Raw genomic sequence first — 115,343 nt, forward strand, 5'->3', positions numbered from 1 at the left:
AATCGCCGACTTTTTTCTCAACGGCACCTTTTAGTTTTTGAGCTTTACCTTCTGCTTCTTTTTCAGCGTTGTTGGTTACTTTACCAAAAGCTTCTTTTGCTTCACCCGCAACTTGATCCTTTAAACCTTTTGCTTTATCTTTAAAATCAGTCATCGTACATTCCTCCTAAATTTTATTTAGCTATCAAGTACTGTTCTATTATGAGATTAGCGAATTTGTTCCAAAGTGACGAGAAATAAATATGTCTAAAATGTGAACGGTTTAGAATAACTAAAGTTTACTAGTTTTAGAAAACAAAATCAACTAATATGCATTTATCTAGTCATTAAAAAATCTAACTCCTGTTTTATTAGTAATTAAATTTTTTATGAAAGGGTAACTGGTTAGTCTTTTTTTATTAATTTTATGATATAAAAAATACGATTACAGATTTGATACAACTAAAATTCGATAATATCACCCAATACATTGGCAATTAAATCCATACTATCAAAAATTCTACTACCCACATAAAAATAATTCATCATTAATTGTAAAAAATTTATAGAAAGAGAAAATAAAAATGAAGCAACCATTATTTGTTTGCTTGTCTAGATTTTTTTGAATAGTAAGGGGAAAAGAAGTCAGAAGGGACTCATAAGAGGATAGTACTGATGACTGTTATAGGTAAAATAATAAGAAAAGATAGTTAATATTTTGAAAGGCTCTATTTCAACTAGATAATTAGTTCCATAACTTGAGATTTAAGCAAGACTATTTTTATCAACTAAAAAAGAACTACATCACATTTTTGAACCAAGTAATTTTTTGCTTTTTAATCAGTCACCCTAGCAAGAATAGAAAAAATAGAGTGAAAATTGGAATGAATAATAAATAAGCATGTAATATTGTCGTTTATTTCATGGTTTTATTATAATTTTTTTTACTTATCTTTTTATTTGGTTAAAAAGAACTGTAGGTGTGTTTGTTAGAAGGGATAATCAAAAAAATAATATTTTTAAGTTATTTTAATTTCTTTTTTTTCTTATTAAAGCATAATTAATCGCTGTTTTTTTGGGTTTTTTAGCTGTGGAAAAATATTTTTTTGTTATTTTAATGCATTTTTTTCAAAGGAGTTCTGTGTTATACTTTTTAAATGATAAGCTAATCATATAGTTGAATTAAAGGAGTGGTTTAGTGAGTAAGCTGAAGGTTAAACCGCAATATTTTGCTTGGCTAATTGTATTTAGTCTAGTGGTATTGTATCATTTTCGATTTCAAATGTCCCCAGGTAGTGACGATGAATGGTTTGCTAATTTTCATAAGCAAGCTTCATTTTTAACTTATTTAAATTCTCGTTTTAACGTTTGGTCTGCAAGGATAGTGCCAGACGCTATTTTATTTTATATATTTTTAGTGCCGCTTACAGTATGGCGAATTCTTAACAGCTTTTTCTTAGTGTTATTGTGTCGTTCAATAGTGCGTCTATTTTCACCTAAAGCATCTATTCTTTCAACACTTTCTGTAATGTGCATCATTGGTTTTGTTTCCTCATCTGTTATCAATGAAGGTTTTTTTTGGATTACCGGATCAATTAATTATTTATGGCCTCTTGCGATGGGAATTTATGTTTTAGTTCCACTTGCAGATTATTTTTACAGAGAGACAGATATGACATTCTCTTTTCAAAACTGGATTCGATTGTTTGTGACTTTCATTGTTTCATTTACAAATGAGCAAGTGTTAATTTGTGTGATTGGTGTATTTTTAGCAACAATTATAGCGCTTTTGGTAAAAAAAAGAACGATTCCACTCTATCTCTATTTAAGCGTTACTATTTTGATAATCGGTTTTTTGATTATGTATTTCTCTCCTGGAAATGCTCTCAGGATGCAGAGTGAAGTGGCTCGTTGGTTTCCAAATTTTTATGAATTAAGTGTTTTGAGCCGTTTGAGTATTGGATTTAGCTGGCTTTATGGACAAGTTATAGCGTATATGTTATGGATTCTAATGTTGATTAGTGGAATGACTTGTTATTTATTGCCATCGTCATGGTTAAAGAAGACTTTGATTTCATCTAGTATTTTTTTACTTGCAGCCAATATATTCAAAAATGTTCGTTTCTTCGATTTTGAGCGAATTAAACTGATTTCTAAAGAATCTTATTTTAATTTTAGCTTCTTAACTAATAAAGCTTTCTATGCAAGTGCATTTCCATATGTTATTTGGACTTTATTTATAGGTTTATTGATTTATGCATCTGTAAAAGCTAGTGGTAAACAAATTTTAGTTTCACTTTGTTATTTAGCAGGGATTTTATCGTCTATGTTGATGTTTTTAAGTCCTACCATATATGCTTCTGGTACAAGGGTTTTTAATGTACTTGGCGTGACTCTTGCCATTATAGCCTATATACTCTTAATCAAAATACAAGAACGAATTTCAAATAAAAATAGAGTGTTTGAAGTTATTTTATTAGCCATTATACCAATTATTCAATTTATACTTTAAAAAATAAACAGGAAATTTCAAATTATAATTGAAATTTTCTGTTTTTATTTTCTAAGGGTTAAATTGAGACTTAGCTTAGTTCTACAAATCAAGTAAGTCAAATGAAATTATTCTAAAAAATGTCTTTGGCTTCTTTACTTAATCTTTACACGGTTTTATGCTAAAATATAAGGAAGTGAATCAATTAAAGGAGCTCAATTATGAAAATTTTAGCAATCGATACGTCTAACCAAGTGATGAGTGTAGCGGTTATCGAAAATCAAGTTATTATCGGTGAAATTACAACAAATATAAAAGGCAATCATAGTGAGCGCTTGATGCCGGCAATTGATCAATTAATGAAAGAAGTTCATTGGCAACCTAACCAATTAGATCGAATCGCAGTAGCCAAAGGACCGGGTTCTTATACAGGATTACGAATTGGTGTGACAATAGCGAAAACATTAGCATGGACATTAAATAAAGAGTTAACTGGAATTTCTAGCTTAAAAGTTTTAGCAGGAAATTGCCAAGAATCAACAGATTTAATCGTTCCATTAATGGATGCAAGACGTGGTAATATTTATACAGGTTTGTATCAATGGCAAGGAACAGAACTACAGCAAATTGAACCAGATACACATATTTCAGCAAGTGAGTGGGCGAAGTTTTTGGCTAGTCGTTTTAAAACAGAAACTATTCAATTAGTTGGTAGTGATTGGAGTTTGCACGAAGCTACTTTTAGAGCCGAATTTGGTGAACGAGTAAGAATCGCTTCAGCTCAAAATCAATTGCCTAGAGGGAGTGTTTTGGGATTATTAGCAACAACCGCAGAGCCTGTTGATCCCCATACTTTTATTCCTGATTATTTAAAATTAGCCGAAGCTGAAGAAAACTGGCGGTTAGCTCATCCGGATCAATTGGAGGAAAGCTATGTTGAAAAAATTTAGAAATTGGTTAACGATTAGTTCAAATGAAAAAGAAGCAACAGAGCAAAGGTGGCGCTGGGAGCGTTTGACAGAACGAGTAAGTCTGACTAAAACAGAGTTTCCCATGAATGCCAATGAAAATGCGATTTTGTCAATTGGAACAGTTGCAGATATTCCAGAATTATTGGAGATTGAGCGCTTAAGTTATCATGGAGAAATGCCATGGAGTCAAAAAGCATTTGAACATGAGATGAAAAATAACCGCAATGCTTTGTATTTAATTCTAAAAGTCTATGATAAAGCTGTAGCATTTATTGGTTCATGGTTTGTCGAAGGGGAAGCGCATATTACCAATATTGCTGTGATTCCTAATTATCGTCGGTTAGGTTTGGCAACAGTTCTAATCCAGCAAATGGAGCAATTAGCGATTATGGATCAGAATAAATTGTTTAGCTTGGAAGTTCGAGTATCCAACCAAAGTGGACAGAATTTATATCGTAAGTTAGGATTCCAAGATGGTAAAATCAAAAAAGGCTACTATACTGAAAACCGTGAAGATGCATTAGAAATGTACAAAGCGCTAAAAGGAAAGAATGACAAATGATAGAAAAATTAGACAAAAATCAGATTAGGTTTATTGAAATAAAAGAGACCCGTTATACTGGAGTGGATCTGTTTGAAGTAGCTGAAAAAAGCTACGATCATGAATCTCCTTGGAGTGCAGAAACTTTTAATAAAGATCTAAAACAGCCTTATGTTCAGTATTTTATGGCCTTAGAGGAACATAAAATAATCGGGTTTGTTGGCTATCGCCAGATTTTTGAAGAAGTTGAAATTACGAATATTGTTGTAGCAGCCGAATTGAAAGATCAAGGAATTGGAACGGAATTACTAAACCAATGGTTAGATTATTTGCGTACCTCAGAGGCAGGCGTTGTTCATCTAGAAGTGCGAAAAAGTAATAAATTGGCAATTCATGTCTATAAAAAATTAGGCTTCCAATTAGTGAATATTCGGCAAGATTATTATGATTATCCCGTTGAAGATGCAATAATTATGAAACTAGCATTATAAATGACTGGTAGAAAGAGTGAATAAAATGTCAAATGAACGAAACTTAATTTTAGCAATTGAAACAAGCTGTGACGAAACAAGTGCGGCAATAATTGAAAATGGCATTCATATTCGCTCCAACATTGTCGCCTCACAAATTAAAAGTCATATGCGATTTGGTGGAGTTGTCCCTGAAATTGCTAGTCGACATCATGTGGAGCAGATTACTCAATGTATTGAAGAAGCGTTAAATGAAGCTGAAGTTGGTTATGAAGAGTTGAACGCAATTGCTGTTACAGAAGGACCAGGCTTAGTTGGAGCCTTATTAATTGGTGTAAATGCAGCGAAAGCGTTGGCTTATGCTCATAATTTGCCACTCATTCCAGTCAATCATATGGCAGGACACATTTATGCAAATCGTTTAATCCAACCGTTGTTATTCCCACTGTTGGCTTTAGTTGTTAGTGGTGGTCATACAGAATTAGTTTTCATGGAAGAAGATGGACAGTATCAAATTATTGGTGAAACACGAGATGATGCTGCTGGAGAAGCTTACGATAAAGTCGGTCGTGTCCTAGGATTAACCTATCCTGGTGGGAAACGTATTGATGAAATGGCTCACGTTGGAACGGATACATTCAATTTTCCCCGAGGAATGATTCGTGAAGAAAATTATGATTTTAGTTTTAGTGGTTTGAAGAGTTCCTTTATTAATACAGTTCATAATGCTGAACAAAAAGGTGAAGAGCTAGATAAAAATGATTTAGCTGCAAGTTTTCAAGCAAGTGTTGTCGACGTCTTGGTGACGAAGACATTAAAAGCAGTTGAAGAATTACAAGTAAAGCAGTTAGTATTAGCTGGTGGCGTTGCTGCAAATCGTGGTTTACGTGAGACTTTAACTAAAAAAATGGCAGAAGTATTTCCTAATGTAGAGCTAGTAATTCCACCTTTAAACCTATGTGGAGATAATGCAGCTATGATTGGAGCTGCTGCGTATATCTCTTATCAACGATCTGAATTTGCTACCTATGATTTAAATGCACAGCCTGGCTTGTCATTTGATACTATTTAAAAAAGAGTGAGAGAGACAAAAAACTACTATTTTGAATAACAATCAGTCAATTTAAAAAATAAAAACTGCAAGAAATCAACATTTGTAAAAATGGATTTCTTGCAGTTTTTTATTTTTTAGAACGTAGGTTACAGTTTTTTTATTTCTTTAAATGTTACCTAATTCTTCTAAGGCCATACTCTGCTCTTCCCATTCATTCAAGCAACGTTCATTCTTAGCATGTAATTCTTGTAATGTCTGATTGATTTCTTGAACTTTCACATGGTCCCCAAAAACTTCTGGTAAGGTTAGTTGCGTTTCTAAATGTGTAATCGTTTCCTCTAGTGTAGCCATTTCAGCTTCTAAAGCTTCAATTCGTCTTGTTAGCTGACGGACAATCTTTTGGGTTTCTTTGCTAACTTGATAGTTGGCTTTTGTTCCAGATTTTTGTTCCAAAGCAGTCGTCACAGTTTGTGGTTGATTTTTCATCCGTTCTTCTTCAGCCAATAAACGCAATTCCTCTTCTTCAGCTTTTTTTTCAAGATAATAATCATAGTCACCTAAATAAAGTGTACTACCTGTTTCTGATAATTCTACAACAGTTGTCGCAATTCGATTAATAAAGTAACGGTCATGAGAAACAAAAAGTAAGGTTCCTGGAAATTCAATTAAAGCTTCTTCTAAAACCTCTTTACTATCAATGTCTAAATGGTTGGTAGGTTCATCTAAAATCAAAAAATTATCTTGTTCCATTGAAAGTTTGGCTAACGCTAGTCGAGCTTTTTCACCACCACTTAAGCTAGAAACCGATTTTTCAACATCTTCGCCTGAAAATAAAAAGCTTCCTAAAATACTACGAATATCTTTTTCAGGAGTAGAAGGATGTTCATCCCATAATTCTAAAAGAACTGTTTTAGTTGAATTAAGATTTGCCTGTTCTTGGTCATAATATCCAATCGAGACATTAGCACCAAAGCGTTTTTCTCCTTGAATTAAAGGGAGGTCATCAACTAAGGATTTTAAAAGTGTTGATTTACCAATTCCGTTTGGTCCAACTAGAGCAATAGCATCTAGTTTACGAACATCTAGGTGAATTGGAGTCGATATAATTTCGCCATCGTATCCAACAGCTCCATCATTTAATGTTAATACAACATTGCCACTTTCTTTGGCAGGACGGAATTTAAAGCGGGCGGATTTTTCATCACCTAAGGGTTTGTCCAGCCGGTCCATTTTTTCTAATTGCTTTCGACGACTTTGTGCGCGTTTTGTCGTAGTTGCTCGAACTAAATTACGAGCAACAAAATCTTCAAGTTTTGCAATTTCAGTTTGCTGTTTTTCAAATTCTTTCCATTCACGTTCTAAATTCGCTGCTTTTTGATCTAAATATTTTGTATAATTGCCTTTATAATGATGCATCTTTTGACGACTTAGTTCATAGACTTCATTGACAACTTTATCTAAGAAATAGCGATCATGGGATACAATTAATAAGGCACCCTTGTAGGTTTGTAAATAGTCCTCTAACCAATTTAAAGTAGCAATATCTAAATGATTCGTTGGTTCATCCAGTACTAATAAATCGCGTTTTTCCAATAATAAACGAGCTAGAGCTAGACGGGTTTTTTGTCCACCAGATAGTTGATCTATATGCTTACTGTAGTCTTCTTCAAAAAAACGAAAACCATGTAACACGGAACGAATTTCTGCTTCAAAACCAAAGCCATTCGCCAAATTAAAATCATGTTGCAATTGATCGTAATCATCTAAGATTTTTTGATACAATTCAGGATTTTCTAATAAATCAGGATCACCAATTTGAACTTCTAACTGACGCATACGCTGTTCCATCTGAATAACGGGTTCAAAGACAGTTAACATCTCATCCCAGATAGTTCGAGTGGAATCTAATCCTGAATGCTGGGCTAAATACCCAACTGTTACAGATTTGCCTTTAGCAATTTTACCGGCATCAGGTTCTTCTTGTCCTACAATCATTTTTAATAAGGTTGTTTTCCCCGCACCATTGCGACCAACTAAAGCAATGCGAGAAGTATCTTGAATTTCTAAGTGAATATTTTCAAAAAGCACATCGGCACCAAAGTACCGTGCTACTTGTTGCGTTTGTAGTAAAATCATTTCAGTATCCTTTCTTAATGCTTGCTTTTCTTAGTGTAGCACAGAATTTAAAAAGATAGAATTGAAAACAAATCTTTTTCTATAGAAGTTTTGCACAAGAAGGACTTCACAAGTGAGCTCTTGTGAATTATTCTCTAATTTGAGAAAATAAAAAATCAAAATGTTTAAGCAGATAACTGGTAATATGCTTAAATCATGCTATAATTAGTTTGTTCAATGTGTAATATGTAATTGTGAAAAGACATACGAATCCATTGATATTGTGAATTTCACACAAAAAGGTTCAACAAATAAATTAGTAAAAAAGTAAGTGGAGGGAAGAAAATGCCAAATCAAAAAATACCAAAGGCAACAGCAAAACGCTTGCCTATCTATTATCGCTATTTACGTTTTTTAAATGACGCAGGAAAAGATCGTGTCTCTTCAACGGAACTTAGTGATGCTGTAAAAGTTGACAGCGCAACTATCCGAAGAGATTTTTCTTACTTTGGGGCGCTTGGAAAACGTGGTTATGGATACGATGTTGAAGATTTATTGAACTTTTTCAGTAAAACATTAAATCAAGATCGTTTAACAAATGTTGCATTAATCGGAGTCGGAAATCTTGGTCATGCCTTATTAAATTATAATTTCCACCAAAGCAATAATACACGAATTAGTGCGGCTTTTGATATTGATGAGAATCTAGTAGGAACTATCGCTAGTGGTGTTCCAGTTTATCCAATGAGTGAAATGGTTGAGCAATTAAAATTACAACAGATTGAAGTTGTGATCTTAACTGTACCAGCACCAGTAGCCCAAGAAACAGTAAACCAATTGGTTGATGCAAATGTTAAAGGAATCATGAATTTTACACCATTAAGAATTTCAGTTCCAGATGATATTCGAGTACAAAATGTTGATTTAACGAATGAATTGCAAACGCTGATTTATTTCTTAGATCACTATACTGCGAATGAACCAATGGAAGAAGTTTAAATCAAAAAAGAGAGAAAACAGTAAAAATCTGTTTTCTCTCTTTTTTGATTTAGAAATGGGTTTTATCACTAGTTCATTTTTTTAATTAGATTTGTTGTTTTTACTAATTTGAATAAAAATTTGCAACATTTTTGTTCCACGAACAAAATCATTTGTTGCGATCAAGACACATAAAATTGTGAAAAATCCCCAACCAGAAGTTGATACAAAATCAATCGCAAACCAAATAAATATGGCTGCTAAAAGATAGTTGAAAATAATTTGGCTTAAAAATCCATTTTTGCTCATTTAACTAAAAAATCCTTTCTGTGGCTATAACTAACATAACTTTTTTTAAGTAACAGCCTTATCCGTATTTTTTACACTAATTGAAGAATAAACTAGCTAAAACGGCAGTGCTATTCATTAATATATGGGCAATCATCGGTGTTGCAATATTTTTTGTCTTTGTGTAAAGATAACAAAAAACAAATCCCATTGCTGAGTAGAGTAAAATATGACCATCCATATGAATAAAAGCAAAGAGTAATGAGCTAATGACGGCTGCTCCAATTGCCCCTGTTAAGTCATAAAAGAATCCGAAGATTACTTTACGAAAAACAAATTCTTCCATTATTGGTCCAAAAATAGATGTAGCAACTAAATACAAAGGATATTTACGAATAATAGTTAAAATTCCAATTGTATTTTGAGAGTTAGTTGAGAAATTAAATAAATTGACCTCAATCATCATTGCCACTTGTTGAGCAAAAATTGCTAAGAAAAACCCTGCAATTCCCCAAATAATTACTTTAGAAACTGGAATTGATTCTTGTAAAGTCAAACTATTGCGGATAGTTGATTTACGATTTAATAGTAGCATAATAATTGCTCCTAAAGCAAAGCAAATTAAACTACCATATATTGAAAACTCAGCTCGTAAGTTTTTGGGTGCCATTAAAGCAATAAATATTGGAACAAATTGAGCCGCTAAATAAGTGATTAAAATCATAAGCGAAGTATGAACTGTTATTTTTTTCACGGGCATAACCTTCTTTATCCATAAAATTTTACTTAAATAAAAGTAGTTTGTTTTACAGTATAACACACTATCTCGTTAGATGGTTTAAAAAATCAGTCCTTTTAATTAATTTCAAAGTTAGAATAATTAAAATCAAAATTAAAGGGATTTTTTCAAAAAAAGAAGTAAAATTTTTAATAAAAAAGACAACAAATTACTTGCAATCTGGTTTGAATTTGATTATAGTAAAAGAGTAGATTAGCACTCAACTATAAGGAGTGCTAAATCAAGAAAAAGCAAAATTGCAGAAAGATGGAGGGATTTTACGTGTTAAAACCATTAGGAGATCGTGTCATAATTGAAGTTGCCAAGGAACAAGAGAAAACAGTAGGTGGAATTGTGTTAACAAGCTCTGCACAAGAAAAGCCCCAAACTGGAACGGTTATTGCTGTCGGTGAAGGTCGTGTGCTGGAGAATGGAAACAAAGTTGAACTAGCTGTTAAAGTTGGCGAAACAGTTTTATTTGAAAAGTATTCAGGCACAGAAGTTAAATATGAAGGTAAAGAATATTTAGTTGTTAAAGAACATGACTTAGTTGCAATTGTCGACTAATTTAAACAAACTTAAAATAAAACTAATTAATTATGAGGTGAAGGAAAAATGGCAAAAGATATTAAATTTGCAGAAGATGCACGTAGCGCTATGTTACGTGGTGTAGATGTTTTAGCGAATACTGTAAAAGTAACTTTAGGACCTAAAGGACGTAATGTTGTTTTAGAAAAATCATTTGGTTCACCATTAATTACAAATGACGGTGTGACAATTGCTAAAGAAATCGAATTAGAAGATCATTTTGAAAATATGGGAGCTAAATTAGTAGCTGAAGTTGCTTCAAAAACCAATGATATTGCAGGAGATGGAACTACAACTGCAACTGTTTTAACACAAGCAATTGTGCGTGAAGGTTTAAAAAATGTGACTGCTGGAGCAAATCCAGTAGGCATTCGTCGCGGGATTGAATTGGCAACAAAAACAGCTGTTGAAGAATTGCATGCAATTTCTAAAGTTGTGAATTCAAAAGAAGCTATCGCACAAGTTGCAGCAATTTCTTCTGATGATGAACGCATTGGTCAACTAATTGCAGATGCAATGGAAAAAGTAGGCAATGATGGTGTTATCACAATAGAAGAATCTAAAGGGATTGAAACTGAATTAGATGTAGTTGAAGGAATGCAATTTGACCGCGGTTATCTTTCTCAATATATGGTAACAGATAATGATAAGATGGAAGCAGTTCTTGAAAATCCTTATATCTTAATTACAGATAAAAAAATCTCAAACATTCAAGATATTTTACCAATGCTAGAACAAATTATTCAACAAGGTCGTCCACTTTTAATTATTGCTGATGATGTTGACGGTGAAGCATTGCCAACTTTAGTCTTAAATAAAATTCGTGGCACATTTAATGTAGTTGCTGTTAAAGCCCCTGGTTTTGGTGATCGTCGTAAAGCAATGCTTGAAGATATCGCAATCCTAACCGGCGGAACGGTTATTACAGACGACCTAGGTTTAGAATTAAAAGATACAACAATTGAACAATTAGGACATGCTGGTAAAGCAGTTGTGACTAAAGATGCAACAACAATTGTTGAAGGTGCCGGTGCAAAAGAAAATATTGAACACCGTGTTGCATTAATTAAAGCACAAGCAGCAGATACAACATCAGAATTCGATAAAGAAAAATTACAAGAACGTCTTGCTAAACTTTCTGGTGGAGTTGCTGTTGTTAAAGTTGGAGCAGCTACGGAAACAGAATTAAAAGAACGCAAATTAAGAATTGAAGATGCTTTAAATGCTACTCGTGCAGCGGTTGAAGAAGGAATTGTTGCTGGTGGTGGAACAGCTTTAATCAATGTTCAAGCTAAAGTTGCTGAACTTGAAGCAGAAGGTGATATTGCTACAGGAATCAAGATTGTATTGCGTTCATTAGAAGAGCCTTTACGCCAAATTTCTGAAAATGCTGGACTTGAAGGTTCCGTAATTGTAGACAAATTAAAACATGTTGAAGCAGGAATTGGTTTTAATGCTGCCAATGGTGAATGGGTAAACATGATTGATGCTGGAATAGTTGATCCAACTAAAGTAACACGTAGTGCATTACAAAATGCAGCTAGTGTAGCAGCATTATTATTAACAACTGAAGCAGTTGTTGCAGATAAACCAGCTCCAGAAGCACCAATGGGACCAGGAATGGATCCAAGTATGATGGGCGGCATGATGTAAGGTAAGTAAATAAAAATAAGGACTATCTCATTGAGTTGAGATAGTCTTTTTTAGTGGGGGAAAATGATTAATGGTACAACATATCATGAATGATTTCTTTTTTATTCAGAGTACTTGGAAAAAAGGTTGGCCAATTTTTCATTTCCGATAAAAGAACATCCTGGTTTTCATTTCCTAAATAAATATGGAAATGTGAGCTTTTTTGAGGTTCAATAATATGATCACTAAATTGAACATATTTTGGAGCTAGCATGTTTGTTGTCGTGGCTGTAAACAAATAGCGGACACCTTTTTTACCAGATTCATACGTTAGAATTTTATAGCCAGAATAGTCATACTGAGCTTCCTGCCACTTTCCATCAATTCGATAAGAAATAGTATTTTTCACAATATCAATTGCTTCAATTTCAGTTTGATAACCTTTTTCATAATATTCTTTGTATTCTTCAAAGCTTTTTTCTCCATCTTTGGCTTTTTCTTTAAAGACTTCATCAAGAGAGCCGTCGACTAAGTATGGATAAACAGATTGCCATGATCCTTCCCAATCAGATAATAGACGATCTTGAACAGCACTATCCTCAAATATCCCTTGGCTTGCAGATGTTTTTTCATGACTATGGAAATGCTCCTTTTCTACATGTTCACTAACCAGACTTGCTGAATTTTCTTTGGTTTGAGATTCGCTAGCTATAGATTTTCCAGTCTGTTGACAACCTGTTCCGAGAGATAACCCCACCAGTAGTACACTTATTAAAAATAATTTCATTATTATTTCCTCCTTTTTTGTAAAACGTAATTATTACGTTTTAATATTCTCATACTCATTTAAACTTGTCAATAACTATTTCGTTTTATTGATAATAGATAAATACTTATAGTTAGATAGAGACAAGCAAAGAAAATATATATTTGGCGCCGAATTTATGATAATATTATATGTGGTATTTAAACAGTGTAACATTGATTAATCAACCAAATTTAAATAAGTAAAAAGCTGAGGAAAGTAATTTGGAGACTATTCATTTGATTATTATAGAACTTTTAGAACTCTGACTAAAAAGCGATTATTTTAATTATGAGAGGGGAACGACTAAATGTCAGAAATAATCTTTAAATCATTGTTAACAAAGCAAGATTTTTCAGAATTCAATCGAATTTATGGACGGATTATAGCTAAAAAACGTTTAAGAATACGACTCATTCTAGGCATAATTACGACAATTTTTAGTTTAAGCGAATTCATTTCAATAATTCGCTATATAGTAAAGTATCAAACATTTTTTGAACAACGAGGTTACCTTACTATCTTAAGCTACCAAAAAGAGAATCTATTCATTTCTTTTATTTATGCAGTAATAGCAATACTAATGTTTGTTAGTTACGCTAAAGGAAATAATAGGCAAATCAAAAAAACAATGAATGATCCAGAGAACCAATTATTTTTTAGTGAAAAAGAAGTGACAGTTAATGATGAATTCATACTAATTAAAAATATGGATAGCCTATCTAAGTTTAGCTGGAGTGGAATAAAAAAAGTAATTGAAAGTAAAAAATTTATAGCTATTTTTACTTCCAGTTCCAATTGTTTAATCCTTAATAAAGGAGAGCTACAAGAATCAGAATTAATTGCTTTGAGAGAAAAACTGAAAACTAATTTTAATGGTGAAATTCGGTTGGTTGATAAATAAACGGTCAAAAATAATAGTTTTATGAATAGTAAAGAGTGTACTTAAATCAACAGTAAATTGGCTTTAATCAAATTAATGAATAAAAAGAAGGCTATGAATCATATTTTAGACTTTTAATCTTTAACTAAGCAGGAATTTTCTGAAGTGAAGTGTATCCAAATAAGAGTAGGCTAAATTTTATGATGACATAAAATTGATAGGTAGATAAGTTAGAAAAAATCAGTTTTTTTCTAACTTATTTATTAAATTGCAATAGAAGTTTTAGATTAATTGGCTAGAGTATTGTATCTAAAACAGTTATTTGCTAAAATTAAGTAAGTAAAGCTGTGACAAAAAAAACAATAGGAGGTGTCATGGAATTGGAAGATGTATTAGTAATTATTGATTTACAGAATGGACTTCAGACAGAAGAAAAGCACTTACACAAAATAGAAAACGTTTTAATGGGCGTAAATCAACGGATTGCTGCTTATCGTCAAGTAGAGAAACCAATAATTTTTGTGCAACATAGTGATGAAGAATTGGTACCACATACAAAACCTTGGGAATTGATGCCAGAGTTGGATAAAAAAGAAACCGATTACTATATTGGAAAAACCTATCCAAATGCTTTTTTTAAAACAGATTTACAAGAACTATTAACCAAATTAGCAGTGAAAAATATTGAAATTTGTGGTGCTCAAACAGAATTTTGTGTAGATACTACGATTCGTTTTGCTCATGGACTTGGCTATTCATTATCAATGGTCAAAGGCTTGAATACAACGTTAGACACTAATTTAATTAAAGCAGAAACAATCATTGCCCATCATGAAAGTATCTGGGATCGACGATTTTTAACATTTATTTAAAATAAGAACAAAATTTACTTAAAGAAAAAAGAAAAGGTGGTTTTATATGAAACTAATTGAAAACCCAATCCAAGCAAATACTGATTTAGCAAGAATGTATCCTAATGTTGCTGACTTTTTATTTAACAAAACAGCCATTAAATATTTTAAAAAATATACATTAGGCACAACTACAGTCGTTTATATTGATGCATTTGATAAAATTGATATCGTCTTTTTAAATTTAAAAAAACGTATTACAGACAGAGAAATTGACTATGTTGTTCAACAACTTTTAGAGATTCCTCTTTCAGAAGTAAATGTAATCAAAGAATGTAAGCAAAAAATTGAAGCCAAAAGACAAGTGACGATTGAACCTAAGGATATTGTCGTGATAGAACATAAGGTTGTTGCTTAAATTAAGCTCAAAAAACTATCTCATATTTTATGAGGTAGTTTTTTGTGTGGTCTGACATGCCAGTACGATTCGTCGTTTGAAACTTATTAGCAATCCAATTTTTATATTTTTTTAAGGTTTTACACTTGTTTTCATTTCAGATGAAACCTGATATGGAACGTCAACGAGTAAGGTTTGAAAATCTGGGGAAATCTTCTGTTTAAAGGTATAAACGAACTCTTGGTAGTACAGATAGGTTGCGTTTAATTCGGCATCTAGCGTGAGTAAATAATCGATGATTTTAGTTAGTGAAATCAAGCATTTAAAGAGAGTGCGATAGGAATAGTATATGAAATTTAATGTATTAGAATCCTTTAAAAATAAGCATCAATAACGTTTTAGTTTTGTGTAATCTTTTTGATTGTACGTACTAGAATGGTTAAATTTTTTCATGTTTTGAATTCGAGTTTGACTCAAAGAACGAGGTAATAATTGAACAATATAATAAGTAGAAAATATCATTAGATATAGGAGCATTTGCTATGGTTAATGCTATTTTTTAATAGATGGAATTAATGAAAGAAGTTGATTTAGATAATGAAAACAGGAGAATAAAAAGTTAGAAGTGACTATATTTTTTGTTTTTTTATATGAATACAGTAAGACTTAAGTTTAAATGTGTACAAATAATGAATTTGTAAAATAACTAATAATTTATAATGAAATTAGAATTAGTATAGGTTATAATGTAATGGATTACCTATGGGTACTCAAATTTAACGAAGGAGGTAATTTTTTTGATGAGCAAGAAAAAAAAGAATAGAAAAGGACGTGTAATCATTTTAAATTCTTTTTTTAAGAAGATAGCTTTGTTAACAGTTGTTATTTTAACTGTGAATTCATCTTTTGTACCATTACTAAATACAATCGTTTTTGCAGAAGAAAATAATAAAAATAGTTTAAATGATAGTTCTTTTGAAAATGCAGCATCTACCGAAATGACCAATGAATCGATTAATTCAGAACTAAGTTCTAATTCTAATGTGCAAGAATCGGCAATAACTTCGTCCACTGATTCTGTGGACAGTTCGATTTCTGATTCTACTGAGCCTATTCCTAATCAGGAAAAATCTGAACCGCATACTGAATCGGATTCTATTATTTCTGAAGAAAAGATTGATAATAGTGATATTTCTACAAAGAATTACGATGCTGTTATGTCAGATGTACTTAAAAGGTCTCCAGAAGTTTCAACATTTATTAATGATATTTCTGGTAATGCTACAAAGTTGGCACAAGGCAATGATTTGTACGCATCTGTAATGATTGCTCAAGCTGTCTTAGAATCTAGTTATGGAACAAGCCAGTTAGGTCAAGTTCCAGTTCACAACTTATTTGGAATTAAAGGAAAGTATAATGGACAAAGTATTGTCAAAGAAAGCTTAGAAGAACTGCCAAATGGAACAATTGTTTCAAGAAAATCTGAGTTTAGAAAATATGGTTCAAGAGAGCAATCTCAAGCAGACTATGTTGAAAAGATAAAAAAAGGTCCAAATACGAATGCCGGTGATTCAAGTTGGAGTCCAACGTACTATTCTGGCGCTTGGAAGAGCCATACTAATTCTTATAAAGATGCAACAGCTGCATTAACAGGGAAATATGCAACGGATAGCTCATATGGACAAAAACTGAATTCAGTTATCGAAGTATATAATTTACAAAAATTTGATTTGCCAATTCAAATGATGCTAGATGCACCATTAGATTCTGAAAAAGTTAATGGCAATCAAGTTGTGGTTCAAGGTTGGGCTTTAGCTGGAACTAGCGTAAAAGAAGTAAATATTTCTGTAAATGGTCAAGCAGTTGGAAAGGCCACTTACGGATTAGAGCGTAGTGACGTTAATCAAGCCTATTCTCAGTATCAAAATATGAATTCTGGCTACACATATACATTTAATAAAAGTATACTAAACGCTGGAAGTAACACATTAAATGTTCAAGTAGTATCTGCAAATAATGAAACAAAAACGATTGAAAGAAAGATTAACAATCCAGTTTTAACAAATCGAATTTATGTTGAGCGACCTGTAGCTAATGAAATTGTCGACAAAACATTAACAATTCGAGGTTGGGCATTATCACCTAATAAGGTATCAAAAATAGAAGTTCTTATTGATGGAGTCAGCAAATTAAGTTTTGCTCCTAATGTAGCACGTCCAGATGTTACAGCAGCCTTTTCAGAGTATCCAACTCAAACACCTGGCTTTTTATCAACAGTTGATACTTCTGGTTTAACTGCTGGAAGTCACAAAGTTGTCGTAAAAATGTACGATACTGCTGGTAGTGTTTCTGAACAAGCTATTGGAATTACGAAACAAGCTACTGCAACAGCGCCTATTATTAATATGATAGACACTTTGAGCAATGGAAAACAAGTATCTGGAAACTATCAGATACGAGGTTGGGCTCTAGCTGGTGGCGGTATAAAAAATGTAGAAATTCAAGTAGATGGAAAAGTTCAAGGAAATGCAACTTACGGAACTGAACGTTTAGATGTTTATACTAAATTTCCACAATATGCAAATAAAAATTCTGGTTATAGTTATGTTTTAGATGCAAGTAAATTAACTACTGGAAACCATACAATTAAAGTTACTGCAGTTGCAAACTCTGGGAAAATAGAAAGTCAAAGCTTTTCTGTTGTAAAACCAGATATGCCAATTAAAGTGTATGTCGATGCTCCTGTTGAGAAAGCTACAGTTATTAATGCTGTAACTGTTCGAGGTTGGGCATTAGCAGAATCAGGCGTATCAGCTGTAAACATTTTAGTCGATGGTAAAGTACAAGGAAAAGCGACTTTAGGTACAAGCAGACCAGACGTTGCTACTGCTTTTCCACAGTATAAAGAAAGTAAAGCAGGGTATTCATATCAGCTCAATACAAGCACTCTAAGTGTAGGTAGTCATAAATTAACCGTTCAAGTTATAGATAAAAATGGAACGATTAAAAATAGTGAGTCCACAATTGTAAAACCCAAAGCTGATGTTATCAATATGATAGATACATTAAGTGAAGGTCAAATAGTTTCTGGTAAAAAGACTATCCGAGGTTGGGCATTAGCTGGTGAAAAACTGAAGAATATAGAAATTTACGTAGATGGTAAACTTCAAGGAAATGCAGTCTATGGAATTGAACGTTTAGATGTCTATAATAAATTCCCACAATATAACAATAAAAATTCTGGCTATAATTTTACTTTAGATGTTGATGCACTAACTTACGGCAAACATAAAGTAGATGTCAAAGTTGTTTTGGCTAATGGGGATTCTGATACTACATCTGTTAATGTTGAAAAATCAAGATTAGAAACCCGTTATACGTTAGAAAATCCTAAAGATTTAGCTTTAGTTACGGATAGTGTGATGATCAGTGGCTGGGTACTATCAAGTACGAAAGTTAAAACTATTGACGTATATGTAGACAATAATAAGGTAGGTAATGCAAATATTGGGGGGGCGCGTCCAGATGTTGCGAATGTGTTTCCAGAATATTTAGAAAAGAATGCTGGTTTTAATTACGTACTAACTACTAAAAATTTAGCAAATGGAAAACATTCGGTAAAATTAGTTGTCACGTTTGAAGATAAGACAACAACAACTTTTGGTAAAGAAATCTATAAAGCAAGTTTAGCAACTGTCGGTTCTATTGATTCACCAAGTCCAAATCAATTAGTTGGTGCAAGTCAAACAGTTCGTGGTTGGATATTGTCAGAAGAAGGAATCAACAGTATTCGACTTTTAGTAGATGGTGTTCAAAAAGGAATGGCTACTACTAATCTTGCGCGTCCAGATGTTGCAGCAGCTTTTCCAGATTATAAGGAAAAAAATGCTGGATATTTGGGAACAATCAGTACAGCAGGATTAACAAACGGCACGCATACAGTAACTGTTATTGGTACGACAAACGGTGGTAGAGTTCACACAATGACCCAAAAAATTGTTGTTGGCGAACTTTCTGGCAAAACAGTATTTGTTGATGCGGGACATGGTGGAAAAGACCCAGGAGCAATTGCTGGTGGAGTGAATGAAAAAGACTTGAATTTGAGTGTGGCTTTAAAAGTAAAAGCTAACCTTGAGCAAAAAGGTGCAACAGTTGTAATGTCTAGATCAACTGATGTATTTTTAGAATTGCGAGAAATTGCAGCTAAAGCTAACAATTCTAAGGCTGATATTTTTATTAGCTTGCATCATAATTCATCATCAATCACGTCTGTTTCAGGAATTGAAACGTATTCTTATGACGGCAGTGGAACAAGAAGTTACAGTGCACCTATTTACAGACAAGATAGTTTTTATTCGGATATAACACCAAATGTAGCTAATAATGATATCGGTCGTATATATGAAAGTCAGCAGCTAGCAATTAAGGTTCAAGCAGGCTTAATTAGAAATACTGGAGCTGTCGATAGAGAAGCTAAGAAAACAGATTTTCATGTTATTAGAGAAACAAATATGCCCGCAATTTTAACTGAACTTGGATTCATTACTAGTCCGGCAGAACGAGCTAAATTAGTAAATGGAAATTACCAAAATCAGTTGGCTAAAGGGATATCTGACGGAGCTGCAGACTATTTAAGAAAATAAAAAGTTTGTTGATAAAGTCAGGCTATCCAAAAAATAATTAAATAGAGTGACTAGACAGGTGAGATTTCTCATCTGTCTTTACTTTGAAAAAATCAGCTGAATCTAGTGCAATTGATCAGTTAGTTTTAGGGTGTCTTTCTTGTAGCATAATTTAAAATGATGAAAGAAATTTATTTTTATACATATTGGAAGTTAGATGAATTAATTTAGTGAAATGAATAATTGGGAGATAACAATAATACAATAAGTTAACAAATTATTAAATTTGGTCATTTAATGAAGATTTTAAAGTTGAATTATGATATTCTTTTAGAGGTAGACTTTTTTGGATAGGAGTTTTATACAGAAAAGTGAATGATTCATCTAGTTATATAATAAAGAGAATAAAAGGAGTCGCTATGCTAAACAAAAAAAATAAATACAATTTAATCTTAGGTGGAATCATTTTAATTTTTCCTATTATTTTTTTGTGGATCATTGAATTTTATCATCATTTACTTAATTGGCAAGAAACTACTTCTTTTTTTAGCCAACATTTTAGTTATTCTTTATTTAGTTATTTAGTTATTTTAGTACTTACATTATTTGTTATTTCTTTAATTGGAGATGTTATTATTGGGGAATCAATATCAGCTATTCTGATTATTGGAATCTCCTTTGCCAGTTCGCAAAAGATGATTGCTAGAAATACACCTTTATACCCGGAAGAAATCACAATGATTTCTGAACTTAAATTATTAATAACAATGATTGATTTTAATTCATTTATTTTGTTAGTTGGTGTAATTATTTTGATATTAGGGGTATCTATTGCAGTCTCAATTTTTATTAAAAAAAAGCTGAAATTAGAGAAGAACAGAAAAGTATCATGGTCCATTCGATTGGTTACTTTATTAGTGTCTAGTCTACTATTGTATGGATTTTCTTTTTCTGGTAATAGCACTAGTACAGCAGCAAAATTTGGTGGATTATTTGATATTAATATGGCTGGCAGTGAGTGGAATCAACTAGCTTTTTATAACGAATATGGGTTTGTTATTGGTTTTTTATATAATTTCACATCAGATGCAATGAAACAGCCAGATGGCTATTCACAAGCTGAGGTTACACGTATTATTGATAAATATACAAAACTTGCTGAAATAGAAAATGCCACAAGAACACCTATAGAAGATGTAAACATCATTTATATAATGAATGAATCTTTTACGAATCCAATAAAATTACAAGATGTTTATCCTTTAAGCGAAGATCCAATCCCCTATACAAATCAATTGTTAGGCGAGTATACATCGGGGCAAACTCTTGTGCCAGACTATGGTGGTGGTACAGCTAATATGGAATTTGAAGCTTTAACGGGTTTTAGTAATTATTATTTATCTGTGATTCCATATCAATTTATTATTCCCAAAATGAATGAATACCCATCAATTGTTTCGTATTTAAATAATCAAGGCTATGAGACTACGGCAATTCACCCTTATGATGGTCGCATGTATAAGAGAGAAACGGTTTATGATCGACTTGGTTTTAAAACATTTATTGATGAAACTACGTTACATTATCGTCACGCCTACGGAAGTAGTGGGTATTCAGATGTGACTGCATACAATGAAGCTTACGATCAATTAGTTAGTTCAAATCAAAATTAATTTATCCATCTAGTTACTATGCAAAATCATCAACCATACGGACCACAATATCCAGATAATGAAATTGAAGTTGTGCGAGATGATATGGATGCAGAGAAGAAACAAGAAATGGAAACTTATCTGCAAGGTTTGAGATATTCAGATGGAGCAATGAAGGAATTAATTGAGAAACTAGATAGTTTAGATAAAAAAGTGATGGTTGTTTTTTGGGGTGATCATTACCCAGGTAGTGGTATTTATACAGATATGTATAAAGGCAATGAGGTTGAACTTCACAAAACTCCGTTATTAATGTATAACAATTTTGGTTTGGAACGTGAAGAATTAGGTACAAAATCTTTAAATTTTGTACAGACAGATGTATTAAATTCTATTGGGGAAAAGATTAGTCCATTCCAGAAACTATTAACTCAAGTGAATGGAAAATTATCAACTTTGAGTAAGATAGAGTTATTTGATAATAATCAAAATAAACAAACTAAAAAAGAAATAGCAACAATTGAAGAACTAAAAGATTACCGTATGATAGAATATGATGTAAATGCTGGAAAAAGATATAGTTTAAAAACTGATTTTTACAAATAATATAAAAACAGAAAGAAAAAGGTGTTTAAATGAAAACTGTTGCTATACTGTTATCTGCATACAATGGTACAGACTATATCACAAAACAAATTGAGTCTATTCAAGGACAAAATTATCAAAATTGGCAATTATTTGTTAGAGATGATGGATCTTCAGATACAACTAAAGAAATTGTTAGAAATATGGGACAATCGGATAATCGAATTCAATTATATGAAGATGAGTTAGGAAATCTTAGAGTAATTAAAAGTTTTTTAGAGTTATTAAAAAACGTAGAAGCTGATTATTATATGTTTTGTGATCAAGATGATTTTTGGAAAGCAGATAAAGTCGAAAGAACTTTAGTAAGAATGGAACAACTTGAAGCTAAGAAACAGAATCCCTATCTAGTCCATACAGATCTAGTGGTAGTTGATAATGATTTAGAAGTTATTAGCGAATCAATGTTTGGACTACAAAAAATGTCTTTTGAAAAGACAAGTTTAAATCATCTTTTAGTACAGAATAATATCACAGGCTGTACGACGATGATTAACAATGATTTAAAGGACTTAGTTGTCTATCATCAAGACATAGTTATGCATGACTGGTGGCTAGGATTGATTGCATCAAGTTTTGGTGAAATTTCCTTTTTGCAAGAGACGACTATCTTGTACCGTCAGCATGGAAATAATACAGTTGGTGCTAAAAAATATGGACTTTCTTATTTCTATAGTCGTTATTTAGAAAAAGCGAAAACAAAACAAATTCAAAGAAATTCATTTAAACAGGCACAAGCTTTCTATGAGATTTATGGTGCTAGATTATCAGATAAAGATAATGAAGTTGTTAAAAATTATGGTGAATTTCTTGAAGGCTCCATTCTTAAACGTGGAAATGTATTTTTTAAATACAAATATTTTAAAAATACAACTCTTAGAAATACTATTTTTTTACCAATGTTGCTTTTTTTAAAAGCAAAATAATAGTATAATACTAAATAAGAGTCTTGGACAAGAGATTACTAAATTAAAGTGCGAGGAATGAAAATATAAAATGGATTTCAAAGTAGCCGTAAGTATTGTTACGTACAATAGTGAAAAAATTTTTCAAGTCTTAGATAATATTAGAACAGAATTTTCTGGCGATAATCGGTTTAAATTTTTAATATTTGATAATAACTCTGAGGAAGACTATAAAAATAAGTTACGTAAATATGAAGATATCGTTGAAATTAATTTTTATCATGAAAATAATGGATTTGGTTTTGGTCACAATGCTAATCTATTAAATAGAATGGAAAAATATTTTTTGGTTTTTAACCCAGATATTATATTGAAAAAAGATTCCTTACTAAAATTAGTTGAGATCATGGAACAATCATCAACTATTGGCTTAACGGTACCTAAAGTTTTAAATGCTGATGGAAGTATTCAGTATCTAGTCCGTGATCAAGTATCAGTTTTTGATTACGCATTAAGATTTATTCCATTTAAGTTCGTAAAAAAAATGTTTAATAAACGTTTAGCTAAGTTTGAATGTCGTGATTTATCGGATACTGAAAATACTGAAATTCGTATTGGCTCAGGCTGTTTTATGCTGTTACGAGATGAAGCATTCAAAGCAATAAAAGGTTTTGATGATCGCTATTTTATGTATTTTGAAGACTATGATCTATGTTTAGAGTTACATGAAAAAAATTATAAAATTATCTACAACCCGTTTTCTGAAGTCATTCATTTTTATGAAAAAGGCGCTCATAAAAATAGACAATTATTTAAAATTTTTATGCAATCAATGCGCTTATTTTTTAATAAATGGGGTTGGAAATTTTTTTAATAGAGTAAAAATTAAATAGGAGAGTGGATTGTAGATGGAATTTAATATTATTAGAGAAACACAAATTATTTTGAAACGTTACTGGTGGATTATTTTGTTAGTTACTGTGTTAGGCGGTGTGGGAAGCATTTTATTTTCTCAAAAGGCTCCAAAGCCAACATATCAAGCAACTATTCGATTTGTTGTAACCAAACCAACAGAAGTTGATCAAAATGGAAATGAGCTAACAGATGCTGATCCATCAAGATTCTGGAATAGCTTGCCAATCTTAATTGAATCACCAGATTTTGTTAGTGATGTAATTAAAAAGTCGGGATATAATGGTACGGCTAAAGAATTAAAATCTAATTTAACGGTATCTAACGATAATATGTCAACTATTGTTGCGGCAACCTTAGAAGGAACAAATCGTGATTTAACTATTAAAGCAGCAAATTCAATTTTTGATGTTTTTAACATTCGAGCAAAAGAGTTATTTAAAGTTGAAGAAACTAGAGCTATACAACTTGCAACGATTGACAATGTAAATGAAGTTATTCATTCACGATCAAAAGCAACTATGTTTGTTGGGATCTTTTTAGGATTTATTATCGGAGTGTTACTTGCGATATTTATGAATTATATGACTAGAAATAGAAAGAGCGCTAATTAGGCTTTTTAGGAGGAATAGATTTGGTAAATCCTTATTATATATACTCTGTTTCTTTTATAGGAGTTATAATTGCATATTTGCTTGGTTGGTCTAATCTGTTTCCTGAATTGCGTTTTTCCTTGATTCTTTTTATGGGATTTTCAATTGGAATAGCCTTATTATTTGGGAATAGTATTAGAAAAAGAAAAATAATTGTTTTTGAAAATTTAACATATACTAAAATATTTCAAAATACGACTCTTTTTATTATGGGAGGATATTTATTAGAAGGACTATATAATGGTTCTTTTCCACTAATAGATATTATGTTAGGGAAGAATTCAAATTATACTGAATTCGGAATTCCTACATTTCATGTGTTTTTAGTTACCTTTAATTCATTTTTTGCAGTGTACCTTTTTCAGGCTTTAATATCGGAAGGTAATTTTGCTGAGAAGAAAAAACTATTCATGTTTTTTTCTTTAAATTTACTTCCAGGGCTGTTAATTGTAAATCGTGGAATGCTAGTGATTATTTTGATGAGCTGTTTCTTTGTTTATACAATTAAATTTCAAAATAAAATGACGATTAAGAAAGCTAGTTTATTAATGGTAATTCTCTTTATAGGTGCATTTCTATTTGGTGTAGCAGGAAATGTTAGGGTAAATAGTTCTTATCAAACAGGTAAATCGTCATTTAACAATGATACTTTCTTAAATATTGGGAAAGCATCAGACTCATTTAAAAATTCAATTATTCCAAAAGAATTTTTTTGGACGTATATCTATGTCGCATCACCATTAGCAAACTTTCAAGAAACAATTGAAAAACAAACATTTGATTCAGATATTACGGTTAGTGATACTGCTGTCTTTTTCGTAACTCAGATTATGCCAGATTTTATTAGCAAACGTATTGTTAGCGAATTTGAAATTGAAACTCAAGATTTTAAAAAAATTACACCTGAATTGAATGTAGGGACAGCATTTATTGCATCTTATGTTATTCTTGGATGGCCTGGGGTCATTTTGTTTATTACAATCTTATTTTTATTTGCTTATTTTTATTTACTCTTCCTAAGGAGTCTAGGTCAGAAGTATTTTATAACAGGAGTGGCAATTCTCAATACACTTTTCTTAATGAATACATTCTCCAACATGCTCTCTTTTACAGGAATTAGCTTTCAATTAATTTATCCAATTATTTTTGGTTTAGTAGATAAATATAAAGAATTACAGTATCATAATAGAGAAAAGTTAAAAATATAGTTAGGAAGTGTCAATTATGAAGGGAATTATTTTAGCTGGAGGAAGCGGAACACGCTTGTATCCATTGACTAAAGCAGTATCAAAACAACTAATGCCGATTTATGATAAACCGATGATTTATTATCCAATGTCGACTTTAATGTTAGCAGGAATCAAAGATATTTTAATTATTTCAACACCAACAGATACACCAAGATTTGAACAATTATTTGGTAATGGCAATGAACTTGGTTTAAATATTGAGTATAAAGTTCAAGAAAGTCCAGATGGATTAGCTCAAGCGTTTATATTAGGTGAAGATTTTATTGGTGAAGATTCAGTGTGCTTAATTTTAGGCGACAATATCTATCATGGTGGCGGCATGGCTAAAATGTTGCAACGCGCAGCGGCTAAACCGGAAGGCGCAACAGTCTTTGGCTATCATGTAAATGACCCAGAACGATTTGGTGTTGTGGAATTTGATGACGACATGCGTGCTATCTCAATAGAAGAAAAACCTGAAGCACCTAAAAGTAACTATGCTGTAACAGGCTTATACTTCTATGACAATCAAGTAGTTGAAATAGCCAAAGGAATTCAACCATCTGAACGTGGTGAATTAGAGATTACGGATGTTAATAAAGCTTATCTAGAAGCTGGTAAACTAGATGTTGAACTAATGGGACGTGGTTTTGCGTGGTTAGATACAGGTACTCATGAATCATTATTAGAGGCAGCAACATTTATTGAAACTATTCAAAAGCGTCAAAATTTAATGGTCGCGTGTCTGGAAGAAATTTCTTACCGCATGGGCTACATTAGCCGTGAGCAATTATTAGAATTGGCACAACCACTTAAGAAAAATGGCTATGGTCAATATTTATTACGTTTAGCAGAAACTAAAATCTAGAAGGTAGGCAATTAAAATGAAAGTAATCAATACAAAATTACAAGATGTGAAAATTATTGAAACACCAGTTCATGGAGATCATCGCGGTTTTTTCACTGAAAGTTATACAGAAGATAAATTTATTGCAGCAGGAATTCCTAATAAATTTATCCAAGATAATCATTCTTTATCAGTGGAGCCAGGTGTAATTCGTGGAATGCACTATCAAACAAATCCTAAAGCTCAAACAAAATTAGTTCGTGTAACTTCCGGTGCTATTTATGATGTGCTAGTTGATATGCGTAAAGGTTCACCAACCTATGGACAATGGGAAGGGTACATTTTAAGTGAACATAATCATCGTCAATTACTGGTACCAAAAGGTTTTGCACATGGATTTTGTACGATTACAGGAAATGTGAATGTACAATATAAAGTGGATGAGTTGTATTCTCCAGAAAATGACCGTGGAATTGCTTTTGATGATCCCGATATCGGGATTATATGGCCAATGAATAATCCAATTATGTCTGAAAAAGATACAAAACATCCACAATTAAAAGATGCAGATAACAATTTTGTTTGGGAGGAAAAATAACAATGAAAAATATTTTAGTAACAGGTGGAGCAGGTTTTATCGGAGGCAATTTTGTCCACTATATGCTTGAAAACCACCCAGATTATAAAATTGTTAACCTAGACTTACTAACTTATGCTGGAAATATTCACAGTTTAGATGACATTAAAGATAATCCAAACCATGTTTTTGTCCAAGGAAATATCAATAATCGAGAGCTAGTTAGACATTTAGTAACAGAACATAGCATTGATGCCATTGTGAACTTTGCTGCTGAATCACACGTAGATAGAAGTATTCTGCATCCAGAAGTCTTTATTGAAACCAATGTTCAAGGAACGTTAGCTTTATTAGATGTTGCACGTGAAATGAAAATTGGTAAATATTTACAAGTATCAACTGATGAAGTTTATGGTTCATTAGGCGCAGAAGGGTACTTCACGGAAGAAACACCTCTTGCACCAAATAGCCCATACTCAGCAAGTAAAGCTGCAGCAGATATGTTGGTTCGTGCTTACAACGAAACATACGGTATGAATACGAATATTACTCGTTGTTCAAATAACTATGGTCCATATCATTTCCCAGAAAAATTGATTCCGTTAATGATTTCAAACGGAATGGATGGAAAAGAACTACCAATTTACGGAAATGGCGTTAACATCCGTGACTGGTTACATGTACAAGATCATTGCCAAGCTATTGATTTGGTCTTACACAAAGGCGTTAAAGGTGAGGTTTACAATGTTGGTGGTCATAATGAGCGTACTAACAATCAAATTGTTGACATCATTGTTGAAAAATTAAGTCTTTCAAGAGAATTAATTACGTATGTTGAAGACCGTTTGGGGCATGACCTACGTTACGCGATTGATCCAACTAAATTAGAAACAGAACTAGGTTGGAAACCCAAATATACATTTGATACAGGTATTGTTGAAACCATTGAATGGTATCAGGCGAATGAAGCTTGGTGGCGTCCTTTGAAAGAACGTGCGGATTTAAACTAATGAAAGAATATGAGAGAAAACTTTTTAGTTAGTTTTCTCTCTTTATTATAAAAAAAAATAGCAATAAAATCTTTTTATAGGGGATAATTTATGAAAATAATGGCAGTAGTAATTACCTATAATCCAGACGAACAGGTATATGCTAATATAAAAAAACTACGAAAACAGATAAACTCAGTTCTTGTTGTAGATAATTCCTCTCTAGAAAATCACTTTATACTGGAAGAAGAGGGTATAAATATTATTCATAATGAAAGAAATTTAGGTATTGCCGAACCTTTAAATATGGGCTTAAAAACGGCTATAGAAAATAATGTAGATTGGTTATTTACTTTTGATCAAGATAGTGAAATTACTGATAATTTCGTAGAAGAGATGCTTCTAACAGCAAAACTTGTTGAAGAAAATGAACAAGTTATACCTGTTTTGATTAGTCCAACTTATATTCATCCAGATGCAGGTATAGAGTATGATAATTCTAAAAGTATCCAAAAAAATTATGCGATTGTTGATACAGCAATGACTTCTGGGAACTTGTTAAATGTGAATAAATTAGCTGAAATTAATGTTTTTTTTAGAACAGACTATTTTATCGATTTTGTAGATCATGAATTTTGCTTTCATTTAGAAAAATTGGGTTATCCAATAATTCAATCTTTCAGAGCGACTTTAATTCATAGTCTTGGAGAAGTTACCGAGCATAAATTTTTAGGAAAAACTTTGATAACAACAAATCACAATCCAGTTAGAAGATACTACATTACAAGAAATCGTTTAGATGTCTATAGAACTTATTTTTCAACACAACGAGAATGGATAAAAATTGATTTTTTTAACTCTTTTATGGAATTTGTTAAGATTTGCTTATGTGAAAAACAAAAATTTTTGAAGATTTTAAATATTTTTCGTGGTACAAAGGATTCATTGTTAAATAAAATGGGACCATATAGATATCACAAATAATTTAAGGGAGTTTGATAAATGGAGAAATTAAAAAATAGTAAAATTATTCATAATTTCTTATCTTTAGCCAGTGTTCAAGTTCTTAATTACTTATTACCATTGATTACTTTACCTTATTTAATGAGAGTGGTAGGTGTAAGTAACTTTGGGCTAATTAGCTTTGCACAGGCGATTATGCAGTACTTTATTTTATTTACAGATTATGGCTTTAATTTAATTGCAACTAGAGATATTTCAAAAGCCAGAAAAGATGAAAAGAGAGTTTCAGCTATATTTTGTTCAGTAATGGCTGCTAAATTAATCTTATTAGTAATTTCTTTTGCGATATTAGTTGTGCTTATCATTGTAGTACCTAAATTTAAGCAGGATGCGTTGTTATATTTATTTACTTTTGGAATGGTTGTTGGGAATGTACTTTTTCCAACCTGGTTTTTTCAAGGAATTGAAGAGATGAAAGTAATTTCACTATTAAATGTTTTTTCTAAAATAATTTTTACTGTCGGAATCTTTATTATTGTAAAAAAGCCGAGCGATTTTTTAAATGTTGCTATTTTGAATTCTTTAGGATTTATGTTAATAGGTGTACTATCCATAATTATTGTATTTTCTAAATATAATGTGAAATTAACAATCCCTAAAAGACATGAAGTGATTAATCAAATGAAGGAAGGCTGGGATATCTTTTTATCTAATATGTTCTCAAGTCTATATACAACCAGTAATACAGTTATTTTAGGGTTCCTTGCAAGCAATGAAATTGTTGGATATTTTTCAGCGGCAGACAAAATAATAAAAGCCTGTTCAAGTGTAATATCACCGATTATCCAAGCAGTCTACCCACATATCAGTATTATCATAGAACGTTCTAAGGAAGAAGCTTTACTCTTTATTAGGAAAATTGGTTTTTGGATTACTATTGTAATTGGTGCAGGATGTTTAATATTACTGTTTGGTTCTCCCGTTATCTTGCCAATATTTGCAGGCAATAACTACGATCATTCAATAGTATTAATTCAAATTATGTCTTTCTTACCTTTAATTATTGGATGGGCGAATATTTTGGGAATTCTTACTTTAATCAATTTTGGTTATCAAAAAGAACTTTCAAGAATATATATATATTCAAGTTTGTTCAGTATAATTACAACAATTATTTTAGTACCTTTATATAAAGAAGTTGGAACGGCTATAAATGTTACTTTAATTGAAGCAATAGTAACAGCAGCGATGTATTATGTATTGAAGAAAAAAGGTATCAATATCATTAGTGGAAAAATAATAAATATGAAAGAAGTGGTAAATAAATGACAGTTTTAATCACTGGATCAAATGGTCAATTAGGAACAGAACTAAAAAAACTTTTAGATGAGCAAAATATTCATTATATAGCAGCAGATGTTAAAGATATGGATATTACAAATGAAGAGATGGTAACAGGATTTGTAAATAAAGTGCAACCATCAACAATTTATCATTGCGCGGCTTATACGGCAGTAGATAAAGCAGAAGACGAAGGAAAAGCATTAAACCAATTAATTAATGTAGATGGCACCAGAAATGTAGCTAAAGCTGCAGAAGCTGTTGGAGCAACTATGGTATACATTAGTACGGATTATGTATTTGATGGCACAAGCTTAGAGGAATATCCTGTTGACGCAATTCCAAATCCACAAAATGAATATGGAAGAGCAAAATACGAAGGTGAATTAGAAGTTCAAAAATATGCATCTAAGTATTATATTGTTCGTACTTCATGGGTATATGGTGAATTTGGTGCTAACTTTGTCTTTACTATGCAAAAATTGGCAGAGTCACATCCTAAATTAACTGTAGTAAATGATCAATTTGGTCGTCCTACTTGGACACGCAGTTTAGCAGAATTTATTACATTTATTGTAAAAGATAAAGTAGAATATGGTGTTTACCATTTTTCTAATGATAATAGCTGTACGTGGTATGAATTTGCTGTAGAAATTTTGAAAGACAAAGATATTATTGTTGAACCAGTTGATTCTTCTGCATTTCCACAAAAAGCAAAACGCCCAGAACACTCTATTATGGACTTAAGCAAAACTAAAAAGTTAGGTTACTCAATTCCGACATGGGAAGATGCATTAGAAAAATTTCTTAGTGGATTAAATTAATACCTTGAGAGGAGTCAATTTATGGCCGAGCCTTTAGTTTCAATTATTATTCCTGTTTATAATGGTGAAAAAACAATTAAACGGGCTATTGATTCATGTTTAAAGCAAGATTATCTGAATATTGAAGTTTTAGTCTTGGACAATCAATCAAATGATAACACTAAAAATGTTGTTTTAACGATTCAATCTGATTTAGTAAAGTATATTTATCTAAATCAAAAAGGTCGTTCATTAGCAAGAAATGAAGGCATTAAGCGAGCTAAAGGGAACTATGTACAATTTTTAGATGCAGATGATACGTTAGAGGCAACTAAAATTAGTAAGTCAATTGAACTATTTGAAAATAATCCAGCTATTGATGCCGTTTCAACTGGAATTCAATATGATAATGGTGGAAGTAATGTGAAAACTTTATTTCCAGAATTCAATTATCCTTATGAGATTATTGCTCATAACATTTTTCCAATTCATTCGTTATTGTTAAAAAAAGAATGTGCAACCACTTTTCCAGAAAAGCTTGACTATTGTGAGGATTGGGTTTTTTGGGCAACTTCTTTAGTTGATAAGACTATTTATTTTGATAAAAGTTTAATTGGTGGAACGGTATTTATCCATGATGAAAATACAATGTTACAAAATAAATTAATGAGAGAGTATGAGCTTTACGTTCAACAATATTTAAAGGGAAAATATAAAAAGTATAGTTTGCCTTTGAAAAAAAATGAAATTTCTTTGTTGATTATTCATTATTTTAACGATAGTAAAGAGCAAATTACAATTAATGAAATTAGGAAACAATCGGCTATTACCTATTTTTTTATCGGAGTATTCTGTCGTTTACCAATCATTAAAACTAAGTTGCAAAATAAAATTAAAGAGATTAATCAAAAAGATGTTTACACTGAAGGAGAGTAAAGTATGAATTCAAATTTATCATCAGTATACTTTATTATTCTAAATTATAATAATGCTCCAGATACTTTAGAATGTGTAGATAGTATTGAAAAATTAGAATATGGGAACTACAAGGTTGTTCTTGTAGATAATCAATCCAAAGACAATTCAGCAGAAATTTTACAAAAAGAATTGCCACAGCATAAGTTCATCCAAACTGGAGCTAATCTTGGCTATGCAGCAGGAAATAATATCGGAATGAAATATGCAATTGAAGATGGAGCAGATTACATTTGTATTTTGAATAATGATGTAATTGTGAATTCTGATTTTTTAACTATTTTAGTTGATTATTTAAGCACCCATCCTAAGGTTGGTCTTGTAGGACCTAGAATTTGTGAATACGAAGATCAAAGCATATTAGAATCTGCTGGCTCTAACGTTGATTTTAAAAAAGGTCGTGTGACTAGACTTTATCATGGTGAACCAGAACAAAATGTTTATGGAAAAGTGATCCCATGTGATTATGTTGGCGGAGCTTGTATGTTGTTAAAAGCAGATCTAATCCAAGAAGTGGGTTATATACCGGAGAACTATTTCTTGTTTTATGAAGAAAATGAATGGTGCGTAACAATAAAAAAAGCTGGCTATCAAATTGTTTGTGTAGCAGATGCCAGAGTTGTTCATAAAGGTTCAGCTTCAATTAATAAAGTGTCAGGTTTATCCGAGTATTTTATGTATCGAAATTTAGTTATTTTTATGCGTAGAAATGCGAGTTTTAAAAATAAAGTGATCTTTGTACCTTATTTATTTCTATTTGCATTAAAAAGTGGATTAACTAAAAAAGATGGTTGGAGATTCTTTCCTTATTTTTATGATGGTTTGACAGGGAAAAATAAGTATAAAAATAAACTTTAGTTTTAAAGTTATACAAATCAACAAGTCTTATAAATCAGGTAGAACATGTAGCTTAGTAGTTTCTAGACTAAACTATGTGTTTTTTCTAGTTTTTAGCTTCAAACTAAGGTATGATATTACTAAAATGTATTTAGAGTTGGGAGAACTAGTGAAATGAATAAAATATATCCAGACGATAGTTGGTCATTACATACGGACCTTTATCAGATTAATATGATGAAAACTTATTGGGAATTAGGCAATGCTAATAAACATGCGGTCTTTGAATGCTATTTCCGAAACAATCCATTTGAAAATGGTTATGCTCTTTTTGCTGGGTTAGAACGAGTGGTTGATTACATTGAACGTCTAAAATTTACTGAATCTGATATTGCTTATTTGCGAGAAATGAAAGAATATCCAGAGGAGTTTTTAGCTTATTTAGCTAATTTTAAATTTAAAGCGACAATTCGTTCGGTTGAAGAAGGAGAGTTAGTATTTAGCAATGAACCTCTTGTCCAAGTAGAAGGACCTTTAGCAGACTGCCAACTAATTGAAACAGCTTTACTGAATATTGTTAATTATCAAACCTTGATTGCAACAAAAGCTGCTAGAATTAAATCTGTAGTAGGAACTGATCCATTGCTTGAGTTTGGGACAAGAAGAGCACAAGAAATGGATGCAGCTATCTGGGGCACAAGAGCCGCTTATATTGGTGGGTGTAATGGAACGAGTAATGTTCGTGCTGGAAAGATTTTTGGAATTCCATCAAGTGGTACACATGCCCATTCTCTAGTTCAAACCTATCGTAGTGATTATGAAGCTTTTAAAGCCTACGCATCAACTCATAAAGAGTGTGTCTTCTTAGTAGATACCTACGATACTTTGCGCTCAGGAGTGCCAAATGCTATTCGAGTAGCCAATGAATTTGGCGAGAAGATTAATTTCTTAGGTGTTCGCTTAGATAGTGGCGATATGGCCTATATCTCTAAGCGTGTTCGTCAACAATTGGATGCAGCAGGGTATGAAGATGTGAAGATCTATGCATCCAATGATTTAGATGAAAAAACAATTCTAAATTTAAAAATGCAAGGTGCCAAAATTGATGTTTGGGGTGTAGGGACGAAGCTAATTACAGCCTATGATCAACCCGCTTTAGGTGCTGTATATAAACTTGTTTCAATTGAAGATGAGAATGGTCAAATGGTAGATACAATTAAGTTATCTGGCAATGCAGAAAAAGTTTCAACACCAGGTAAAAAACAAGTATGGCGTATTACAGCAAATGCAGATGGAAAATCCGAAGGGGACTATATTACCTTGTGGGATGAGCGACCAGATCAAGCACATGAACTATACATGTTTCATCCAGTTCATACCTATATCAATAAAACTGTTATTGATTTCAATGCTCGAGCTTTATTAAAAGATATATTTATTGAAGGAAAGCTAACGTATGCATTGCCAAACTTAGAAGAAATAAAAAAATATGCTACAACTAATCTAGAGTCTCTGTGGGATGAATATAAACGGAATTTGAATCCAGAGCCCTATCCAGTTGATTTATCAAAACTTTGTTACGATCATAAGATGGCAAATATTGAATTAGCTAGACAACAAGTTAAAGAACAAGAAGCTTATTTTTCTAAATAAACTAAAAAGGAAAGCAACGTATTTTGTTTTCCTTTTTTGATTTATGATATAATCAACTGTATTGATAAGTTAAGGGAGCGATGAAGATGACAGAATTACAAAAAAAAATTGTTTTAGAAATGCATGTTAGTCCGACAATTGATGCTAAATTGGAAATTAGAAGAAGTGTTGACTTTATAAAAAGCTATCTAATCAAGCATCCTTTCTTAAAAACATTAGTGTTAGGTATCAGTGGAGGGCAAGACTCTACTTTAGTTGGAAAACTCTCTCAACAAGCGATTCAAGAGCTACGCACTGAGACAGGGAAGACAGATTATCAATTTATTGCTGTTCGCTTACCTTATGGAGAGCAAGCAGATGAACAAGATGCAATGGATGCAATTGCGTTTATGGAAGCGGACAAAACGTTACGTGTTAATGTGAAACCAGCTGTTGATGCGGGGACAAAAATTTTAGAAGAGATTGGTGTTCCTATTCGTGATTTCGATAAGGGAAATATCAAAGCTCGTGAACGAATGATTGCGCAGTATGCTATTGCTGGGGCTTATCAAGGAGCCGTGGTTGGGACAGACCACTCAGCGGAATCAATTACTGGATTTTACACGAAATATGGTGATGGTGGAACAGACATCAATCCTATTTTTCGTTTAAATAAACGTCAAGGGCGCGAATTGCTTAAAGAATTAAAAGCACCTATACATCTCTATGAAAAAACACCAACAGCTGATTTAGAAGATAATAAGCCGGGGTTGGCAGATGAAGTGGCTTTAGGCGTTACCTATGATGACATCGATGATTATTTAGAAGGTAAGATAGTTTCCGCTGAAATTGCAGCTAAGATAGAGAATTGGTATTTAAAAACACAACATAAACGTCATTTACCGATTACGGTGTTTGATGATTTTTGGAAATAGAGAACTAAAGCAGAGTAGAAGAGGATTGTTATGCAAAAAATAAGTGAGCTATATACTAAATATCGTGAAGTATTAATGTATTTAATTTTTGGTGGATTGACAACACTGATTAATATTGTAGTATTCTATATTTTCAAGGATTTATTGGCAATGGATTATCGTGCTAGCAACGGTATTGCTTGGTTTATTTCGGTATTATTTGCTTTTATTACAAATAAGTATTTTGTTTTTTCGTCTAATGAAACGTCTAAAAATCAATTTATAAAAGAAATGTTGCTGTTTTTTTGGTACCGTCTATTGTCATTAGTCATTGATATGGGAATGATGATTGTAATGGTGTCTGTCTTGAAGATAGACGCATTGATAGCCAAGTTAATTACACAAGTTGTGATTGTTGTAATTAACTATGTCTTTAGTAAATTGTTTATTTTTAAACCTAAAAAAAATTAGTATCTAGACTTATTAAGAAAGAGGCAAAAAAATGGTAAAAGAATTAATCTCAATTGTTGTTCCTTGTTATAATGAGGAAGAATCCATTCCATTATTCTATCAGGCTTTGGAAAAAGAACGGATGAATCTAGTTGATGCGGATATTGAATATATTTTTGTAAATGATGGTTCTAAAGATAAAACATTAACTGTTTTACGTGAGTTGGCCAAATCAGATAATCAACGTGTAAAGTTTATTTCCTTTTCTAGAAATTTTGGTAAGGAAGCCGGACTTTACGCAGGATTGCAGCAAGCAACTGGTGATTATGTAGCAGTTATGGATGTTGATTTACAAGACCCACCTGAAATGTTGCCTGAAATGCTGACAACTATTCGCGAAGAAGATTATGACTGTGTTGGAACTAGACGTGTCAGTCGAGATGGTGAGCCACCGATTCGTTCGTTCTTCGCTCGACAATTTTATCGAATCATTAATAATATTTCTGAGACAGAGATTGTAGATGGTGCTAGAGATTACCGATTAATGACGCGTCAAATGGTTGATGCTATATTATCAATGGGTGAGTACAATCGTTTTTCTAAAGGAATTTTTAGTTGGGTTGGTTTTGATACTAAGTATCTAGAATATAAAAATCAAGAACGTGTAGCAGGTGAAACATCTTGGTCCTTCTGGAGTTTATTTAAATACTCATTGGATGGAATTGTTGCTTTTTCTGAAATGCCGTTAGCATTTGCATCCTTTATAGGTTTCTTTTCATTTGCGATTGCAATGATAGCGATGCTTGTTATTGTAATCCGAACATTGATTTTAAATGATCCAACATCTGGTTGGCCTTCATTAGTTTGTTTTATTCTAGCCATAGGTGGTTTGCAATTATTTTGTTTAGGTATTCTTGGGAAATATCTTGGAAAAACGTATCTGGAAACTAAAAAACGTCCAATCTACATTGTAAAGGAAACTGAAAAAGATAAAAAATGATTAAAAACACTAAAGAAGTCTTAACTATTATTAGCATTTATGTGTATAATAGTGAGAGCTTTAGTGTTTTATTTTTTTATGTAATAGATAAAATAAACGATAATACAAATAATGCTCGTTTATTTAGCAAAGCAGGAGGATTTATGAAACCAAAATTAAAAAAAGTATACTTTAAAAAACCTAAGCCTCAAGAATTAAAGGTTGAAAAAAATTTGATTTCAACTAAAATAGACGCATGTTTATTCATAGTTCTTTTGGTTTTATCAGCATTAGTGAATACGATGATTTTACAATTATTTCAAAATAATTTAGATTGGAGTTTGGTCTGGAAATTTATTTTTGAATGGCATACAGAAATTTTTCTATTGAGTAGCAGTGTCATTTTAGTGATTACTTTATGGCTATATAGTTTAATTGGTAATCGTTATATTGTTGTTGCTTTGACTTTTTTAACGAGCTTAGGCATAGGAATGGCTACTTGGCAAAAAATGTTGAATCGCAGTGAGCCACTGTATCCTTCTGAATTAAATATGGTGAAAGAGCTACCATTTTTAATTAGTATGATTGATGTGAAGTTTATCGTGTTATTTATTGTTGGTGGAACTTTATTAGGGATAGCTGTCTGGTTAGTAACTCACTATCATAGCAAATTCATTACAGCTCCTAACCGTAAAAAAAGTTATTTATTACGTGGAATTCTTTTTGTCCTTACCAGCTTTCTACTAATTTACATTGGCAATTTTAATCAAAGTGGAAACTATTTGAAAAAGGCATACGATCCATATGCTTATTGGATTCCTTATAGTCAGCAGATGAATTATTATAACAATGGCTTTATTGGTGGGTTTTTATATAATTTAAAAGTTGAAGCAATGGAACAGCCAGCAGATTATTCCAAAGCTAAAATAGTAGAATTAACGAAAAAATATCAAATTTTGGCGGATGAAACGAATCAAAATCAAAAAACGGATTTAACGAAAAGTAATATTGTTTATATTATGAATGAAAGTTTTTCTGATCCTTTAGCTTTAAAAGGAATAACTGTTTCAAGTGATCCGATTCCAACTATTCGTCAATTGATTGAGTCAGGATATGGTGGCAAGATTTTATCTCAAGGATATGGCGGGGGAACAGCTAACATTGAATTTGAGGCATTGACGGGATTTTCTATGGAACCTCTTAATCCGCAATTAACAACACCTTATACTCAGTTGATTTCACAAAAACAAAAATTTCCGTCTATTGTTGATTTCTTAAAAAAGAAGAATTACACTACAACAGCTATCCATCCTTATAATACAAGTATGTACAAACGTGAAAATGTCTATGAAACATTAGGGTTTGATCAATTTATTAGTGAAACAACTATGCCTTATACTGAGACAATTGGCAATAACCCTTATATCAGTGATAAAGCAGCCTACCAAACTGTTTTAAAACAATTAGAAGGAACGGATACTCCAGATTTTGTTCATCTTGTTACGATGCAAAATCATATGCCTTATGGAGATAAGTATATAACAACTGACTTTACTGTAACAGGAACAACTAATGATGCAGTGACAGAAAATTACGTTCAAGATATTGCCTATAGTGATGAGGCTTTAGTTGAGTTTATCGCGGAGTTGAAAAAGCTTGATGAAAATACAATAATTGTGTTCTGGGGAGATCATTTACCTAGTGTTTATGGAGATGAAATTGCGGAACAAAATAGTGAAGAAGCAATGCATCAAACTCCGTTGCTGATCTATCAAACAAATGGAGAACAACAAGAACAAGTGGGAACGATTAGCCCAATGTACTTCATGAATGAAATTTTAACTGTAAGTAATCAAGAAAGCTCTCCATACTATGCTTTTTTAGCGGAGTTAAAAAAAGAAGTGCCGGCATTTGAAAAAAATATGTACTACAATAAAGAGACCCAAAAATGGGTTGAAAATCGAAATCAATTGAGCAAATCAGCTCAAAATCTCTTAAAAGAGTTAGATTTAATTCAATACGATGTAACTACTGGGAAAAACTATAGCAAAGATTCTGATTTATTCTCTTAAAAAACGACTTTTTTGGATAAAAATAAGAAACTGCAAGAAATCAACATTTGTAAAAATGGGTTTCTTGCAGTTTTTTCTATTTTAGAACTTAGTCCTAGTCTTATTTTTGTCAGGAGACAACCTCGATACCTAAGACAGTCAAGTGTCCATTTCCAACGAGCTTAATTAATAAATGAGCCATTTGTTCAGGTGGGAAATCACCATCGCTATTTAGCCACCAATGAACCATGCCAATAAAAATCGAGCTCATGTACTCAATAATAAAGTCAATCGGAACTTCAACATCATTTTCAGTAATTTTTAATTGATTGAAAATTTCCGCATATTGTTGATCCAGCAAGTTTTTGATTTTTAATTTTAATGTATTTCCAGAAGGTCCCTCAGTTAAAATAAGATAGAAGTTTTGATTTTTTTTAACAGCCGTAAAAACTTGAGTTAACATTTTTTCAAGTTTTTTTATTTGCACTTGATTGCCATTTTCAAGTAACTTAGGGTCTAAAATTTTAGTGAAGGCATCTAAAGCATAGGAAAAAACTTCATCATATAAATCATTTTTATCTTTAAAATGTGCGTAGAATGTTGCGCGATTAATCATTGCTTCTGAAGCGATATCTTGAATAGTCACAGCTTCATACCCTTTTTCCTCAACTAAAAGAACAAAGGCCTCAAAAATCATTTTTTTTGTTCGTATCACACGTAAGTCTGTTTTCTTGATAGAATGTAGCATTTTTACTCCTTCTTTCTAAAAAACTTAGAAGATAAACAACAAATTTCAGTTTGTGTTGTTTATCACACAGAATGCTGAATGTTGCTGATTGATTTTATAATGCTGTTTATATTAAAATGAATGTTACCATACTACACTATATAGGATATCAAACAGTATGTTGAATATCTAACAATCCGTTAGTTAATAGATGAGTAAAAAGTGAAAAAGTGAACAATATATGAACGTTGAGAATCAATTGAGAATATTAGATGCAAGTGGAGGGGAAAAATCATGACTAAAACAATTCGTGCAGGAATTGATGTAGGATCAACAACGGTTAAACTAGTCGTTATTGATGAAGAGAATCAAGTGCTATTTTCTAAATACGAACGTCATTACTCAGACGTAAAAGAAGCCAGTTATCAAGTTTTAAAAGAGGCTAGTCAGTTACTAGGAGATGAAGCCTTAACGCTGATGATTACCGGATCTGGCGGAATGGGTCTAGCTGAATTGTTAGAGATTGAATTCATTCAAGAAGTAATTGCTTGTACAAGGACGGTAGAAGAGCTGATTCCTGAAACGGATGTAGCGATTGAACTAGGTGGAGAAGATGCTAAAATTACCTTTTTTGATGGAGCCTTAGAACAACGAATGAATGGAAGTTGTGCTGGTGGAACAGGTGCATTTATTGACCAAATGGCAAGCCTATTAAAAACGGATGCGAATGGAGTCAATGAATTAGCTAAAAGTTATGAAACTATTTATCCGATCGCTTCTCGTTGTGGTGTTTTTGCCAAAACAGATGTGCAACCACTGATTAATGAAGGCGCACGTCCTGAAGATATCTCTGCAAGTATTTACCAAGCAGTTGTGAATCAAACTATTGCCGGACTGGCGTCTGGTCGTAAAATTAAAGGAAAAGTGGCTTTTTTAGGTGGTCCATTATTCTTTATGAGTGAATTGCGTCGTCGTTTTATCGAAACGCTTAATTTGAAGCCAGAAGATGTTATTTTTCCAGAAGACCCACAATTATTTGTAGCCAAAGGAGCTGCTTATTTTTCAGAAGGCACTCAAATTAGAACGTTAAATCAATTAGTTCATACAATTGAAACTGCCAATTCTGAAGTTTTACAACCAAGCGATACTTTAAAGGCTTTGTTTAAAGATGAGGCTGAATTAGCTGAATTTAGAGAACGCCACAGTCAAGCCAATGTCGTGGAGAAACCATTAAGTGAACATCATGGAGTGGCTTTTTTAGGAATTGATGCTGGTTCAACAACGACTAAAGTGGCTTTAATTAACGAAGCAGGCGAACTGTTATTTAAATTCTATGGAAATAATGAAGGAAAACCATTAGAGACAACCATGGAAGTCCTAAAAGATTTATATCTGCAGTTGCCAAAAGATGTTTTCATTGGCAAAACCGCCATTACAGGATACGGGGAACACTTAATTAAAAATGCACTAAAAATAGATATTGGTGAAGTTGAAACAGTAGCACATTATAAAGCTGCCAATCGCTTTCAACCAGGAGTGGACTTTATCTTAGATATCGGTGGACAAGATATGAAAGCCATGACGATTAAAAATGGTGTATTATCTTCGATTCAACTAAATGAAGCTTGTTCATCTGGCTGTGGTTCCTTTATCGAAACGTTTGCGAAGTCTTTAAAAGTAGAAGTGGCTGATTTTGCTGAAGCAGCAGTTCATTCTAAAAATCCAGTTGATTTAGGTTCTCGCTGTACGGTATTTATGAACTCAAAAGTGAAACAAGTACAAAAGGAAGGCGCAACTGTTGGGGATATCTCAGCGGGACTTTCTTATTCAGTTATTAAAAATGCTCTCTACAAAGTAATCAAAATTAAACGTCCTGAAGACTTAGGTGAGCGAATTGTTTGCCAAGGAGGAACTTTTTATAACGAAGCCGTATTACGTGCGTTTGAAACCATTAGTGGTCGTGAAGTTATTCGCCCGAATATTGCTGGTTTGATGGGTGCTTATGGTTGTGGAATTTTAGCTTTAGAAGCGTATGAAGAGGGTGACGTTTCAACGATTTTAGCTTTAGATGAGCTTGATAGCTTTACTACTGAAAAAGAATTCACCCATTGTGGTTTATGTGAAAACAATTGTATGATGACAGTAACGATTTTTTCTGATGGTCGCCAGTTTATTACAGGGAACCGTTGTGAGCGTGGTGCGCGCATTAAAGTGAAAAAAGAAGATAAAAAAGTTAATTTGATTGACTATAAATACAAACGGTTATTCCAATACAAACCATTACGTAAAAAAGAAGCAACTCGTGGAATAATTGGAATGCCACGCGTTTTAAACATGTATGAAAACTATCCATTATGGCATACATTCTTTACTGAATTGGGCTTTCGTGTGGAACTTTCGCCTCGTTCAACGAAGAAGCTTTATGAACAAGGAATGGAAACAATTCCGAGCGATACAGTCTGTTATCCAGCAAAATTAACCCATGGACATATTGAAGCTTTAATTGCCAAAGAGATTCCCTTAATATTCTATCCAGCAGTTGTTTTTGAGCAGCAAGAATTTAAACAAGCTGAGAATCATTTTAACTGTCCTATTGTTCAATCTTATCCTGATGTAATTCGGACCAATGTTGATGAAATTCGCGAAGGCAAAGTAGACTATCGTAATCCGTATTTAAACTTAGGCAATCAAGAATCTGTCACTAAGAGTTTATTTGAAACGTTTAAAGACTTTGGGATAACTAAAGAAGAGATTGCGTTGGCTTTGACACATGGGTATGAAGAATTAGAGAACTTTAAGCAAGATATTCGGAACAAAGGGGAAGAAACCTTATTAATGCTGACGATGAAAGGTGAAAAAGGCATTGTGCTAGCAGGTCGTCCGTATCATTTAGATCCAGAGATTAATCATGGTGTAGCGGATGCCATTACGCAAGAAGGATTCCATATTTTGACGGAAGATAGTGTCTCGCATTTAGGCGATGTGGCGAATTTACGAGTAGTCAATCAATGGGTGTATCATGCTCGTTTATATGCTGCGGCTAAAGTAGTTGCCAAAACACCACAATTAGAAATGATTCAATTAAATTCATTTGGCTGTGGTTTGGATGCAGTAACGACGGATCAAGTGGAAGAAATTATGGAACGTGCTGGCAAAATTTATACAGTCTTAAAAATCGATGAAGGATCTAACTTAGGCGCAATTCGGATTCGAGTCCGTTCATTAAAAGCAGCCGTTAAAGAACGCAATAAATTAAGTTTTGAATCCATTCCAGTAACGGATAGCGAAGAAGTTCCAGAAGAACGAATTGCTTTTACTAAGGAAATGAAGAAAAAACATACGCTATTGATGCCCATGATGAGCCCAATTCACCAAAATGGTTTATTCGATGTAGCACTACAAGCCTCTGGTTATAATGTAGCTGTTTTGCCAACCTTAGACAAAGGAGCAGTTGATGAAGGGTTAAAATTCGTCAATAACGATGCCTGTTACCCAGCGATTATTACCATTGGTCAATTAGTTGAAGCCCTACAAAGTGGTGAATATGATTTGGACAATGTCAGTGTGATGATGACCCAAACAGGTGGCGGTTGCCGTGCAACGAACTATATTCCACTATTGCGTAAAGCCTTAAAGGATGCTGGTTTTTCTAACGTTCCAGTAGTCTCTATTTCGATGGGGAATCAAGGTGTAGAAAGCAATCCTGGTTTCACTTATGATCTAAAAATGTTAAAACGGATTTTGGTTGCAGCGCTATACGGGGATTTATTTGAACGTGTCGTGTATCGTACAAGACCTTATGAAGTTGAAAAAGGCAGTGTTGAAGCCTTGCATGGTAAATGGTTGGAGATTGTTAGTAAGAATGTTAAGAATGGCTCGATGCGTGAATTTAACCGTAATATGAAACGAATTGTAAAAGCTTTTGATACGATTCCTTTAACCGATGAAATCAAGCCAAGAGTCGGCGTTGTGGGTGAAATTCTTGTTAAATATTCGCCAACTGCAAATAATGACTTAGTGCGCTTGCTAGAAGCAGAGGGAGCTGAAGTAGTTGTTCCTGATATTATTGGCTTTATGAACTATAGCTTATACAATCAAATCTGGAAATATGAAAATATGGGTGTTCCTTATAAAACAAAATTGTTATCTCAAGTCGGCATTAAATTAATTGAACTTTGTGAGAAACCAATGGATAAAGCACTACGTAATTCAGAGCGTTTCACTGGCATAGATTCCATTTATGATATTGCGGAAGGAGCATCTAAAGTCCTTTCTATCGGAAATCATACAGGTGAAGGCTGGTTCCTAACAGGAGAAATGATTGAGTTATTGAAACATGGTGTGAATAATATTGTCTGTATGCAACCCTTTGGCTGTTTACCAAATCATGTCGTTGGAAAAGGTGCAATTAAAGAACTGCGTCGTCAATACAACAATGCCAATATTGCTGCCATCGATTATGATCCAGGTGTTTCAGTTGTCAATCAATTAAATCGAATTCGTTTAATGCTTTCAACTGCCAACAAAAATATTGAAAAAGATCCAGAGGCGGTTAAGAAAATGGCAGCCAAACAAAGTAAAATCACAAGTTAATTAAACATTAAGGGCTTAAGAAAGCCCTTAAAGCTTTACAATACTGGAGCCGTTACGGATACCGTATGAGACGGAGATTTCTTAAGAAATCCAGTACCATTCAACTACAATATTTCAAGACACTTTCCAGTTTTTGGAAGGTGTCTTTTTTTGATTTGGTAACGACTTACTCATTTTGAGTAGTAGTTCTATATTCCTCTAAGCGTTTAAACGTGTCTATTAATAGAATCAATTTAACTGAACTCACATTCATCAGCAGTAGTGGCAATAAAACATCAATGTTTGCTACGTTATTCTTCAAAGTAGTCTAATTGTTGTGAGACAGCTCTGGAAGAGGTTGTAAGTTGGCTAAGATAGTCAACTTAACCTAGCACATCTGTCACTGTAAGTAATACCAATAATTCTGATACTCTTCTCCTGTAAAATTTAGAAAGTTTGTAGATTTCTATAATATAATGATGTCAAAAAATTAAATGAAATTCGTTTTTTTATTCGGTATTCTGTACTGAAAGTAGAAATCCTTTCAATTTAATATTTACAAAGTGACAATAATTTAGAAAATTAACTTTGGAAAATCGGATCATAAATAGTTATTTTTTATTGATATTTTGAATTAGATGATAAGCAAGATTTAAATGTTTAAGTTTGAGCCTTCTTATGATAAAATAAATAACGATTGTGTGGTTTTAGATATAAATTAGATGAAAAGTTACGTAAGGAGGTAAATTAAAGCAATGACATTAGAAGATGTGATTCGGTCATAAACCAGTATTTTCAGGCACAAATCAACAATGCCGATGATTTATAACGGACAACCAAAGCAGATGCTCAGTACTGGGGAGAGCCTTTAAGTGAGTATGAAGAATTAGATGCTTTAACCTTGGGCAGTGCTACAGAACAGTCAATTGTGAAATAACCTACAAAAGGATAGAAACAATCGTTGTCTGTTTTAAAAGAATTGGAAGAAGAATCGAATACGTTGCTAAAAATATAGAAAAAGCAATTGAAAGTCAAGTAACATTAGATAAAGAATTGGCAGATTATTTATTTTAGAGGTACACAATGGGGAAAGAAATTTTAAGAAAGTTAGAACAAGTAGAAAAGGATTATTGGAAAATTGTATTTAGTTGGAGACTTGTATAAAGGGACGACCAACAAAAATTTCAGAGCTACTTAGAAAATACATTTTAAAGAACAATTGTTACTTATAGAGTTTATAAAGAAAGGCAACAATTGGATAAACGAGAGGTTAAATCCTAAGGTTTGAAATATTTTTAGAGTATCTTCTGTATACATTTCATTGATAATATATCAGCATAGACTTAAGGGTAGCGATTCATGTCTTTTTAAGCAATCCTTACTTTGTGTTCAACGTGACTAATTGTATTACGTGAAACGACTATGGAGGAAAATGATTTATCTTACATTAATGGAAAATATGTAAATAATCTCAAAAAAATTATTAATCTAAGTTATCGGTCTACTATCTATTTTCTTAAATGATAAGGGAGAAAAAATTAAGCTATCTAGCGAAGCAGAAACAATAGGATAGGTTACTAGGTAAGCTGTATTTAAAAGAATTGTTTGAATAAATAGGGTGCTTTTAATGAGAAATTAAGCGAGTAGATTTAAGCAAAAATTAGATTAGAGTATGTTGTTATGAAACTCATAATTTAAATAAGAAAAAGGTTTTTAGAGATAGCCAATGGAGAGTATTGTAATGATAAATATACCTTATAAGGAGAACAACTATGGAAATTAAAGTCAGTAAAGAGCCAATAGAAGACACGATAAAAAATAGATCAACAAGAAATATATATAGAATTAAATTACTAAATAACCTTATAGTTATGGTAGGTACGATTATACTAATAATAGCATTTATTTACCTATCGTATTCTGAAGGAAGTTTTTTTTAATAGATAGGAGAGATTTATTTGTTGAATTTACCAATAGGCATATTTAAAATTTTATGGATCCTACTTTTTGTATTATCTACAATAACATTCGGGAATTTAGCCTTTTATTCTTTATTGTCTATCTACGGTTTGAAAAAGCCTAAAAGGGATTATGAGCTTAAAGAAGATAGTAGAACGTTCTTATTTATTATTCCAGCACATAATGAAGAGGCTGTAATTGAGAATTGCTTACAAAGCATTGAACAACTTGATTATGATTCCAAGAAATATGCATCTGTTGTTCTATCTGATAACTGTGAAGATAGAACAGCTGAGCTATCCAGTAATTATCGGAATACAACTGTGTTTTATAATACCTATAAAGAAGCAGAACCTAAAGGAAAACCACATGTAATTGGTAAATATTTAAATGAAAATACTAATTATTGGCAAGAGTTTGATTACATTGTGTTAATTGATGCCGATAATTTAGTTTCATCCAATTTTTTGAAAGAAATAAATTCTCAATTTATTTCTGCACCAGAATCAATGGTTATTCAGGGATACCTTGACACCAAAAATATTTCCGATTCTATCATTTCACGTGGATATGCAGCTGCATATTTTATTACTAATCGTGCAATTCAATATTCAAAGCATAGACTATCTTGGAATACGGCAATTGGCGGGACTGGATTTGCTATGGCTACTAAGTATATTAAAGAAAAAGGCTGGCAACCTAAAAGTTATACTGAAGATTTTGAGATTCAAGTAGCGTTATCAATTGAAGGCAAGAAAAGTTCATGGAACCATTTTGCAAGAGTATATGATGAAAAGCCTAATAGTATAAATGTAAGTCATGTACAGCGTACTAGGTGGTCTCAAGGTCATTGGTATATTGCTTTTTCAAAAACGTATCAATTAATAAAATCTTTTTTCAAGTCAGAAAATTTAGTTCAGTTATTTAATAAAGTTGAGACCCTTATCTATTCTTATTCTATGTTGAGAGCTATATGGCTATTATTGATAGTTATTTTAATAGGGGTAGACGCAAGGTTTATTGAGAAACTCCCCTCTTTATTTTCTCTATTTTATTTTTGGATCCCGTTTGAACTGTTAAATTATGTTATTTTACCATTAGTATATATCTTTCAAGAAGGAGAAGAATATTTTTTGAAACTTTCTTATTATGGAAAAATAAAAGAATTATTTTTATTGTGGATAAGCTTCTTTTTCACAACATTTATCTATAATTTTGCTCAGATACAGGGGTTCTTTACTTGGTTTTTCCCTCAGAATAATTGGAAAAAAACAGATCATACTAGAAATATAAATTATGATGATTTATCTGAAAAAGTGAAAAAAAGAGGAGTACCTATCAATAAAAAAGATTAGTCATGGGATTGATAGGCATTTTTTATAGTTACAATACGTCTAAAAATGAAGTTCGGTTAAATGATACTAGTCTAAAAAATACCCTACAGATACTTGGAATTGCAATGTATGATGTAGCATTTATCACACTTTGATAATTAATACTACTAAAAAGGACTGAATGTAAATGAAAAAGAAAAGAGTATTGCTGATGTTGAGTACGATATTACTTATAGGTGTTGTAGTGACTAAAGTAAGTGTACATGCCCAAGAGGTTGAGAGTAAAGCGGAAGTTGTGGAAAAAAAGAATGCTTCGTTAACTACTACTGATAATTTGGCAAAAGTCAGCAAAAAGATGGAAGTTAAAAATCTAGGAAATCCAGGTAAAAATAAAGATAGTGAACGCAGGGCTATGACTAAAAATAGCCTTCAATTAACGGGGATTTTGATAAAAAAAGGAGAACAAATTGAGATAACCTTAAGTGAAAATACTACTGGAGTAAATGCGTATATCGGTATCTATTCTAGGTTTAATGAATTGAATAATGGTGAAGATAAATCCTTGGAAAAAACGGAACTTAAACCTGGTGAAAATAGAATAGAGAGTGCCATTGATGGTGTTTTATTTATAGAAAATTTATCGGAAGGCTTTCAATCCGTAAATGTAGAAATTAATGGAGGAAATACGATACCCTATTATATTTATGGAAAAACTACACAAAAAGAATGGCAAACAATGTTAGAACAGTCAGATGCTCCTGTTTTTGCAATTACGACAGAAAGTATAGACATAATAGCTAGTATGAACTATGTAGATTCAGTTAAAAATCAAGATATGAATACAAGAGCAATGTATTGGGACAAAGTTATTTCTTCTTATGATGATATGTTGGGTTTAGCAGACAAAGGATTGGGATACGGAAGAGCACAATCTCATAGCGATAAATTATTATATATATGTTCTGATATAGCCACTGGGAATCCTTTCGCAATCAATGGGCGTATTGAACTGAAGAGTACTTCTAAGGAATTGTTAGAAGGTGATATGAATAAAATGCTGGAAACTTTTTTTCATGAAACAGGTCATATTTATCAGTCACCGCAGTTGCAGTTTACTTCAGGATACAGTATGTTCTCAGAGATTACTAATGAGCTATATAGATTCAATGCGACTGAAAAAGTTGGAGATAAAATTACAGAATGGTCAAAGAATGATAGAGTAGATGCCGTTGCAAATATGAAACTTTATTTAGACAAACCGTATGCACAAAAAGATTTCACTAAATTTGAAGATTCATGGGAAAGTAAAGTAATTTTAATGGGGTTCTTTTGGCAATTAAAATTGGCATTTGGTGATAATTTTTTCCCATTATTGTATCAGGATTTAAGGATGGTTGATTCGCCTAATTACGAACCAGAGGCACTTATCAAGCAATATGTTCTATCCACATCAAAAATTTCAAATAGAAATTTAATTCCATTTTTTGAAAAATGGGGAATTAAAATGGATGATGAGACACGTTCTGAGTTATCAAAATATCCAAAACTAGAAAAAGAAATATGGAATAATATTATTATTGATCCAACATTAGAACAAAAAATTGTAGAAACAGATTTGCCTCGATATAGTGTGCCTTACATTCCAAATGATGAGATGAAACCTGTTGATTACTATTTAGGTAAAACCATTGACTCTAAGTTATTTACATCAGAAAATTATGGTGATAGTAGTATAAAAGCAAAAATAAGTAAAATAGACTATAACCCTAGTATCGAAAGTTCCTCAAAAGTTACGATTGTGATGCAAAATGATAATGGAGTCGAAAATAAAACAGATTTACCTATAAACTATCACTATGGAGATGCTATTTCTTTAATAGGTTACATGGGTAGTGAAGAACGTCTAATTTTGACAATACAAAAAGAAGAACAATTCATTAAACCTTTTATCGATACAAATAGAAATACGGCAATTGAAAGTGGAACAGGGGAATACGCAACAATTACACTGCTGGATAAAAATTTAATTGTTAAAAATTTTATTACTATTAATAAGGAAGATAATTCAGAAGATTTACAAAGAAAAGTAACGCAGTTGAGTTATGAAAATGGAGACATTTTTATTTTAAAATGTGTAACTAATAATAGGCAAAAGTCATACGTTGATAGTCAATTGGATTTAAAACAAGATGAAGCTAAAAAACAAGAAGTATTTAAAATTGAAGATAATCGATTTGTGAATCTAAAAAGTCAGGAATTAATTCCTACAGGAACATTAAAAGAGAAGTCTGTATTAGTTGGTGAAAAAGCCAATTCTATCGATTTTTTTGATACTATTTCGGATGTCTTTGGAAAGGATCAGGTAATGGTTTCATTTGATAATGAGGAGCCGAATTTGCGCTTTCCTGGTGAGTATAACCTTGGAATCACACTGAAAAACAAGCTGTTGTATGAAAATAAATACACAGGTAAATTAACTGTTGCATATGGAAATGCGTTAGAATTTATAGGATATCAAGAGAAAAAAAGAGTTATTTTAAGAGTAGAAAATAATCAATTGAAAGCCTATAGTAACCCAGGTGATAGTTCACAGTTTGAGACAGGGAATGCAACCTATGCAGTTGTTACAATCTATGATAAAGATTTCAAAAAAATAAAAACGGTGTCTGCAAATAATGCAGAGACACCAGATAGATTTGTTTCTGAGCTAACGGGTACAACTGTTTCTGACGGAGAGTATATAAATGTTCGGATGAATCAAGCTAGAAAACTTGCTTCCTACGTGAATAATCAAAGTGATCTTCTTGAAAAAGATTCACAAACAAATGAATGGTTTAGATTTTCAGAGAATACATTTGCACATCTTACACAAGAAGAGCTGATGCCGTCTATTGAATGGGAAGATCTGAATACGTATGTTGGTGAAACATTTGCTATTAATAAGTTCATTAAGAAAATTGAAGATCCAGTTAATGCTAATGAGGTGGAAGTTAAGGTGGAAAATCCACCAAATATTTCTACTTCTGGAGAAAAAGATTTTAAAGTTAGTGCAACAAATTCGATTGGAAACACAAAAGAATATAATTTGAAATTAGCTGTTATGTATGGTAACTCATTATCTCTAAGAGCTTACCTTAAGACGGACGAACGCGCTATAATAAGATTGGACAAGAAAACTAAAAAAATAATTGCCTATTCTAATCCTGCTAGAGATACGGTGCTGTCAAGTGGTGATAAAGAGTATTGGAAGTTTGAATTATACGATCAAAATCATAAGTTAAAATTGGAAACTAGCGCTAAAGCTAATGAAAAGCCATTTGAATTTTCAAAATCAATTACTGGAACGAGCTATGAAAATGGTGATTATATTAGAATGATGTGTATATCGGGTGGAGATTTTATCAGAAACTATATAGATAATAACTTACAAGAAGAAGAAAAAAGTACTACCCAAGTTTATTTCATAAGTGATGATAAACTTGAAATTTCAAAAGATGAACCAATTAATTTAAAATCAGAAAAGACAGAGGCTACTATTGATCAGTATTCAAAGCTATCATCAGATGATTTGATGATCTTGTTTGGGGTAACTTCTGCTAAGGGAGTGAATAAAACTTCAGATTATAAGGAAAGCATGTCTAGTACTCCGGGAAAATATAATGTTAAGATAACAGGAACATCATTTTTTGGGAAAAGTGAAAGCCTTGATTTAGTAGTGAATGTCAAACATGTAGATATTCCCTATACGTATCTAAAAAAAGCTTACTGGAAAGATTATGGGTTAGTTATCGAGGGGATTTCTGGAATTACAGACAAAATTGTTGGAAATAAAAATAATATTTCTAAAGAACTCATAATAAAGGATAGTGAAGGAAAAGAAGAGACTATTATCACGGGTAGTACTACTAATTGGTATAATTTTAATGATTATAATGGATACCAATTTATTTTAAATAGAGAAATAGCCAATGGCTTGTCAGAGGGACAACACCTGCTGTATGTGAAAACATCTTATAGCGATGGTAGTTCGATTAGTGAACCAATCAAAGATAGTCTTCTTACTTTGAGATCATACACTAGTTCATATTTTGAAAAAATAGAAAGTATCCCACCTATGAATTTAGCCGGATCGGCACTGAATTTTGTTAAGGTAAATAATGGAATGGCATTGAACATAAAGAAACTTGACTATGCTGTAAATATTATTTCTAAATACGAAATCAAAAAAGATCAGTTAGCATACGATGGATGGATATATACAGATAAATTCGATTTTAATAATCCTCATACGAAAGAAGTAGTGATTTTAGACTCGAATGGAAAGACTAAAATAACAAAAAAAATCCCAACTTGGGATATCAAAAAAACATTTAATATAGAAAGTAATGATCATTTAAAATATTCAGGCTTTCAATTAATATTAGATACTAGTGGCATAGAACCAACTGATACGATATATGTAGTGATTAAGGATACTGCATCAAAAGAATTATTTAGAACACTTGTAGAGCTTTGATTGGTAAGAAAAGTAAGGCTGCAAGAAATAGAAGTTATTACGATTAGCAATCAGTAGTATAAGAGCAGCTAATTTATAAAAAATATCAATGTACCTGTTGCAAAATAGTTGATTTTTTGGTCTATACCAGTTATAATTGGACTATACCAAATACGAGGTGAAGAAAATGAGTACAAAAGTGTTAAAACATGCAACAATTTATACAGGCGAAGGAAAGATTGAGAACGGATTTGTACGATTTAATCAAGAAATTTTGGCAGTTGGTGAAATGAAAGATTTTAAAGACGAGCCAAATGACGAAATTATTGATGCAACTGGTAAAATTATTGTTCCTGGATTTATTGATGTTCACAGCCATGGTGGTTACGGTTGGGATGCAATGGATGGCAATGCTGACGAAATTGATGCAATGGTTAAAGATATGCAAAAAGAAGGAATTACTTCTTACTTTGCAACAACCATGACACAGTCTCATGAAAATATTTTAAATGCAATGAAAGCTATTAAAGAAGCTGCTAAAAAAAATCCAGTTATTCAAGGGATTCATTTAGAAGGACCATTTATTAATAAAGCTCTTAAAGGAGCACAACCAGAAGAATATATTGAAGTTCCAAATGTTGAATTGTTTAACGAATGGAATGAAGCCAGTGGTGATTTAATTCGCTTGGTGACCTATGCACCAGAGAATAGTGATGCAAGTGCTTTTGAAGAATACTGTGTTGAACATAATATTGTCCCTTCAATTGGTCATAGTAACGCAACACGTGCTCAATTAATGGATTCAAAAGCTTCACACATTACACATTTATATAACGCACAACGTGGTTTGCATCATCGTGAACCAGGTGTGACAGGACATGCCTTTTTAGAAGAAAATATTTACACTGAAATGATTGTTGATGGTTATCACATTCACCCAGATATGGTGAGATTGGCTTATATGGTGAAAGGCCCAGAACGGATCGAATTAATTACAGATTCAATGCGCGCTAAGGGAATGCCAGAAGGCGAAAGTGAATTAGGTGGACAAAAAGTTATTGTTAAAGATAAACAAGCTCGTCTAGAAACTGGAAATTTAGCAGGAAGTGTTTTAGAATATCAAGATGCTTTCCGTAATATGATGGCTTTCACAGGTTGTGGAATTGAAGATGTCGTGAAAATGACTTCTGTCAATCAAGCAAGAGAATTTGGTTTAGCTCAAAAAGGAGCTATTTCAGTTGGAAAAGATGCGGATATGGTTGTCTTTGATCATGAATTAGAACTTCAAGAAACAATTAGTTTTGGATCAATTATTAAAAGATAAGTGTAAATTTAAGAAAAAGGTGGAAAAATAAATGAAAATTATTATCGTAAAAGATTCAGTAGAAGGCGGACAAAAAGCTTTTGAATTTATTCAATCAGGTATGGAAAAAGGCGCTAAAGTATTAGGTTTAGCAACAGGAAGCACACCTGTTACCTTGTATCAAGAAATGGTGAAGAGTGACTTAGATTTTTCAGATATGACCTCAGTTAACTTAGATGAATATGTGGGCTTAAGTGGCGATGATACTCAAAGCTACCGTTATTTCATGAATGAACAATTATTTAATAAAAAACCTTTTAAAGAAACATTTGTACCAAACGGCTTAGCTGATGCAGAAGTTGAATGCCCTCACTACGATGAGATTATTGCAACACACCCTGTTGATATCCAAATTCTTGGAATTGGTGGCAATGCGCATATTGGCTTTAACGAACCTGGTACGCCATTTGATTCAACCACTCATAAAGTAGCCTTAACAGAAGCAACAATCGAAGCAAATAAACGTTTCTTTGATAAAGCGGAAGATGTACCACGCTTTGCATATTCAATGGGAATTCAATCAATTATGGGTGCTAAAGAAATTATTTTAATGGCTTATGGTGAAAATAAAGCAGAAGCAATCAAAGCAACTGTTGAAGGTGAGATTACAGAAGAAGTTCCTTCAAGTATCTTACAAAAACATGATAATGTTGTCTTAATCATTGATGAAGCTGCTGCTAAACTGTTAAAAAAATAGAGGTGGATCAGAAAATGGGAGCAAACACACCTGTTTATATTCAAATCCATAATCAAATTCGGGATGAAATTGAAAAAGGAAAATGGACAGTAGGAGATCGAATTCCTTCTGAACGTGAATTAGCCACTCAATTCTCAGTTAGCCGAATGACTTTGCGTCAGGCTGTGCAAACATTGGTAGACGAAGGGATTCTTGAGCGGAAAATTGGCTCAGGAACCTTTGTCGCTAGTAAAAAGGTACAAGAAAAAATGCTGGGTATTGAAAGTTTTACTGATATTATGCTTTCACAAGATCGTAAACCAACAAGTAAAACGATTTCGTATCATGTGAAGCCAGCGAGTACAAGTGAAGCAGAAAAGCTTCAATTAGACGAAAATCAAATGGTTTTAAGAATGGAACGAATTCGTTATGCTGATGGTATCCCTATTTGTTTTGAAGTTGCAACAATTCCCTACATTTTTATTGATGGTTTAAGTAAATCAGCTGTTACTCGCTCTCTTTATAAGTCTTTGGAGCAAGAAAAAGGCTTTGTGATTGGACGAGCAGAACAAACGGTGTCAGCTATGTTGGCTTCAGAACGAATTTCTGAATACTTAGACATTAAACGTAGTGAAGCGATTTTGCGATTAAAGCAAATTAGTTACTTTGCAGATGGTCAACCATTTGAATATGTGCGAACTCAATACGTTGGCAATCGTTTTGAATTTTATTTAGAGAAAAATAATTAAAAAGAAGGAAAGACTAACTCAATTGATTCATTGAGTTAATCTTTCCTTCTTTTAGTTTGTTATAGGGGCAGATTCTACAGTGGATGTATCAGTTTCGGGAACTTTAGTTGTAGAATCTGAAATTGAAGGTGGTTCTGATGGTACTATTGGATCTGTAATAGTTGAATCTGGTTCACTAGTATCTGCGTTGGCTGGAGCACTCCAGGTAGGTTCTTGTTTAGGTGCTACATAGGGTTCATAAGATGATTCTGGTTCTTGATAATACTCTTTACTATAAGTAGATTGTTGTTCAATTGAAGAGCTACTTGATGGTATAACAATTTCAATTGTTGTAATAGTTTCAGCTGTTAGTCCAAGATGTTCTCTTAATTGGTTGGAAATATCTTGAAGAGAGTCTGGACTAGGTTGCCAAATATAGACATCTTGCCCATAAGAAGGAATGTAATATTTATAACCATCAGGTCCTTCTAACGTTAAATTTTCTATATTTTTTGCAGTACTTGCATAATTTTTAGCTAATTCCCAGAGTTCACTTCCTGTAAAACTAGTTTGAACATTATCACCAACAGCACTAAAAATGTCATTGAAATTAGCTAAACTATTAATACTGAGAGATTTTTGAACGATTTTATTAATCACTTCTTTTTGACGTAATTGTCTACCAAAATCACCAGCAGGATCTTGATAACGCATTCTAGCATATTGTAAGGCTTCCCGACCACTAAGATCATAATTTCCAACTTCAAGTTGAACGCCATCTAAATCAAATGCATATTTGTTATCAACATTAATTCCACCAACTGCATCAACCAATCCAATCATACCTTGCATATTTATTTTTGCATAATAATTAATTGGAATGTTTAAGAAGTTTTCAACAGTCTGAACAGCAAGATTAACTCCACCGTATGCAAAGGCTGCATTTATTTTATCATTGCCATGCTCAGGTATATTTACTAAAGTATCACGAGGAATTGAAATTAATTTAACACTATTTTTTTCAGGATTTACAGTTGCTACTAAAATAGAATCACTACGACCAGAATCTTCTGGACGTTCATCTACACCTAACAGTAATACCGAAAAAGGTTCTTTTTTCTCTAAAGCAACAGGTTTAGGTCTAGGGTGTGCACTAGTTGATTCAATACTATCACCTTGAATACTTTCAACAGCTTTATTAGCAGAAATTGCAAAGTATGCCGCATAGGATATTAATCCAAGAAGACAAACTAATGCAATTCCGATTAGAATGTGTTTTAGTTTTGAAGATTTTCTTTTAGTACTAAGTACTTTCCTGCTAGATGTTGGTATGTTTTGCTTTTTATTTCTTATTTTTTCAGGTTTTTTCTTATTTTTCTGTTTGATATTTGTTTTATCAGATCTCATTAAGTTTCTCCTAAATTTTAATTATTCTCTAAGTGTAGTGGATTTTTTAGTAAATTGCAATTGTATTCTAAGATTTTAATTTGTATAATAGATAAATAGTAGAAAAGTGTTCAATGAAAGTAGGTTCTTTTATGTATAATATGTTTCATATTGTCGTGATGTTAGTTGGAACGATGATTTTATCTTTAATTTTGACTCCATTGGTTAGAAAATTAGCCTTTAAAATTGGAGCAACAGATAAGCCTGATGCAAGACGCGTAAATAAAAAAGAAATGCCAACAATTGGTGGATTAGCTATTTATTTAGCCTTTTTTATTGCCATGTTCTTTTTCTTACCAATTCCTTTCCAACAAACGTTACCTTTGTTTTTAGGAGCGACTGTGATTATTATTACAGGGATTATTGATGATATTAAAGAGCTTAGCCCAAAAATGAAATTAGTTGGAATTATTATTGCCGCTTTGATTATTTATTTTGTGGCAGGTATTCGAATGGATATGCTTACAATTCCGTTCCTAGGGACCTTTAATTTAGGCGTGCTTAGTTTACCAGTAACGTTAATTTGGATTCTAGCAATTACGAATGCGGTAAATTTAATTGATGGTTTAGACGGTCTAGCTACGGGAGTATCTATTATTGCATTATCAACAATGGGCGTTATTGGTTATTTCTTTTTAACGGTTGGTAATATAACCATTCCAATTATGATTTTTGCACTTGTTGCGGCTTTAGTTGGTTTTTTACCTTATAACTTTTATCCGGCTAAAATTTTCTTAGGAGATACAGGTGCTTTATTTTTAGGCTTTATGATCTCAGTAATGTCTTTACAAGGGTTAAAAAATGTAACCTTTATTTCGGTTATTATTCCAGTAGTTATCTTAGGAGTACCTATTACAGATACAATCTATGCAATGTTGCGTCGGAAATTAAATAATCAACCAATTTCTAGTGCAGATAAAATGCATTTACACCATCGCTTAATGGCATTGGGATTGACACATCGTCAAACAGTTCTAGCTATCTATAGTTTAGCGATTATTTTTTCTTTTACAGCGTTGTTGTATAAAGTTTCAACGTTATGGGGTTCAGTTGTATTAACAATTGGTTTACTATTTGGATTAGAGCTTTTTGTTGAGTTGATTGGATTAGTTGGTGAAAATCATCAACCATTGTTGTCTCGTTTTAAAAAGTTTGCAAAGAAAAACAATCAAGAGGAAAACAATGGAAAATAAAAGGATTACTTACTAAGTATTACAAGTATAAATAAAAAATCGTCTGAAATCATGAAATGATTTCAGACGATTTTTATTTTTATTGATTATAGTTGCTTGTATCTAATGATTTATATTTACTGTATCCATTTGTAACAAATTGATAATCTGCTGCATCACTGTCATCAGGGCTATCTAATCCAAGAGATACTCGGAAACGATGACTAATAAAATCAACACTATCTTGATATACTTCTACCATGCTTACTTGAGTTCCAGATTGAGTAATTTCAAAATCAGTCCAATCAAATACATAAGAATTAAACGTATATTTTCCATCTAATCCTGTTTGAGCAATAGATAGCATTTCGTTAAATTTCAAATTAGTTCGCATATTTTTACCAGTGGCATTGATAACGTCAGAATATTTAGTAATAGATCCTACATTCATGGCTTTGTTTACAATAGCTTGAAGAATCAGTTGTTGTCGTTCACCACGTTTAATATCATTATCAATATGACGGGTTCTAGCTAAGGCTAGTGCTTGTTCTCCATTTAACAATTGTTTCCCTTTTTCAAGTGTCACTTCACCATTTCCTAGAGTATTGGTGTCAGTAAAACTGACTGGAACATCAACATCAATTCCACCAAGTGCATCGACAATTTCTAAGAAGGAATCAAAGTTAAATGTTACATAATAATTAATTGGTACATTTAAGAATTTTTCAACGGTTTCAATCGTTGCTTGTTCCTCACCAAATGCGTATGCAGCATTAATTTTATCTTTGCCATTGTATTCTTTAGAGATAATATCCACATAGCTATCGCGAGGGATACTGACCATATTTATTTTATGTTCTTTAGGATTTATGGTTAAATAAATTAAGGCATCTGTTCTAGCACTACCTAGTTGGCGAGCGGAGTCGTCATCAATTCCCATTACTAAGATTGAGATAGTGTCTTCAATTGGATTTACCTTAACACCATCAGCCTTGGAACCAGATATTTTATCTCTGTCTAGTTCATAATAAGAGTTATCAACCGTTTTTTTAGCTTCTGCATAAAGCTTAGCTCCATAAGTAACACCTGCTAGAACTAGAACTAAAATAGGAACTAAAATGGTTAAAATCAATTTGTTATAATTTTTATTTTTCTTTGAAACACCTTGCTTAATCGGCTGTTTGTTTTTTTTCACAGTCATTCTCCTTCTTGAAAATAGAATAAGCTGAATATTCTTAAATATTTTATCATAGATTCCCTTAGTCTAATAGTTATATTATAAAATATAATGATTTCTTAAGATTCCAATTGAATTAGTTTTTCTTGATAGCTTTTATTTCCGAGTTTAAAAGTAACTTGTCCATTTAATAGATTAGTCACTTCTAATTGAAAAAACTCTGTTTGCTTTTCTAATGCATAACAAACAAATGAAACATTCTCCGTGTAAAGGATATCTTTAATTGTATAGGCAGACGTTTCCAGAAAATTTTCTAACCTTCCAGAAGCTGTATAAGCGACCTCAAGATGGATTTCTTGCTGTAACGATCGTTCTACAATTCCGATTTCATGTAATGTTTGGCTAACACTCTTACCATAAGCGCGAATCAAACCACCAGCGCCTAATTTTGTTCCACCAAAGTAACGAGTAACTACAGCGACTACATCTCTTAAATTTTGTTTTTTTAATACTTCTAACATTGGAACACCGGCAGTTCCGCTTGGCTCTCCATCATCAAGAGCACGTTGAATTTGATTTTGATCACCTATTACATAGGCAGCACAGTTATGATTCGCTTTCCAATGTTCTTTTTTGATAGTTTGAATAAATTCTTGTGCCTCAGTCTCAGTGGTAATTCGCTTTAAATGGCAAATAAAACGAGATTTTTTAATTTCAATTTCATAATTGCCATCTTTTGCAATCGTTAAGTAATGATCCAGCATAGTCATTCAATTGATCCCTTTCTTTCAGTTGTTTATTCCTATTTAATAGTATAAAGGAAATTAAGCATAAAATAAAATCTAAACGTGAAAATATTCTTGATTAGATAAAAATTCCAATACAATAGCCGAGGTTTCTTTTTTTACTAATTCTTAATCTTTACTAAAATAAATAATAGGGACGAAGATTAGAAAATATGCTATAATTATTCTTTGTAATAGATGAGATTTAAGTAAGATAGCAAGAAGAAATAAAACTGAGAAAGTTAAATGTAATGAGGTGAAAAGTTGAAAATTGCAGTTATAACCGATAGTACTGCCTATTTAACTCAAGAACAATATCAAAAGAATTCAATTTTTATGTTGCCCCTTTCTGTAATTATTGGCGAAGAGGTATTTCGTGAAGAAATCGATATTACTGCGAACGAGTTTTATGAAAAAGTCAGAGGCATGAAAGCTTTACCTACAAGTTCTCAACCAGCAACAGGTGAGATTGTGACTCTATTAGAACGTTTGGCTAAAGATTATGATGCCGTTATTAGTGTTCATTTATCAAGTAAAATTAGTGGAACTTATCAAAACGTTGCGGCAGCCGCTTCTATGGTAGACGGTATTGAGGTCTATCCTTATGATTCTGGGATCAGTTGTTCCGCGCAAGGTTATTTTGCACTTGAAGCTGCAAGATTAGCAAAACATGGAGCATCACCAGAAGAAATTCTAGCTGACTTCGATGAAATGCAATCAACTTTACGAGCCTATTTTATGGTAGATGATTTAAATCACTTAGTTCGTGGTGGAAGACTTTCTAATGGTGCGGCCATAGTAGGATCTATGTTAAAAATTAAACCCATTCTTCATTTTGAAGACAAAGAAATTGTTGTATTTGAAAAAATTCGTTCTTCTAAAAAAGCGTTGAAGCGTATCGAAGGATTATTAGAAGAAGATGTTAAAAAAGGCTACCCAATCGTAGCGACGATTATCCATGCCAATGCTGAAGAAGAAGCTTTAAAATGGAAAAAACAAATGGAAAAGAAAATGCCGAATACTCGATTTGAACTAAGTTACTTTGGCCCAGTTATTGGAACACATCTTGGCGAAGGTTCATTAGGCTTAGCTTGGATTGAAGATCGTATCAAATCACACCCACTATAAATTAATTAAATAAAATGCACTTATTTGTCGATAAAAAATTTATCGGCTTTTTTTGCGTATATTTTAGCTGAGAGGGAAAATATACTGAGTGAGGTGTAAATATATGCAGAAAAACCAACTATTAGGTCGTGAATTATTAAAAACTGAGTTTGCATTTGAGTGTCACCATGATTATGATAGTAAAATTCAAATAAGAAAAGCTTTTTTTAAAGAAGGAACAAAAACTTATTGCAATCGTTGTGGAGCTTTTAAAAGGGAGTTACGAGTTAAAGCACCTTGTTTATGTGGAGATACTTGTTTTTATTGTTTGAATTGTTTAAATATGGGAAGAATTCGTAAATGTAGCCAATTATATTTTTTACCAGAAGAAAATAACTTTAGTCCATTAGAGGAACCGATTTTAAAGTGGCAAGGGACGTTATCGACCCAACAAGCAATGGCGTCTAGAGAAATTATTGACACAATTAGACAAAAAGAAATACGGTTAATCTGGGCAGTTGCTGGTGCAGGGAAAACAGAGATGATATTTGCTGGAATTGAGTCAGTTTTAAGGACAGGTGGGCGGGTTTGTGTTGCCTCTCCAAGAGTAGATGTTTGTTTAGAGTTGGCCCCACGGTTACAAGCTGCTTTTCCTAAAGTATCCTCTACTTTGCTCTATGGAGATAATGAAGAAGTTTACCGATACACTCAACTAGTCATTGCGACAACACATCAGCTACTACGATTTAAAGAAGCTTTTGATTTACTAATTATTGATGAAATTGATGCATTTCCCTATACAGTAGATTCAACTTTAGCCTTGGCTGCGAAAAAAGCACGAAAAAAAAAGAGTAGTTTAATTTATTTATCAGCAACGCCATCAAAAAAAATGCAACTAGCAATTAAACAGCATCAGCTATTAGCTAGCATTTTGCCAGCGCGCTATCATGGATATCCTCTTCCTCAGCCACAATCTATTTGGTTTGGAATAAGTCCTACAAGTAAGCAATCAAAAAGAAAATTAATTCGTCACATTCAAATTTTATTTCAAAAAGAAAGGCGCATCTTATTGTTTATGCCGACTATTAAAGAGATGCTAGTATTTGAAAAAGAGCTAACTAGTTATTTTACAGAGAAAAAAATAGTTAGTGTATCGTCAGAAGATCCTAAACGAAAAGAAAAAGTTTTAGCTATGCGCCATCAAAAAGTAGATTTATTATTAACAACTACTATTTTAGAGAGAGGTGTTACATTTATTGATATTGATGTTTTAGTCTATGCAGCAGAAAATCGATTGTTTACAACTTCCGCTTTAGTACAAATAGCTGGGAGGGCTGGTCGACATCGGGATTTTCCAAAAGGAGAGGTTTTGTTTTTGCATCATGGGAAAAGTCGAAGCATGAAACTGGCAACCAAACAAATTATGCAGATGAATATACTAGCACGGAAACGAGGACTATTAACACATTGAAACGAACTTGTTTATTATGTAGTAAATATTTAGTTGAAGAAATTAATTTTAGTTCGTTGTTCTCATTAAGTAAAGTTCAACAGGAATGTCTTTGTACAGAGTGTCGATTGAAATTTATTTCTTTAGATAAGTCAGCTTGCTGTACAGGCTGTGGTAGAGTCTGGCTAGAGACGTGGTGTACAGATTGTCAGCGTTGGCACCAATCAAATCCAGATATACCACTAGCACACTCAGCGTTATATGAGTACAATGATTGGATGAAAGAGTGGATGGAGCAATTCAAATTTAAAGGGGATTATCGATTAGCAAACGTTTTCTCCATAGAAATAAAAAAGCAATTTACTGGCAAGCAACTAAAAAACTTACTAATTGTTCCAATTCCAATTAGTTTTGAGAGTTACCAACTTAGAGGATTTAATCAAGTCGAGGCTCTATTAGACTTTGCAGGAATACCTTATCACTCTTTATTAGAAAATCAGAATTTAGAGAAAAAGCAGTCCACTAAAAATCGCCAAGAACGATTGCGTATGGAACAGCCTTTTATTCTGAAAGATAGTCATTCTTTTGATTTAGCCAAGTATGCAGATAAGTCAGTTGTACTGGTAGATGATGTCTATACGACGGGACGAACAATATTGCACGCAAAAAAGCTGATTTTAGAGTTAGGATTAACCTTAGAAAAGAGCTTGTCTATTGCTCGCTAGAAAAATATAATAAAATAAAAGCTGATTTTATTTGTTAATTAAAGCGCTATCGCTTATAATTGAATTAGGGACATCATCATTTGAGTGGTCCTCATGATGTGTCAACATTCTAACTTGGGTTAGATGGATGGAAGGGGAGAACGTTTATGTTTAAATATAATGTCCGTGGCGAAAATATTGAGGTAACAGAGGCAATCCGTGATTACGTTGAGAAAAAAGTTGGAAAATTGGAAAGATACTTTAGTGATGTACCAGATGCAACAGCGCATGTTAACTTAAAAGTTTATTCTGATAAAACAGCTAAAGTGGAAGTAACAGTTCCGCTTCCTTATTTAGTCTTACGTGCAGAAGAAACCTCACCTGATTTATATGCAAGTGTTGATTTAGTTGTAGATAAACTAGAAAGACAAATGCGTAAATACAAAACTAAAATTAATCGCAAATCTCGTGAAAAAGGTTTTGATTTTGTTGTACCAAACCAAGTTGAATTGGATACAGCAACAGGCGAATTAGACATTGTAAGAACAAAACGTGTTTCATTGAAACCAATGGATAGTGAAGAAGCTGCTTTACAAATGGATATGCTAGGACATAATTTCTTTATCTTTGAAGATGCTGAAACAAATGGAATTAGTATTGTTTATCGTCGTAAAGATGGAAAGTATGGTTTGATTGAAACAAACTAAATAATATAAAGAATTAAATAAACAGTGGGCTGGATAAGTTGAAAAATTGCAGATTCAGCCTGCTTTTTTTTTTACTTAATATTTAGTAATAAAATAAATTAAAAGATAGAAGTATTCAAAATGAGTTTAAAAACGACAAAGAAACTACATATATGATAGGATATAAACAGAATACTGATTAGAAAATTTGTCTAAAAAAAAAGATTTATCAATTATAAGAATAGTTTTCAATAAAAAAAGGTTTCATTTGTGTATAACTAATGATAAAATTATAAGGATGGCAGCAATCTGTCTAATAAACGCTAATTTAAACATCTGAAATTGTACAGATTTTAAAAGATAAAGAAATAATTGAAAAAGAGGAGAAAGACTGATGGCTAATTTTTTAAAACAGTTAATAGAGAATGATAAAAAAGAAATTAAAAGCCTTGAAAAGGTAGCTGACAAAATTGATGCATATAGTGATCGAATGGCAGCATTATCTGATGAGGAGCTTCAAGCAAAAACCCCTGAACTAAAGAAACGTTATCAATCAGGCGAAACCCTGGACGATCTTTTACCAGAAGCCTTTGCAGTTGTTCGTGAAGCAGCAAAACGTGTGTTAGGTTTGTACCCATACCGAGTACAATTAATGGGTGGACTTACATTGCACAAAGGAAATATCCCTGAAATGAAAACTGGTGAAGGGAAAACTTTAACAGCAACAATGCCTGTTTATTTAAATGCATTAGCTGGTGAAGGCGTTCACGTTGTTACCGTCAATGAATATTTAGCAAGTCGTGATGCAACTGAAATGGGCGAATTATATTCATTCCTTGGGTTAACTGTAGGATTGAATTTAAATTCAAAAAGTTCAGAAGAAAAACGTGATGCTTATAACGCTGATATTACTTACAGCACAAATAATGAATTAGGTTTTGATTATTTAAGAGACAACATGGTAGTTTACCGTGAACAAATGGTACAACGTCCATTAAACTATGCGATTGTCGATGAAGTCGATTCTATTTTAATCGATGAAGCGAGAACGCCATTAATCATTTCAGGGCAGGCAGAAAAATCAACAGTTCTTTATACACGTGCTGATTTCTTTGTAAAAAGCTTGAAAGCAGAAGATGATTACACAATTGATGTTCAGTCTAAAACAATTGCTTTGACAGAAGAAGGAATGCTTAAAGCTGAGAAAACTTTCAAAGTTGAGAATTTATACGATATTGATAATACTGCATTAATTCACCATATTGACCAAGCTCTACGTGCTAATTATATTATGCTACGTGATATTGATTATGTTGTACAAGAAGGCGAAGTTTTAATTGTTGACCAATTTACTGGTCGTATTATGGATGGCCGTCGTTACTCTGATGGTTTACATCAAGCAATTGAAGCTAAAGAAGGCGTTGAGATTGAGAACGAATCTAAAACAATGGCGAATGTTACATTCCAAAACTTTTTCCGTATGTATAAAAAATTATCTGGAATGACTGGTACAGCTAAAACAGAACAAGAAGAATTCCGTGAAATCTACAATATTCAAGTTGTGGAAATTCCAACAAATAAACCAATTATTCGTGATGATCGTCCAGATTTATTGTATCCAACTCTAACAAGCAAGTTTAATGCTGTTGTAGAAGATATTAAAACACGTAATGCAAATGGACAACCGATTCTAGTTGGTACTGTAGCTGTTGAAACATCTGAATTACTTTCACAACTATTAACAAAAGCGAAGATTCACCATGAAGTACTAAATGCAAAAAATCACTTTAAAGAAGCTGAGATTATTATGAGTGCTGGTCAAAAGGGAGCTGTTACAATTGCAACCAATATGGCTGGTCGTGGTACCGATATTAAATTAGGTGCTGGCGTACTTGAAGTAGGCGGTTTATGCGTTATTGGTACAGAACGTCATGAATCACGTCGTATTGATAATCAATTACGTGGTCGTGCTGGTCGTCAAGGAGATCCTGGTGTAACTCAATTCTACCTTTCATTAGAAGATGAATTGATGAAACGTTTTGGTTCTGAAAGAATCCAAGCAGTCTTAGAACGTCTAAAAGTTCAAGAAGAAGATGCTGTTATTCAAAGTAAAATGATTTCTCGTCAAGTGGAGTCAGCTCAAAAACGTGTTGAAGGAAATAACTATGATACACGTAAGAACGTTCTTGAATATGATGATGTTATGCGTGAACAACGTGAAATCATGTACGGTCAACGTTTAGAAGTGATTATGGCAACAGAATCATTAAAAAAAATTACAATGGCTATGGTTCAACGTACAATTAACCGCATGGTAAGTGTGAATACTCAAGGACCAAAAGAAGAGTGGAACTTACAAGGTATTCATGATTTTGCAACTTCTGCTATTGTTCATGAAGACAGCTTAACGATTAATGATTTAGAAAATAAAACACCTGAAGAGATTGAAGCATTCTTATTAGGTCGCGCTGAAAGTATTTATGCTACTAAGGAAGAAAGTTTTAATGAACAAATGCTTGAATTTGAAAAAGTTGTTATCTTGCGTGTTGTTGATAGCAAGTGGACAGATCATATTGATACAATGGATCAATTACGTCAAGGTATTGGCTTACGTGCGTATGCACAAACAAATCCATTAGTAGAATATCAAGCTGAAGGATTTAAATTGTTTGAAGAAATGATTGCCGCTATTGAATATGATGTAACACGTCTATTAATGAAATCAGAAATCAGACAAAATCTACAAAGAGAACAGGTTGTTAAAGGTTCTCCTGCTCGTTCAGCTGGTGATGGAGATGTGGTGGAAGCCGCTAAAACAAAACCAATTAAAGTTGATGACAAAATTGGTAGAAATGATCCATGTCCATGTGGCAGTGGTAAAAAATACAAAAATTGTCACGGAAAAGATTTATAATAGAGTCTCAAAAAACACGATTTGGTTGATTCTGAATCGTGTTTTTTGGTAAAATTATCTAGTCATGTTTAATAAGTTATGAATAAAACATAAATTTAGAGGAGTGTCATCAAATGGAATTAAGTGAAATTAGAAATAATTTAATAGAAGCAGAAGAAAGAATCGCTGGCTTCAGGAGGTCTCTTTGACTTAGAGGCGATGGAACGAGATATTGCTGAATATGATGAACGAATGGGCGAACCAGGATTTTGGGATGATGGTACAAGAGCCCAAGGTATTATTAATGAAGCCAATGTAATTAAAGAGAAATATAACCAATTTCAAAAATTAGCAACAACTAAAGAAGATTTAGATGTTCTTTTAGAAATGGTGAAAGAAGAGCCAGATCCAGAATTAGAGCTTGAATTAGAAGAAAACTTAAAAGAATTTTTAAATGAGTTAGATCAATATGAACTAGATATGTTACTAAGTGAGCCATATGACAAAAATAATGCCATTATTGAGTTGCATCCCGGAGCCGGCGGCACAGAGTCGCAAGACTGGGGCAGCATGCTGTTACGTATGTATATTCGTTGGGCAGAAAGAAAAGGCTTCAAAGTGGAATATTTAGATTACCAAGATGGTGATGAAGCGGGAATTAAAAGTGTGACCCTATTAATTAAGGGACATAATGCCTATGGTTATTTGAAAGCTGAAAAGGGCGTTCATCGTCTAGTAAGAATATCACCATTTGATTCAGCTGGTCGTCGACATACGTCATTTGTTTCCATCGATGTTATCCCAGAAATGGAAGATAACGTTGATATTCAAATTAACTCAGATGATTTAAGAATTGATACGTATCGTGCAAGTGGTGCGGGTGGTCAACATATCAATAAAACGGATTCGGCAGTTCGGATTACACATATTCCAACTGGTGTTGTTGTAGCTAGTCAAGCACAACGTTCGCAAATGAAAAATAAAGATCAAGCAATGGGGATGCTGAAAGCAAAACTTTATCAATTAGAGCTTGAAGAAAAAGAACGCGAAATGGCTGAGATTCGTGGCGAGCAAAAAGAGATCGGCTGGGGCTCACAAATTCGTTCCTATGTTTTCCATCCTTATTCGATGGTTAAAGATCATCGGACAAATTATGAAACAGGAAATGTTCAAGGTGTTATGGATGGTGACTTAGATCCGTTTATTGATGCTTATTTAAAAAGCCAAATTGTTACAAGTTCGTAAGTAAAATCACTAAGTGTCAAAAAATAGACAAATTTAATTCAATGAATTGCATTTTTATATCGACATTCAGCATTAAAAATATTACATTAATCACAATCAAATCCCAAAAAAACGAGAAAAATCGATATAAAGTGGGTTAATTAAAGGAAATAATGATGAAATAGCTCGAAAAAAGATAGAAACTTTCAATTTTTTTTGAAAGTTTCTTTTTTTGAGACATTTCGTTACATTCTCGTTTAATTTTGAAATAAACTTGTAAAGAAAATAGCACAGACATAAATAGATATAATGCTATAATAGTAAGGCATGAGGGAAAAAATTATGAAAACCTCTGATTAGGTAGAATAAAACACCTGATAAGGATAGCAAAAACTAGAAAAGTAAGGTGATTAAATTATGATAGAAATGCTGAATGTCTATAAAAAATACCCAAACGGGATTACAGCTGCTAATGGGTTAACCGTAAGAATTGAACAAGGTGAATTTGTTTATGTAGTTGGACCAAGTGGTGCAGGTAAATCAACTTTTATTAAAATGATGTATCGTGAAGAAACTGCAACAAAAGGTAGCATAAAAGTTGGTGAATTTGATTTAGTGACAATGAAAGAACGTGATGTTCCATTTTTAAGACGCCATGTCGGAGTTGTTTTCCAAGATTTCAAATTATTACCACGCCTAACAGTATACGAGAATATTGCTTATGCAATGGAAGTTGTTGAAAAAAATCCTAAAACAATTAAAAAACGAGTTTTAGAAGTATTAGATTTAGTAGGTTTAAAACACAAAGTACGTATGTTTCCAAATGAACTTTCAGGAGGGGAACAACAACGGATTGCGATTGCTAGGGCGATTGCGAATATGCCAAGAGTTCTGATTGCTGATGAACCAACTGGTAACTTAGATCCTGATACTTCATGGGAAATCATGAATATTTTAGAAGAAATTAACAATCAAGGAACGACAGTTGTCATGGCTACACATAATAGTCAAATTGTAAATGTTGTTAAACACCGTGTCCTTGCGGTTGAAAATGGACGAATTGTCCGAGATCAATTGGAAGGAGATTATGGATATGAAGCTTAGAACGCTGAAAAGACATTTAGTAGAGAGCTTAAAAAGCCTGAAAAGAAATGGGTGGATGTCTGTTGCAGCGATTAGTGCAGTAACAGTAACGTTATTACTTGTTGGAAGTTTTATTTCAATCTTATTAAATATTAATAAATTAGCAACCGATGTAGAGAATGATGTAAGTGTTCGTGTGTATATCGATTTAGCGGCTACAAAAGAACAAAAGACACAATTGAAAACAGATTTAGAGAAATTAACAAATGTTGATTCAATTGAGTATTCAAGCCGTGAGAGCGAATTAAAAAAAGTTGTAGGTAGTTATGGTTCTGAATTCCAACTATTTGGTGGCGATGATAATCCACTATATGATGTATACATTGTAAATACAAAATCACCAAAAGACACTGAAGATGTTGCTAAAAAAGCTGAGAAGTTAACTTATGTAGCAAAAGTCAATTATGGTGGATCAGATGCGAAAAAACTCTTTAGTTTTGTTTCAACCATTCGCAATGTTGGTTCAATTATCATTATTGCCTTACTTTTAACAGCAGTATTCTTGATTTCTAATACAATCCGAATTACAATTTTATCACGTAGCACGGAAATAGAAATTATGAAGTTAGTTGGTGCAACAAATGGTTTTATCCGTTGGCCTTTCTTAATCGAAGGAGCTTGGATTGGATTGTTCGGAGCAATTATTCCAATCGCTATTTTGAGCTTTGTATACAACTGGGCTTATAACTTTAGTACAGCAGCCTTACGAGGCACTTACTTTGCCTTATTAACACCAAATCCATTCCTAATTCAAATCAGTGCGTTATTATTAGGTATTGGAGTTATTATTGGAGCATTTGGTTCATTAATCTCAATGCGTAGATTCTTAAAAGTATAAATAAAAAAACTATTAAATAAGAATAAATCACTATAAGGGAAATCGGGGGAAATAATTCGTGAATAAGAAATTGTTAACAATGGTAGTAGTTAGTTCGGTAGCTTTAAGTTCTTTAGCATTACCTTTCAGTGCTTCAGCAGCAGTGGATGATGATATTAATAAGGCATCACAAAAAATCAGTGAACTTTCTGGAAAGAAAGATGCTGCTCAAGGTGATATTGCATCAATTACAGATAAAATTGCAACAAATGAAGCAGATGCAACTAAATTAGTCGCTGAGATGGAATCAACTCAAGCATCATTAAAAACATTAACAGCAGAAATTACAACTTTAAATACTAAGATTGCTCAACGTGAAGATAAATTAAAAGATCAAGCACGTACGATTCAAGTAAATGGAGACACTCAAAACTACCTTGACTTTGTTTTGTCAGCAGAATCTTTAAGTGATGTTATTGGTCGCGTGGATGTTGTTAGTCAAATGGTTTCAGCTAATCAAGATTTAGTTAAAGAACAAAAATCTGATAAAGATGCTGTTGCTTCAAAACAAAAAGAAACAGAACAAAAATCTGGAGAACAAACAATTTTAGCTGCTAAATTAGAAGCTTCTAAAGCTGATTTAGATCAACAAAAATTATCGAAAGAAGCAGTCGTAGCATCATTAGCATCAGAACAAGCAAGTGCAGAAAATGAAAAAGCTTCATTCCTTACTAAGAAAGAAGAAGCTGAAAAAGCAGCCGCTGCTATTGCTGCAGCAAACGCTGCGCCAGTTGTTGCTGCACAAACAAGTACTACTGCTCCAGCACAAGCACCAACAAACACGAATAACTCTAATTCAGAGCCAACTGTTCCAGCTCCAACACCAACACCGGCTCCAACACCAGCTCCACCAGCAAATTCAGGTGGTGTCTTAGGTGCAGCATATGGTGTTTCTGGTACACCTTACTTGTATGGTGGAACAACGATTGCAGGATTTGACTGTTCTGGATTTACTCAATATGCATTTTCTGCAGTAGGTATTAGCTTACCTCGTACAGCTAGTGCACAATATTCAGCAACTAGACGTATTTCTCAAGCAGAAGCACAACCTGGAGATTTAGTATTCTTTAATCAAACAGGTTCGATTGACCACGTTGCTATCTATCTTGGTGGAGGACAATTTATTGGTTCTCAATCTTCAACAGGAGTTGCTGTAGCTTCAATTTCACCATACTACTGGGCAAATTACCTAGTTGGTTTTGGACGTGTAGGTTAATTAACACGAATTAATAACTTTAAAATTCCCTTATAGAAACTAGTGATGGTTCCTTATCTTTGCAGATAATGGCTACTATTACTAGTTTTTTCTTTTCAATTATTGGTAGACATGGTTTAATAGAAGAGAATCAATTTGTTATCAGATTGTAATTTGTTATAATAGAAGTAGGTAGAATTCAATAAGAATTTAGCTTGAATAATCCAGAAATTTATTCTGTAAAATAGTTGAAGTTTATTTTAGAAGAAGTAGCAAGAGAAGGAGTGAATACGATTTGGAGTCAATTTTTATGAGTCTGTTGAAAGCTTTCCTTTTATTTTTTGCGCAACCACTATTTTGGGTAGGGGTGATTGCAGCGATTATAACAAGTATGAGACGGATAAAAAAAGAACGGACGATTTTTCGCGTAGCAATATATAAGGAATGGATTGAATTAAGAAATTACCTAACTATAGGAGTATTGGGTGGGATTATCTTATCCATTATTATGGTGCTAGTCGGGGTAACTGTTACAAGTGAATGGATTATTGTTTACCAAGTGGTATCCTTAGTCAGTATCATCCTATTTGGGTATCGTTTTATCCATCCAATCTTTACGATATCATTAACAGGGATTCTTTTATTAGTGGGCTCATTATCTATTTCAAATATTGACTTGGCTCGATTAAATCTACCTGTTAATTCAGCTATTTGGCAACTAGATTTTGTTAATTTCAGCCTGATACAAAATAGTTTAATTGTTATTTTTGTAGCGATTATTTTCTCTATTATTCAATTGAAACCAACTAAATTAATGTTGTCTCCTAATTTTCGGAAAACAAGTCGTGGTAAGTGGATTGCAAGTTATTTAATTCGTCCTTTCTATTTCTTACCATTATTTTTGTTTGTTCCAGGAGAACAATTTACTGCAATTTTTGAGTGGTGGCCAGTATTTTCATTAGGGAACACCTCCTATACGATTGTTGCACTTCCATTATTAATTGGATTTAGATTTAAGATTCAAGGGCAAGTACCTAAAAAAGCAATTAAATCTCTAAAACAAGACTTAATGATTTTGGCAGGAATGAATCTTTTATTAATTATTGTTAGCTATTTTGTTGAATATTTGGCTGAAGCGAGTATCATTGTAGTTGGATTAGGCGGACTGTTAGTGCTATTCCGTCATTATATGCGAGAGCGTAATTGGAAATTTTTATTTGGTCCAGTAGGAGACGGATTGAAAATTATCGGACTTCGTGAAGATACTCCAGCAACAAAAATGAATTTAGAAGTTGGAGAGACAATCATTCTTTGCAATCAACAAGAAGTTAGAAATGAAGAAGAATTTTATAGCGCATTGTTATTAAATAGTGCATATTGTCATTTGAAAATTCGTGGTATTGATGGTGAATATCGTTTAACAGAAACGGCGATTTATGCTGATTCACCTCATGAACTGGGCGTTGTTACAATACCAGAAAAATTAAGTTAATAAAATCAATATCTTAGGGGGAAATCATGAAAAAAGTATTAATTGTTGATGACGAAGAATCAATTTTAACCTTATTAGCTTTTAACTTGGAAAAAGCAGGCTATCAAGTTCAAACAGCAATTGATGGTTTAGCAGGATATGAACTAGCTTTAGCCAATGACTATGCCTTTATTATTTTAGATTTAATGTTACCATCAATGGATGGTATGGAGGTTTGTAAACAATTAAGACAAGAAAAAATTGACACGCCCATTATGATTTTAACAGCTAAAGATGATGAACTAGAAAAAATTATTGGCTTGGAATTAGGGGCTGATGATTATATGACCAAACCTTTTAGTCCTAGAGAAGTTTTAGCAAGAATGAAGGCTATTATGCGTCGAATAAAACCGGAGCAGCAGAAGAAATCAGTAGATAATGAAGAAACGTTAGAAGCTGTTGAAATTGGCGATATTCAAATTTTTCCTGAATTATATGAAGTGAAGGTTCGTGGAGCTTTGATTGAGGTAACACCTAAGGAATTTGAGTTATTATTATATATGATGAAACGTGTCAATCGTATTTTGAGTCGAGAGCAATTATTAAATGCCATTTGGAATTTTGATTATGCTGGAGAAACGCGAATTGTTGATGTCCACATTAGTCATTTGCGTGAAAAAATTGAATTGGATACTAAAAATCCTATGTATATCCGCACAGTTCGTGGTTTTGGTTATAAATTTGAGGTTCCTCGTGTATGAAAAAGTTACAATTTCGGATCGTGATTATTTTCATATTGAATTTTAGTTTGTTGAGTCTATGTATTGGTCTCTTTTCTAACAATTTATTAAAAGAGTACGGAATTGCCAATCAACAACAACATTTGCAAGACAATGCTGAATTAGTTCGTAGTTTATTGAACACTAAGGATTTAAATGCAGATCAGCTAGAAGCGATTGTTTCCCCTTTGAAAGAATTAAAAGGGATGGACAATGAGCGTGTTACTTTGGTTCGCAACAATGGTGAAGTGGTTTATGATTCTGAAGTTGAGGCTGCTACTTTAGACAATCATCGCACTCGATCTGAAATAAAAAATGTGTTAGATGGTAACAAATTAGGAACTACGGAACGAGAGAGTACCTCAACTAATGAAACACTTTATTATGTGGCCGTCCCAGTTCAAAATCAACAAAATCAATTGATTGGTGTTTTAAGATTAGCAATACCGTTGTCTAAAATGGTACAAGTCAATCAGCAACTAATGCTATCTATTGGATTATTTATTTTATTTGCTTTAGTATTGGGAGTACTTTTGACTTTGTTTACAACAAGACGAATTGCCAAACCTATTGAAGAGGTAATGGAAGTAGCCAAAGATTTGTCCAATAATCGCTATCACAATCGTTATCATGGTCAGAGTTATGGTGAAATTTCTGAACTAGGTGAAGTGATGAATCATTTAGCTGAAAGTTTGGAAAGCCAGATGTACGAGATTCAGCAGAACGAAGAAAGAATAGATAGCTTAGTGAATCATTTAGTCATTGGCGTAATGCTGCTTGATGAACAACGCCAGATTCAAATTGTGAATCCAGCAATGGCTGCTATGCTAGATCAAAATAGTGAAACTTTAATTGGAAAATCCTATGTTGAAGTTACCAAAAGCTATGGTTTAACACATATGATTGAAAAAGCTTATCGCAGACGCACTTCACAAAATGATGAAATTTATTTCTATTATCCGGAAGATCGTATTTTAGATGTAAATATTGTTCCGATTACTGGGAAAATCAAAGGTGAACTTAATTTAATTGTATTGCTATATGATATTACGGAAATTAGGAAATTAGAGAAAATTAGAACAGATTTTGTTACAAATGCTTCCCATGAATTACGAACTCCAGTAACAGCCTTGAAAGGTTTTTCTGAGACTCTATTGGATGGAGCAATGGAAGATAAGGAAGTTTTACAGCAATTTTTAGAGATTATGTATACAGAAAGTAGTCGTTTAGATTTATTGGTAAATGATATTTTAGCTTTAGCAAGATTAGAGCAAAAACAAGTACCAATGGAACAGGAAAGAATCGACTTACAATCCGTGATTTTCTCTAGTTTTCAATTAGTCCAGCAAAAGGCTGATGAAAAAGAGATGAACCTAATCTTAATAGAATCTGAGCCAGTGTATTTGTTAGGTGATGAAGGACGTTTAAAACAAATCTTTACTAACTTATTATCTAATGGAATTTCGTACACAGAGTCTGGTGGAGAAATAGTAGTTGAGGTGAAAAAAATGAAAAATGAAACCTCTATTTCCATTAAAGACAATGGGATGGGAATTCCAGAGGCAGAATTAGATCGAATTTTTGAACGATTTTATCGTGTAGATAAAGCTCGTAGTCGGAATTCAGGGGGAACTGGTCTAGGACTTTCAATTGTAAAATATTTAGTGGAGAATCTAAATGGTTCAATTGAAGTGGAGAGTAAGTTAGGTTTAGGTACTACATTTATTATTCGTCTACCTCTAAATTAATGAAAAAGGATTGCAGTTAATCAGCTGCAATCTTTTTTTACGAAATAAAAACCAATCAAGAGAAGATTGACTGGTTTAAAACATAATTAAATTGAATTAAAAGATTCTTCGTTCACAAATAAATAAGGTAAACTTTAGTTTTACAAATCTGGCAGTATTTAAACTTAGTTGAGCTTAATTGATTCTTTTGAAGAGTTTGTTTTTTTCTTTGGATTCGTTTTGACATTTTTAGCATAACTAGGTGCCTTTGCAACAACAGATTCAATTAGATTTTCTGTAAAACTTTTCTGTTTTCCCATGCTCCTGATTCCTCCTTAAAAAGATTAAAGCAATGTTCTATTATGTCTTCTACACTAACATAGAATAAGTAAAAAAACAAAAGATATACAAAGGTTTAATCTAAAAATGAAAATTGAAATAGTTCTCTAAGATTTTTTTCATTAAAAAAAAATAATTGAAATCATTTGTAAATTACCTTTACACAAAATTTACAAAAGGCTGATTTATATTTTACAATGTTAAGGTATGATAAAATAGAATGAAAGTTAGTAGTGAAACAAGGAGGTCAAGAAATGAAGCTAAAAAGAGCTCTCCTCATAGGTGCATTAGCTATTCCATTATTTTTAACTGCATGTGGTGGCGTAGATCGAGGAGAATCAATTACAGTTGTAGGATCTTCTGCTTTGCAGCCGTTAGTTGAGGCGGCAGGGGAAGAATTTTCTGCTCAACATCTTGGGAAATTTATTAATGTTCAAGGTGGTGGGAGTGGTACAGGTTTAAGCCAAGTGGCAGCAGGTGCTGTAGACATTGGAAATTCCGACGTATTCGCTGAAGAAAAAGAAGGAATTGATGCAGCTAAGTTAGTCGATCATCGTGTTGCGGTAGTAGGCATTACACCAATTGTAAATAAAGGCGTTGGCGTGAAGGACATTACAAAACAAGATTTACAAAAGATTTTCACTGGAAAGATAACCAATTGGAAGGAACTAGGTGGTAAAAACTTAAAAATAGTTCTTTTAAATCGAGCATCTGGCAGTGGGACGCGAGCAACTTTTGAAAAATGGGCATTAGATGGAAAAGAAAGTTTGCAAGCGCAAGAACAAGATTCAACTGGAATGGTACGTCAAATTGTTGGAGATACACCAGGAGCAATTAGCTATGTGGCTTTTTCTTATGTAAATGATACCGTTCAAGCTTTAAAAATTGATGGAATCAAACCTGTCGATGAAAATGTAATTAGCAATAAATGGACAATTTGGTCTTATGAACATATGTATACAAAAGGTGAACCAACTGGTTTAACGAAAGCATTTATTGAATTTATCTTATCAGATGACACACAAAAATCCATTGTTGGACAATTAGGTTATATCCCTTCCGCAGATATGCAAGTAGAACGTTCAGTTGAGGGTGCTGTAACTCAATTAAAAACAAAATAAAATCAAAAATATTTACAAAAAAAGAATAAACTTTACAATATACTACAAATATCTTACAAACTTACTGAGTAAAATTAATATTCAAACCTTATGATAAATAGGTAGACAGAGTCATTCAGATGAACTAGTCTAACACCTAACTTGAAAAGGATGGATAGAAATGAAATTGACTAATCTGACGAAAGTTGTATTAACAATTGGTTTAGGTTTTACATTGGTAGCTTGTGGAAGTAATACTAGTGGTAAAGATGCTAGTTCTGATGGATCTAGTGCAAGCACAACATCAAACAAAACAATCACTGCAGTTGGTTCAACAGCGTTACAGCCGCTTGTAGAAGCAGCAGCAGAGGAATATAAAAATGCCAATCCAGCATCTGGCGCAATTACCGTTCAAGGTGGAGGAAGCGGAACTGGATTAAGTCAAGTAGCAACCGGAGCTGTAGATATTGGAAATTCAGATGTATTTGCGGAAGAAAAAGAGGGCGTTGATGCTAAAGCGCTTGTTGACCATAAAGTCGCAGTGGTTGGAATGGGCCCTGTTGTCAACAAAGAAGTTGGGGTTAAAAACATTACAAAACAACAATTGATTGATATCTTTACTGGAAAAATCACAAACTGGAAAGAAGTTGGTGGTGCAGATCAAACAATTGTCGTTCTTAACCGTGCAGCTGGTAGTGGAACACGTGCTTCTTTTGAAAAATGGGGATTAGGTGGAGCTTCAGCGATTCAGTCGCAAGAGCAAGATTCATCTGGTGCTGTTCGTAAGATTGTTTCTGAAACTCCTGGTGCAATTAGCTACTTGGCGTTCTCATATTTTGATGACAGTATTCTGACATTATCTCTAGATAAAGTTGAACCGAAAGAAGAAAATGTAGCGGATAATTCATGGCCAATCTGGTCTTATGAGCATATGTATACAAAAGGAAAACCAACACCAGAAGTGAAGGCTTTCTTAGACTATGTGCTTTCTGAGGAGATTCAAAATGGCGTTGTGAAAAAATTAGGCTATCTTCCAATTAGTTCAATGAAAGTTGAAAGAGATTCTGAAGGTGTTATCAAATAATTTCAGCTAACTAAATTTAGTGGTGATTGAGAAAAGGCGACTGTTTATTTAAACATGTCGCTTTTTCCAATAGAGAACAAGGCAGATAAAATACGTGCAGAATAGAAAATGCTAAAAAGGAGGGTTTCTTTTGGAAGAAATTCAAGAAAGATTGTTGAAGAAGTCAAAGAAATCAAAGCTAGAAACAATTGGGAAAACAATTAGTTTCATTTGTATCGCTTTTATTGTAATTGTAGTAGCTTCCATTTTATATTTTGTTGCTAGTAAAGGTATCGCAACGTTTACAACAAATAAAGTGTCTGTTTGGTCATTTTTAACCGGAACTGTTTGGAATCCTGGTGCAAAAGGAGCGGATGGTCAACCTTTAGTTGGAGCATTGCCAATGATTACAGGTTCTTTTATTGTTACTTTATTGTCAGCATTAGTAGCAACGCCATTTGCGTTAGGTGCAGCTATCTTTATGACTGAAATTTCACCTAAAACAGGAAAACGTGTATTACAACCAGTTATTGAATTATTAGTTGGTATTCCTTCAGTAGTTTACGGTTTTATTGGATTAACAGTAATTGTTCCTTTTGTTAGAAGTTATTTTGGTGGTAGTGGTTTTGGTATTTTAGCAGGAACGTTTGTCCTGTTTGTTATGATTTTGCCGACCGTTACAAGTATGACGGTAGATGCGTTGAATTCTGTACCAACCTACTACCGCGAAGCTTCATTAGCTTTAGGAGCAACAAGATGGCAAACGATTTATAAAGTTGTTTTAAGAGCAGCAGTTCCAGGGATATTAACATCCGTTGTTTTCGGAATGGCTCGAGCATTTGGTGAAGCATTAGCTATTCAGATGGTTGTGGGAAATGCAGCTTTAATGCCAACTAGTTTAGTGTCGCCAGCGTCGACATTGACGAGTATTCTAACGATGGGAATGGGAAATACAGTTATGGGATCATTAGAGAACAATGTTTTATGGTCATTAGCATTGATTCTACTATTAATGTCTCTATTCTTTAATATTGCCATTCGTTTAATTGGAAAGAAAGGGGCAATGAAATAAGATGAACGCAAAAAAAGCCGATAAATTAGCTGTTGGAATACTTTATGTAATTTCTGGCATTATTGTTTTAATTTTATTTAGCCTATTAGCCTTTATTTTATGGCGTGGAATCCCTCATCTTTCTTGGGAATTTTTAACAAGTCCAGCCAAAACATTTACTAAAGGTGGCGGAATTGGGATTCAATTATTCAACTCCTTCTATTTATTAATATTAACAATGATTATCAGTGTTCCTATTTCCTTAGGTGCTGGAATTTATTTATCTGAATACGCAAAGAAAAATTGGATTACCGATGTTGTTAGAACAGCTATTGAAGTACTAAGTTCATTGCCTTCAATCGTCGTTGGTTTATTTGGTTTCCTAATCTTTGTTGTACAAATGGGATTTGGTTTCTCCATTCTTTCTGGAGCCTTAGCCTTAACTTTATTCAACTTACCACTATTAACAAGAACCGTTGAAGATTCTTTACGGGCAATTTCTTCAACACAACGTGAAGCAGGTTTAGCTTTAGGTTTATCACGATGGGAAACAGTAACGAGAATCATTACTCCAGCGGCCTTACCAGGGATTTTAACTGGAATGATTTTAGCAGCGGGGCGGATTTTTGGGGAAGCTGCAGCATTAATCTATACTGCAGGTCAAAGTGCTCCAGCATTAGATTTTACAAACTGGAATCCTTTCTATATCGCAAGTCCATTAAATCCTTTGCGACCAGCAGAAACATTAGCTGTGCATATTTGGAAAGTGAACAGCGAAGGTATCATGCCAGATGCGGCATCAGTTTCAGCAGGTGCATCAGCAGTTTTAATTATTTCTGTTCTCTTATTTAACTTCTTAGCTCGTTTCTTAGGTAAATGGATTCATAAAAAAGTTACTTCTGCATAAAAGAAGGATTAGAATCTAACTAACTAAATGAAGTGCGCGCTAGAATTAACTAGTTTGAACAAATAAGGAGTGAACAAAGTGGTACAAAATGAGAATTTAGAAAGCCATATCTATCGAATGGATCAAGGTCAAAAGATCGCCTTATCAACAGATGATCTTCATGTTTGGTATGGACAGAATGAAGCCATAAAAGGTGTTTCACTAGAATTTGAAAAAAATAAAATTGCTTCACTAATTGGACCAAGTGGTTGTGGAAAATCAACCTATCTACGGTCATTGAATCGTATGAATGATGAAATTTCTGGAACGAATATTACTGGTAAAATTATGTACAAAGACATTGACGTTAATGCAGATAATGTTGATGTATATGAAATGCGCAAAAATATTGGAATGGTTTTTCAACGTCCAAATCCATTTAGTAAATCTATCTATGAAAATATTACGTTTGCCTTGAAACGACATGGCATTAAAGATAAAAATACACTAGATGAGATTGTTGAAACAAGTCTAAAACAAGCAGCTTTATGGGATCAAGCGAAAGATAATTTGCATAAAAGTGCCTTAGCCTTATCTGGTGGACAACAACAACGTTTATGTATTGCACGAGCGATTGCGATGAAACCTGATATTTTGTTATTAGATGAGCCTGCTAGCGCGTTAGATCCAATCTCAACAAGTAAGGTTGAAGATACTCTATTAGCATTAAAAGAACACTATACTATCGTGATTGTGACGCACAATATGCAACAAGCAGCACGGATTAGTGATTATACAGCCTTCTTTTATATGGGAAATGTGGTAGAATATGATGAGACAAGAAAAATCTTTACTCGTCCAAAAATACAATCAACAGAAGATTACGTTTCAGGACACTTTGGTTAGGAGGAAGCAGATTGGATCATAAAGAATATGTAATTGAATCAAATGATGTACATTTATATTATGGTAAAAATGAAGCATTAAAAGGCGTATCATTAAATTTTGAACCAAAAGGAATCACTGCTTTAATCGGTCCAAGTGGTTGTGGGAAATCAACCTATTTAAGAACATTAAATCGAATGAATGATTTAATTCCTGATGTAACCATTACCGGGAATGTCCTTTTAAAAGGTGAAAATATTTATGGACCTAAAATGGATACTGTAAAATTAAGAAAGCAAGTTGGAATGGTTTTTCAACAGCCGAATCCTTTTCCATTTTCAATTTATGACAATGTAACCTATGGATTGAAGATTGCAGGAATGAAAGACAAAACTAAAATGGATGAAATTGTTGAAGAAAGTCTCAAAAAAGCAGCAGTTTGGGATGATGTAAAAGATAAGCTAGGTAAAAGTGCCTTATCTTTATCTGGTGGACAACAACAACGTGTTTGTATCGCACGTGTGCTAGCAATCGAACCTGAAGTAATTTTATTGGATGAACCAACAAGTGCCTTAGATCCAGTTTCTAGTGGTAAAATTGAAAATATGTTGTTAGAATTAAAAGAGTATTATACCATGATAATGGTGACGCATAATATGCAGCAAGCATCACGGATTTCAGACAAGACAGCATTTTTCTTACAAGGAAACCTAATTGAAACAGGTGACACAAATCAACTTTTCTTAAATCCTAAAGAAAAAGAAACAGATGATTATATTTCGGGACGATTTGGTTAAAGAAAAAATAAAATGGGGAATAAGGGAGGAACTATTGAATGAGACGAGTGTTTGAGGAAGAATTAAATGATTTGCATTTACGTTTTTCAGAAATGGGTATGATGGTAAATGAATCGATTTATAAATCAGTTAAAGCTTTTATTAATCATGATAAAGAATTGGCTAAAGAGGTTATTGCCAATGATCAAGCAATTAATGAACTAGAACTTGATTTAGAAAAAAGAAGCTTTGAAATGATTGCGTTACAGCAGCCGGTTACAACTGATTTACGAATTATTGTAACAGTGATGAAAGCTAGTTCTGATTTAGAACGAATGGGCGATCATGCAGTCAGTATTGCAAAATCAACGATTCGAGTTAAAGGGAACAAACGCGTACCAGAAATTGAAGCTGAAATTGCTGAGATGGCAGATAAAGTTAAAATTATGGTAGAAGAAGTTTTAGAAGCTTATGTAAAAAATGATGCAAAACGTGCGAAAAAAATTGCTGCAATTGATTCAGAAGTTGATGTGTATTTCAAACAGATTTACAAAAACTGTATTGAAGAAATGAAAAACAACTCTGAAATTATTGTTGGTGCTTCTGATTATATGTTAGTTGCCGGATACCTAGAAAGAATCGGTGATTATGTAACAAATATTTGTGAATGGATTGTTTATCTATCAACAGGTAAAGTAACTGAGTTAAATAATAATAATAAAAAATAAGTATCAAACACCTCTTATATTGTATAGGAGGTGTTTTTGATTATTAATTTCCCAGGAAATAATCTAGAATTTATCTTAAATTAGAGTAGATTCGAGATGAATTTAATTAAATTAACATGACAGAATTGAAAAAATATGATAGGATAGTAAAAATTTAACCTTGAGAGGAAATGTGAATGAAATGGGAATGCATCAATATATTAAGAGTTTAAGTGATTTAGAAAATATTATTCGTTGTCCAGGGAAGTTTAAATATGAGGATCATTCAGTTGCATCTCATTCCTTTAAAGTAACTCAAATTGCTCAATTTTTAGGAACTGTTGAAGAGCAAGCAGGACGAAAAATTAATTGGCGTTCACTTTATGAAAAAGCATTGAATCACGATTATACAGAGCTATTTATTGGAGATATTAAAACACCAGTAAAATATGCTACACCTGCTTTACGAGAAATGTTAGCAGATGTTGAGGAATCGATGATGGAGAATTTTGTGAAACGAGAAATACCAGAAGAATTTCAAGCAGTTTATATGGAACGTTTAAAAGAAGGCAAAGATAGCAGTTTAGAAGGAGAAATCTTGTCGGTTGCAGATAAAGTTGATTTATTGTATGAATCATTTGGAGAAATTCAAAAAGGCAATCCAGAGAGTGTTTTTACTGAAATCTATGAAGAATCTTTAAAGACAATTCTAGAATTTAAGCATTTAAAAAGTGTTGATTATTTTTTAACAGCAGTGTTACCTGATTTACTTAGTGGAGACTTTACAAATCAAGCTCAATTGCAACGAATTTCGCAAAAAATATTAAGGGAATAAAATGAACAAACGTTCGCAAAAAAAGTTGTTTTATGATAGAATAGATAATGTAAGTTTTTACTAACAAATCAGCTAAGAGTACGTTATAATCAAGCCAAAATTTTAACAGGACTGAGAGTGAATTCTCAGTCCTGTTAGTTTGAAAGAAAAATAAAGATAAAGGAAGTAACTAAATGGTAAATGATAAAATTACTGTCCGTGGAGCTCGGTCTCATAATTTAAAAAACATTGATGTCACAATTCCTCGAGATAAGTTAGTTGTTTTAACTGGTTTATCAGGATCTGGGAAAAGTTCATTAGCATTTGATACATTATACGCAGAAGGTCAACGCCGTTATGTTGAAAGTCTATCTGCTTATGCACGTCAATTTTTAGGCCAGATGGATAAACCTGATGTTGATAGTATTGATGGTTTAAGCCCAGCGATTTCAATTGATCAAAAAACGACTAGTCGTAATCCACGCTCAACAGTTGGAACAGTAACTGAGATTAATGATTATTTACGTCTGCTGTATGCTCGTGTGGGTCATCCAATTTGCCCAAATGATGGTACAGAAATTAGTAGTCAATCTGTTGAACAAATGGTAGACCGTGTTTTAGAATTACCAGGCAAAACAAAACTACAAATTTTAGCACCTGTAGTTGTTGGGAAAAAAGGTCAGCATAAGAAAGTTTTTGATATGATTAAGCGTGAAGGTTATGTTCGTTTACGTGTGGATCAAGAAATGTATGATGTCTCTGATGAAATTGAATTAGATAAAAATAAAAAACACAATATTGAAATCGTAATTGATCGAATTGTGATAAAAGAAGGTATTCGCTCACGTTTGTTTGATTCTTTTGAAGCAGCGCTACGTTTGGCAGAAGGTTATGCAGTTGCTGATATTATTGATGGCGAGGAGATGTTATTTAGTGAACACTATGCCTGTCCTTATTGTGGGTTTACTGTTGGTGAACTAGAACCACGTCTCTTTTCATTTAACGCGCCATTTGGTGCTTGTCCAGATTGTGATGGTTTAGGAATGAAATTAGAAGTTGATTTAGATTTAGTTATTCCTGATCAAAATAAAACATTACGAGAAGGTGCTATTGCACCATGGAATCCAATTAGCTCAAACTACTATCCACAAATGTTAGAGCAAGCATGTAAACAGTTCAAAATTGACATGGATAAACCATTTAAAAAATTAACGGATGCACAAAAAGAGTTAATTTTAAATGGATCTGATGGGAAAAAGTTCCATTTCCATTATGAAAATGATTTTGGCGGTATTCGCGATGTAGATGTTCCTTTTGAGGGAATTATTCAAAATATTTCACGTCGTCATGATGAAACAAATAGTGATTTTACTCGTGATCAAATGCGCACATATATGACAGAATTACCTTGTCAAACATGCCATGGCTTACGTTTAAATCGTCAAGCACTATCAGTTAAAGTTAATAACACAGATATCGGTCAAGTATGTGAGTTTGCCATTGGTGACGCGGTTCAATTTTTTGATAAACTAACTTTGACAGAACAAGAAAGAATGATTGCTGAGCCTATCTTAAGAGAAGTTCATTCTCGACTAAACTTCTTAGAGAATGTTGGATTGGAATATCTTACGTTAAGTCGAACTGCTGGAACTTTATCTGGTGGTGAAGCACAACGAATTCGCTTAGCAACACAAATTGGCTCAAATCTTTCAGGGGTTCTTTATATTTTAGACGAGCCTTCAATTGGGCTACATCAAAGGGATAATGACCGTTTAATTGGATCACTGAAAAAGATGCGTGATTTAGGAAATACTTTAATCGTAGTTGAACATGATGAGGATACAATGCGTGAAGCAGATTATTTAATCGATATTGGTCCAGGGGCTGGTGAAAAAGGTGGCGAAATTATTGCAATTGGAACACCAGAAGAAGTAGCCAACAATCCTAAATCATTAACGGGTGATTATTTATCAGGCAAAAAGTTTATTCCGGTTCCAGAAAAACGGCGTAAAGAAAATTTAGGTAAGGTTCGTATTACAGGCGCTACTGAAAATAATTTGAAAAATCTTTCAGTTGATTTTCCATTGGGACGTTTTGTTGCAGTGACAGGTGTATCTGGATCTGGAAAGAGTACGTTAGTCAATAGCATTCTGAAACGTGCCTTAGCTCGCGAATTAAATCGAAATAAACATAAGCCTGGAAAGTTCAAGAAAATTACAGGCTTTGAAAAATTAGAAAAAGTGATTAATATTGACCAAAGCCCAATTGGACGTACGCCACGTAGTAATCCAGCCACATATACAAGTGTTTTTGACGATATTCGTGATTTATTTGCTCAGACAAATGAAGCGAAGATTCGTGGTTATAAAAAAGGGCGCTTTAGTTTTAATGTTAAAGGTGGACGTTGCGAAGCTTGTCGTGGAGATGGTATTTTAAAAATTGAAATGCATTTCTTGCCAGATGTTTATGTACCATGCGAAGTTTGTCATGGTACACGTTATAATTCTGAAACGCTAGAAGTTCATTATAAAGGAAAAAATATTTCGGAAATTTTGAATATGACGGTTGAAGAAGCAGTTGAGTTCTTTGAGCATATTCCAAAAATTCATCGCAAATTAGTTACAATTGTTGATGTTGGACTAGGTTATGTTACTCTTGGTCAACCAGCAACTACTTTATCTGGTGGGGAAGCCCAACGAATGAAATTAGCTAGTGAATTGCATAAAAAATCAAATGGTGATAACTTCTATATTTTAGATGAACCAACAACTGGTTTGCACACCGATGATATTGCACGTTTGTTAGTTGTTTTAAATCGATTAGTTGAGACGGGAAATACAGTTTTAGTCATTGAGCATAATCTAGATGTCATTAAGACTGCTGATTATTTAATTGATTTAGGACCAGAAGGCGGTTCTGGCGGAGGCAATATTGTCGCTAAGGGAACACCAGAAGAAGTCGCTAAGGTTGCTGAAAGTTATACAGGTCGTTATCTGAAACCTATTTTAGAACGAGACAAAGCTAGAATGGAAGAATTAACTAAATAAATGAAAAAGCATTTATTCATCTCAGAAGATGGATGAATGCTTTTTTTTGTTGAAGGAATTAATGAAAAAGTCATCTAAATAGTTGCTTTCTCAAAAATCATGTTAAAATAAAGAGATTAAAATTAATGTTTCTCTGACTCAAGAATGAATTAAATATCCCTCTTAGGTCTGATGGCAAAAAGAAAAATTACTGGCATAATAGATTATAGAACAAGAAGCAAAACTTCAGTTCATTAAAAATGTTGTCTCAATTATCAAAATAAAATAGATAAAAATTTGAAGGAGGAAATAACCATGAACCAAAAAGAAAGAATTTTAGATTTAGTGAAGCAAGGATTAATTACAGCAGAGGAAGCATTAGTGTTATTAGAAAATACAACTAAACCAGCTTCAGAAAAAACAAAAGTCGATGTAGAGGATGAATATCCAGATGATTGGAAAGAGTCAGTTAATGAAACCATGAATCAAGTGACAGAGAAAGTTACTGAAGCAAGTGCACAAGTAAGTAAATTTGCTAAAAAAACATTAGAATCAGTTAACGAACATCTTGACTGGAAAGAAGTTCAAGTAAAAGTTCCTAAGATAACATCAACAGAATTAACTCACGAGTTTATTTTTTCAGAAGATGAGTCAAAAGTAATTGATTTAAAAGTTGCTAATGGCAAAGTAGTCTTTAAAAATGGTGTGGGCACCGATTTAAAAATTGTAGCTAATGTTAAAATTTATGGCAAACTAAATGAAGATGAAACTAGTTTAGATGCATATTTAAAACGTATCACAATTGAAGAAGAAGAAGGAAAATTAGATTTTATTAGTGAAAACAAACGTATTAATGGCAATTTGGTTGTTTATTTACCACAAAGAGCATATGAAATTCATGTTGGTTAATAGAACGAACTCTTCTAAAAATACTGAGCCTTCGTTCAGACTATGTGATGAACAAAAAATCATTCTAAGGTCCTATGACAATCGATGAAAAACAGCGCATAATAAGTATATCAAGAAGCCAAGTACTTCTTTTTTTAATCGCTAGAATGCATATAATGAAAATAGATAGATTAGGACCTAGAGGAGGAACTTATCATGAAAGAAAGAGAACGTATACTAGAATTAGTAAAACAAGGGATTATATCAACTGAAGAAGCATTAGTTTTATTGGAAAATACTGCTCATAAAAAAGGAAAAGAAGCTGTTAAGAAAGATCAAGAAAATGTTCAAAAAACAGTGATTACCAAAGAGCCAACACCTTCCAAGGAAACAACAATTAATCTAGAAAAATCTCCTGAACCAATTTTGTCTGATATTGATGAAGTTGTTGAAGAAGGAGAAGCTAGAGTTGAGCAAGAACAAAATGAAGACCGAGCTCGTTTAGAAACAATTCTTGAAGAATTAGCGAATGAAGCTTCAGGTTATTCAGTAAAATTAGATGAAACTAATAAGACAATTGAAGAATTACAAACCCAAATCAAATTAAAAAAAGAAGCCTTAATGGTTTTTGAAACAAAAGAAGAGTTAGATGAACTTACTTCTGAAGATGAGGCACAAGTAATAACAATTGCAGACGAACTTGTAGCATTAACTGATGAACTTAATATTTTAAACGATACAAAAGAAAATCTTGAAACGCAATTAAAAGATGTGAAAAAACAACAATGGGGTACTCATAAAAAGAATATCTCTGAAAAATTTGAAATTCCAGATGATTGGAAAGACTCAGCAACAGAAACAATGACTTCGGTTGGAGACAAAGTGACTGAGGCTGGAACTCAATTTGGCAAATTCATGAAAGAAACGTTTAATTCAGTCGTTGAAAATGTTGATTGGAAAGATATCAATATTCGTGTACCAGGATTAGCAACTACGAAGTTTGAACATGAGTTTGACTATCCAACAAGTGAAGCAACAATTCTTGATATAAAAGTTGCTAACGGGGATGTTGTCTTTAAAAATTGGGATAGTAATGATATTAAAATTACTGCAAAGATTAAAATTTATGGTAAATTAGATGTAGAAAATCCATTTGAAGCCTTTTTAGAACGTAGCACAATTGAGGTTGATGATGAGCATCTATTATTCCATGTACCAAATAAACGAATTCGTTGTGATTTAACCTTCTTCTTGCCAGAACGAACTTACGATCATACAGCAGTAAAATTGTTGAATGGAAACTTAAGATTTGAAGAGTTTGATGGAAAAGATATTTATGCAAAATCAACTAATGGCAATATTGTTTTTGACCATTTAACTGCAACAATGTTGGAAACAGAAGGTGTAAATGGCAATGTATCGATTTTAGAAAGTCAAATTCGTGATTTATTAGTTTCAAGTATCAATGGCGGCATTACTGCTCGTGGTGATATTAAGAGTGGAAGCTTGTCAACAGTAAATGGAACAGTTCGAGCAACCTTAACGGGTAATGATATTCAAAGACTAGAAGCTAGTTCTGTTAATGGAACTGTAAAAGTGGCTTTTCCTGCAACTGTTAGTATTGAAGGTACCGCTAAAAGTAATCTAGGTTCAATTCAAAGCCGAATTCAAGGTGTTGAGATTATTAAAGAGAAGAAAGATCGTACAAATCAATATTTAGAATTTAGACGTATTCTAGATAGCGCTCCAATGGTAGCTAAATTAAGTACAACTACGGGCAGTATCTTAATGAAAGATACTGAATAACAATTAATTTTGGAAATCATCAATAAGAAAAAATGTTTAGTGATGATTGTCCATCAGTTGATAAGATGAAAGTCTAGAAAAACTTTCTGATACTAATATTAAAGAGGTGAAAGAGAATGAATAAATTAGAAAAATCAAGATCGAATCGTGTTGTAAGTGGGGTTTTAGGTGGTTTAGGCGAATATTTTAATATTGACCCAACTATTCTAAGAATCATTTATGTGGTATTAATTGTGTGTGGCTTTGGTTCACCAGTAATTCTTTATATCGTACTGGCATTCATTATGCCAGAGCCTACTAGAGGTAAAGATGCTCAACGTGGTGGTTTTAGAAATGGTTCTTATTATACTAATGATAATGAGCACTATGGTACGCCAAAAAAAGCGGAAAAACGTAAAGAGGCAGAAAAGTTTGAAGATGACGACTGGAGTGATTTCTAGTGAAATTTTGGCAAGGTATTTTGATTAATGCTTTGTTATTCTTAGCATTATCTGGTTTGTTTCAAAGTACATTTTATGTTGGAAGTGTTTGGATTGCTTTAGCAGCAAGTCTTGTTTTAGCCATTTTAAATATGGCGATTAAACCAATTTTAGTAATCTTAGCGTTACCGATTACAGTGCTTACATTGGGACTTTTCAGTATCATTATTAATGCTGGAATGTTAAATTTAACCTCTTTTATTATTGGAAGTAGCTTTCATTTTTCTAGCTTTATGACAAGTATCTGGATAGCTATTTTGCTATCACTTGTGAATACAGTTATTGGAAATTCAACTAGGGACAATGATTAATAGAACAATTTTACACAGGCAGCTGCCTGTGTTTTTTTTTAGATAAAAATAAATGAATTGAAAAGAACCCTCTCAAAAAAAAATAATTTATTAAGGATTTATTTACTTATTTTTTGAAGTATGAATTCTTCTTTAAAGAGGGGGGATAAAATGGTAGAATAGTAGATAAGGATAAAAGTAAATTAACTAGAGGAGCGCTGTAAATCAATGACTAGTAGTGTAACTGTAAGAGAATTAGTGGATATTCTTCGTTTAGATGTAAATAATGGGGAAGAACATTTAGATAGAAAAATTGTCACCAGTGACGTTTCTCGTCCGGGACTAGAATTAACAGGTTATTTTAATTATTATCCACAAGAGCGGGTTCAATTATTTGGACGCACTGAAATATCGTTCTCACAAAGAATGACGAGTGAAGAAAGATTAATTGTGATGCGTCGTATGTGTCAACCTGATACACCGGCTTTTATTTTGTCGCGGGGGTTAACACCGCCGGAAGAATTAGTTCGAGCAACAACAGAGGCGAAGATTCCTTTATTAATGTCACGCTTAACAACAACTCGTTTGTCTAGTAATGTGACGAATTATTTAGAAGGGAAATTGGCTGAGCGTATTTCAATGCATGGTGTTTTAATTGATGTGTATGGATTAGGTGTCTTAATTATGGGAGACAGTGGTGTTGGGAAAAGCGAAACTGCCCTTGAACTGATTCAGCGTGGTCATCGCTTAGTTGCCGATGATCGTGTGGAGATTCATCAACAAGATGAGCAAACGGTTGTTGGCGAATCACCAGATATTTTGCGTCATTTAATTGAAATTCGCGGAATTGGCATTATCGATGTGATGAATTTATTTGGTGCTGGTGCAGTTCGCAGTAGTAAAACGATTCAGTTAATTGTTAACTTGGAAACGTGGAGTAAGGAAAAGAAATTTGATCGTTTAGGTAGTGGCGATGAATCAACACGTATTTTTGATGTTGATGTACCAAAAATTTCAATTCCAGTTAAAACAGGACGTAACTTAGCGATTATTATTGAAGTGGCTGCGATGAATTTCAGAGCGAAAAGCATGGGATATGATGCAACTGCTACTTTTGAGAAAAACTTAGAAATTTTAATTGAAAAAAATTCAAAAGAAATTTAATTAACTGAGAAAAGAGGCTGGAATAAGATGTTACAATTAGGTGCAATTGATCCAATTGCTTTTTCACTTGGAGGGCTTTCTGTCCGTTGGTATGGTGTAATTATTGCATCAGCTGTATTATTGGCTATCTTTTTAGGTACAAATGAATCTGAAAAACGTGGTATTAAAAGTGATGATATTATTGATATGATGTTATGGGCATTGCCAATTTCGATTATTGGAGCTCGCTTGTATTATGTCGCTTTTGAGCTACCTTATTATTTGAAAAATCCGGCTGAAATTATAGCGATTTGGAATGGTGGAATTGCGATTTATGGTGGATTGATTGCTGGCGGTTTAACTGTATATTGGTTTACGAGAAAACGTGGCTTAAATTTCTGGTTAGTGTTAGATATTGCAGCACCGAGTGTCATTATTGCGCAAGCAATTGGTCGCTGGGGAAATTTTGTGAACCAAGAAGCACATGGTGAAGCCACAACTAAAGCTTTCTTAGAAGGGTTACATTTACCAGCATTTATTATTAACAATATGCAAATTGACGGTATTTATTATCAACCAACATTCTTTTATGAGTCAATGTGGAATGTCCTTGGATTTATTTTATTATTGATTTTAAGAAGACGTAAAGGGCTATTGAAACGTGGTGAAGTCGCGTTTAGTTATGTGTTATGGTATTCATTTGGTCGTTTCTTTATAGAAGGAATGCGAACAGATAGCTTACTAATTGGCAATACTATCCGAGTATCACAAATATTATCAATTGTTTTATTTGTTGGGGCTCTGGTATTGTGGATTTATCGACGCAAAAAATATCCTGAAAACCCATATTATTTAGATGGTGCAGAGTTTAGTAAAGTAGCATAGAAAAATCAAACTATTTACAAAGAAGGTAGGAAGATTAATTGGCAATTCAAACAGTTTTATTTGATTTTGATGGAACATTAGCTAATACAAATGCGCTAATTAGTCATTCACACTTACATGTATTAGAAGAGTATTATCCAGGAGTATATGATTTGGATCGTGTTCGAGCTTTTAATGGACCTTCTTTGGATATGGTCTATAGTGGTTTAAATCCAGATGAAAAAGATAGCATGATTGCAAAATATCGTGCTTTTAATGAAGCACATCATGATGAGATGGTGCATTTATTTACCGGTGTTAAAGAAAGCTTAGCTGAATTAAAAGCGAATGGAATTTGTTTAGCTGTGGTTTCAACTAAGTACAACGAAATTTTGATTCAAGGCTTGACAATCTTAGATATTAAAGACTACTTTGATGTGATTGTTGGTGGGTTAGATTATACACATGCCAAACCTGATCCAGAGCCGATTTTTGTAGCATTAGCAAAATTAAATCGTGAAAAAGAAACGGCTATTATGGTAGGGGATAATTCTCATGATATAGAATCAGCTAAAAATGCCGGTATTCCAAGTGTTTTTGTGGCTTGGTCAGAAAAAACGTTGGAAGAAATAGCACCGTATCAACCAGATTTTATTGTCAACTCTATGGCAGATTTAACGAAGCTGGTGCTAGAATCGAATATGAAATAGAGGAGAGTAATACATGTTAAAGAAAATTGCTGTTTTAGGAGCTGGTTCTTGGGGAACAGCGCTATCAATGGTCCTAAATGAAAATGGCCATGAAGTACATTTATGGGGAAATAATGTTGAACAAATGAAAGAGATTAATCAAGAACATAGTAATGCTCATTATCTGCCAGATATTCGTTTGAATGAAAAAATCAAAGGATACACAGATTTAAAAGCCGCTGTTCAAGGTGTTGATGTTATTTTGTTTGTAGTACCAACGAAAGCGACAAGAACTGTTGCGAAAGAATTAGCAGCAGTATTAGATAGTCCTGTTGTGATTGCACATGCAAGTAAGGGATTAGAGCAAGAAAGTCATAAACGAATTTCAGAAGTATTAGAAGAAGAAATACCTGCCGAAAAACGACAAGCAGTAGTTGTTTTATCTGGTCCAAGTCATGCTGAAGAAGTTGCAGTTAAAGATATTACAACGATTACTTCAGCATCAACAAATGAAGCAGCAGCAAAGTTAGTTCAGCAATTATTTATGAATCAGTATTTCCGTGTTTATACGAATGAAGATATTATTGGCGTTGAGCTAGGGGCAGCATTGAAAAATATTATTGCCCTAGGAGCTGGTGCATTGCACGGACTAGGCTATGGGGATAATGCTAAGGCAGCATTAATGACTCGAGGTTTGGCAGAAATAAGTCGCCTAGGTGTTGCTTTTGGTGCAGAACCGTTAACTTTTATTGGTTTAAGTGGTGTTGGTGACTTAATTGTTACTTGTACAAGTATTCACTCTCGAAATTGGCGTGCAGGAAATCTGCTAGGTAAAGGACATAATCTTGATGAAGTTTTAGAAAATATGGGAATGATTGTTGAGGGAGTTTCAACGACGAAAGCAGCTTATGAATTAGCTGAACAAAAAGGAATTGAAATGCCAATTACTGAAGCTATCTATGATGTATTGTATAATAAAGCAGATGTCAAAATGGTTGTTTCTAATTTGATGACTCGTGATGGAAAATCTGAAGATTAATAAGGTTATAATAAAAAAAGTCCGAATTAATGGAGGAAATAAAAAAATGAAAAAAGTTAAAAAAGCAGTTATTCCTGCAGCAGGATTAGGAACACGTTTTTTACCAGCTACGAAAGCAATGGCGAAAGAAATGTTACCAATCGTTGATAAACCAACGATTCAATTTATTGTTGAAGAAGCAATTAATTCTGGAATTGAAGATATCTTGATTGTTACTGGTAAAAGTAAACGTCCAATCGAAGATCATTTTGATTCTAATCCAGAATTAGAAGCAAATTTAAAAGAAAAAGATAAATTAGCTTTATTGGAATTAGTTGAAGAAACAACGGGTTTAAATCTTTATTTTGTCCGTCAATCACATCCTAAAGGTTTAGGAGATGCTGTTTTACAAGCAAAAGCTTTTGTTGGAAATGAACCTTTTGTTGTTATGTTAGGCGATGATATTATGGAAGATAAAGTTCCATTGACTAAACAATTAATGGATTGCTATGAAACAACGCATGCAGCAAATATCGCTGTTATGAAAGTACCACATGAGGAAACATATAAATATGGAATTATTGATCCAGAGGGTGAAGTGGGTAAAGGTCTTTACAATGTGAAAAGCTTTGTAGAAAAACCTAGTCCAGAAGATGCTCCAAGTGATTTAGCTATTATTGGTCGTTATTTACTAACTCCTGAGATTTTTGATATTTTAGAAAATCAAGTTCCAGGAGCTGGTAATGAGATTCAGTTAACAGATGCTATTGATACATTGAATAAGACACAACGTGTATTTGCGCATGAATTTACTGGAACTCGTTATGATGTTGGTGATAAATTTGGTTTCTTGAAAACGAGTATTCAGTATGGATTAAAGCATGTTGAAATTAAAGATAATTTGAGACAATATATTTTGGAGTTAGGTGCAGAGCTGGCCTTAGAAGATGAGAAAAAAGCAAATAAAAAAGCCAGTTCTAAAGAATCTGGAAAATAGATTTATTAAGTGTAAGAAGATTGACGTTTTCGTTAATCTTCTTTTTTTAAAGTTCATTTTAACGCTTAAATAAATAATCTTATTTAAGCATTACTAAGTTAAATTGACATTGATGAAGCCATGTATTTGTTGTTATTAATTTTCTCTATAAATAAGCTATCGTACTAGTATTGTCTATGTTATACTTAGGAACAAGATTGAAAAAGAGGAGGGGGATTTATGTCTAGTTTGGAGAAAAATACTGCACAGATAATTAACTTTATACCATCAAGTGATTATTATTTCAATTTAGGAATTGGTGCTTTTCAAAAAAATGATATGAAACGAGCTAAAAAATACTTAGCCCGAGCAGTGACCCTTTGCAAAAATGAAGAAGAAAAAATATTTGCTCTTTGTCAATTAGCGATTTGTCATCAACATATTGGTGAATTTAATGAATCTATCGAAATTTTAACTAATTTAATTGAAGAAAGTGGCGATATTTTTAGTGAAGCCTATTATTTTCAAGCGAATAACTATGCATTTTTAGAAGAATTACCAAAGGCTTTAGATTTAGTCGAAACATACTTAAAGATAGATCCAACAGGTGATTTTATTGAGGAAGCAATGGAACTAAGAAATACGTTGAAAATTGAGATTAAAGATTTTTAAAAAGTAATTGATTTTACGCTTATTTTTAGTAAGCATAAAAATAGACTATTTAGCTAATAAGAGGTAAAGTAAACACATAACTAATGAATGAAATGAGGCATAAAATATGGAAGTCGTTGAAAAAATATATGATGTTATAATTGTTGGGTCAGGACCTGCGGGTATGACTGCTGCATTGTATGCATCTCGTTCAAACTTATCAACTTTAATGCTAGAACGTGGTGTTCCAGGTGGACAAATGATTAATACTGCTGAAATTGAAAACTATCCCGGTTTTTTAAGTATCTTAGGACCAGAGTTATCCGATAAAATGTTTGAAGGTTCTAAGCAATTTGGTGCTGAGTATGCATATGGTGATGTAAAAGAAGTTATAGATGGTGTCGAATATAAAACAATTATTGCTGGTAAAAAAGAGTACCGAACACGTGCTATCATTATCGCTTCTGGAGCGGAGCATCGTAAACTAGGTGTTGAGGGTGAAACAGAGTACAATGGTCGTGGCGTTTCTTACTGTGCAGTATGTGATGGCGCATTTTTCCGAAATAAAGATTTAATTGTTGTTGGTGGTGGCGATTCAGCTGTTGAGGAAGGTGTTTATTTAACTCAATTTGCTAACAAAGTAACAATTGTTCATCGTCGTGATGAATTAAGAGCGCAAAAGATTTTACAAGATCGTGCCTTTAAAAATGATAAGGTTGAGTTTATCTGGAATGCAACGGTTGAAGAAATTCATGGAGATGATATGAAGGTTACTGGAGCTGTTTTAACAGATACAAAAGATGGTTCTAAACGTGAAGTTTCTGCTGATGGTGCTTTCATCTATGTCGGGATTTTACCTCAAACAAAAGCTTTTCGTAATCTAGGAATTACAGATGATGAAGGTTGGATTATTACGAATGAGGAGATGGAAACTAGCTTACCAGGGATTTTTGCAATTGGAGATGTTCGTCAAAAGACTTTGCGTCAAGTAACAACTGCAGTTGGTGATGGTGGTCAAGCTGGTCAAGCTGTCTTTAAATATATTGAAGAATTAATGGAAACATTAGAAAAATAACGATTGGGTCTTTATCTTGAACTTAAGATAAAGGCCTTTTGTGTGAATACATTTCTAAGTCTATCCGAAAATCTACTAATTCTTAATGAAAGCTCTTTATAAAATATGGTATAATCAACAAGTAATTAAGTAGAATAATGAACTATCAATCAAAACTAAAATAAAATTGATAAAGGATGAGTAGAAATGACTTGGAAAGCAACCTATGAAGCTTGGCAAAACTATACAAATTTAGATGAGACATTAAAAGCGGAGTTAGCAACATTGGCAAAAGATGAAAAGACGTTAGAAGATGCTTTTTATGCCCCACTTGAATTTGGTACGGCTGGTATGCGTGGTGTGTTAGGTGTTGGAATTAATCGTATGAATCTTTATACTGTTCGTCAAGCAACAGAAGGATTAGCTCGTTTTATGGATAGTTTAGGTGAAGAAACGAAAAAACGAGGTGTTGCAATTGCATTTGATTCAAGACACCAATCTCCTGAATTTGCAATGGAAGCAGCGAGAACTTTAGGTGCTCATGGAATTCCAGCTTTTGTTTTTGAAAGCTTGCGTCCTACACCAGAATTATCATTTGCGGTTCGTTATCAAAAAGCATATGCTGGAATTATGATTACGGCTAGTCATAATCCTGCTGAATACAATGGGTATAAAGTTTATGGTGAAGATGGTGGGCAAATGCCACCTAAAGAAGCGGATGCTTTAACAGAATATGTACGTGGTATTGAAAATAGTTTGGCAATTGAAGTTTTATCTGAAGAAGAATTAAAAGCTTCAAGCTTGTTGACTATTTTAGGTGAAGATGTTGATGCACCTTATCTTGAGTTAGTGAAAACAGTGACAGTTAATTCTGAATTAGTTAAAGAAATGAGCAAAGAAATGAAATTGGTATTTACACCACTTCATGGAACTGGTCAAATGTTAGGTGAACGAGCGTTGAAAAATGCTGGATTTGAAGGAATTAGTATTGTTCCTGAACAGGCTATTCCAGATCCTAACTTTCCAACAATTAAGTCACCAAATCCAGAAGAACATAGTGCTTTTGAATATGCCATTCGCTTAGGTGAAAAAGAAAATGCTGATGTTTTAGTAGCGACAGATCCTGATGCTGATCGTTTAGGTATTGCGGTTAAGGTACCAGGAGGACATTATGAAGTTCTTTCAGGAAATCAAATTGCTTCGTTAATGTTGCATTATTTATTGACTGCGAAAAAAGAAGCAGGAACGTTACCTAGCAATGGTGCTGTTTTGAAATCGATTGTTTCAAGCGAATTGGCAACAGCAATTGCTGAGAGCTTTAATGTTGAAATGATAAATGTTTTAACAGGTTTCAAATTTATTGCTGAAAAAATTAAACAATATGAAACAGATCATAGTCATACGTTCTTATTTGGTTTTGAAGAAAGCTATGGATACTTGGTAAAACCATTTGTTCGTGATAAAGATGCGATTCAAGCACTTGTTTTAGTTGCAGAAGTGGCAGCTTTCTATAAAAAACAAGGAAAAACAATGTATGATGGGTTACAAGAAATCTATGCAACCTATGGTTATTATGAGGAAAAAACAATTTCAGTAACATTAGCAGGAATTGAAGGTTCAGCTAAGATTAAAGCGCTAATGGCTAAGTTCAGAGCAGAGGCACCAACTGAATTTGCAAATAGTTCAGTAGAAATTGCGGAAGATTTTGGTGATCGCAGACGAGTTCATCAGGATGGCACAGTTGAAAACATTGATATGCCTGCATCCAACGTTTTGAAATATCTATTAGTTGATGGCAGCTGGATTGCCATTCGTCCGTCTGGAACAGAGCCTAAGATTAAATTCTATATTGCTGCTGTAGCTCCGACTGCAAAAGAAGTTGCACAAAAAGTAATTGATTTTGAAGCAGCCATCCAAAAATTAATTAACGAATAACGTTAAAGCTAAAGGTGAAAACTCATCTTTAGCTTTTTTAGATAGAAGTAATGGAAATACCTCAATTTGTATACAATGATACACCCGGTATGTTATAATGATGGAAGTGTCATTAAAAATTGAAATTATAAAGGAGATGTTCCAATGGTTGATAGTCTTCAATTAGTGATTATTACAGGAATGAGCGGAGCTGGGAAAACAGTAGCGATGCAAAGCTTTGAAGATATGGGCTACTTCTGTGTGGATAATATGCCTCCTAGCTTATTGCCTAAGTTTTGGGAGTTAGTAAAAGAATCTGGCAAATTAACAAAAATTGCTTTAGTGATTGATTTACGTTCAAGAGCTTTTTTTGAAGAAATTATGTCTGCAATTGAAGGCATGGATAATACTTCATTTATTACAACTAAAATTCTATTTTTAGAAGCCAATGATTCTGAACTAGTTTCTCGTTATAAGGAAACTAGAAGAACACATCCATTAGCGATGGATGGAAGAATTATGGATGGAATTAAAACAGAGCGTAGTTTATTAGCTGATATTAAAGGTCGTGCTCAAATAGTTGTAGATACAAGCGATTTAACACCACGCCAATTAAGAGAAAAAATAATGTCTAATTTTAAAACTGAAGATACCCAGTTATTCCGTGTGGAAGTAGTTTCTTTTGGTTTTAAATATGGTGTTCCAATTGATGCAGATGTTGTAATGGATGTGCGTTTTTTACCAAATCCTCATTATATTGATAAGCTAAGACCTCAAACTGGTTTAGATAAGCCTGTCTATGATTATGTAATGCAGCAACCTGAAACGGAAACCTTTTATCGTAAATTTATTGATTTGTTAGAATATGTGATGCCTGGATATAAAAAAGAAGGCAAAAATAATGTGACGATTGCTATCGGCTGTACAGGTGGTCAACATCGTTCCGTTGCTTTATCAGAACGAGTAGGGCGTCAATTGATTGCCGATGACTATAAGGTAAATATTACTCATCGAGATATGGGAAAACGTAAGGAAACGGTGAATCGTTCATGAGTATGGGGAAGCGCAATCGTAAACCAAAAATTGTTGTAATTGGTGGCGGTACTGGTCTACCAGTTATTTTAAAAGGCTTAAAAGCACAGAATGCAGACCTTACAGCTGTTGTAACGGTGGCTGATGATGGTGGAAGTAGTGGTGCTTTAAGAAATTACGTGAATGTTGTTCCACCAGGAGATATTCGTAATGTACTCCTGTCGTTGTCAGATATGCCGAAACTTCAAGAAGAAATTTTTCAATATCGTTTTGAAACGGAAGATAGCTTTTTGGCGGGACATGCTATTGGCAATTTAATTATTGCTGCTATTTCAGAAATGCGAGGCAATATTTTTGAAGCCATTCAATTATTATCTAAAATGATGCATGTAGATGGACACGTATACCCTGCAGCAGAAGAAGCACTGGTTTTACATGCTGTTTTTGAAGATGGTACCAAAGTTTCGGGAGAGTCAAAAATCGCGAAAGATCGTAAAAAAATTGATCGTGTTTTTGTGACGCCAACAGAAAACAATCATGAGGCCAAAGCTTCTCGTAAAGTGATTGCAGCGATTATGGAAGCAGATATGGTTGTATTAGGTCCTGGAAGCTTATTTACGAGCATTTTACCGAACCTGATGATTTCTGATTTAGGTGAGGCAGTGACTAAAACTCAGGCAAATGTTGTTTATATTTGTAATATTATGACTCAATTAGGTGAGACAGAAAATTTCTCTGATGCAGATCATGTACGAGTATTACATGAGCATTTAGGCGAAAAATTTATTGATACAGTCTTAGTCAATACTGAACATGTACCTGAGGATTACATGGATACAGAGCGTTATGATGAGTATTTGGTTCAAGTGTCACATGATTTTGAGGGTATGCGGAATGAGGCATGTAATGTTATTTCAGCAGACTTTTTAATGTTGCGGGACGCTGGGGTTTTCCATGATGGCGGCAAGGTTGTTGAAGAATTATTGCGCTTAGTATTTAGTGTAAATATAAAAGATCAAAAAATCGTATAAGGACTGATTGCAAGAAAGGAGGTTCTAACGATGTCATATGCAGCAGATGTGAAAAAAGAATTAACTACTTTAGAAGTGCATCGAGAACATGCTAAAGCTGAATTGGCTGCATTAATTCGGATGAATGGTGCAGTAAGCTTAGTGAATCAAAAATTTATTTTAAATGTACAAACAGAAAATGCCGCAATTGCACGTCGAATTTATATTTTATTAAAGGATCACTATGAAGTTGAAAGTGAGCTTTTAGTGCGCCGCAAAATGAAATTAAAGAAAAACAATGTCTATATTGTACGTCTAAAACAAGGTACAAAAGAAGTGTTATCTGATTTGGCAATTATGGATGGATTGTTATTTCATGCTCATGTTTCAGATGAAGTAATAAATAATCCTCAAAAAATTCGTTCTTATTTAAGAGGTGCATTTTTAGCAGGTGGCTCAGTAAATAACCCAGAAACGAGTCGCTATCATTTAGAAATTTACTCTATTTATGAGGAACATAATAATGATATTTGCCAAATGATGAATCATTTTGGCTTGAATGCTCGAACATTAGAACGTCGAAATGGGTACATTACCTATTTAAAAGAAGCTGAAAAAATTGCTGACTTTCTAGCATTAATCGGAGCTTCAACAGGTATGTTAAAATTTGAAGATGTCCGAATTGTTCGAGATATGCGTAATTCAGTGAACCGTTTAGTGAACTGTGAGAATGCGAATTTGAATAAGATTATTGATGCGGCTGGGAAACAGATGGAAAACATCGCCTATATTGATGAAATGATGGGTCTAGACAAGTTGCCTCTTAAATTACGAGAAATTGCTGATGTCCGCGTAGAATATCCAGATATTAGTTTAAAGGAATTAGGCGAAATGGTTCCTAGTGGGGCTATTAGTAAGTCAGGAATCAATCATCGTTTACGAAAAATAAATGAGATTGCTGATGATTTACGAAGTCGAGAAATGACTAAATAAAATAGAGTGAGGTTTGAAAAGATGAAATCAAAATTACTTGCACCATATCACTTAAAATCTGTTCAGTTTAAAAATCGGGTTGTTATGTCTCCGATGTGTATGTATTCTGTAGCAAATCATGATGGGAAAGTAACTGATTTTCATATGACTCATTATGGAACTCGTGCTATTGGTCAAGTGGGCTTAGTTATGTTAGAGGCAACTGCGGTCTTACCAGAAGGACGAATTTCAGAAGCAGATTTGGGAATTTGGACAGATGAACATGTGGTGGGTTTAACTAAATTAGTTGAGCATATTCATGCTAGTGGCGCTAAGGTTGGCATTCAGCTAAATCATGCGGGACGTAAATCGGAAGTACCTAATACGACTATTTATGCTCCTTCAGCTGTTGCTTTTAATGAGAAATATGCTGTTCCAGAAGCGTTAGATGAATCAAAGCTATCAACAGTGATTGATGCGTTTAAAAAAGCTGTGGAGCGGAGTAAACAGGCTGGTTTTGATGTGATTGAGTTACATGGAGCTCATGGCTATTTGATTAATCAGTTTCTATCGCCATTAACCAATCATCGGGAAGATCATTATGGTGGACCAATTGGAAATCGTTACCGTCTGCTAAGTGAACTTATTAAAGCTACTCGTGAAATATGGGAAAAGCCTTTGTTTGTTCGAGTTTCTTGTGAGGATTATGTTCCTGATGGAGCTCATCTGGAAGACTATATATTGATGAGTAAATGGATGCGGGATGCTGGTGTAGATGTTATTGATGTCTCAACAGGTGGATTAATTCCAGTTCAACCACCAGCTGTTTTTCCTGGTTATCAAGTGCCTTATGCAGATAAAATTCGGAATTCAGTTGGTATTGCTACTGGAGCAGTTGGTTTAATTACAACGGCTAATCAAGCAGAAGAAATACTTGAAAATAATCGAGCAGACTTAGTATTTTTAGGGCGTGAATTGCTGAGAAATCCATATTGGGTAAGGGATGCGGCAATTGAATTAAATGATTTAGAGCAATTAGATGCGCCAGTAGCTTATCAAAGAGGCTGGTGAAAATAAAAATACTCTACTAGCTGGATAAGTATTCCCAGTTAGTAGAGTATTTTTAAGTATTAATGTGCCAACTCACTATCAAGAATAGTAACTAATTCTTCAGGTGTAATATGCTCATCAAAAATATGTTTGCCAATAATTACTGTTGGGACAAAGAAAATCCCCGATGCTTCAGCCTCAGCAATTATTCCATTAATCTGTTCTTGATTCGGTTGATTTTTTAAGTCTACTGTTTTTTCAATGTATTCGGCTACTTCTTCATTGGTTAATTCCTTCCAAGCACTTTGATGTTGGAATAAAAAGTTCATATTTTCAAGAGCTTTTTCTGGATTAGAATAATCTAGATGATGATGTGCAACATTTCCTTTTTGCAGAGAAGGTTTTTCTTTATCAAAATGTTTGATAATACGTTGAATTTTCCCAGCAGCAACGTAATGATCTAATGTCTCAGTTGATAAATCATGCCACATTTTACAAAAAGGGCAACTTAGATTAATAAATTCAATTACTTTAACAGGTGCATCTTCATTTCCTATTTTGAACCCAAAATCTGTTCCAACTTTTGTTGCATCAATTTTACTAATATCCATAAATAAAATCCTCCTTAAGAATCACTGGTTTTATTATAACGCGAATCACCAAAATAAAGCAGCTTTTTGCTTAATGATTAAAAAAACTAGAGAAGTCAAATTTTCGACTTTTCTAGTTTTAGTACGGTTTATTTTGATAATGATGAACTGTTTACCATGATTTCATCGATTAGGCCGTATGCTTTAGCTTCTTCAGCACTCATAAAGTTATCACGGTCAGTATCTTTAGCGATGACTTCAATTGGTTGTCCAGTTTGTTCAGATAAAATCTTGTTTAAACGATCGCGAGTTTTTAAGATATGACGAGCAGTAATTTCAATTTCAGTTGCTTGTCCTTGGGCACCACCTGATGGTTGGTGAATCATAATTTCAGCATTTGGTAATGCAAAACGTTTGCCTTTTGTACCAGCTGTTAATAGGAAACTTCCCATTGATGCTGCAAGTCCCATAGCAATTGTTTGAACGTCAGCTTTAATGAAGTTCATTGTGTCATAGATAGCCAATCCAGCAGTGACACTACCGCCTGGTGAGTTAATATAAATGTAGATATCTTTTTCAGAATCTTGAGCATCTAAGAAAAGTAGTTGGGCAATAACCGCATTAGCCAAATTATCGTCAACTGGACCACTTAACATGATGATTCGATCTTTTAATAGACGAGAGTAAATATCATACGCACGCTCTCCTCTTGATGATTGTTCAATGACTGTAGGTATTAAGTTCATATATTATTTCCTCCTTCATAAGGTTCGTGTTGAATTTATTGTAACATAGAATAGTTACTTGTTACTACATTGTATTTTACTCCAATGGTCAATAAAGGTCAATTTTTTTTGCTTAGAAAAATATTTTTTTGAGGGGGAGCTGAAAAAAATAGTAGCTATGGAAAAGTATGATACCTAAATTATTTACTTAAATTAAGAAGGTAGGTAGTAAATTTGACAAGTAAAAACTTTTGTATTTTTATAAACCTTTTGAATTTCTGCTTGTCTTTTCAGATAAATTCAGATAAACTAGAATAGTTGAGTTTTTAGTCGCCTTAGTGTAATGGATATCACGTAAGATTCCGGTTCTTGAGATGAGGGTTCGATTCCCCCAGGCGACATTTTTATAAGAATGTATAAATAGACTGACATTCTCAAAATAATAGTGGCGCACTATCTGTTTTTCCTATAAAAACAGATAGTGTTTTTTTTCGTTAAATTAATTAGATAGTTTTTGATTTTATTTAGTTTAGGATTAGAGAATAGAATTAAGTAAATAAAAAATACTGGCAAGCAATATACTCACCAGTATTAAATAATTATAAAGAAAATCAATTGTTATTCTAAACCAATATTTGCTTTTGAAATAGCTACTCCATCAGTGAAGGCCATGTTGAAATTACTACCAATACTACCGCTTGTATTTTTTGACCAACTAACTAAGGTCGTTGTAGAACCATTAACAAGTGATGTTGAGTAAGAATCTGCTTCGCCAAATTGTGCGATTGCTGCATCGTAGGTAAACGTACTATCTGTTGGAACAGCGTTGAATTGTTCTAGTGTTACTTTTTCATGTTTTGGAACTTTTAAACCAGTTATTGCTTTATTTACTGCTTTATCATTAGAAAACATAACAACTAGTGACGTCATAATATCTCCACCTTTTAAACCAGCCCAAGAAGCCATTTTTGTTGTGACACCTTGAAGTTGATAATCAGAAGTTGTCATAGGTTTGCCGAATTCAGCTACAACTGAATCATAGGATGATCCACCTTCACCGCTGTTTAAGATGTCACCTAAAGTAATTGTATCGAATTTAGTTTTAAGAGTTGTGTCAGTATCTTTTTTAGGTTCTTCTTTTTTAGTATCTTCTTTAGTATCTTCTTTTTTCTTAGTTTCTGTAGTTTTTTTGCTAGTAGTTGCAGAGTCACCATTACCACCAAGGTTTGCTCCGATACCTCCAACTACGAAAATGATAATTAACCAAAACCACCATTTCTTTAAAATTGATTTTTTCTGAGTTGTATCTTTTTTCGCCATTTTGACATCTCCCTTTTTATTATAGTTTGAAACTAATATAAATATCTAATACACTATTTAACAAGTAATCGCTATAATTTATAGAATTTAGTTATAGAATAATTGCTTTGGTTAGCCAACTATAGCGTTACGTAGAATTAAAAGTAATGTTATTTTATACTTATACGTATCATTTTACCATCAAGAGTAATTGGATACAATATGAAACGAAAGATAACTAGTTAAATTAAACTCATTTTTAATATAAAAACAAGTTGATTTCTTTTTAAGCGTTTTCGTAAATTTCTATTCCCCAGAAAAATATGGTATGATAAAGCTATAAAAGTAAGGAAAGAGGGAGAGAGTCTTATGAATTTTGAACAAAAATTTAGTCAACAACAAAAACAAGTTCAAAAAATGGCCATGACCCAACAATTACAACAATCTATTCAAATGCTTCAATATAATGCAGAAGAACTGGCTAATTTTTTAGAGCAAAAAGCTTTAGAAAATCCTTTAATTGAAGTTACAGTTGAAAGAGATTTTGCTGGCGAATCTTCACTTTACCCAATTCAAAAAACAAATTATCAAAATAGTGGCAATCATGAGGACGTTAATTATTTAAATCAAGTCCCAGATACAAGTACTTCGTTATTTGAATTTTTATTGGAACAGATTCATTTAACTATGCGTGATACTTATTTAAGAGAGTTGGTTTTGCTATTAACAGAAAACATAGATGATAACGGCTATTTAAAAATTGATTTAGAAGAAGCTGCTAAGGTTGTGGGAGCAGAAGATATCCAGATGTTAGATGCCCTGACATTATTACAACAACTAGATCCACCAGGTGTAGGAGCTAGAAATTTACAAGAATGCTTAATGCTTCAAATTGAACGAGATGATGATGCCCCTAATATGGCTTATGTAATTATAGAAGAAGAGTTCGAGAATTTTGCTAATCGTAAATGGAAAGAGATTACAAAAAACTTTGATATTTCATTAGAAGAAATTCAAGAAATATTTGATTATGTGCAAACGTTAACGCCACGTCCAGGAGCTGTTTATGATGGTTCTAGAGAACAGTATATTCGTCCGGACTTAGTGGTTAGAATAGATGGAGATGTGATTAAGGTGTTATCGGCAAAAACAGGATTGCCTGTTGTTCATTTCCAAAAAGAGTACTATCAAGAAATGTCTCAATTTAAAGAGAAAGATGTTACACGTTTTATGAAGGAAAAATTCAATGAATATGAGTGGATTAAACGTAGCATTGCTCAACGTGGGGAAACGATTGTCAAAGTTGGAACGGCAATTGTGGAGCGACAAAGAGATTTTTTTACAAAAACAGACCATCCAATTAAACCGCTAACGTTAAAAGAAATTTCTGAAAAATTAGAGATTCACGAATCAACGGTTAGTCGTTCTGTTAATGGGAAATATTTAGAAACGGGTTTTGGCATTTTTGAATTAAAAAGTTTTTTTACAAATTCATTTGGAAAATCTACTGTTCGTGAAGGTGTAAATGATGAAGATGTTTCTGGAGATGCCATTCGTAAAAAGTTATTGACTATTATAGAGGCAGAAAATAAAAATAAACCTTTATCGGATCAAAAAATAGTTGATTTAATGAAAGCTGAGGGGATTGAAGTGTCTCGTCGGACAATAGCTAAGTATCGTGATATTTTAAACATTGCTTCATCAGCAAAACGCAAAAGGTTTGATTAATGTTAGAGAATTATCTAAAAGTTGGTCATTTACCGACCAACTTTTAAACATTAATAAGCTTAATTTGAACTTTATAACGAATATTCCTGTTCTGAAAAATAAAAATAAACGCTTTTAAGTAAGTGAAATTTGACACATGATAGTCACAATAATAGCTGTAAATTCCTTAATGGATTTTTCTGAACTTTTTAGTTGAAAGATAGGAAGAAAACTGTTAAAATGAATTAGTAAGAGATGAAAGCAGTCGATAAATACTGCATAGAAATAATGACAATTAGATTGTGTAATCAGATAAATGTTGTTGTTTTAAATGAATCTCTTCTTTTTTTAGCCACTAAGGGTCGCCAAACGACTTACCTGGTCGCTGGATGACCAACGAAGGAAGATGATTTGAAATGCAGGACGTATTGTCTATTATTGAAAAGGTGGCACCTGATATTATGGATACTTTGCGTGAGCGGTATCAGATTTTACGTAATATTTATTTGCTGGGACCGATTGGACGCCGAGTATTAGCTAACAAAATGGATGTAACAGAACGTGTTTTACGAACTGAAACAGACTTTTTGAAAAAGCAAAATATTATTCAAAGTTCAAAGGTTGGAATGGAGTTAACCGCTTCAGGCGAAGTTCTTTATCATGAATTAGATAAAGTAATGGGGCAGCTTTTAGGTATGCGTGAGAAAGAAAATCAGTTAGCAACTTACTTTCAAATCGAACATTGTATTATCGCTAGTGGTGATAGTGATGAACAGCAAAAAGTAATGGATGAGCTAGGTCGGGCAACAACAGAGTCATTGAACTTTCTTTTACCAGAAGGCGCGAATATCATTGCGGTAATGGGTGGGACAACAATGGCCGAGGTTGCAAATCATATGACAGATGCTCTATCCAATAAACGTCATCTTGTGTTTGTTCCAGCTCGAGGTGGTTTAGGTGAGGCCGTTGACATACAAGCCAATGCAGTTAGTGCGCAGATGGCGAAGCAGACTGGTGGAGAGAATCGTGTTCTCTACGTACCAGAACAAGTTAGCGAAGAAACCTACAAACCATTATTACAAGAGCCAGCGGTTTACAATACGTTGAAAATGGTGGATAATGCAAATTGTGTTCTTCATAGTATTGGGGATGCAAGATTGATGGCCGAGCGACGTGGCATGAGTTCAGATGCCCTTGCTCTAATTGAACGTGAAGCAGCAGTTGGTGAAGCTTTTGGATATTTCTTTGATGAAACGGGTAGAGTGGTCTATAAAATTCCACGAATCGGTTTACAATTAAAAGATTTAGCCAAAGTTCCTTGTGTATTAGCAATTGCAGGAGGAAAGTCAAAAGCAAAGGCAATTGAAGCTTACATGAAAAACGCACCAAGTCAAACGTGGTTAATCACAGACGAAGGTGCCGCTAATCAGATTTTAAAAGGGGTAACCCTTTAAAATAAAACTAATTTAAGAATTCCTAAAGGAGGAAATCTAGTTATGACAGTAAAAGTAGGTATTAATGGTTTTGGACGTATTGGACGTCTAGCATTCCGCCGTATTCAAGCGGTAGAAGGTATTGAAGTAGTAGCAATCAACGATTTAACAGATGCTAAAATGTTAGCACACTTGTTAAAATATGATACAACTCAAGGACGTTTCGACGGTGACGTTGAAGTTCATGATGGTTATTTCAATGTTAACGGTAAAGAAGTTAAAGTTCTTGCAAACCGTAACCCTGAAGAACTTCCATGGGGTGATCTTGGAGTTGAAATCGTTCTTGAATGTACTGGTTTCTTCACTACTCAAGAAAAAGCTGAATTACACTTAAAAGCTGGCGCTAAACGTGTTGTTATCTCTGCACCTGCTACAGGCGACATGAAAACAATCGTTTATAACGTAAACCATGAAATCTTAGATGGTTCAGAAACAGTTATCTCAGGTGCTTCATGTACGACTAACTGTTTAGCTCCAATGGCTCAAGTATTAGAAGAAAAATTTGGTATCGTTGAAGGTCTTATGACTACAATCCACGCTTACACAGGTGACCAAATGACTCTTGATGGTCCTCACCCAGGTGGAGATTTCCGTCGTGCACGCGCTGCTGCAGAAAACATCGTTCCTAATACAACTGGTGCTGCTAAAGCAATCGGTTTAGTATTACCTTCATTACAAGGTAAATTAGACGGAGCTGCTCAACGTGTTCCTGTTGCAACTGGTTCATTAACTGAATTAGTAACTGTTTTAGACAAAAAGACTTCCGTTGAAGAAGTAAATGCTGCAATGAAAGCTGCTGCTAACGAATCATTCGGTTATAACGTTGACGCTATCGTTTCTTCTGATATCGTTGGTATGACTTTTGGTTCATTATTTGATGAAACTCAAACTAAAGTAATGACTGTTGGAGATAACCAATTAGTTAAAACTGTTGCTTGGTATGATAACGAAATGTCATACACTGCACAATTAATCCGTACTTTAGAATACTTTGCAAAATTAGGTGAATAATTCTTAATTTTAAAAAACGTAATTTCATGACGTTTATGAAAAGCGGGGAGCTTCGCGCTTCCCGCTTTTCTTTATGTTCAAATTTAGTTAAAAATAGGAGGCTTTTATTCATGGCTAAAAAAGTTGTAACTGACTTAGAGTTAAAAGATAAAAAAGTTTTAGTTCGTGCTGATTTTAACGTACCAATGAAAGACGGTAAAATTACAAATGATAACCGTATTGTTGCTGCACTTCCAACAATTGAATACATTTTAGAACAAAAGGGTAAAGTCATTGTTTTCTCTCATTTAGGTAAAGTAAAAACTGAAGAAGATAAAGCTGATAAAACGTTACGTCCAGTTGCTGAACGTTTAAGCGAATTGCTTGGCAAACCAGTAACATTTGTTCCTGAAACTCGTGGAGCAGAATTAGAAGCAGCTATTGCTAACATGAAAGACGGCGAAGTTGTGATGTTTGAAAACACTCGTTTTGAAGACATCGATGGCAAAAAAGAAAGTAAAAATGATCCAGAATTAGGTAAATATTGGGCTTCACTTGGCGACGTTTTCGTAAACGACGCATTTGGTACAGCTCACCGCGCACACGCTTCAAATGTTGGAATTGCTTCTAACCTTGAATCTGCTGCTGGTTTCCTAATGGAAAAAGAAATCAAATTTATCGGTGGCGTTGTGGAAAATCCAGATCGTCCATTAGTTGCTATCTTAGGTGGCGCTAAAGTTTCTGATAAAATTGGTGTGATTGAAAATCTTCTAAAAGTTGCTGATAAAGTACTTGTTGGTGGCGGAATGACCTACACATTCTATGCTGCACAAGGACGTGAAATTGGTAAATCTTTAGTTGAAACAGATAAAATCGACTTAGCTAAATCTTTATTAGAACAAGCAAATGGCAAATTAATTTTACCAGTTGACTCTGTTTGTGCGAAAGAATTTAGTAACGATGTGCCAACTGAAACTCATGAAGAAGTTCCAGCTGATATGATGGGTCTTGATGTAGGTCCTAAAACAGTTGAATTATTCACTAAAGAATTACAAGGTGCGAAAACAGTTGTTTGGAATGGTCCAATGGGCGTATTTGAAATGAGCAACTTTGCAAACGGAACAATCGGTGTCTGTGAAGCAATCGCTAAATTAAAAGATGCTACAACTATTATCGGTGGTGGCGATTCAGCAGCAGCAGCAATGCAATTAGGATTTGCTGATGATTTCACACACATCTCAACAGGTGGCGGTGCTTCTCTAGAATACCTAGAAGGCAAAGTATTACCTGGTGTGGCTTCAATTTCAGACAAATAAAAAGTGAAAAAGCCCGCTTAACTCTGAAAGAAAAATAGGGAAAATGAAAAAGGCGCTTTTAGCCTTTGCGCAGTTTCATCTTTTTTCCGAAGAGTTAAACAATCGACTTTCTAAAAATAAACTCATTCCATTTTGCGAAGAGATAACTTTCTAAACTCAATGGTAGTGTCATAGAAGAGGAGCAAAAAAATTATGCGTAAACCAATTATCGCTGGTAACTGGAAAATGAATAAAACAGCTTCAGAAGCATTAGCTTTTGCAGAAGCAGTTAAAACTAAAATCCCTGCTAACTCAGCAGTTGATTCAGTAATCGGTTCTCCTACTTTATTCTTACAAGAATTAGTTGGATCAGCTAAAGGAACAGAATTAAAAATTTCAGCTCAAAACTGTTATTTTGAAGAATCTGGTGCATTTACTGGCGAAACTAGCCCAGTAGCATTAAATGACTTAGGTGTGGACTATGTAATCATTGGTCACTCTGAACGTCGTGAATATTTCCATGAAACAGATGAAGATATTAACAAAAAAGCACATGCTATTTTCAAAAATAACATGACGCCAATCTTCTGTTGTGGTGAGTCTTTAGAAACCTATGAAGCTGGCAAAACAGCTGAATGGATCGAAGGACAAATTACAAAAGGTTTAGTTGGTTTATCTAATGAGCAAGTATCTTCAATGGTTATTGCTTATGAACCAATCTGGGCAATCGGAACTGGTAAATCTGCTGATGCAACAATCGCTGATACAATTTGTGGCGTAGTTCGTCAGACAGTTGAAAAATTATTCGGTAAAGACGTTTCTGAAGCTGTTCGTATTCAATACGGTGGTTCAGTTAAACCTGAAAACATTGCTGAATATATGGCTAAAGAAAACGTTGATGGTGCATTAGTTGGAGGCGCAAGCTTAGAAGCTGATTCTTTCTTAGCATTATTGGAGGCAGTAAAATAATGAGTAAATCACCTGTTGCAATCATTATCCTTGATGGATTTGGATTGCGTAATGAAACGATTGGGAATGCTGTAGCTTTAGCTAACAAACCAAACTTTGATCGTTACTGGGAAACTTACCCACATGGTCAATTAAAAGCTGCTGGTCTTGATGTCGGTCTTCCTGTCGGTCAAATGGGGAATTCTGAAGTTGGACATTCTAATATTGGTGCTGGACGTATTGTGTATCAAAGTTTAACTCGTATTGATAAAGCCATTGAAGAAAAAGAATTTCAAGAAAATGAAGCTTTAAACAATGCTTTTACTCATACAAAAGAGAACAACTCTGATTTACATTTGTTTGGCTTGTTATCTGACGGTGGGGTTCATAGCCACATCAATCACTTAATTGCCTTAGTAGAAACAGCTAAAGATAAAGGTGTCAAAAATGTTTATATCCATGCTTTCCTTGATGGACGTGACGTAGCACCTGATTCTGCACCTAAATATGTTGAAACATTAGAAAAAGCCTTAGCAGATATGAACTTTGGTGAAATTGCTACTGTTTCAGGTCGCTTCTATGCAATGGATCGCGACAAACGTTGGGAACGTGTGGAAAAAGCTTATAATGCAATCACTCATGGTATTGGTGAAAAATTTAACTCAGCAAAAGCTGCAGTTGAAGCAAGTTATGCAAATAACAAAATGGATGAATTCGTTCTACCAACTGTTATTGAAAAAGATGGAAAAGCTGTTGCAACAGTTAAAGATAATGACGCGGTTATCTTCTTTAATTTCCGTCCAGATCGTGCAATTCAATTATCAAATGCGTTTACTGATTTAGAGTGGGAACATTTTGAACGTGGAACAACGCCTAAAAATGTTAAGTTTGTGACGATGACATTGTACAACCCAAGTGTTGTAGCAGAAGTTGCCTTTGCACCAATCGAAATGAAAAATGTAATTGGTGAAGTTCTTTCAAATGAAGGACTAAAACAATTACGTATCGCTGAAACTGAAAAATATCCGCATGTTACTTTCTTTATGAATGGTGGACGTAATGAAGAATTCCCAGGTGAAAGCCGTATTCTTGTTAACTCACCAAAAGTTGAAACCTACGATTTGCAACCAGAAATGAGTGCATATGAAGTAACGGATGCTTTAGTAGCTGATATTGAAGCAGATAAACATGATGCGATTATTTTAAACTTTGCAAACCCTGATATGGTTGGTCACTCAGGTATGGTTGAACCAACAATCAAGGCAATCGAAGCAGTTGATGAAAACCTAGGTCGTGTTGTGGATGCACTTATCGCTAAAGGCGGTTATGCAATCATCTTTGCCGATCACGGGAATTCAGAAACAATGACAACGCCAGAAGGAAATCCACATACAGCTCATACAACTGTACCGGTTCCTGTAATTGTCACTAAAAAAGGCGTTACATTACGTGAAGGCGGCCGCTTAGCTGATGTAGCACCAACAATGTTAGACTTATTAGACGTTAAAAAACCAGTTGAAATGACTGGCGAAAGCTTAATTCAAAAATAATTGATAAATTTGCTGTGAATTCGATTAAATTCATTGCAACTATTGATAAAATTGACTAGAATGAAGCTAAGGGAAAATCCCTTAGTAATAAAAAATCTTTTAAACTCAAAGGAGAGAAATTAAATGCCATTTATTACAGATATTTTAGCACGCGAAGTCTTAGACTCACGCGGTAACCCAACAATCGAGGTAGAAGTTTACACAGAAAGCGGCGCATTCGGACGCGGTATGGTTCCATCAGGAGCTTCTACTGGCGAACATGAAGCTGTTGAATTACGTGACGGAGACAAATCTCGTTACCTTGGTAAAGGCGTTCTTAAAGCAGTAGAAAACGTAAATACAATCATTGCAGAAGCTGTTCTTGGTTTTGACGTTCGTGACCAAATGGCTATCGACAAAACAATGATCGAATTAGATGGTACTCCTAACAAAGGTAAATTGGGCGCTAACGCTATTTTAGGTGTTTCTATCGCTGTAGCTCGTGCTGCTGCTGATTACCTAGATGTACCTTTATACCAATATTTAGGTGGATTTAACACTAAAGTATTGCCAACTCCAATGATGAACATCATCAATGGTGGATCTCACTCAGATGCACCAATCGCATTCCAAGAGTTCATGATCGTACCAGTTGGTGCTCCATCATTTAAAGAAGCTTTACGTATGGGTGCAGAAGTATTCCATACATTGAAATCAATCTTACACGATCGTGGTTTAGAAACTTCAGTTGGTGATGAAGGTGGATTCGCACCTCGTTTTAACGGAACTGAAGATGCTGTTGACACAATCGTTCAAGCAGTTGAAAAAGCAGGATACAAAATCGGCGACGATATTCGTTTAGGTTTTGACTGTGCAGCTTCTGAATTCTACGAAAATGGCGTATACAACTATGCTAAATTTGAAGGCGAAGGCGGAGCAGTTCGCACAAGTGCTGAACAAGTAGAATTCTTAAAAGAATTAGTTGTTAAATACCCATTCATCATCACAATTGAAGATGGTATGGATGAAAATGACTGGGATGGTTGGAAACTATTGACTGACGCTATTGGCGACAAAGTTCAATTAGTTGGTGACGATCTATTCGTAACAAACACAGCTAAATTATCTGAAGGTATTGAAAAAGGAATTGGTAACTCAATCCTAATCAAAGTGAACCAAATCGGTACTTTAACTGAAACATTTGAAGCTATCGAAATGGCTAAAGAAGCTGGCTACACTGCAGTCGTTTCTCACCGTTCAGGCGAAACAGAAGATGCAACAATTGCTGATATCTCTGTTGCTACAAATGCTGGACAAATCAAAACTGGTTCATTAAGCCGTACAGACCGTATTGCTAAATACAACCAATTATTAAGAATTGAAGACCAATTAGGTGACTTAGCTGTTTACCGTGGTTTAGGTTCTTTCTACAACTTAAAAAATAAATAATTTTTAGGTGATTGTGTCTAAAATTAGCAATACATGCTGATTTTGTAGTTTAACTTTCAAAGTAAAAAAACACTATTTACATGACATTTTAAATATACTGACAATCAAAAAATCTCTCTATTCTGTTTATAAAAACGGAATGGGGGGATTTTTTTGTTGTCTGAACTAATAGAAGAGTTTATTTTGAATTGCCGATTGAAAAACTATACAAGTTCTACAATTTCAACATATTCAATAAATCTACATTTAGTTGAAAACTACTTAAAATTAGAATGTGGAATATCAGAAATTGAGAGTATAGAGAAAAAGAACTTAAAAGAATTTATTTGTTATCAAATGGAGAAAGGATACAAATCAAGCTATATTAATGTGATTTTGAAAATAATACGCTCTTTTTACAACTACTTAGTTGAAGAAAACTATTTATCTGAAAATATTGCTAAAGAAGTTCCATTTTTAAAACAAGAAAAGATGATTCTACACACATATAATAATGAAGAGATTAGTAAGTTAACAAAGTACTATGACTTTTCAGATTTTTTAAATGCCAGAAATAAGTTGATTATTCTCATATTTATTGATACTGGGTTAAGGTGTTTTGAATTAAGGCAGATGAAAATGGAGAATGTTGAGGATAACTATATACGAATTAAAGGCAAAGGCAATAAATGGCGTGTAGTACCCATTAGTTTATATTTAAAAAAGAAAATGCTCCGTTATGAAAGAATCAGGGGGAAATATGTAAGTAAATTTACGGGTAGAAAGATAGACAATAACTATTTTGTCAGCAGAAATGGGAAAGAGCTTAAAAGTAATGTAATGATTGAAAAGATAGTGAAAGAGGCATCTATTGCATGTGGCGTACGTTCAATGGTCAGAGCTAGTCCACATACTTTAAGACACTATTTTGCTGTGCAAAATCTAAAGCAAGGACAAGATTTGTTTACAATATCTAAGATATTAGGACATACAAATGTAAAAATTACGCAAACATATTTAGAATCAATATCCGATGATGAAATTATAGAAAAAGCATTATTAACAAGTCCGTTAATGAATTTAAGGGAAATCATATAATATAAAAAGAGCTATGAAAGTATTTTGGATTACTCAAAAGCTTTACGCTCTTGTGCTTGCTTTTGTAATAGTTTCATATACTCAATTGTTTTTTGTTTATAGATTCATCTAGAGAGTCATAGAGCGTGTTAAAGGACAGTTGTAAATAAGTTGATTGATTATCTACGAAGTAACTTATAGGGACGTGAAGAGCTTCTGACAGTGCTTTATAGTTATCTGATTTAGGTTCAGTACGTCCAACTTCCCAACTGGCTATAGTTTGTTGGCTAACATTAATTTTTCTACCAAGTTCCACTTGTGAAAGATTTAGTTTTTGTCTAGCTTGTTTAATTTTAATAGAATATTGATTTTGCATGTTAAACACCTCAAAATTAAGAATACAACAATTTGTTGTTAATTAACACGAAAATCCATCGATACAACTAAATGTAGTTGAATACTTCTTTAAGTAGTAATATAATGATTTATAAGGAGGAACAGAATGAAAAATGAGTTAACTATACAAAGAGAAAAAATAGGAATATCTCAAAAAAAATTGGGTGAGTTGTGTGGGGTAGGTCAGCAATGCGTTAGTTCATGGGAAAAAGGGAGAACAGTTCCTAAACCTTATCAAATGCAGTTATTAGAAGAGTTATTTAAGGTTAAGAAAGAAAAACTTTTCCATCAAGTTTTTTTTATAGATGAAAATTAATGGAGGAAATCTATGTTTGAATTTGGAAACATTATTTTATGGATAGGTTATTTTTGTTTTATACCGACAATGTCAGTAATTTTACTAAAGAGTTTGCAAGGTAAAAAAGCACATATCAATTTACTTTATATATTAATTATAGGGTTATTACTAGTTTTACTAGGAAGTTTTATTGCAGCAATGAGCAGTTTGTTTGGAAATTATTAAAAGAGGTGGGAATAGTAGATGGAATGGAAAACTATTACTTTAAATTTAAAGATGATTGCTAAAAAATGGAAAATTATGCTTGGAATATTTATACTTATAATATTTCTAGTTAACAGTTGTGGAAATGAGTCTAAAAAATATCAAGGTGTATGGAAAAGTACTGATGGAGATTATACTTTGAAAATAGGGAGAAATAAACTCTATTTATCAGGATTAGTTGAAAGAGAATCTAGATATTACTACTATGAAAGAGCTATTTACGAGGGGAAGGAATACAATATAGGAAATTACAAGTATCTTATTTCCTATAGGATTTACGAAAATGATAAAAATAAAATGTCTATGAGCGTTAATAATACAAAAGGAAATATAG

99 protein-coding genes, 1 tRNA gene and 1 pseudogene (2 of these 101 running past the window's edge) are annotated in these 115,343 nt (G+C 33.3%); 86 read left to right on the plus strand and 15 right to left on the minus strand.

Going from position 1 to position 115,343, the window contains the following annotated elements; genetic code table 11:
• A protein-coding gene (locus BR43_RS14715; protein WP_034563262.1) for a CsbD family protein crosses the window boundary here: on the minus strand, nt 1-154 show its 5' portion. The gene continues 11 nt to the left of window position 1, outside the view; only the first 154 of its 165 coding nucleotides appear in the window; its start codon is at nt 152-154; its stop codon lies beyond the left edge, outside the window.
• Between the two features lie 1,023 nt (nt 155-1,177).
• Here BR43_RS14715 and BR43_RS14720 point away from each other — a divergent pair.
• The 5 genes from BR43_RS14720 (at nt 1,178) to tsaD (ending at nt 5,524) form a co-directional block, all read left to right on the plus strand.
• Entirely contained in the window at nt 1,178-2,491 is a 1,314-nt protein-coding gene (locus BR43_RS14720) for a DUF6056 family protein (protein WP_034563264.1), read from the plus strand.
• A 200-nt stretch (nt 2,492-2,691) separates the two neighbouring features.
• Nucleotides 2,692-3,420, plus strand: coding sequence for a tRNA (adenosine(37)-N6)-threonylcarbamoyltransferase complex dimerization subunit type 1 TsaB (gene tsaB / locus BR43_RS14725; protein ID WP_034563265.1), 729 nt, complete (start codon nt 2,692-2,694; stop codon nt 3,418-3,420).
• Nucleotides 3,404-4,003 (plus strand): ribosomal protein S18-alanine N-acetyltransferase, encoded by a 600-nt coding sequence (gene rimI / locus BR43_RS14730; RefSeq protein WP_034563267.1) that lies wholly within the window; start codon nt 3,404-3,406, stop codon nt 4,001-4,003. The genes tsaB and rimI (BR43_RS14730) overlap by 17 nt, the downstream gene beginning before the upstream one ends.
• Entirely contained in the window at nt 4,000-4,473 is a 474-nt protein-coding gene (gene rimI / locus BR43_RS14735) for a ribosomal protein S18-alanine N-acetyltransferase (protein WP_034563269.1), read from the plus strand. The genes rimI (BR43_RS14730) and rimI (BR43_RS14735) overlap by 4 nt, the downstream gene beginning before the upstream one ends.
• A gap of 25 nt (nt 4,474-4,498) precedes the next feature.
• Complete coding sequence (tsaD, locus tag BR43_RS14740) at nt 4,499-5,524, plus strand: tRNA (adenosine(37)-N6)-threonylcarbamoyltransferase complex transferase subunit TsaD (protein WP_034563272.1); 1,026 nt, start codon at nt 4,499-4,501, stop codon at nt 5,522-5,524.
• A 147-nt stretch (nt 5,525-5,671) separates the two neighbouring features.
• Here the strand turns inward: tsaD and BR43_RS14745 are convergent, their stop codons facing one another.
• Complete coding sequence (locus BR43_RS14745) at nt 5,672-7,642, minus strand: ABC-F family ATP-binding cassette domain-containing protein (protein WP_034563275.1); 1,971 nt, start codon at nt 7,640-7,642, stop codon at nt 5,672-5,674.
• Between the two features lie 324 nt (nt 7,643-7,966).
• On the opposite strand from BR43_RS14745, the gene BR43_RS14750 reads away from it, so the two are divergent.
• A complete protein-coding gene (locus BR43_RS14750; protein ID WP_034563278.1) occupies nt 7,967-8,620 on the plus strand; it encodes a redox-sensing transcriptional repressor Rex in 654 nt (217 codons plus the stop codon).
• A gap of 81 nt (nt 8,621-8,701) precedes the next feature.
• Here BR43_RS14750 and BR43_RS14755 read toward each other — a convergent pair whose 3' ends face one another.
• Nucleotides 8,702-8,908, minus strand: a complete 207-nt coding sequence (locus BR43_RS14755) for a YdiK family protein (RefSeq protein ID WP_034563281.1) — start codon at nt 8,906-8,908, stop codon at nt 8,702-8,704.
• Nucleotides 8,909-8,984: 76 nt separating this feature from the next.
• The gene (locus BR43_RS14760; RefSeq protein ID WP_245617872.1) at nt 8,985-9,641 is read right to left on the minus strand and encodes a CPBP family intramembrane glutamic endopeptidase; all 657 of its coding nucleotides are present in this window, start codon (nt 9,639-9,641) and stop codon (nt 8,985-8,987) included.
• Nucleotides 9,642-9,947: 306 nt separating this feature from the next.
• Here BR43_RS14760 and groES point away from each other — a divergent pair, with 306 nt between their 5' ends.
• Together groES and groL are read left to right on the plus strand one after the other, a co-directional pair.
• Entirely contained in the window at nt 9,948-10,232 is a 285-nt protein-coding gene (gene groES / locus BR43_RS14765) for a co-chaperone GroES (protein WP_034563287.1), read from the plus strand.
• A gap of 48 nt (nt 10,233-10,280) precedes the next feature.
• The gene (gene groL / locus BR43_RS14770) at nt 10,281-11,906 is read left to right on the plus strand and encodes a chaperonin GroEL (RefSeq protein ID WP_034563289.1); all 1,626 of its coding nucleotides are present in this window, start codon (nt 10,281-10,283) and stop codon (nt 11,904-11,906) included.
• A gap of 67 nt (nt 11,907-11,973) precedes the next feature.
• Here groL and BR43_RS14775 read toward each other — a convergent pair whose 3' ends face one another.
• Nucleotides 11,974-12,672: a metal-binding protein ZinT gene (locus BR43_RS14775; protein ID WP_034563291.1), complete on the minus strand. Its 699-nt coding sequence runs from the start codon at nt 12,670-12,672 to the stop codon at nt 11,974-11,976.
• A gap of 328 nt (nt 12,673-13,000) precedes the next feature.
• On the opposite strand from BR43_RS14775, the gene BR43_RS14780 reads away from it, so the two are divergent.
• The 3 genes from BR43_RS14780 to BR43_RS14790 all read left to right on the plus strand — a co-directional run bounded on the left by BR43_RS14780 (nt 13,001) and on the right by BR43_RS14790 (nt 14,842).
• Nucleotides 13,001-13,594 (plus strand): YcxB family protein, encoded by a 594-nt coding sequence (locus tag BR43_RS14780; RefSeq protein ID WP_034563293.1) that lies wholly within the window; start codon nt 13,001-13,003, stop codon nt 13,592-13,594.
• 353 nt (nt 13,595-13,947) lie between these two features.
• Nucleotides 13,948-14,445 carry a cysteine hydrolase family protein gene (locus BR43_RS14785; RefSeq protein WP_034563295.1) on the plus strand — a complete coding sequence of 166 codons (498 nt, stop codon included), beginning with the start codon at nt 13,948-13,950 and terminating at the stop codon, nt 14,443-14,445.
• 46 nt (nt 14,446-14,491) lie between these two features.
• Nucleotides 14,492-14,842: a DUF1827 family protein gene (locus BR43_RS14790; RefSeq protein ID WP_034563297.1), complete on the plus strand. Its 351-nt coding sequence runs from the start codon at nt 14,492-14,494 to the stop codon at nt 14,840-14,842.
• A 111-nt stretch (nt 14,843-14,953) separates the two neighbouring features.
• On the opposite strand, the gene BR43_RS20225 is transcribed toward BR43_RS14790, so the two are convergent.
• Nucleotides 14,954-15,139 (minus strand): hypothetical protein, encoded by a 186-nt coding sequence (locus tag BR43_RS20225; RefSeq protein WP_169741068.1) that lies wholly within the window; start codon nt 15,137-15,139, stop codon nt 14,954-14,956.
• 482 nt (nt 15,140-15,621) lie between these two features.
• Here BR43_RS20225 and BR43_RS19290 point away from each other — a divergent pair, with 482 nt between their 5' ends.
• The 19 genes and pseudogenes from BR43_RS19290 (at nt 15,622) to BR43_RS14890 (ending at nt 38,818) form a co-directional block, all read left to right on the plus strand.
• Entirely contained in the window at nt 15,622-19,464 is a 3,843-nt protein-coding gene (locus BR43_RS19290) for an N-acetylmuramoyl-L-alanine amidase (protein ID WP_051933985.1), read from the plus strand.
• Between the two features lie 746 nt (nt 19,465-20,210).
• A pseudogene (locus BR43_RS20490) lies at nt 20,211-21,701 on the plus strand (LTA synthase family protein).
• 29 nt (nt 21,702-21,730) lie between these two features.
• Nucleotides 21,731-22,666, plus strand: a complete 936-nt coding sequence (locus tag BR43_RS14810; RefSeq protein ID WP_034563305.1) for a glycosyltransferase family 2 protein — start codon at nt 21,731-21,733, stop codon at nt 22,664-22,666.
• Nucleotides 22,667-22,736: 70 nt separating this feature from the next.
• Nucleotides 22,737-23,519, plus strand: coding sequence for a glycosyltransferase family 2 protein (locus tag BR43_RS14815; RefSeq protein WP_034563307.1), 783 nt, complete (start codon nt 22,737-22,739; stop codon nt 23,517-23,519).
• Between the two features lie 34 nt (nt 23,520-23,553).
• Nucleotides 23,554-24,171 (plus strand): YveK family protein, encoded by a 618-nt coding sequence (locus BR43_RS14820; RefSeq protein WP_034563310.1) that lies wholly within the window; start codon nt 23,554-23,556, stop codon nt 24,169-24,171.
• A 20-nt stretch (nt 24,172-24,191) separates the two neighbouring features.
• Entirely contained in the window at nt 24,192-25,418 is a 1,227-nt protein-coding gene (locus BR43_RS14825) for an O-antigen polymerase (RefSeq protein ID WP_034563312.1), read from the plus strand.
• A gap of 16 nt (nt 25,419-25,434) precedes the next feature.
• Entirely contained in the window at nt 25,435-26,307 is an 873-nt protein-coding gene (rfbA, locus tag BR43_RS14830; protein ID WP_034563314.1) for a glucose-1-phosphate thymidylyltransferase RfbA, read from the plus strand.
• A gap of 10 nt (nt 26,308-26,317) precedes the next feature.
• The gene (gene rfbC / locus BR43_RS14835; RefSeq protein WP_211252958.1) at nt 26,318-26,884 is read left to right on the plus strand and encodes a dTDP-4-dehydrorhamnose 3,5-epimerase; all 567 of its coding nucleotides are present in this window, start codon (nt 26,318-26,320) and stop codon (nt 26,882-26,884) included.
• Nucleotides 26,885-26,886: 2 nt separating this feature from the next.
• Nucleotides 26,887-27,873, plus strand: a complete 987-nt coding sequence (gene rfbB / locus BR43_RS14840; protein WP_034563318.1) for a dTDP-glucose 4,6-dehydratase — start codon at nt 26,887-26,889, stop codon at nt 27,871-27,873.
• Between the two features lie 90 nt (nt 27,874-27,963).
• Nucleotides 27,964-28,836, plus strand: coding sequence for a glycosyltransferase family 2 protein (locus BR43_RS14845; protein WP_034563320.1), 873 nt, complete (start codon nt 27,964-27,966; stop codon nt 28,834-28,836).
• Nucleotides 28,837-28,854: 18 nt separating this feature from the next.
• Nucleotides 28,855-30,144 carry a flippase gene (locus BR43_RS14850; protein ID WP_034563322.1) on the plus strand — a complete coding sequence of 430 codons (1,290 nt, stop codon included), beginning with the start codon at nt 28,855-28,857 and terminating at the stop codon, nt 30,142-30,144.
• The gene (gene rfbD, locus BR43_RS14855; RefSeq protein ID WP_034563324.1) at nt 30,141-30,980 is read left to right on the plus strand and encodes a dTDP-4-dehydrorhamnose reductase; all 840 of its coding nucleotides are present in this window, start codon (nt 30,141-30,143) and stop codon (nt 30,978-30,980) included. Before BR43_RS14850 ends, rfbD begins: the two co-directional genes overlap by 4 nt.
• Nucleotides 30,981-31,001: 21 nt before the next feature.
• Nucleotides 31,002-31,895, plus strand: a complete 894-nt coding sequence (locus tag BR43_RS14860) for a glycosyltransferase family 2 protein (RefSeq protein WP_051933986.1) — start codon at nt 31,002-31,004, stop codon at nt 31,893-31,895.
• Between the two features lie 3 nt (nt 31,896-31,898).
• The gene (locus BR43_RS14865) at nt 31,899-32,792 is read left to right on the plus strand and encodes a glycosyltransferase family 2 protein (RefSeq protein ID WP_034563326.1); all 894 of its coding nucleotides are present in this window, start codon (nt 31,899-31,901) and stop codon (nt 32,790-32,792) included.
• A gap of 153 nt (nt 32,793-32,945) precedes the next feature.
• Nucleotides 32,946-34,424, plus strand: coding sequence for a nicotinate phosphoribosyltransferase (locus tag BR43_RS14870; protein WP_034563328.1), 1,479 nt, complete (start codon nt 32,946-32,948; stop codon nt 34,422-34,424).
• A gap of 86 nt (nt 34,425-34,510) precedes the next feature.
• On the plus strand, nt 34,511-35,338 hold the full coding sequence (nadE, locus tag BR43_RS14875) for an ammonia-dependent NAD(+) synthetase (RefSeq protein ID WP_034563330.1): 828 nt from the start codon (nt 34,511-34,513) through the stop codon (nt 35,336-35,338).
• 39 nt (nt 35,339-35,377) lie between these two features.
• Nucleotides 35,378-35,788 (plus strand): GtrA family protein, encoded by a 411-nt coding sequence (locus BR43_RS14880; RefSeq protein ID WP_211252959.1) that lies wholly within the window; start codon nt 35,378-35,380, stop codon nt 35,786-35,788.
• 31 nt (nt 35,789-35,819) lie between these two features.
• The gene (locus BR43_RS14885) at nt 35,820-36,767 is read left to right on the plus strand and encodes a glycosyltransferase family 2 protein (RefSeq protein WP_034563334.1); all 948 of its coding nucleotides are present in this window, start codon (nt 35,820-35,822) and stop codon (nt 36,765-36,767) included.
• Nucleotides 36,764-38,818 carry an LTA synthase family protein gene (locus BR43_RS14890; RefSeq protein ID WP_245617873.1) on the plus strand — a complete coding sequence of 685 codons (2,055 nt, stop codon included), beginning with the start codon at nt 36,764-36,766 and terminating at the stop codon, nt 38,816-38,818. The genes BR43_RS14885 and BR43_RS14890 overlap by 4 nt, the downstream gene beginning before the upstream one ends.
• A gap of 109 nt (nt 38,819-38,927) precedes the next feature.
• Here BR43_RS14890 and BR43_RS14895 read toward each other — a convergent pair whose 3' ends face one another.
• Nucleotides 38,928-39,545 (minus strand): TetR/AcrR family transcriptional regulator, encoded by a 618-nt coding sequence (locus BR43_RS14895; RefSeq protein WP_034563337.1) that lies wholly within the window; start codon nt 39,543-39,545, stop codon nt 38,928-38,930.
• Between the two features lie 273 nt (nt 39,546-39,818).
• Here BR43_RS14895 and BR43_RS14900 point away from each other — a divergent pair, with 273 nt between their 5' ends.
• The 6 genes from BR43_RS14900 (at nt 39,819) to BR43_RS14925 (ending at nt 54,672) form a co-directional block, all read left to right on the plus strand.
• The gene (locus BR43_RS14900; RefSeq protein ID WP_034563339.1) at nt 39,819-44,117 is read left to right on the plus strand and encodes a 2-hydroxyacyl-CoA dehydratase; all 4,299 of its coding nucleotides are present in this window, start codon (nt 39,819-39,821) and stop codon (nt 44,115-44,117) included.
• A 1,937-nt stretch (nt 44,118-46,054) separates the two neighbouring features.
• Entirely contained in the window at nt 46,055-47,410 is a 1,356-nt protein-coding gene (locus BR43_RS14905; RefSeq protein WP_034563342.1) for a glycosyltransferase family 2 protein, read from the plus strand.
• Nucleotides 47,411-47,576: 166 nt separating this feature from the next.
• Nucleotides 47,577-51,905: a M60 family metallopeptidase gene (locus tag BR43_RS14910; protein WP_084679951.1), complete on the plus strand. Its 4,329-nt coding sequence runs from the start codon at nt 47,577-47,579 to the stop codon at nt 51,903-51,905.
• Nucleotides 51,906-52,071: 166 nt separating this feature from the next.
• Nucleotides 52,072-53,208: an N-acetylglucosamine-6-phosphate deacetylase gene (gene nagA / locus BR43_RS14915; RefSeq protein WP_034563345.1), complete on the plus strand. Its 1,137-nt coding sequence runs from the start codon at nt 52,072-52,074 to the stop codon at nt 53,206-53,208.
• A gap of 31 nt (nt 53,209-53,239) precedes the next feature.
• Nucleotides 53,240-53,944, plus strand: a complete 705-nt coding sequence (locus tag BR43_RS14920; RefSeq protein ID WP_034563347.1) for a glucosamine-6-phosphate deaminase — start codon at nt 53,240-53,242, stop codon at nt 53,942-53,944.
• 14 nt (nt 53,945-53,958) lie between these two features.
• Nucleotides 53,959-54,672, plus strand: coding sequence for a GntR family transcriptional regulator (locus BR43_RS14925; RefSeq protein WP_034563349.1), 714 nt, complete (start codon nt 53,959-53,961; stop codon nt 54,670-54,672).
• 51 nt (nt 54,673-54,723) lie between these two features.
• Here the strand turns inward: BR43_RS14925 and BR43_RS14930 are convergent, their stop codons facing one another.
• Entirely contained in the window at nt 54,724-56,058 is a 1,335-nt protein-coding gene (locus BR43_RS14930) for an LCP family glycopolymer transferase (RefSeq protein ID WP_051933987.1), read from the minus strand.
• Between the two features lie 140 nt (nt 56,059-56,198).
• On the opposite strand from BR43_RS14930, the gene BR43_RS14935 reads away from it, so the two are divergent.
• On the plus strand, nt 56,199-57,290 hold the full coding sequence (locus BR43_RS14935) for a glycosyltransferase family 4 protein (RefSeq protein WP_034565258.1): 1,092 nt from the start codon (nt 56,199-56,201) through the stop codon (nt 57,288-57,290).
• Nucleotides 57,291-57,369: 79 nt separating this feature from the next.
• On the opposite strand, the gene BR43_RS14940 is transcribed toward BR43_RS14935, so the two are convergent.
• Both BR43_RS14940 and BR43_RS14945 read right to left on the minus strand, forming a co-directional pair.
• The gene (locus tag BR43_RS14940) at nt 57,370-58,464 is read right to left on the minus strand and encodes an LCP family protein (protein ID WP_034563351.1); all 1,095 of its coding nucleotides are present in this window, start codon (nt 58,462-58,464) and stop codon (nt 57,370-57,372) included.
• 101 nt (nt 58,465-58,565) lie between these two features.
• A complete protein-coding gene (locus tag BR43_RS14945) occupies nt 58,566-59,210 on the minus strand; it encodes a YigZ family protein (protein WP_157464135.1) in 645 nt (214 codons plus the stop codon).
• Nucleotides 59,211-59,495: 285 nt separating this feature from the next.
• Here BR43_RS14945 and BR43_RS14950 point away from each other — a divergent pair, with 285 nt between their 5' ends.
• From BR43_RS14950 to pnpS, 12 genes are all read left to right on the plus strand, one after another.
• Nucleotides 59,496-60,359, plus strand: coding sequence for a DegV family protein (locus BR43_RS14950; RefSeq protein ID WP_034563355.1), 864 nt, complete (start codon nt 59,496-59,498; stop codon nt 60,357-60,359).
• Nucleotides 60,360-60,462: 103 nt separating this feature from the next.
• Nucleotides 60,463-61,809, plus strand: a complete 1,347-nt coding sequence (locus BR43_RS14955) for an ATP-dependent helicase ComFA (protein WP_034563357.1) — start codon at nt 60,463-60,465, stop codon at nt 61,807-61,809.
• Nucleotides 61,806-62,513: a ComF family protein gene (locus tag BR43_RS14960; protein WP_034563359.1), complete on the plus strand. Its 708-nt coding sequence runs from the start codon at nt 61,806-61,808 to the stop codon at nt 62,511-62,513. Before BR43_RS14955 ends, BR43_RS14960 begins: the two co-directional genes overlap by 4 nt.
• 146 nt (nt 62,514-62,659) lie before the next feature.
• Nucleotides 62,660-63,199: a ribosome hibernation-promoting factor, HPF/YfiA family gene (hpf, locus tag BR43_RS14965; RefSeq protein ID WP_034563361.1), complete on the plus strand. Its 540-nt coding sequence runs from the start codon at nt 62,660-62,662 to the stop codon at nt 63,197-63,199.
• A gap of 373 nt (nt 63,200-63,572) precedes the next feature.
• Nucleotides 63,573-66,092, plus strand: a complete 2,520-nt coding sequence (gene secA / locus BR43_RS14970; RefSeq protein WP_034563364.1) for a preprotein translocase subunit SecA — start codon at nt 63,573-63,575, stop codon at nt 66,090-66,092.
• A gap of 113 nt (nt 66,093-66,205) precedes the next feature.
• Nucleotides 66,206-67,316, plus strand: a protein-coding gene (gene prfB / locus BR43_RS14975; RefSeq protein ID WP_211252932.1) for a peptide chain release factor 2 whose coding sequence is annotated in 2 segments (ribosomal slippage) — nt 66,206-66,277 and nt 66,279-67,316 — 1,110 coding nt in all. Because the reading frame shifts where the segments join, the coding sequence is not laid out codon by codon here.
• A 396-nt stretch (nt 67,317-67,712) separates the two neighbouring features.
• Complete coding sequence (gene ftsE, locus BR43_RS14980; protein ID WP_034563366.1) at nt 67,713-68,399, plus strand: cell division ATP-binding protein FtsE; 687 nt, start codon at nt 67,713-67,715, stop codon at nt 68,397-68,399.
• Complete coding sequence (gene ftsX / locus BR43_RS14985) at nt 68,389-69,276, plus strand: permease-like cell division protein FtsX (RefSeq protein ID WP_034563368.1); 888 nt, start codon at nt 68,389-68,391, stop codon at nt 69,274-69,276. Before ftsE ends, ftsX begins: the two co-directional genes overlap by 11 nt.
• A 58-nt stretch (nt 69,277-69,334) precedes the next feature.
• Nucleotides 69,335-70,531, plus strand: coding sequence for a C40 family peptidase (locus BR43_RS14990; RefSeq protein ID WP_034563370.1), 1,197 nt, complete (start codon nt 69,335-69,337; stop codon nt 70,529-70,531).
• Nucleotides 70,532-70,820: 289 nt separating this feature from the next.
• Nucleotides 70,821-72,002 carry a topological determinant of cell division gene (locus BR43_RS14995; RefSeq protein WP_245617874.1) on the plus strand — a complete coding sequence of 394 codons (1,182 nt, stop codon included), beginning with the start codon at nt 70,821-70,823 and terminating at the stop codon, nt 72,000-72,002.
• Between the two features lie 26 nt (nt 72,003-72,028).
• Nucleotides 72,029-72,742: a response regulator transcription factor gene (locus BR43_RS15000; RefSeq protein WP_034563374.1), complete on the plus strand. Its 714-nt coding sequence runs from the start codon at nt 72,029-72,031 to the stop codon at nt 72,740-72,742.
• Entirely contained in the window at nt 72,739-74,508 is a 1,770-nt protein-coding gene (gene pnpS / locus BR43_RS15005) for a two-component system histidine kinase PnpS (RefSeq protein ID WP_034563377.1), read from the plus strand. The genes BR43_RS15000 and pnpS overlap by 4 nt, the downstream gene beginning before the upstream one ends.
• A gap of 164 nt (nt 74,509-74,672) precedes the next feature.
• On the opposite strand, the gene BR43_RS20635 is transcribed toward pnpS, so the two are convergent.
• Nucleotides 74,673-74,807 carry a hypothetical protein gene (locus tag BR43_RS20635; RefSeq protein WP_281173972.1) on the minus strand — a complete coding sequence of 45 codons (135 nt, stop codon included), beginning with the start codon at nt 74,805-74,807 and terminating at the stop codon, nt 74,673-74,675.
• A 273-nt stretch (nt 74,808-75,080) separates the two neighbouring features.
• Between BR43_RS20635 and BR43_RS15010 the strand changes: the two genes are divergently transcribed.
• The 25 genes from BR43_RS15010 to namA all read left to right on the plus strand — a co-directional run bounded on the left by BR43_RS15010 (nt 75,081) and on the right by namA (nt 100,991).
• A complete protein-coding gene (locus BR43_RS15010; RefSeq protein WP_034563380.1) occupies nt 75,081-75,947 on the plus strand; it encodes a phosphate ABC transporter substrate-binding protein PstS family protein in 867 nt (288 codons plus the stop codon).
• Nucleotides 75,948-76,122: 175 nt separating this feature from the next.
• Complete coding sequence (locus BR43_RS15015) at nt 76,123-77,010, plus strand: phosphate ABC transporter substrate-binding protein PstS family protein (protein WP_281173986.1); 888 nt, start codon at nt 76,123-76,125, stop codon at nt 77,008-77,010.
• Nucleotides 77,011-77,140: 130 nt separating this feature from the next.
• A complete protein-coding gene (gene pstC, locus BR43_RS15020) occupies nt 77,141-78,061 on the plus strand; it encodes a phosphate ABC transporter permease subunit PstC (protein ID WP_034563384.1) in 921 nt (306 codons plus the stop codon).
• A gap of 1 nt (nt 78,062) precedes the next feature.
• Nucleotides 78,063-78,947 carry a phosphate ABC transporter permease PstA gene (gene pstA, locus BR43_RS15025; protein WP_034563386.1) on the plus strand — a complete coding sequence of 295 codons (885 nt, stop codon included), beginning with the start codon at nt 78,063-78,065 and terminating at the stop codon, nt 78,945-78,947.
• Nucleotides 78,948-79,064: 117 nt separating this feature from the next.
• A complete protein-coding gene (gene pstB, locus BR43_RS15030) occupies nt 79,065-79,832 on the plus strand; it encodes a phosphate ABC transporter ATP-binding protein PstB (RefSeq protein WP_051934065.1) in 768 nt (255 codons plus the stop codon).
• An 11-nt stretch (nt 79,833-79,843) separates the two neighbouring features.
• Nucleotides 79,844-80,608 (plus strand): phosphate ABC transporter ATP-binding protein PstB, encoded by a 765-nt coding sequence (gene pstB, locus BR43_RS15035; protein WP_034563391.1) that lies wholly within the window; start codon nt 79,844-79,846, stop codon nt 80,606-80,608.
• A gap of 38 nt (nt 80,609-80,646) precedes the next feature.
• Nucleotides 80,647-81,315, plus strand: coding sequence for a phosphate signaling complex protein PhoU (gene phoU, locus BR43_RS15040; RefSeq protein WP_034563393.1), 669 nt, complete (start codon nt 80,647-80,649; stop codon nt 81,313-81,315).
• Nucleotides 81,316-81,496: 181 nt separating this feature from the next.
• Nucleotides 81,497-82,129 carry an HD domain-containing protein gene (locus tag BR43_RS15045; protein WP_034563395.1) on the plus strand — a complete coding sequence of 211 codons (633 nt, stop codon included), beginning with the start codon at nt 81,497-81,499 and terminating at the stop codon, nt 82,127-82,129.
• A 173-nt stretch (nt 82,130-82,302) separates the two neighbouring features.
• Complete coding sequence (uvrA, locus tag BR43_RS15050; protein WP_034563396.1) at nt 82,303-85,155, plus strand: excinuclease ABC subunit UvrA; 2,853 nt, start codon at nt 82,303-82,305, stop codon at nt 85,153-85,155.
• Nucleotides 85,156-85,449: 294 nt separating this feature from the next.
• Nucleotides 85,450-86,043 (plus strand): SHOCT-like domain-containing protein, encoded by a 594-nt coding sequence (locus BR43_RS15055; protein ID WP_034563398.1) that lies wholly within the window; start codon nt 85,450-85,452, stop codon nt 86,041-86,043.
• Nucleotides 86,044-86,238: 195 nt separating this feature from the next.
• Nucleotides 86,239-87,828: a daptomycin-sensing surface protein LiaX gene (liaX, locus tag BR43_RS15060; RefSeq protein ID WP_034563400.1), complete on the plus strand. Its 1,590-nt coding sequence runs from the start codon at nt 86,239-86,241 to the stop codon at nt 87,826-87,828.
• Nucleotides 87,829-87,944: 116 nt separating this feature from the next.
• Nucleotides 87,945-88,268, plus strand: coding sequence for a PspC domain-containing protein (locus tag BR43_RS15065; RefSeq protein WP_034563403.1), 324 nt, complete (start codon nt 87,945-87,947; stop codon nt 88,266-88,268).
• Nucleotides 88,268-88,618, plus strand: a complete 351-nt coding sequence (locus BR43_RS15070) for a phage holin family protein (protein WP_034563406.1) — start codon at nt 88,268-88,270, stop codon at nt 88,616-88,618. Before BR43_RS15065 ends, BR43_RS15070 begins: the two co-directional genes overlap by 1 nt.
• 207 nt (nt 88,619-88,825) lie before the next feature.
• On the plus strand, nt 88,826-89,761 hold the full coding sequence (gene hprK / locus BR43_RS15075) for an HPr(Ser) kinase/phosphatase (RefSeq protein ID WP_034563408.1): 936 nt from the start codon (nt 88,826-88,828) through the stop codon (nt 89,759-89,761).
• 27 nt (nt 89,762-89,788) lie between these two features.
• Nucleotides 89,789-90,625 (plus strand): prolipoprotein diacylglyceryl transferase, encoded by an 837-nt coding sequence (gene lgt / locus BR43_RS15080; protein ID WP_034563409.1) that lies wholly within the window; start codon nt 89,789-89,791, stop codon nt 90,623-90,625.
• Between the two features lie 38 nt (nt 90,626-90,663).
• Entirely contained in the window at nt 90,664-91,314 is a 651-nt protein-coding gene (ppaX, locus tag BR43_RS15085) for a pyrophosphatase PpaX (protein WP_034563411.1), read from the plus strand.
• A 13-nt stretch (nt 91,315-91,327) separates the two neighbouring features.
• On the plus strand, nt 91,328-92,332 hold the full coding sequence (locus BR43_RS15090) for an NAD(P)H-dependent glycerol-3-phosphate dehydrogenase (RefSeq protein WP_034563414.1): 1,005 nt from the start codon (nt 91,328-91,330) through the stop codon (nt 92,330-92,332).
• 46 nt (nt 92,333-92,378) lie between these two features.
• The gene (gene galU / locus BR43_RS15095; protein ID WP_034563416.1) at nt 92,379-93,308 is read left to right on the plus strand and encodes a UTP--glucose-1-phosphate uridylyltransferase GalU; all 930 of its coding nucleotides are present in this window, start codon (nt 92,379-92,381) and stop codon (nt 93,306-93,308) included.
• A gap of 219 nt (nt 93,309-93,527) precedes the next feature.
• On the plus strand, nt 93,528-93,959 hold the full coding sequence (locus BR43_RS15100; RefSeq protein WP_034563418.1) for a tetratricopeptide repeat protein: 432 nt from the start codon (nt 93,528-93,530) through the stop codon (nt 93,957-93,959).
• Between the two features lie 106 nt (nt 93,960-94,065).
• Nucleotides 94,066-95,013, plus strand: a complete 948-nt coding sequence (gene trxB / locus BR43_RS15105) for a thioredoxin-disulfide reductase (protein ID WP_034563421.1) — start codon at nt 94,066-94,068, stop codon at nt 95,011-95,013.
• 186 nt (nt 95,014-95,199) lie between these two features.
• A complete protein-coding gene (locus tag BR43_RS15110; protein WP_034563424.1) occupies nt 95,200-96,927 on the plus strand; it encodes a phospho-sugar mutase in 1,728 nt (575 codons plus the stop codon).
• A 144-nt stretch (nt 96,928-97,071) separates the two neighbouring features.
• Nucleotides 97,072-97,959, plus strand: a complete 888-nt coding sequence (gene rapZ / locus BR43_RS15115; protein ID WP_034563426.1) for an RNase adapter RapZ — start codon at nt 97,072-97,074, stop codon at nt 97,957-97,959.
• Nucleotides 97,956-98,969 carry a gluconeogenesis factor YvcK family protein gene (locus tag BR43_RS15120; protein ID WP_034563428.1) on the plus strand — a complete coding sequence of 338 codons (1,014 nt, stop codon included), beginning with the start codon at nt 97,956-97,958 and terminating at the stop codon, nt 98,967-98,969. The genes rapZ and BR43_RS15120 overlap by 4 nt, the downstream gene beginning before the upstream one ends.
• Nucleotides 98,970-98,999: 30 nt before the next feature.
• Nucleotides 99,000-99,941, plus strand: a complete 942-nt coding sequence (gene whiA, locus BR43_RS15125) for a DNA-binding protein WhiA (protein ID WP_034563430.1) — start codon at nt 99,000-99,002, stop codon at nt 99,939-99,941.
• 21 nt (nt 99,942-99,962) lie between these two features.
• The gene (gene namA, locus BR43_RS15130) at nt 99,963-100,991 is read left to right on the plus strand and encodes an NADPH dehydrogenase NamA (protein ID WP_034563432.1); all 1,029 of its coding nucleotides are present in this window, start codon (nt 99,963-99,965) and stop codon (nt 100,989-100,991) included.
• Between the two features lie 59 nt (nt 100,992-101,050).
• Here namA and BR43_RS15135 read toward each other — a convergent pair whose 3' ends face one another.
• A complete protein-coding gene (locus BR43_RS15135) occupies nt 101,051-101,581 on the minus strand; it encodes a thioredoxin domain-containing protein (protein ID WP_034563434.1) in 531 nt (176 codons plus the stop codon).
• 128 nt (nt 101,582-101,709) lie between these two features.
• Nucleotides 101,710-102,306 (minus strand): ATP-dependent Clp endopeptidase proteolytic subunit ClpP, encoded by a 597-nt coding sequence (gene clpP / locus BR43_RS15140; protein ID WP_034563436.1) that lies wholly within the window; start codon nt 102,304-102,306, stop codon nt 101,710-101,712.
• Nucleotides 102,307-102,614: 308 nt separating this feature from the next.
• Here clpP and BR43_RS15145 point away from each other — a divergent pair.
• Nucleotides 102,615-102,686: transfer RNA gene (locus BR43_RS15145), tRNA-Arg, on the plus strand.
• 217 nt (nt 102,687-102,903) lie between these two features.
• Here the strand turns inward: BR43_RS15145 and BR43_RS15150 are convergent.
• Nucleotides 102,904-103,605, minus strand: a complete 702-nt coding sequence (locus BR43_RS15150) for a DUF3862 domain-containing protein (protein ID WP_034563438.1) — start codon at nt 103,603-103,605, stop codon at nt 102,904-102,906.
• Nucleotides 103,606-103,953: 348 nt separating this feature from the next.
• Here BR43_RS15150 and rpoN point away from each other — a divergent pair, with 348 nt between their 5' ends.
• From rpoN to BR43_RS15190, 8 genes are all read left to right on the plus strand, one after another.
• Nucleotides 103,954-105,312 (plus strand): RNA polymerase factor sigma-54, encoded by a 1,359-nt coding sequence (gene rpoN, locus BR43_RS15155; protein WP_034563440.1) that lies wholly within the window; start codon nt 103,954-103,956, stop codon nt 105,310-105,312.
• A 395-nt stretch (nt 105,313-105,707) separates the two neighbouring features.
• The gene (locus BR43_RS15160; protein ID WP_034563442.1) at nt 105,708-106,745 is read left to right on the plus strand and encodes a sugar-binding transcriptional regulator; all 1,038 of its coding nucleotides are present in this window, start codon (nt 105,708-105,710) and stop codon (nt 106,743-106,745) included.
• A gap of 42 nt (nt 106,746-106,787) precedes the next feature.
• Complete coding sequence (gene gap, locus BR43_RS15165; protein WP_034563444.1) at nt 106,788-107,795, plus strand: type I glyceraldehyde-3-phosphate dehydrogenase; 1,008 nt, start codon at nt 106,788-106,790, stop codon at nt 107,793-107,795.
• A 110-nt stretch (nt 107,796-107,905) separates the two neighbouring features.
• Nucleotides 107,906-109,090 (plus strand): phosphoglycerate kinase, encoded by a 1,185-nt coding sequence (locus BR43_RS15170; RefSeq protein WP_034563446.1) that lies wholly within the window; start codon nt 107,906-107,908, stop codon nt 109,088-109,090.
• A gap of 192 nt (nt 109,091-109,282) precedes the next feature.
• Nucleotides 109,283-110,038: a triose-phosphate isomerase gene (tpiA, locus tag BR43_RS15175; protein WP_034563448.1), complete on the plus strand. Its 756-nt coding sequence runs from the start codon at nt 109,283-109,285 to the stop codon at nt 110,036-110,038.
• Nucleotides 110,038-111,567, plus strand: coding sequence for a 2,3-bisphosphoglycerate-independent phosphoglycerate mutase (gene gpmI / locus BR43_RS15180; protein WP_034563451.1), 1,530 nt, complete (start codon nt 110,038-110,040; stop codon nt 111,565-111,567). The genes tpiA and gpmI overlap by 1 nt, the downstream gene beginning before the upstream one ends.
• Before the next feature lie 123 nt (nt 111,568-111,690).
• The gene (gene eno, locus BR43_RS15185) at nt 111,691-112,995 is read left to right on the plus strand and encodes a phosphopyruvate hydratase (protein ID WP_034563453.1); all 1,305 of its coding nucleotides are present in this window, start codon (nt 111,691-111,693) and stop codon (nt 112,993-112,995) included.
• A gap of 153 nt (nt 112,996-113,148) precedes the next feature.
• A complete protein-coding gene (locus BR43_RS15190) occupies nt 113,149-114,072 on the plus strand; it encodes a tyrosine-type recombinase/integrase (protein ID WP_034563455.1) in 924 nt (307 codons plus the stop codon).
• A gap of 73 nt (nt 114,073-114,145) precedes the next feature.
• On the opposite strand, the gene BR43_RS15195 is transcribed toward BR43_RS15190, so the two are convergent.
• Nucleotides 114,146-114,427 (minus strand): helix-turn-helix domain-containing protein, encoded by a 282-nt coding sequence (locus BR43_RS15195; RefSeq protein WP_051933990.1) that lies wholly within the window; start codon nt 114,425-114,427, stop codon nt 114,146-114,148.
• A 126-nt stretch (nt 114,428-114,553) separates the two neighbouring features.
• Between BR43_RS15195 and BR43_RS15200 the strand changes: the two genes are divergently transcribed.
• The 3 genes in view from BR43_RS15200 to BR43_RS15210 are tightly spaced (at most 18 nt apart) and all read left to right on the plus strand, a layout consistent with a single transcriptional unit that may run on beyond the window.
• Nucleotides 114,554-114,763 carry a helix-turn-helix transcriptional regulator gene (locus tag BR43_RS15200; RefSeq protein ID WP_034563457.1) on the plus strand — a complete coding sequence of 70 codons (210 nt, stop codon included), beginning with the start codon at nt 114,554-114,556 and terminating at the stop codon, nt 114,761-114,763.
• Between the two features lie 12 nt (nt 114,764-114,775).
• Nucleotides 114,776-114,970 carry a hypothetical protein gene (locus BR43_RS15205; protein WP_034563459.1) on the plus strand — a complete coding sequence of 65 codons (195 nt, stop codon included), beginning with the start codon at nt 114,776-114,778 and terminating at the stop codon, nt 114,968-114,970.
• 18 nt (nt 114,971-114,988) lie between these two features.
• Nucleotides 114,989-115,343, plus strand: partial view of a hypothetical protein gene (locus BR43_RS15210; RefSeq protein ID WP_034563460.1) — the 5' portion only. Its footprint extends 92 nt past the window's final position; 355 of the gene's 447 nt are visible here — the first part of the coding sequence; it begins with the start codon at nt 114,989-114,991; the stop codon falls past the right edge of the window.

It is taken from the genome of Carnobacterium gallinarum DSM 4847 (assembly GCF_000744375.1).
GTDB lineage: Bacteria > Bacillota > Bacilli > Lactobacillales > Carnobacteriaceae > Carnobacterium > Carnobacterium gallinarum.

Bases quoted from the DNA above. Each gene is read 5' to 3' on its own strand.
- tsaB (WP_034563265.1), top strand. From the start codon at position 2,692: ATGAAAATTTTAGCAATCGATACGTCTAACCAAGTGATGAGTGTAGCG.
- rimI (WP_034563267.1), top strand. From the start codon at position 3,404: ATGTTGAAAAAATTTAGAAATTGGTTAACGATTAGTTCAAATGAAAAA.
- rimI (WP_034563269.1), top strand. From the start codon at position 4,000: ATGATAGAAAAATTAGACAAAAATCAGATTAGGTTTATTGAAATAAAA.
- tsaD (WP_034563272.1), top strand. From the start codon at position 4,499: ATGTCAAATGAACGAAACTTAATTTTAGCAATTGAAACAAGCTGTGAC.
- BR43_RS14745 (WP_034563275.1), bottom strand. From the start codon at position 7,642: ATGATTTTACTACAAACGCAACAAGTAGCACGGTACTTTGGTGCCGAT.
- BR43_RS14750 (WP_034563278.1), top strand. From the start codon at position 7,967: ATGCCAAATCAAAAAATACCAAAGGCAACAGCAAAACGCTTGCCTATC.
- BR43_RS14755 (WP_034563281.1), bottom strand. From the start codon at position 8,908: ATGAGCAAAAATGGATTTTTAAGCCAAATTATTTTCAACTATCTTTTA.
- groL (WP_034563289.1), top strand. From the start codon at position 10,281: ATGGCAAAAGATATTAAATTTGCAGAAGATGCACGTAGCGCTATGTTA.
- BR43_RS14775 (WP_034563291.1), bottom strand. From the start codon at position 12,672: ATGAAATTATTTTTAATAAGTGTACTACTGGTGGGGTTATCTCTCGGA.
- BR43_RS14780 (WP_034563293.1), top strand. From the start codon at position 13,001: ATGTCAGAAATAATCTTTAAATCATTGTTAACAAAGCAAGATTTTTCA.
- BR43_RS14785 (WP_034563295.1), top strand. From the start codon at position 13,948: ATGGAATTGGAAGATGTATTAGTAATTATTGATTTACAGAATGGACTT.
- BR43_RS14790 (WP_034563297.1), top strand. From the start codon at position 14,492: ATGAAACTAATTGAAAACCCAATCCAAGCAAATACTGATTTAGCAAGA.
- BR43_RS19290 (WP_051933985.1), top strand. From the start codon at position 15,622: ATGAGCAAGAAAAAAAAGAATAGAAAAGGACGTGTAATCATTTTAAAT.
- BR43_RS14810 (WP_034563305.1), top strand. From the start codon at position 21,731: ATGAAAACTGTTGCTATACTGTTATCTGCATACAATGGTACAGACTAT.
- BR43_RS14815 (WP_034563307.1), top strand. From the start codon at position 22,737: ATGGATTTCAAAGTAGCCGTAAGTATTGTTACGTACAATAGTGAAAAA.
- BR43_RS14820 (WP_034563310.1), top strand. From the start codon at position 23,554: ATGGAATTTAATATTATTAGAGAAACACAAATTATTTTGAAACGTTAC.
- rfbA (WP_034563314.1), top strand. From the start codon at position 25,435: ATGAAGGGAATTATTTTAGCTGGAGGAAGCGGAACACGCTTGTATCCA.
- rfbB (WP_034563318.1), top strand. From the start codon at position 26,887: ATGAAAAATATTTTAGTAACAGGTGGAGCAGGTTTTATCGGAGGCAAT.
- BR43_RS14845 (WP_034563320.1), top strand. From the start codon at position 27,964: ATGAAAATAATGGCAGTAGTAATTACCTATAATCCAGACGAACAGGTA.
- BR43_RS14850 (WP_034563322.1), top strand. From the start codon at position 28,855: ATGGAGAAATTAAAAAATAGTAAAATTATTCATAATTTCTTATCTTTA.
- rfbD (WP_034563324.1), top strand. From the start codon at position 30,141: ATGACAGTTTTAATCACTGGATCAAATGGTCAATTAGGAACAGAACTA.
- BR43_RS14860 (WP_051933986.1), top strand. From the start codon at position 31,002: ATGGCCGAGCCTTTAGTTTCAATTATTATTCCTGTTTATAATGGTGAA.
- BR43_RS14865 (WP_034563326.1), top strand. From the start codon at position 31,899: ATGAATTCAAATTTATCATCAGTATACTTTATTATTCTAAATTATAAT.
- BR43_RS14870 (WP_034563328.1), top strand. From the start codon at position 32,946: ATGAATAAAATATATCCAGACGATAGTTGGTCATTACATACGGACCTT.
- nadE (WP_034563330.1), top strand. From the start codon at position 34,511: ATGACAGAATTACAAAAAAAAATTGTTTTAGAAATGCATGTTAGTCCG.
- BR43_RS14885 (WP_034563334.1), top strand. From the start codon at position 35,820: ATGGTAAAAGAATTAATCTCAATTGTTGTTCCTTGTTATAATGAGGAA.
- BR43_RS14890 (WP_245617873.1), top strand. From the start codon at position 36,764: ATGATTAAAAACACTAAAGAAGTCTTAACTATTATTAGCATTTATGTG.
- BR43_RS14895 (WP_034563337.1), bottom strand. From the start codon at position 39,545: ATGCTACATTCTATCAAGAAAACAGACTTACGTGTGATACGAACAAAA.
- BR43_RS14900 (WP_034563339.1), top strand. From the start codon at position 39,819: ATGACTAAAACAATTCGTGCAGGAATTGATGTAGGATCAACAACGGTT.
- BR43_RS14910 (WP_084679951.1), top strand. From the start codon at position 47,577: ATGAAAAAGAAAAGAGTATTGCTGATGTTGAGTACGATATTACTTATA.
- nagA (WP_034563345.1), top strand. From the start codon at position 52,072: ATGAGTACAAAAGTGTTAAAACATGCAACAATTTATACAGGCGAAGGA.
- BR43_RS14920 (WP_034563347.1), top strand. From the start codon at position 53,240: ATGAAAATTATTATCGTAAAAGATTCAGTAGAAGGCGGACAAAAAGCT.
- BR43_RS14925 (WP_034563349.1), top strand. From the start codon at position 53,959: ATGGGAGCAAACACACCTGTTTATATTCAAATCCATAATCAAATTCGG.
- BR43_RS14930 (WP_051933987.1), bottom strand. From the start codon at position 56,058: ATGAGATCTGATAAAACAAATATCAAACAGAAAAATAAGAAAAAACCT.
- BR43_RS14935 (WP_034565258.1), top strand. From the start codon at position 56,199: ATGTTTCATATTGTCGTGATGTTAGTTGGAACGATGATTTTATCTTTA.
- BR43_RS14945 (WP_157464135.1), bottom strand. From the start codon at position 59,210: ATGCTGGATCATTACTTAACGATTGCAAAAGATGGCAATTATGAAATT.
- BR43_RS14955 (WP_034563357.1), top strand. From the start codon at position 60,463: ATGCAGAAAAACCAACTATTAGGTCGTGAATTATTAAAAACTGAGTTT.
- hpf (WP_034563361.1), top strand. From the start codon at position 62,660: ATGTTTAAATATAATGTCCGTGGCGAAAATATTGAGGTAACAGAGGCA.
- secA (WP_034563364.1), top strand. From the start codon at position 63,573: ATGGCTAATTTTTTAAAACAGTTAATAGAGAATGATAAAAAAGAAATT.
- ftsE (WP_034563366.1), top strand. From the start codon at position 67,713: ATGATAGAAATGCTGAATGTCTATAAAAAATACCCAAACGGGATTACA.
- ftsX (WP_034563368.1), top strand. From the start codon at position 68,389: ATGAAGCTTAGAACGCTGAAAAGACATTTAGTAGAGAGCTTAAAAAGC.
- BR43_RS14995 (WP_245617874.1), top strand. From the start codon at position 70,821: ATGAGTCTGTTGAAAGCTTTCCTTTTATTTTTTGCGCAACCACTATTT.
- BR43_RS15000 (WP_034563374.1), top strand. From the start codon at position 72,029: ATGAAAAAAGTATTAATTGTTGATGACGAAGAATCAATTTTAACCTTA.
- pnpS (WP_034563377.1), top strand. From the start codon at position 72,739: ATGAAAAAGTTACAATTTCGGATCGTGATTATTTTCATATTGAATTTT.
- BR43_RS20635 (WP_281173972.1), bottom strand. From the start codon at position 74,807: ATGGGAAAACAGAAAAGTTTTACAGAAAATCTAATTGAATCTGTTGTT.
- BR43_RS15010 (WP_034563380.1), top strand. From the start codon at position 75,081: ATGAAGCTAAAAAGAGCTCTCCTCATAGGTGCATTAGCTATTCCATTA.
- pstA (WP_034563386.1), top strand. From the start codon at position 78,063: ATGAACGCAAAAAAAGCCGATAAATTAGCTGTTGGAATACTTTATGTA.
- pstB (WP_051934065.1), top strand. From the start codon at position 79,065: ATGGATCAAGGTCAAAAGATCGCCTTATCAACAGATGATCTTCATGTT.
- phoU (WP_034563393.1), top strand. From the start codon at position 80,647: ATGAGACGAGTGTTTGAGGAAGAATTAAATGATTTGCATTTACGTTTT.
- BR43_RS15045 (WP_034563395.1), top strand. From the start codon at position 81,497: ATGGGAATGCATCAATATATTAAGAGTTTAAGTGATTTAGAAAATATT.
- uvrA (WP_034563396.1), top strand. From the start codon at position 82,303: ATGGTAAATGATAAAATTACTGTCCGTGGAGCTCGGTCTCATAATTTA.
- BR43_RS15055 (WP_034563398.1), top strand. From the start codon at position 85,450: ATGAACCAAAAAGAAAGAATTTTAGATTTAGTGAAGCAAGGATTAATT.
- liaX (WP_034563400.1), top strand. From the start codon at position 86,239: ATGAAAGAAAGAGAACGTATACTAGAATTAGTAAAACAAGGGATTATA.
- BR43_RS15065 (WP_034563403.1), top strand. From the start codon at position 87,945: ATGAATAAATTAGAAAAATCAAGATCGAATCGTGTTGTAAGTGGGGTT.
- hprK (WP_034563408.1), top strand. From the start codon at position 88,826: ATGACTAGTAGTGTAACTGTAAGAGAATTAGTGGATATTCTTCGTTTA.
- lgt (WP_034563409.1), top strand. From the start codon at position 89,789: ATGTTACAATTAGGTGCAATTGATCCAATTGCTTTTTCACTTGGAGGG.
- BR43_RS15090 (WP_034563414.1), top strand. From the start codon at position 91,328: ATGTTAAAGAAAATTGCTGTTTTAGGAGCTGGTTCTTGGGGAACAGCG.
- galU (WP_034563416.1), top strand. From the start codon at position 92,379: ATGAAAAAAGTTAAAAAAGCAGTTATTCCTGCAGCAGGATTAGGAACA.
- BR43_RS15100 (WP_034563418.1), top strand. From the start codon at position 93,528: ATGTCTAGTTTGGAGAAAAATACTGCACAGATAATTAACTTTATACCA.
- trxB (WP_034563421.1), top strand. From the start codon at position 94,066: ATGGAAGTCGTTGAAAAAATATATGATGTTATAATTGTTGGGTCAGGA.
- BR43_RS15110 (WP_034563424.1), top strand. From the start codon at position 95,200: ATGACTTGGAAAGCAACCTATGAAGCTTGGCAAAACTATACAAATTTA.
- rapZ (WP_034563426.1), top strand. From the start codon at position 97,072: ATGGTTGATAGTCTTCAATTAGTGATTATTACAGGAATGAGCGGAGCT.
- BR43_RS15120 (WP_034563428.1), top strand. From the start codon at position 97,956: ATGAGTATGGGGAAGCGCAATCGTAAACCAAAAATTGTTGTAATTGGT.
- whiA (WP_034563430.1), top strand. From the start codon at position 99,000: ATGTCATATGCAGCAGATGTGAAAAAAGAATTAACTACTTTAGAAGTG.
- namA (WP_034563432.1), top strand. From the start codon at position 99,963: ATGAAATCAAAATTACTTGCACCATATCACTTAAAATCTGTTCAGTTT.
- BR43_RS15135 (WP_034563434.1), bottom strand. From the start codon at position 101,581: ATGGATATTAGTAAAATTGATGCAACAAAAGTTGGAACAGATTTTGGG.
- clpP (WP_034563436.1), bottom strand. From the start codon at position 102,306: ATGAACTTAATACCTACAGTCATTGAACAATCATCAAGAGGAGAGCGT.
- BR43_RS15150 (WP_034563438.1), bottom strand. From the start codon at position 103,605: ATGGCGAAAAAAGATACAACTCAGAAAAAATCAATTTTAAAGAAATGG.
- rpoN (WP_034563440.1), top strand. From the start codon at position 103,954: ATGAATTTTGAACAAAAATTTAGTCAACAACAAAAACAAGTTCAAAAA.
- BR43_RS15160 (WP_034563442.1), top strand. From the start codon at position 105,708: ATGCAGGACGTATTGTCTATTATTGAAAAGGTGGCACCTGATATTATG.
- gap (WP_034563444.1), top strand. From the start codon at position 106,788: ATGACAGTAAAAGTAGGTATTAATGGTTTTGGACGTATTGGACGTCTA.
- BR43_RS15170 (WP_034563446.1), top strand. From the start codon at position 107,906: ATGGCTAAAAAAGTTGTAACTGACTTAGAGTTAAAAGATAAAAAAGTT.
- tpiA (WP_034563448.1), top strand. From the start codon at position 109,283: ATGCGTAAACCAATTATCGCTGGTAACTGGAAAATGAATAAAACAGCT.
- gpmI (WP_034563451.1), top strand. From the start codon at position 110,038: ATGAGTAAATCACCTGTTGCAATCATTATCCTTGATGGATTTGGATTG.
- eno (WP_034563453.1), top strand. From the start codon at position 111,691: ATGCCATTTATTACAGATATTTTAGCACGCGAAGTCTTAGACTCACGC.
- BR43_RS15195 (WP_051933990.1), bottom strand. From the start codon at position 114,427: ATGCAAAATCAATATTCTATTAAAATTAAACAAGCTAGACAAAAACTA.
- BR43_RS15200 (WP_034563457.1), top strand. From the start codon at position 114,554: ATGAAAAATGAGTTAACTATACAAAGAGAAAAAATAGGAATATCTCAA.
- BR43_RS15205 (WP_034563459.1), top strand. From the start codon at position 114,776: ATGTTTGAATTTGGAAACATTATTTTATGGATAGGTTATTTTTGTTTT.